Source organism: Arthrobacter sp. LjRoot14 (assembly GCF_964253905.1).
GTDB lineage: Bacteria > Actinomycetota > Actinomycetes > Actinomycetales > Micrococcaceae > Arthrobacter.
The window spans coordinates 3,934,567-4,044,942 of the sequence record NZ_CAXURL020000001.1 but is presented as its reverse complement, the minus strand read 5'-3'; the positions used below and the strand labels follow the sequence as shown (position 1 = coordinate 4,044,942).

The following is a 110,376-nucleotide window of genomic DNA, read 5'->3' as shown; positions in this document are numbered from 1 at the left end:
CTACGCCCACGCCCTGGGCGAAGCGCAGCAGCACCAGGATGATCGGGGCGGTGATGCCGATGCTGCCGTAGCCGGGGAGCACGCCGATCAGTACGGTGGCCACGCCGATGATCATGAGGGTGGCGACCAGGACCTTCTTGCGGCCGATCCGGTCGCCGAGCCGGCCGAAGATGATGCCGCCCACGGGGCGGGAAACGTAGCCCACCGCGTAGGTGGAAAACGCCAGGATGGTGCCGGTGAGGGGATCGGATGACGGGAAGAAGACGATGGGGAATACGACGGCGGCTGCGGCTGAATAGACGGCGAAGTCGTACCACTCGAGTGCGGTGCCGGTAAGGCTTGCGGCAAAGGCCTTGTACAGGCCCTTCGGGTGCATCGGCTTGCCCGGGCGCGGCGCTGCGCCGGAAGCCTGAACTGGGACGTTGGCCATGGTGTTGTCCTCCACGAGATGTTTACGGTGACGCCTGTCACGCTGGCGTTAAATGTATACATTACGCATACTGGATGTACATTGGCGATCGTTTCCGGTTTCCGGTTTGTAAATTTCTCGAGCAGGACACGCAAAGGATGGACAGAACATGACGACTCTGAGCTTCGAACTTCCCGACGGCACCACCCGAAAAGTCGAGGTCAAGCACCTCCTGAACGCCGGCTACGCAGGGCGGGAACAGGAAGAAGTGCAGGCCCACATCGCCGAGCTGGCCGAGCTGGGAGTTCCAGGCCCCGCAACCACACCGGCGCTCTATCCCGTGTCGCCGTACCTGGCCCAGCAGGTTTCCGAAGTCCGCGTGCAGCACGGCCGGACTTCAGGGGAAGCCGAATGGGCGCTGGTGATCACTGAGGACGGCGTACTGCTGACGGTGGCCTGCGACCACACGGACCGCGAGCTTGAGGTCCACGGCGTTGCCTGGAGCAAGAACGCCAGCCCTGACGTCCTGGGACGCAAAGCCTGGCGCTTGGACGACGTGCGGCAGCACCTGGACCAGATCTCGCTCAGGGGCTGGGTGGGCGAGGGCGATACGCCGGACACCCTCATCCAGGACAGCTCGCTGGGCGCGTTGCTGAGCCCCGATTACTGGCTGGACGTCCTCACTGAACGCGGCCTCAATGAGCCCGGCACCGTCCTCATTTCGGGCACGGTGGCCATGACCCACGGGGTGGACCAGTTCGCCCGCAGCTGGAAGGTGGAGATGGCCGATCCGGTGACCGGCGCTTCCGTGGACGCCCAGTATGTGGTGGAACAGATGGCCGAGCCGATCGGCTGATTCGGCTCCCCGGAACCGACAAAAGCGGACGACGGCGGGAGGTCCCGCCGTCGTCCGCGCGGGGAGGGTCAGTGGGTGCCGAACGCGACGTCCACCGAAGACGCGCCTCGCAGCGTCGCGACCTGCTCAGCCTCACCCTGTAGCGACACCCTGTCCCGTTCCGGCAACGAGCCGAACGTCGTGATGGTGAGGGCCAGCTTCCGGCCGCTCTTGCGTGACCGCCATGTGCCGGTGATTTTGCCGTCTGCGAGGACCGTTCCCGGTTGGCCGACCATCCTCCACACTTCCCGGTGGTACTTCCTGTCGACGATCGTTTCGCGGTCGCGCATCTGCGCATAAGGGTCGCCGGGCGGGAGTAGTCGCACTCCCTTCGGTGCCGGTGCGGACCGCAGTGCGTCGAGATCCTCGGTGAGGATCCAGGACGTGCCGCCGTATTCGACCTGGGTCAGCTCGTCCCCGACCAGGTTCCACCAGGAGCCGGCGTCACCGGGATGCATCCCCGCCCACGAGGCGAAGTCGCCGCGCGTCGACGGTCCATAGCAGCGCAGGTAGCGGCGCAGCAGTTCGGCGCGTGCGAGTTCAGGGTCGATGTCCGGGATCGGGTGGCCAAGCCACTCGTCGACCAGGACGAACGGTGCTTTGTTCCCCACGCGCGGCGCGAAGCAGACCACCCGCTGCAACGCGAGGATACGGACGCAGAAATGTACGACACCCTCGCCGAGCGGCTGCCCCGGGGCGTAGGGACCATCTTCCTCCCAGACGTCGCGTTGTCGCTTCGGCAGCCTGCGGGCAATCCGCGTGGCGATCTCCACGCCCAACTCGTTGATGGCGAGCCTGCGCCCGGACAGCACGTCATGGATTTCCGCGCCGGCCAGCCCGACCGTCTCGCGCAGGCCCATGCCAAGTTTGTCCAACGCCGGCTCCACGCCGACAACCAGATGGCGCATCGCCTCCTCGGTCGGCGGTAGGACTCCGGTAGTGAATACCGGCGCGTCCGTGGCGGGGAAGTAGAACGGTGATCCGCGCATGCACCAGGTCTGCAGCAGGCTCTTCTCCTTGGCGACGGCGTCGGCCACCTGTTCCTGCGTCAGGTTGCGCACCCTGGCGTGCAGGGCAAGTAGGGCCGACCCGGGCGGGCTGTTCTGAATCCCGCACTTGCCGGCCGCGTCCAGCAGACCGCCTTCGCCCAACCGTTCGTCGAGATGATGGGCGGCGAGACGGAACGCGATGACGTCGCCCTTCGAAACCCTGTCAGCCACCGGCACGTAGTATCGCCGCCCGCAATGGTCGCGTCAGTCGCCCCCGCCCCCGCCCCCGCCGTCGCCTCCGCCGCCCCCGCCCCCGCCGCTGTCGCCCCCACCGTGGGAGCTGTCGCCGTCGCCGAAGTAGCCGTTGAAGCCTGAGCCGCCTGATCGGGAACCATTGGCCCGGCTGCGTGGCTTCATAACCCCGAACAGCAGCACGCCGGCCGCCCCGGGATCGCCGCCGGCAGCTGCAAAGGCGGCCCGCCGCCTGACTCCCAGGCGCCAGGTGGTGAACAGGAACGCGGCATAAGAGACCGCCAGCCCCGAGAACGTGACCGTCCGCGCCGCTGAAGACTCAAGCCCGAATGCGGCGATCACAATGGCGGCGATGATCAATCCCGCCGGAAAAGCGAGGAGAAGGCGAAGAATCAACCGGCCACGCAGTCTGGCCTTTGACACGGGAAGCAGCGCGCTGCCACGGTTGCTTGTCCGTCTTGTCTTCATGGCAAGCCTTGGCTGGTCCATCGGGCCCTCCGGGATATGGGTCTTGGTGAAACGCCGCGTCCGGCATGTTTCCTGATGCTGTTTGAATCCTACGTCCCGCACGCCCGCGCCTCTGGCCCGAGCCCTCAAGGATGCCATCGACCGGGGCTCACGCCAATGATCGCGGCCCCGGTCCCGCAGCCGCTTTATTGAAACTCCCTCACGGCCTCTGAATACTGGAAGGCAGGTTATTCAGGATCGGGGCGGTGTGGACATGACCAGCGAAGGCAGCGGGGGTGCGTTCAGGCGCCGGGTGGAACGTGCCGCCGAGCTGCGCGCCGTCCGTGCAACCGGAATGTCGGCCCAGGAGGAGGCCGAGCTCGCCGCTGCCGAGGAAAAGGAACGGGAAAAGCGGCGGAAAGTCGATGACGCCAGGAGGGTTGAATACCTGATCCGGGACGCGATGGCCCAGGGGAAGTTCGACAACCTGAAGTACGCCGGCAAACCCATCCCGGGGCTTGGCGAAGGCTACGATCCGGACTGGTGGGTCAAGGGCCTCATCCAGCGCGAGAACATCACCGGCATGGGACCGAAAGCCATTCTCCTGCGGACCGAGGACGCCGGTCTCGACGCCAGGCTCGATGCCCAGTATTCGGAAAAGCAGGTCCGCGACATCCTGCAGGACTTCAATAAGCGCGTAATCGACGCCCGCCGCCAGCTCCAGGGCGGGCCGCCCGTCATCACCAGGACCCGTGACGTTGACGCCGAGGTGGAGCTTTGGCGCGAACGTCGTGCAGCCGTTGCCGCAGCCGCGCCGCCGCCACCGGAGCCTGAGGTGAAGCGCTCGTGGTGGCGGCGGATCTGGAGCGGCGGAACCTGACGTCCAACCGCAAGGGCCGTAACGCGTGAACGTCAGATGGTGCGCGGAGCCCGCTCCAGGCTCTCCGTGAGCTCGGCAGCGGTCTGGCGCACCACATACGCCGGGCGGTCGCGCTCAACGCGCCAGCTTTCGGACAAGGGACCGACGTTGACGGTGTCGAAGCCGAACTCGTCGTAGAACCGGGTCACGAGTTCCGCAGCCTCGGGATAGTCGCTGGCCGTGGCAAGGGCCCGGCGGCCTTCCGTGCCGGCCGGCGTTCCGTCAGTCGTGATTTCCCTGGCCATGATGTGGTTGAACCCCTTGGCCACCTTGGAAGTGGGGAGGTGCTTCTGCAGCAGCCCGGACGTTGTCTCCTGGCCGTTGTCCAGCTCAGGGAAGCGGCCGTCGCGTTCCCAGTAGTAGTTGTTGGTGTCGATCACGATCTTGCCTTCCAGCGGCTGCGCCGGAACGTCCCCGATACTCTTGAGGGGCACGGTCACGACGGCGAAATCGCCTGCCGCGGCCGCCTCCGCCGCTGTTGCCGCTTTAGCCCGCGGTCCCAGCTCCGCCACGAGGTCCGTCAGCGTTTCCGGTCCGCGCGAATTGCTGATGACTACCTCGTAGCCGAGTTCCACGGCCTTGCGGGCGATCTGGCTGCCAATGTGTCCTGCACCGATGATTCCGATTGTTGTCATATCGGGGCCAACACCAACCCGGCAGGGGATATTTCACAGCGTGCAACAAATCGTTATGCCCGGCATCGGTTCGGTGCCAATCGAGTGAACAGCGGTCCAAAAGAACCTGCGAAGCGCCAGAATGAAGGGACCGGATCCTGGCCCAAGGAGGATGGCATGAACCCGCGAACACGATCCCGTCTCCTTTCCCCTGCCGCCTTCCTCATTGCCGCCCTGCTCGCCGGCTGTGCCCAGCCGGCCGGACCGCCGGAAACGCCGGCCGGAACCGCGAGCGACCTGCCCGCCTCGGTGACGGCAACCGCACCGCCGGAATCGACGCAAGTCCCGGGCGAAACGAAGAGCCCGGACGGGTCCGGGACGTCCGCGGCGTGGACCAGCTACACGACGGCCGACGGCCAGCTGATTTTCGACCATCCCGCCTCGTGGAGCGTGAAGGATCCGGCCGGCGAGCTGGCGGAGGGCGGCGGCGCGTACGCCGAAATCACCAACCCCGCCGGGAAACCGTTGGCCACGCTGCGGACCAACATGGCAACGGGGTCCACCTGCACGGACCGGTTCCCCTACTCCGTCCTGGACTCGCAGGCTCTGCCGGCGCTGACGCTGAAGGGGTCCACACCCCGGTTCGTGTATGAGACCCGCGGAACCGCAACGGCACCGGGACCGGCAGATACCCCCGCTGCGGGCTACGGCATCACGTCCGGTCCGCCGGCCTCGGGGGACTCCGCGTGCGCCATCTTCCACTTCTTCACCTGGCCGCCGAACGCCGCCATGTTCGGGGCGTTCTACGACCCGGCGAACAATGAAACGCCGGGGGACCGCTCCCTGCCGTACCTTGAGAAGGCCAAGATTTATACGGAGACCGCGGAGTACCGCGACATCAGGCGGATGATCACTTCGCTGCGGCCTGCGGGCTAGCCGGCCGCCTCCGCTTTCACCGCCAGTCCTCTTCGAAGTCCGGGTGATCGGCGTAGGGCAGCGCCAGGGCCTTCAGCGAACGCGTGGTCCATTCAATGGCCTCGGGAATCCAGCGGGATTCCTCCTCGAACGGGTCGCTGACCATGGTGGCCAGCGCGGTCTGCCGGGCTGACTCAACGATCCGGATAACCTTCTTCTTTGCCTCGCACTCCAGCAAGAGCCGGTGCTCGTACCATTTCGCTGACTCGGACACCGTGCGGTCGCTGAGGATTTTTAGGGCTGCCGCCTCATCTTCCCTGATGCGCTCTGACAGGAATTCGACAATGTCCACAACGGTTCAGCCGCCGGCCGCCCCGTCCGTGAGGTCGGCGCCGGTGACGTCGGCACCTTCGGCCGGGTCCTGGGAATGCACCCGGATGTCCCTCGGATCAGCGTTCTCGTCGCCCTCGGCCGGAGCTTCGCTGTGGACACGCTCCGACGCGCGTGGGTTCTCGCTCATGTCCGCTCCTTTGCTGTGCTTTGTTCCTGATTTCCGGATCCCCGCTACTGATCATCTAGCTCCTGGTGCCATGGGGCTGTCAAGGACCTTTCCGTCCCTGCCCGCGCCGCCGGGGTGGAGGACAATAAGTCCCATCGGAGGACAGCCCAGCGAAGGAGCAGGACAGTGTCAGAGACGAACGGACCACGGCGCGCAGCGCAGCAGATGCAGGAAGCGGCCCGGTACCTTGCCCGTGCCACCAGGAACCTGGACACCCCCTCGGACAGCCACGAAATCCTCCGCAGCCTGACGGAAACCCAGGGCTCCATCGCCCAGGCCATCCGGGAACTGGCTGCTTGGCACCGGGCAGCGGCAGCCGGAACGCACTACTCCCGCCCGCACAATGAAAGTGCCCGCGGCGTGATGACCGCGGTGGCCGAGCTGGACATCGCCGCACAGGAGGCCGACGCCCTCCAGGAGACCCTCAGCCGGGCCCACGGCGGCAGCAGCGTGGTGAACTGGATGGAGACATCGGAACCTGAGGCGCAGGCCCAATGACCGCTGGACGCCGGCAGCCTGTTAAGGCAAGAGGACGACGGCGGGAAGTCCCGCCGTCGTCCCCTGCCTTCCGTTAGTGCCGCTACGCGTGCGCGTAGGTAAGGCAGTCGGCGTTGTCCGCCCCGGGACCCACGCGGACCTCGGGTGCCTTGCACATCAGGTGGTCGTTATGGGCGCATTCCGAGCGCTGGCAGGCTCCGACGTCGGCCAGGACCTTGGGCAGGCCGCCATGGATGCCGGTATCGATGAAAGTGGCGCATGACGCGTGGTCTTCGCTCCCGCCCACCGTGATGGCGGCGGCGTTGCAATGCGAATGGTCGTTGAAGGAACAGTTGGAAACACTGCAGTCGGCGACGTGCGTTGTCATAGGAAGATCCTCCGTGGTTCGGCTGCCCGGGCGGGCGGCTCCCTGCGTCCACGGTAGGCCTGTTCGGTCCGATCAAAAAGACCCAAACGCATGACCTAATTGCGGGGGCTGCGGGCCCTTAGGGCACAACGGCCTATGGTCCGGCAACGCACCGCTCCCTAGAATTGAGGTAGGGCCGACGGCACGACTCCCGGCACGCCCGGGGGGCCTTCCCAAACCGCCGCCGGCCCCTCAACCTGGCTCCGACGAACCACGCCCGGGGAAGGCAGCTACACCAGGCTGTCTTCCTTTTCCTGCGCTGCCGGGGCGGCCGCCGGAGCAGGCGCCTGGTGGTGGAACGGGTTGAAGCGGCTGCGGGACAGTTCACCGAATGCGTAGGCGGTCTCGGCGTGCTCGGACAGATCCACGCCCACGTTTTCCGCTTCCTCGCTGACCCGGAAGCCGAGCGTCTTATGGATGGCGAGGCCGAGTACGGTGGTCACCAGGCCGGAGAGCAGTACGGTGACCAGCACGGCAACCGTCTGGGCCACCAGCTGGTGTAGTCCGCCGCCGTAGAAGAGTCCGCCGCCCTGGCCGTCCACCGGCAGTGCAATGAAGCCAAGTGCCAGGGTTCCGATGAGGCCGCCGCCGAGGTGCACGCCCACTACATCGAGGGAGTCGTCAAGTCCGAACCGGTACTTCAGGTCCACGAAGATGGCGCAGAGGGCGCCTGCCGCAAGGCCCAGGCCGATGGCGGCCACCGGGCTGATGTTGGCGCAGGACGGGGTGATGGCCACCAGGCCGGCCACTACGCCGGAGGCGGCGCCCAGCGAGGTGGGGTGTCCGTGGCGGATCTTTTCGGTGACCAGCCAGCTCAGCATGGCCGCGGCAGGGGTCACCAGCGTGTTGATCCAGATCAGGCCGGCCTGCTCTGCCGTGGTGGCTGCGCCGCCGTTGAAGCCGAACCAGCCGAACCAGAGGATGGCGGCACCGAGCATGATGAAGGGGATGTTGTGAGGGCGGTGGTTGGGGTCCTTGCCGAAGCCCTGGCGCTTGCCAACGATGACGGCCAGGACGAGTGCTGCCACGCCGGAGCTGATTTCAACCACGGTGCCGCCGGCGAAGTCGATGACCTGGCCGAACACGGCGGTGATGGCTCCGTTGGCGCCCAGCAGCCCGCCGCCCCAGACCATGTAGGCCAGCGGGCAGTACACCAGGGTGACCCAGATGGGCACAAAGAGCGCCCAGGAGCTGAACTTGGCACGGTCGGCGATGGCGCCGCTGATGAGGGCGACGGTGACCATGGCGAATGTGCCCGCGTAGGCTGCCTTGATGAGGTCCGGGGAGCCGATGAGGTTGGTGAGCCCGAAGTTGGCGAACGGGTTGCCGAAGATTCCCAGCACGCCTTCCCCGCCGCTCATGGAGTAGCCCCACAGCACCCAGATGACGCCGACGATGCCCGCCGAGATGAAGCTCATCATGATCATGTTGAGCGCCGCCTTGGCCCGGGTCATGCCGCCGTAAAAGAGGCCGAGGCCGGGCGTCATGATCAGCACGAGGGCCGTTGACACCAGCACCCAGACGTTTTCCGCAGTGATTTGCACCTGCGTGTCCCTTCTCATCAAGTCTTCCTTACGGGACCTCGAGTGATTCCGGGCCACGCCCCCGCTCAATGGTTCACGGTCCGTGTTTCCGATAATGGGGCGCTACGTTGCGGGAAAGTTACAGGAACGGAGCCTGCGTGAAGATCACATGACCGCCGTGTTTCGGGAATGTTAACGAAGGCGCCCGGGCGGGGTGGGCGGCGGTTTCTGGCGGGACACGTTTCGGCGAGATGACCGGCTGCTCACCACGGCTGGATTGGCGGTTGAGCACCGCCGGGGCCGGTGATGAGCCGGCGTTAAAGCGAGAACGACGGCGGGACGTCCCGCCGTCGTTCTCTGTTGCGTTACCGGGGTGACCCGGTCGGATCAATCGGCCGGCTAACCGGCCAGGCCGGCCACGCCGAAGATGGCCGCAGCGATCGCGAAGCCCATGACACCGATCAGCGTTTCCATGACGGTCCAGGTCTTCAGGGTGGTCTTGACGTCCATGCCGAAGAAGCGGCCCACCAGCCAGAAGCCGGAGTCATTGACATGCGAGACCACCACGGAACCGGCGGCCACGGCGATGACCAGGGCGGCCACCTGCATGCCGTTCATGCCCGCGAGGGCCACCGCGGGAGCGATCAGCCCGGCGGTGGTGGTCAACGCCACTGTGGCGGAACCCTGCGCGATACGCAGGATGGCCGAGATCAGGAAGCCGGCCAGCAGCAGGGGGATGCCGACGTCGCCGAGGACGCCGGCCAGGGCGGTGCCGATCCCGGAGGTGCGCAGCACGCCGCCGAACATGCCGCCGGCGCCGGTGATCAGGATGACGGAGCAGACCGGGCCGAGGGAGGATTCGAGCAGCTTCTCCAGGGTGGCGCCGCGCGAGCCGCGGAGCCTGCCCAGGACGAACATTGCCACCAGTACCGCGATCAGCAGTGCCACCGGCGTTTCACCGAGGGTGCGCAGGATCTGGTACCAGGCTTCGGTCTTTGCCGAGGCCGGAAGGACGCCGGAGGAAGCAAGGGTGCTGAGGCCGGTGTTGAGGAAGATGAGGACCAGCGGAAGGAGCAGGACGCCCACGACCGTGCGGAAGCGCGGCGGGTTCTCTTCGGCGGCGGTGTCGGCGTGGCCCAGAAGTTCCGGAACGGGGAGGACCAGCTTCTTGCCGGTCCACAGGCCGAACAGGTAGGCGGTGACGTACCAGGTGGGAATGGCGGTGATGAGGCCGGCGATCAGGACCAGCCCGATGTTGGCGTCGAAGAAGGTTGCCGCGGAGACCGGGCCCGGGTGCGGGGGCAGGAAGATGTGCATCACGGAGAAGGCACCTGCAGCCGGCAGGCCGTAGCGCAGCACGCCGCCACCAAGCCGGTGGGCCACCGCGAAGACCACGGGCAGCATGACCACCAGGCCGGCGTCGAAGAAGATGGGGAAGCCGAAGATCAGCGAGGCGAGGCCCAGTGCGAACGGGGCGCGCTTCTCGCCGAAGAGGTTGATGAGGTAGTCAGCCAGCGCCTTGGCACCGCCGCTGGTTTCAACGATGCGGCCGAGCATGGCGCCGAGGCCGACCAGCAGTGCCACAGTGCCCAGGGTGCTGCCGAATCCGTTGACCAGCACCGGCACCACCTTGTCCGCCGGAATGCCGGTGGCGAAGGCGGTGGCCAGGCTGATGAGGATCAGGGCGAGCAGCGCATGCATGCGCAGCTTGATGATGAGGAACAGCAGCACCAAGATGGCGGCGCCGGCAATCAGCAGCAGGGGGCCTGCGCCGAGGGTTTGAGTCCATCCTTCGATGGTCATGGTTCTCCTTTGAAACAGATGTGTTGGGGGAGTGGAGCTTGGGGGAGTGGGAGATCAGGAAGCGCAGGGGGCGTTGCCCGCCGGCAGGTGAAGGGCGGACTTGATGGCCTGGACCAGGTCCTCGGGGGTTCGGGTGATGTCCAGCCGAAGGCTTCCGGCGGCGAGCTCCTCCGGCGTCAGCGGCTCCAGCGTGGCCAGCTGGCTGGGCAGCAGCGTTACCGGCATGAAGTGGCCCTCGCGTCCGCGCATGCGCTCGCCGAGCAGGGCGGGATCACCGTCCAGGTGGATGAAGACCACGGTGCCTTCTGCCTCGGAGAGGAGCTGGCGGTAGCTGTGCTTGAGCGCGGAGCAGGTCAGGACGGTGCTTTTGCCTTCCGCGGCCTGGGCGGTCATCCAATCGCGGATGGACTGCAGCCAGGGCCAGCGGTCCTCATCCTGGAGCGGAGTGCCGGCGTTCATTTTGGCGATGTTGGATTCGGGGTGGAACTGGTCCGCCTCGGCCATGTCCCAGCCGAGGTCCTGGGAAAGGGCCCCGGCGATGGTGGACTTGCCGGCTCCGGCGACACCCATGACTACCAAATGCATGGCAGGAAACTTCATTGTTCTACCTCCGTAGAAGACATCGTTGGCTTCGGAATGAAGCTCAGGCCAGCAAGTGAGGCTGGATAGGAAAATAAGATAGCACCATTCATCGTGATTAGTAGCATCTTTTTGTAACACAGGTCATACCTTTGCCGATTTGTGGCCTAAACTGGAGGCCAGGCGCCACGGCGCAGAGGGAGGCTACAAGAATGTCGATGGCGACAGAGGATCACGCGGGCGCAACCGACGGTGACGCGGCGGTTCCCGCCCTGCACCTGCGGGTACTGGATGCCCTCGGCGAAGCCATCGTTTCGGGCGAGCTGGCCCCGGGCCACCGGCTGACCCTGGACGACCTTCAGCAGCAATACAACATTTCCCGCACCTTGGCCCGGGACACCATGCGCGTCCTGGAGTCGATGAACCTGGTCTACTCCCGCCGGCGCGTGGGCATTGTGGTGCAGGATCCTGAACTCTGGAACGTCTTTGATCCCAAGCTGGTGCGGTGGCGGCTCGCATCCACCCGCCGGGCCGAGCAGTACAGCAGCCTCACGGAACTCCGGATCGCCGTCGAACCCATTGCCGCGGCGGGTGCTGCGCGCCGTGCCGGCGCAGCCGAACGCCGTCAGCTCACGGCGTTGGCTGCAGAACTGCGGCGGCTTGGCGAAGCAGGCGAGCTGGAAGCATTCCTCAAAGCCGACATCGCCTTCCACAGCCTGCTCCTGCACAGCAGCGGGAACGAAATGTTCAAGGCACTGGACGGCATGGTGGCCGAAGTCCTGTCCAGCCGGACCAAACAAGGATTGATGCCCTTCAAGCCGCGTCCTGAGGCGCTGGCGGCACACGAGGCCGTGGCGGCGGCGGTTGCCGGGGGCGATGCCGGCACGGCGGAGGCCGCCATGCACCACATCCTCGATGAGGTCCGCACCGCGATGGGGCTGCCGTAGCGCTGGTGTGACGCCGGCTTAGCGGGAGCGTTCCGGCTCAGCGGGAGGGCGCCGGCGTCGGGTTGCTCATGGACGGCGGTGGCGGCGGGAAGGGATTGGCCGGATACAGCCCGGCCACCTGCATCATGTAGTTGGCCCACTGCGGACCGGCGAGCATGTAGCCGTCCACGGACTTGTAGAAATTGCCGTTGATGGTGACGTTCTGGCCCGCCCGTTGCTGGCCTTCCAGGGTGTCTCCAAAGAAGGACGCCGTGGCCAGGCCCGAGGTGTAGCCCGCCACCCAGGTGGCGCCGTTGTTGTTCGACGTTCCCGTCTTGGCCGCCACCGGCACCTTGCTCTGGACCTTCGGGTTGATGTAGACGCCGGATCCCATCTTCAGCACGTCCTGGAGCACGGCGTTGACGCCGCGGGCCACGTCTGGCTTGACGGCGTTGCGGCACTGGGAGGACTCAGACGGCAGGTGGCGCTGCGCCGTGTCAGTCACATCCGCTATGGCGATGGGCGCGCAGTAACGGCCGTCATTGGCGAACGTGGCAAAGGCGTTGGCCAGATGCAGCGGAGCCACACCGATGGCGCCCAGCAGGTTGCCGAGCTGGTGCATGTTGATCTGGGCGCCGTCCAGCCCGCTGTGGAGGCCCACGGTATCCACCATCTTCTGGATCCCGCAGAAGTCCAGCTGCGAGGCTTCGGCGAAAGTTGCCGTGTTAATGGAGTTGTACAGGCCGTAGTTGACCGGCATGGGCCGGTAGTAGCCGGGGTCGTTGTTCTGGAGATCGTCGGCCGCGCCCTCGGCCCGCTGGGCCGTGTTGTAGGCGCCCAGCACCTTCCCACAGCTGGACCGCCACGGGAAGCCGAGAGGATATGTCCGACGGGACGCATCGATCACCGCGTTCAGGGCTTTGCCCTCGTTCAGCCATTCCGCGAAGGTAAACGGCTTCATGGTGGATCCGGGCTGGAACCCGCCGGCCCCGTTGAGGTCGTTGCCGTTGGCGTCCTTGGAATCGACGTTGAAGTTCAGTTGGGTATCAAATTTCCCTTCTGCCGAAAGGAAGACCGTGTTCTGCGCCATGGCCAGGATCCTGCCGGACCCGGGCTGGATGGTCACCAGGGCGGCGCCCCATTTGTCCGGATTCGCTCCTGCGGTGGCGTCCACCTGGGCCTGGGCGGCGGCCTGCAGCCGGCTGTCCAGCGTGGTGACAATGGTCAGGCCGCCGCGGTACAGCAGCCTCTCGCGGTCGTTGATGTCCGCTCCGTAGGCCGGATTGTTGAGGATCAGGTGGGACACGTAGTCGCAGAAGTACGGTGCGATCACGGCTGCGGCGCAGCCCTGCCGGCCCGGGGTGATCTTCAGCTCCACGCCGGTGGCCGCGGCGGCGTCGTGCTCGGCCTGGGTGATTTTCTTCTGCTCCAGCATGTTGCCCAGGACCTGGTTGCGGCGTTGCAGCGAGTTCTCCGGATGCACGGCGGGGTCGTAAAAGCTGGGGCTGTTCACCAGCCCGGCCAGCAGCGCCGCCTGCGGCAAGGTGAGGTCCTTGGCGGAAGCGCTGAAGAAGTGGCGGGCGGCGGACTCGATTCCGTAGGCGTCCCGGTTGAAGAACACGATGTTCAGGTAGCCTTCGAGGATTTGGTCCTTGGTGTATTTCTTCTCCAGTTCGATGGCGAGCTTCATCTCACGAATCTTGTCGCCAACGCTCTTCTGACCGCTGAGGACGACCTGCTCGCCTTGATCTGCGGAAAGATGCGACTCATTGATGATGTTGGTGACGTACTGCTGGGTCAGCGTGGATGCGCCCTGACGGCCGCCTTGGGTGACGTTGAACGTCAGCGCCCGGAGGATGCCCTGCGGGTCAACGCCGCCATGTTCGTAGAAGCGGCTGTCCTCGATCGCGACGATCGCGTCCTTGATGAACGGCGACATCTGGTCGAGGGTGACCCGCACGCGGTTCTCCGCGTAGAAGGAAGCGATCGGCTGGCCGTCCGCGGTCACCATTTTGGTGGCCTGCGACGGAGGATCGACCGTGAGGTCACCCGGCAGGCTGTTGAAGAACGTGATCGAATTGCTGACCGTCACCCCTGCCGCCGCGACGCTGGGTGCCACCAGGCTGGCGGCCAGGACCCCGCAGACGGCGCTCACGGCAACAAATCCGATCAGCCTTCCCAAGGCTGCGGCCAGACGGGAACCCCATCGCTTCTTCGGTGCCATTTTTCCAGCTATCACGCGTGCCAGTGCTTCAAGGCTACGCCGGGCCGCCGCCCGCCGGACAGAGTCCTACTGCCCTACCGCCGCAAGGGGGCCGCTCAATAGCTGGCCGGGGTTTGGGGCGGCTTAACCACCGGCTCCGGAGGGATGAATTCGGCAGCGAGTGCCTCGGAGCCGCGGGCCAGGATGGCGACGTCGGCGCCCACCAGCACAAAGGAGGCGCCGGCCGCGATGTAGTTGCGGGCGGTGGCGGGGTTGAAGGCGTTCACGCCGGCCGGTTTGCCGGCCGTCTTGGCGGCAGTAATGCAGTGTTCGACGGCGGCGCGCACCTCGGGGTGTTCCTGCTGTCCCAGCAGGCCCATGGAAGCGGCGAGGTCGGAGGGCCCCAGGAAGATGGCGTCCACACCGTCGACCGCCAGGATGTTTTCCACGGCCGCGACGGCGGCTTCGGATTCGATCTGGACGGTGACGCTGACGGTTTCGCTGGCGCGGGCGAGGTAGTCCGGGATACGGTTCCAGCGCGAGGCGCGGGCCAGGGCTGAGCCGACGCCGCGGACGCCGTGCGGCGGGTAGCGGGTGGCGGCCACCGCGGCTTCGGCCTCGGCGGCGGAGTTCACCATGGGGACCAGCAGGTTCTGGACGCCGAGGTCCAGGTACTGCTTGATCAGCACGGTGTCGTTGACCGGCGGCCGGACCATCGCCTGGACGGGGTAGCCGCGGACGGCCTGCAGTTGGGCGAGGACGGATTCGAGCCCGTTGGGGCTGTGCTCGGCGTCGATCAGCAGCCAGTCCAGTCCGGATCCCGCGCAGAGTTCGGCGATCAGGGGGCTGCCGGAGCAGACCCACATGCCCGTCAGCGGACGGCCTGCTTTACCGTTGTGATTGGCCAGGGCGTCGCGGAACGTGGCGTCCGGTTCTACTCGAAGCGGCATGTGACACTCCCCAGGGGTCCGTAGTCGGCGTGGACGGTGTCGCCCTTGTATACCCAGAGCGGGCGGGTGAAGGAGCCGGCCAGGATGATGTCCCCGGCCTTCATGCCGTCACCGTGGGCGGCGATCTTGTTGGCCAGCCAGTGCACCCCGTTGGCGGGGTGATCCAGCACGCCGGCGGCGACGCCCGTTTCTTCAACGGTCTGGTTCTTGTAGAGGATGGCCGAGACCCAGCGGAGGTCCACGGCGTCGGGCTTCACCGGACGGCCGCCCACCACCATGGCGCCCATCGCGGCGTTGTCCGCGATGGTGTCCACGATGGTCCGGCCCTCCATTTCGATCCGGGAGTCCAGGATCTCGAGGGCCGGAACCACGTAGTCGGTGGCGTTCAGGACGTCGAAGATGGTGCAGCCGGGGCCTTTGAGCCCGTCTTTCAGGACGAACGCCAGCTCCACCTCCACCCGCGGATGCGTGTACCGGTCCCACTGCACCGAGCAGCCGGTTTCGAGGACCATGTCATCGAAAATGGCGCCGTAATCCGGTTCGGTGATGCCGGTGGCGGCCTGCATCGCCTTGGAGGTGAGGCCGATCTTGCGGCCCACGAGTTTCCGGCCGGCGTCCTCGTTGCGGTTCCGCCAGAGCTGCTGGACGGCGTAGGAGTCCTCCACCGTCATCTCCGGGTAGCGGGACGTCAGCCGCGGCACCGGCTTCCGGTTCCGGCCGGCTTCCAGCAGCTCGTCCGCGATGGCTTCGATCGTCTTGGCATCCAGCATGGCTACAGCTGCGCTCCAAGCTTGAAGCCGGTCCGGTCACCCTCGGGGGAACCGTCCTTGCGGGTGTAGGAGAAGCCGTCGGCACCCACGGTGACGGCCATTTCACTCTTATCCTGGCGCTGGATGACGGGCTGGGGGTTGCCGTCGAGGTCCAGGACCAGGGAGGCCTCGGTGTACCAGGAGGGGACTACCGGGTTGCCCCACCAGTCGCGGCGCTGGTTGTCGTGGACGTCCCAGGTGATGGTGGGGTTGTCCGGATCGCCGGTGTAGTAGTCCTGGGTGTAGATCTCGATGCGGTGGCCGTCCGGGTCCAGGATGTAGAGGTAGAAGGCGTTGGAGACGCCGTGCCTGCCGGGGCCGCGTTCGATCCGGTCGCTGATGCGCAGGGCGCCCATCTTGTCGCAGATCTGGATGATGTTGTGCTTCTCGTGGGTGGCGAAAGCGACGTGGTGCATGCGCGGGCCGTTGCCGCCGGTCAGCGCGGTGTCGTGGACGGTCTGCTTGCGGTGCATCCACACGGCGTAGGAGACGCCGTCGGAGTCCTGGATGTCCTCGGAGACGCGGAAGCCGAGGTCCTCGAGGTACTTGCGGCCGCGGGGAACGTCCGGGGTGACCTGGTTGAAGTGGTCCAGCCGGACCAGTTCGCCGGCGGAGTAGAGGTCGTAGCGCTGGGTGAGGCGCTCCACGTGCTCCACGTCGTAGAAGAATTCGTACGGGAAGCCCAGCGGGTCCTCCACCCGCACGGAGTCGCCGATGCCCTTGGTGAAGCCTTCCTTGCGGCGCTCCACCCGGCAGCCGAGTTCCTTGTAGTACGCCTCGGCGGCGTCCACCTCGGCGGGGGACTTCACCCGGTAGGCGAACGCTGCGACGGCGGCGATGGGTCCCTTGCGGAGCACCAGGTTGTGGTGGATGAACTCCTCGAGGGATCGCAGGTAGATGTTGTTCTCGTCCTCCTCGGTGACGTGCAGGCCGAGGAGGTCAACGTAGAACTCGCGGGATTTGGCGAGGTCGGTGACGACGATCTCCATGTACGCGCAGCGGACGATGTCAGGGGCGGGAACGGAGGGCTTGGGGATGACGTTGCTCATGGTGTTCTCTCTTCGTTGAAAGGGGACCGGGTGGTCTTGGTGGGCCGGGCCTAGGCGCCGAATTTGGGGGTGTGGACAGTGCCGAGGGTGATGTGTACGGCCTGCTGGTCGGTGTAGAAATCGATGGAGCGGTAGCCGCCCTCGTGGCCCAGGCCGGAGGCCTTGACGCCGCCGAACGGGGTGCGGAGGTCGCGGACGTTGTGGCTGTTCAGCCACACCATGCCGGCCTCGACGTTCTGCGAGAAGTTGTGCGCGCGGGTGAGGTTCTGCGTCCAGATGTAGGCCGCCAGGCCGTACTTGGTGTTGTTCGCCAGGGCGAGGGCTTCGTCGTCGTTCTCGAACGGGGTGATGGCGACGACGGGGCCGAAGATTTCCTCCTGGAAGATCCGTGCGTCCGGGGCGACGTCGGCGAACACGGTGGGTGCGATGTAGTTGCCTTCCGGGAGGCCTTCGGGACGGCCGCCGCCAGCGAGGAGCCGGCCTTCGGACTTGCCGATCTCCACGTAGGAGGCCACCTTGGCGAAGTGCTCCGGGTGGACCAGGGCGCCCACCTGGGTCCTGGGGTCGTGGGGATCGCCCACCACGATGTTCTTGGCGCGGGCGGCGTACTTTTGGCAGAACTCGTCGTAGATGGCCCGTTCAACCAGGATGCGGGAGCCGGCGGTGCAGCGCTCGCCGTTGAGGGAGAAGACGCCGAACAGGGCGGAATCGATCGCGGCGTCGAGGTCGGCGTCGGCGAACACGACGCAGGGGGACTTGCCGCCGAGCTCCATGGAGAGGCCCTTGAGGTTGGCCGCGGCGTTCCGGAAGATGGTCTGGCCGGTGGTGGTCTCGCCGGTGAAGGAAATCAGGGGCACGTCCGGGTGCTTGACCAGGGCGTCGCCGGCTTCTTCGCCGAGGCCGTTGACCAGGTTGAACACACCGTCGGGAAGTCCTGCATCCTTGAAGATCGTGGCCCACAGCGATGCTGACAGCGGAGTGAATTCGGCCGGCTTGAGGACCACGGTGTTGCCGGTGGCCAGTGCCGGGGCGAGCTTCCAGGACTCCAGCATGAACGGGGTGTTCCACGGGGTGATGAGGCCGGCGACGCCGATCGGCTTGCGGTTCACGTAGTTGATCTGCGAGCCCGGGACTTTCATGGCGTCGTCGAACTGGGCAACGATCAGGTCCGCGAAGAAACGGAAATTCTCCGCCGCGCGGAGGGCCTGGCCTTTGGCCTGGGTGATGGGGAGGCCGGTGTCGAAGGTCTCGAGTTCGGCGAGGCGCTCCTCCTGGGCTTCGACGGCGTCCGCGATCTTGTTCAGGATGCGGGCGCGTTCGCGCGGCTTCATCTTCGGCCACGGGCCGTTGACGAAGGCTTCGCGGGCTGCGGCGACGGCCAGGTCAATGTCCTCTTTCTGGCCGGCGGCGGCGGTGGCGTAGTTGGTGTTGGAAACCGGGTCCAGGACGTCGAAGGTCTTACCGCCCACGGAGTCAACGAATTCACCGTTGATGTAGTGCTGGATGTGGGTGGGAAGGTCCTGCGGGACGTAGTGGGTGGTTTCTGCGGCAGTGAACGTCATTGTTTTTCCTTACTGCTTTGCGGTCTGTTGTTCAGTGGAGGTGGCTTGCGCCAGGTAGGCGTCCAGGGTGGCGCTGCGGTGCTGTCGGGCCGCCTTTTCGATGTCGTCGGCCGTGGCGCCGGTTTCAATGAGCCGGAGCAGGGCCTCGTGTTCGTCCACCGAGTCACGGGCGCGGCCCGGGACGAAGCGGAACGTGGAGGACCGCAGCGACGCGAGCCGGTTCCAGCCCCGGTGGACAAGGTCCAGGATGTGCGGGTTGGGGCAGTGCTCGAACAGGACGCTGTGGAAGTCCTGGTTGAGCCGGGTGAAGCGGACGGGGTCGAAGTGCTCCAGGCAATCGCGCATTTCCTCGTTCACTGCCCGGGCCCGGGCCACGTCCGCCGCACCGATGAGCGGAGCCGAGAGAGCCGTGGCGGCACCTTCGACGATACTCAGGGTCTGCATCGTGTAGAGGTACTCCGTGGGGTCGATGCCGGACACGGTGGCGCCGACGTTCCGCTCGAACGTGACCAGCCCTTCGGCCTCGAGGCGGCGGATGGCTTCGCGGACGGGCACCACACTGACGCCCAGGTCCTCGGCGATTTTCGCCAGCACCAGCCGGTAGCCGGGGGAGTAGGTGCCATCCACGATCCGGGCCTTGACGGCGGCGTACGCCTGCTCGGACTTGCTGCCGGCCATCACTGTTTCAGTCATGTGCGGGGCCTTCCCATTCTTCATACCTGGCCCGCCATTCGGAGTTCAACGGGTAGAGGCCGTCCACGCTGTGGCCCTGCTGCACCATCTCGGCAATGAAGGTTTCCTCGCGTTCCTGGGCGATGGAATCGTCCGCGAGCTCCTCGGCCAGTGCCGGCGGTATCACCAGGATGCCGTCCGCGTCCGCCACGATGATGTCCCCGGGCTGCACGGTGGTGCCGCCGCAGGCGATCGTGATGTCGGTGTCCCACGGGATGTGCCGGCGCCCCAGCACGGCCGGGTGCGGGTTGGAATAGTAGGTGGGCATGTCCATGGCGGCCACCGCGGAGAAGTCACGGACACCGCCGTCGGTGATGACGGCGGCGGCGCCGCGGACCTGGGCGCGGAGGGCCAGGATGTCGCCGATCGTGCCGGTGCCCTTTTCGCCGCGGGCTTCCATCACCAGGATTTCGCCCTCGTTGACCGAGTCGATGGCCTTCTTCTGGGCGTTGAAGCCGCCGCCGTGGGTCTTGAAGAGGTCCTCGCGGTTGGGCACGTAGCGCAGGGTCCGGGCCAGGCCCACGATCCGCTTGTCAGGGCGGGTGGAGGTGAGGCCGTCGATGCTGACGTTGTTCAGGCCGCGTTTGCGCAGCTGGGAGGACAGGGTGGCAGTGCAGACGCTTTCCAGCTTGGCCTTCAGTTCCGGCGGGAGGACGGGCCCGACGGCGGCAAGCCCGGCCGCTTCCCGCGAACCGTACGCTTCCTCCCGCTGGAGGTCATCGGTCCTGGGCCGGGCGCCGAAGTCCGCGAACGGCGTCGTGCCTTCCTCCACCCGGGTGGCCAGGCGGCCGGTGGACAGGCCACCGCCGGCGGCGCCCGCCGTCGTACTGGTGCTGACTTCAACCTCGACGACGTCGCCCGGCCTGGCGACGGAGGCGCCGGCCGGCGTGCCGGTCAGGATGATGTCGCCCTCTTCGAGGGTGAGGAGCTGGGACAGATCCGCGATAAGCCGGGCGAACGGGAAGAGGAGGTCCCCGGTGGTGTCGTCCTGGACAAGTTCGCCGTTGTGCCAGGTGCGGATGCGGAGTTCTGCGGGGTTGACGGTGTCCGCTGCGATCAGTCCCGGGCCGACCGGCGTGAAACCGTCCCCGCCCTTGGACCGGAGGTTGGAGCCCTTGTCCGCGTAGCGGAGGTCGTAGACACCGAGGTCGTTGCTGGCCGTGACCCACTCGACGTGGCTCCAGGCGTCCTCGACGCCCACACGGCGGGCCGGCTTGCCGATGATCAGGGCGATCTCGCCTTCGTAGCCGAGGAGTTCACATCCGGCCGGGCGTTCCACCGTTGAAGGGGCTTCCGCCGACCCTGTCGCCAGGGACGAGGACGGCTTCAGGAAGTAGGAGGGCTGCTCCGGAGTGCGGCCGCGCTGGGCTGCCCGGCTGGGGTAGTTGATATGCACCGCGATGACTTTGCGGGCCGCGGCCAGGATGCGGTCGGTGACCTGTTCCAAGAGTTACTCCTCATCGAGTACGAAATCGTATACGATAACTATTACCCAGGGAGCGTGGAACGTCAACCCTTTGTTTTCAGGGAGTTCTCCGGGCTGCTTGTAACGCAGGTCATATCTGCGTACAGTTTTGAAAGAGCACAGATTTCTATTATCGAACACTTAGTTCGGATATCGAATACAGAAGACGGCGATCCGCCGCCCACAATGAAGTGAGGACCCCCGTGCAATTCCACCACCACGGTTACGTATCCGGTGACCCGCGAGTCCGGCCGGCAGCAGGCGTAGGCATCAATCGGCCCACTGAGCTTCCTGATGAGGTGGACGTCCTGATTGTCGGCACAGGCCCCGCCGGCATGCTGGCCGCCGCCCAGCTGTCCCAGTTCCCGGGCATCACCACGCGCATCGTAGAACGCCGCGCCGGCAGGCTGCCCATCGGCCAGGCGGACGGCATCCAGGCGAGGAGCGTCGAGACCTTCCAGGCCTTCGGCTTCGCCGAACGGATCATCGCCGAGGCCTACCGGATCACCGAAATGGCGTTCTGGAAGCCGGACCCGGCCGACCACTCGCGCATCATCCGGGGAGCCCGCGCGGTGGACGACGCGATGGGGATCAGTGAGTTCCCGCACCTCATCGTCAACCAGGCCCGCGTCCTGGACTACTTCGCCGAATTCATGGCGAATTCGCCCACGCGCATGGCCCCGGATTACGGCTTTGAATTCCGGAGCCTGGAAGTCACCGGCGAGGGGGAGTATCCGGTCACCGTGACCCTGCTTCACACTGCAGGTCCCCGGGAAGGCCAGGAAAAGGTTGTCCGGGCCAAATATGTCATCGGCGCAGACGGCGCGCGCAGCAAGGTGCGCGATGCGATCGGCTGCACCCTCGCCGGCGACGCCGCCAACCATGCGTGGGGCGTTATGGACGTCCTCGCCGTGACGGACTTTCCGGACATCCGCACCAAGTGCGCAATCCAGTCCGGATCGGGCGGGAGCATTCTGCACATCCCACGCGAAGGCGGGTACCTGTTCCGCATGTATGTTGACCTCGGCGAGGTGGACCCCAACGACAAAGGTGCCGTGCGCAACACCTCCATCGAGGAGATCATCCGCAAGGCGAACGAGATCCTCCACCCGTACACGCTCGACGTCCGCGACGTGGCCTGGCACAGCGTGTACGAGGTGGGCCACCGGCTCACCGACCGGTTCGACGACGTCCTCCCGGACCAGCGGGGCACCCGGACGCCCCGGGTGTTCATCACCGGCGATGCCTGCCACACGCACAGCGCCAAGGCCGGGCAGGGCATGAACGTTTCCATGCAGGACGGGTTCAACCTGGCGTGGAAGCTCGGCCACGTCCTCGAGGGCCGCAGCCCGGAAAGCCTGTTGACCACCTACTCGGACGAACGGCAGGTCATCGCCAAGAACCTCATCGACTTCGACAAAGAGTGGTCCACGATGATGGCGAAGAAGCCTGAAGAGTTCGAGAGCCCCTCCGAGCTTGAGGACTTCTACGTAAGCACTGCCGAGTTCCCGGCCGGCTTCATGACCCAGTACACCCCGTCGATGCTCACCGGCAGTGCCGAACACCAGGAGCTGGCCGCCGGCTTCCCCGTCGGCAAGCGCTTCAAGTCAGCGCCCGTCGTGCGGGTCTGCGATACCAACCCCATGCAGCTCGGTCACCACGCCACGGCGGACGGACGGTGGCGCATCTATGTCTTCGCCGACGCGGCAGCGCCGGCAACGGGACAGCAGGGTGTCCCCTCAGCGGTGGCCGACTTCGCCGAGTGGATTGCGAAGGCGCCGGACTCGCCGCTGGCCGCCACGCCGTCGGGCGCCGACCTCGACGCATGGTTCGACGTGAAGGTGATCTACCAGCAGCCCCACACGGACGTTGATATCAACGCGGTCCCGGCGGTGTTCAAGCCGCAGGTTGGCCCGTTCCAGCTGACGGACTACGAGAAGGTGTACGCCACCGATCCGAAGGCTGACATCTTCGAGCTGCGCGGCCTGGACCGCGGCGGCGTGATCGTGGTGGTGCGCCCGGACCAGTACGTGGCCAACGTCCTGCCCCTGGCGGCGACGGCGGAACTCGGCGCGTTCTTCGCACCCCTCCTGGCGACCGGACGGGCCGCGGCAGTCTAGCCCCGGACCTCAGGAGACGGACCTCAGCAGGCGACTGCCTGCCCGGTCCGGTATTCGGCGGCGGCATAGACGCCCAGGATGCGCACTTCCGTGGTGAAGAAGTCCAGTTCCTCGAGGGCCAGCCGGAGCGGCAGGTCTTCGGGGTGGCCTTCGACGTCGGCCATGAACATGGTGGCGGCAAACTCGTTGCCCACCATGTAGCTTTCCAGCCGGGTCATGTTCACGCCGTTCGTGGCAAAACCGCCGAGGGCCTTGAAGAGCGCGGAGGGGACGTTGCGGACCCGGAACAGGAAGCTGGTCACGGCCGGGCCCGGCAACGCCTCCCGGGAGGGCAGTTCCTTTTCCGGCGCCAGGACCACGAACCGGGTGGTGTTGGAGGGGTCATCCTCGACGCGCGATGCGAGCACCTCCAGCCCGTAGATCTTGGCCGCGAGCGGGGGAGCGAGGGACAGCTTGGCAGGATCGTTCCATTCGCTCACCTCCCGGGCGGAGCCTGCAGTGTCCCCGGCAATAACAGGCTTCAGGCCGGCGCTCCGGATGAGGCGCCGGCACTGGCCCAGGGCGTGGATGTGGCTGTGGACCTCGGTGGCGCCTTCGATGGTGCTGCCGGGGATGCCGAGCAGGTCGAAATGGATGGGCAGGAAGAACTCGCCCACGATCTGGAGGCGGGACTGGGGGAGCAGGACGTGGATGTCCGCCACCCGGCCCGCTATCGAGTTCTCGATCGGAATCATGGCCAGGTCGGCTTCACCGCCGGATACCAGCTCGAAGGCGTCCTCGAAGCTGGCGCACGGGATGCTTTCCAGCTCCGGGAACATCTGGGCGCACGCAATATTGGAATTAGCGCCGGGTTCACCTTGGTACGCAATTTTCTGGGTCACGAACCGTATGGTTTCACGCCCTGGCGGCTCCCACCCAACTGGATCGCATTTAACGTCGCCATTCGCGCGTTTCACGACATTAACTGCCAGCCAGTTGGGTGGGACGGGAACACTCGTGCCTCCGTCAGAGCGCCAGCCGCATCGACACCTGGTACCGGTCTGAGCGGTACGTCGAGATGGAGTACTCGATGGGCGTGCCCGGGTCCTCCTGGCCGGTGAACGAGCGGCGCCTGAAGAGGAGGACGGGGGCCCCGGGCTCGATGTCCAGCAGGGCCGCGGTGTCCTCCGATGCGGCGGCAGCCTCGACGGTCTGTTCCACATGCTGCACCGGATGTCCGGAGGCAGCGAGGACCCGGTAGAGCGATCCTGTCAGGTCCTCGGAGAGCAGGTCCGGCAGGAGCGGGGGCGGCAGCCAGGATTCGTCCACGCTGACGGGTGCCCCGTTTGCGAGGCGCAGCCTTCGGACCTGATAGGCCGCCTGTCCCGTGGGCAGCCCCAGGTGCTCGGCCGCCGCAGCGGGCGGCTCCGCCGTCGCGGCAGTGATGACCCGGGTGCTGGGTTCGAAGCCGGCAGCCCGCATGTCCTCATTGAAGGAGGCCAGATGGAGGGTGGAACGAACCAGGCCGTGCGAGACGAAGGTCCCCTTGCCCTTGATCCGGACCAGCGCCCCGTCCTGGACGAGGTCCGAGATCGCCCGCCGCACCGTAATACGTGAAACCCCGAACTGTTCCTCCAGCTGGCGTTCCCCCAGCAGCGCGTCCCCCGGCCGAAGCCTGGTGGCCACGAGATCCTGGAGCTGCCTGCGCACCCAGACGTGTTTGAGTTCCCCCGCCGTATCCATAGCTCTATTGTCCGGGCAGGTTGAACAGGTGTCCGCCCGCTTCGACGCGGCCGCCGGAGGCCGGCAGTTCAACGGCATCCGGTTTGCTGTCCAGGACCACCACGGGGCTGCACATGCTGAGGTTTTTCGAGCGGACAAACGTGACGTCGACGCTGATCATGGGGTCTCCGGCCCGGACCTGGTCCCCCTTCTGCGCCAGCACGCTGAAGCCTTCGCCCTTCAGGCCCACCGTATCGATGCCGACGTGGACCAGCACTGCCGGTCCTGACGCGTGCTGGACGATGTAAGCGTGCGGCATGACCTTGATGACCCGGCCGTCCAGGGGCGCGACGGCGGTAAGCACACCGGCGTCGTCGTCCGGGATGACCGCGGCGCCTCCGCCGACGAGCCCCTTGGCGAACACGGGGTCCGGCACTTCGCTCAGCGGGATGAGCCGGCCGGGCAGGGGCGAGGCCACGCTGATGGCCCCGAAAGGCGCCGTCTCCACATCTGCCGTGCCGGCACCTGCGGTGCCCACCTCAGGCGTGTTCACATCAGGTCCTGGATGTCTTCTGCCAGGCTCTCCGCCTCGGGGCCAACTACCACCTGAACCACCGAGCCCGCCATCATAACGCCGTGGGCGCCCGCCGCCTTGAGGGCGGCCTCGTCCACCTTCCCGGCGTCCACCACTTCGGTGCGCAGGCGGGTGATGCACCCTTCGATCTCTTCGACGTTGTCGGCGCCGCCCAGGGCGGCGAGGATGATTTCTGCTTTGGACATGTCCACTCCTGTTGGTTGTTTTCGCGGTGAGTCCGGCCGGTCCTGAAGCTTTTTTCCTGCCTGAGGTTGACAACTAAGCCCGGTGCACTTCACAGTGATGATTGTCACTGGTTATAACCAGTTAGCAAAACTCTACTGAATCCCGCATCCCCGCACAAGCACCCCTTTTTCGAAACGAGGAACCTCATGTCCACGGAAAACCCGTCCGCTTCAGCCGGGGCCGGCCCGCTGGCCGCACCGGCCCCGGGCAAGGCCAAGGGCAGCGGTAAAGCATTGCAGAACATGCAGCGCTTCGGCCGCAGCCTCATGCTCCCCATCGCCGCCCTTCCCGCAGCCGCGCTCCTCCTGCGCCTGGGCCAGGACGACCTGCTGGGCAGGTTCGAATCCCTGACCACCGTTGCGCAGGTGATCGGCGCGGCCGGCGGGGCCCTGTTCGAGAACCTCCCGCTGCTCTTCGCCGTCGGCATTTCCTTTGGCTTCGCCAAGAAGGGCGACGGTTCCACGGCGCTGGCCGCCGTCGTCGGCTTCCTGGTCCTGACCAACGTTTTCAAAGTCATGGCACCCCTGGTGCTGGGCGCCGCCCCGGAGGGCGGCAAGGATCCCGTCATCAACTACGGCGTGCTGGCCGGCATCGTGATAGGCCTGACTACGGCCTGGCTGTGGCAGAAGTTCCACCGGACCACCCTGCCGGACTGGCTCGGGTTCTTCGCCGGCCGGCGCCTGGTGCCCATCCTGACCTTGTTCGCGGCCATCGTGATCGGCGTGGTCATGGCGCTCCTCTACCCCTTCTTCAACACGGGCCTGACCGCCGTGGGCAACGCCGTCGCGGACAACACGGTGGTGGGCAGCGGCGTCTACGGCACACTCAACCGGCTGCTCATCCCGCTGGGCCTGCACCACATCCTGAACTCGATCGTTTGGTTCATCATCGGCGACTACAACGGCGCACACGGCGACCTCAACCGCTTCTTCGCCGGAGACCCCTCCGCCGGTGTGTTCATGACCGGGTTCTTCCCCATCATGATGTTCGCCCTGCCGGCGGCCGCCCTCGCCATCTGGCACGAAGCCAAGCCGTCCCAGAAGAAGATCGTCGGCGGCGTCATGCTCTCCACCGGCCTTACCGCCTTCCTCACCGGCATCACCGAACCGCTGGAATTCTCCTTCATGTTCGTGGCCTGGCCGCTCTACCTCGTCCACGCCGTCCTGACCGGAACCTCCATGATGCTGGTCAACTTCCTGGGCATCCACCACGGGTTCGGGTTCTCCGCCGGGGCCATCGACTACCTGCTCAACTTCGGCATCGCGCAGAATCCGCTCTGGCTGGTTCCCATCGGGCTGGGCTACGCGGCGGTGTACTACGTGGTGTTCCGCTTCGTGATCCGGCGCTGGAACCTGCGCACCATGGGGCGCGAAGACGAAACCGATGAGAACGGTTCGATGGCCAAAGCCGATGCGAGCTGAACCCGGCCTGCCGGGGCTGACTCAACCCGGAACGGGAGACGACGACGGCGGCGTGCTGGGGCTGCGGGGCCGCCTGGTCACCGGCCGCCCCGGGGATGGGGTGATCGACGACGGCACGGTGGTGATCGCCGGGGGACGCATCGTGTGGTGCGGCCCGACGGCGGAGCTGCCCGCCGGCGTCGACGTCGAAACAACACAGGTTCCGCTCATCCTGCCCGGACTCGTGGACGTGCACTGCCACGGCGCAGTGGGGCACACCTTCTCCGCGGATGCGGACGGCGCCCGCCTGGCGGCAGGTTTTCACGCCGGTCAGGGCACGACGTCGGTGCTCGCCTCGCTCGTTTCGGCGCCTTCCGGTGTGCTGCTTGAGGAGATCGCTGTGTTGCGGGAGCTGGTGCAGGACGGCACGCTGGCCGGCCTGCACCTGGAGGGGCCGTTCATCGCCAGGAGCATGTGCGGAGCGCAGGACCCGGCGGCCATCATCGACGGTGACCCGGCGCTCCTGCGGCAGTGGCTCGAGGCGGGGCGGGGAACGGTGCGTTCGCTGACCCTTGCCCCGGAAACGCCGCACTTTGCCGAGCTGGTGGCCCTGTGCCGGGAGTACCAGGTGGTCCCGTCCCTTGGCCACACCGGCGCCACTGCGGCACGGACACGGGACGCCCTCGGGGGAGGGGCGGGTGCCGGTCCCTGGTCCGCCACCCACCTCTTCAACCGGATGCCGGCGCTGGGCCACCGGGCGCCGGGGCCCATTCCGGTCCTGCTGCAGGAAGCCCGGGAGTCACCGGACCGGATGGTCGTGGAGCTAGTAGCCGACGGTGTGCACCTGGACCCGGAGATTGTCCGCATGGTCTTCAATCTGGTGGGACCGGGCTCGATAGCACTGATTACGGATGCCATGGCGGCGGCCGGAATGTCCGATGGCCACTACACGCTGGGCAGCCTGGATGTGCTGGTCCGGGACCGGGTGGCCCGGCTGGTTCCCGCGGCGGATGATGCCCGTCCCGGGGCGATTGCCGGGGCCACCAGCCTGCTTCTGGAAAACGTCCGCCGCTGCGTCGGGTGGGGCGTGCCGCTGGCCGACGCCGTCACCGCGGCCTCGGTCACTCCTGCCCGCCTGATGGGCCTGGACCAGCCGGGCCCCGCGCAGGTCGGATCCATCATCACCGGGTACCGCGCCGACGTGCTGGTGACCACCGAAGAACTCGAACTGCTGCAGGCCTACCGGGCCGGCGCACCGCTAACGGAGGAAAGGAAAACGAGTGCAGATCATTCTGTGTGAGTCCGCGGAACACGTAGGGGGCAGGGCCGCCGACATCATCGACGCTCGGGTCCGGCAGGGCCCGGCCGTCCTGGGGCTGGCGACGGGAGGTTCGCCGAAATCCACGTACCAGGAACTCATCCGGCGGCACCGCGAGGAACAACTGAGCTTCAGCCGGGTCACCGCGTTCACCCTGGACGAATACGCCGGGCTGCCGCCGGAGCACGAACAGAGCTACCACTCCACCATCCGGCGGGAATTCACCGACCATGTGGACCTGCCGCCAGAGCAGCTCATTACCCCGCAGGGGAATGCACCGGACCTTATCGCCGAAGCCGAGCGCTACGACGCCGCCATCTCGGCCGCCGGCGGGGTGGACATCCAGATCCTCGGCATCGGAGCCAACGGCCACATCGGGTTCAACGAGCCCACCTCGGCGCTGGTCTCCCGCACCAGGGTGAAGACGCTGGCCGGTGCCACCCGTGCCGACAACGCCCGGTTCTTCCCGGATGGAGACGTTCCCCGGCTGTGCCTGACCCAGGGGCTGGGGACCATCCGCGAAGCCAGACTGGCGGTGCTGGTGGCCATGGGGGAGAACAAGGCCGGCGCGGTCCAGGCCATGGTGGAAGGGCCGGTCAGCGCACACTGCCCCGCCTCGGTGCTGCAAATGCACCGCCGGGCCGTGGTCATCCTGGACCCGGCGGCCGCGTCCCGGCTGAGCCTGCTGGACTACTACCGCGAGGCCCAGGAGTTCAACGACCAGCTGGGCCAGACGCCCACCAGGCCCTGGCTGCGACAGCCGGCAGTCTAGGAGTTTTTGTCCAGATAGCGGGCGCAAAACGGGGCTGAAGTCCCTCTAAGTGGACAAAAACTCCTTCCTAGCCGTTGATCACCTGCGGAACGCCTAGGGCTTTGAGGCCTTCGACGCCGAATTCCAGGCCGTAGCCGGACTGCTTGGCACCGCCGAAGGGGATGCGGGGGTCCACGGCGCCGTGCTTGTTGATCCAGACGGTGCCGGCCTCAAGCCGGGCAGCCACGTCCCGCGCGGCTGCGGGGTCGGAGGACCAGACCGAGGCGCCCAGCCCGACGTCGAGCGCGTTCGCCATGGTGACCGCCTCATCCACGGTGCCGTAGCGGATGATCGGCAGGGCCGGGCCGAACTGCTCTTCGGCTACCAGCGGGTTGCTGTTGTCGATGTCCGCCACGAGGGTGGCGGGGTAGAAGTGGCCGGCCTGGTCCGTGTCCGGGTTGCCGCCCAGCAGCACGCGGGCCCCGGAGTCGCGGGCGGCGTCGACGAGGCGGGTCACGATGTCGTACTGCTGCCGGTTCTGCAGCGGCCCCAGGACGTTGTTCTCATCCAGGCCGTTGCCCATGGGCATCGCCGCGGCCACCTTGGTGAGCTCCTCGCACACGGCTTCATACAGCGAATCGTGGACGTAGAGGCGCTTGAGGGCCGCGCAGGTCTGGCCGGTGTTGATGAAGGCGCCCCAGAACAGGCCTTCCGCGATGGCCTTGGGATCGGCGTCGGGCAGCACGATCCCGGCGTCGTTCCCGCCGAGCTCAAGGGTGAGGCGCTTCACGGTGTCCGCGGAGGACCTGATGATCGCCTTGCCGGTGGCGGTGGAGCCGGTGAACATGACCTTGCCGATCGCCGGGTGTCCGGCCAGCCGGGCGCCGACGTCGCGGCCGCCGGAAACGACTGTGAGGAGGCCTTCGGGGAGTTCCTCGTTGAGGACCCTGGCCAGCGCCAGGACGGACAGCGGGGTGTATTCGGAGGGCTTGACCACCACGGCGTTGCCCATGCGCAGGGCGGGGGCGATCTGCCAGACGGTGATCATCATGGGCCAGTTCCACGGCCCGATCGCGCCCACGACGCCGATGGGCCGGTAGTGCAGCTCGGCGCGGGTTTCGCCGTCGTCCACCACGGTTTCCGGTTCCAGCGGCGTGCCGGCGGCGACCCGCAGCCACGCGGCGCAGGCGCCCACCTCGAAGCGGGCGTTGGGGCCGTTCAGCGGTTTGCCCTGCTCCCGGGAGAGCAGCCGGGCGAGTTCTTCGGCGGAACGTTCGACGGCGTCGGCTGCCTTCATGAGGGCGGCGCTCCGGGCGTCGTGGCCCAGGGCGGCCCACGCGGGTTGAGCGGCTGCCGCGGCAGCAATGGCCGCCTCGAGGTCCTCAACGGTGTGCACGGGTGCTTCGCCTACGGGTTCCCCCGTGGCGGGGTCCAGGATGGTCCGGGTTTCGCCGGTGTCCGGGGTGATCGAGGCCAGCAGGGCATCGTAGGTTTCCATGGGGTACTCCACTTCGTAGGTCAGAGAACGCGGCCGGAACGGCCCAACAGCGCTGCCTTAAGCGTGCTCCGGGAGGCGCCGCGGGGTCTTGTGTATCCGCGTACGGCACTTGACCGGTGGCGAACAGTACGGGCGGCCCTGAACCACAGGGCTGGCTTCAGGGCTGTGTGCCGGAGCCCGTCCTGAGCAGGAGTACCTCGTGGACTTCCTCGAGGGATGCCGCGATCGCTGAGCGATCGACACCTGCCAGATACTGGAGGACAAGGCCATCGAGGGCAGCAAACAGCGTGCGGGCCACAACCTGAACGTTGTGGGTCACGCCGGAGGCACTCAGCCCCGCGGCCAGGGCCCCGACATAGTTTTCGTAGAGGGCGGTGACCGCTTCCGAAAGCTCGGGGCGCCGCCGCGCCTCCAGGATCATCTCGTACTGAAATACCTGTAGTTCGGGGTCGGCCAGCAGCAGCCCCAGCAACGTCTCCGTGAACGAGTGGCCCAGCGTGGCCGCCTCGCGCAACTTGGACGCGCTGATGGACTGCTCGGTGGCCCAGTCCAGGGCCGCGGCGATGAGCGCGTCCCGGGAACCGAAATGGTGGGCCACCAGCGTGTTGTTGACGCCGGCAGCTTCTGCCACCGACCGGTACGTCAGCCCGCGCAATCCCTTTGCTGCCACCACAGTCACGGCGGCGCGGAGCAAGGCCTCCTTGCCCGTGCCGTATTTTGACGGCGGGGCGGCGGCAGGGGAGGAATTCATAATCCGAGTCTAGCCAGCGACGAAGAGCCGCTAAAACGCTATTGACTTAAACTAAGCAAATGCTTAGATTGATCCCAGGTGGTGATGCGGCTCACTATTTAGGCTTGCTGGAACACCACCCCAACCCAACCCGACCCGCGCCCGGCCGAGCCGCCGGCGCCGTCATTCCCCTTGGAGTCAACATGCCAGAGCCCATTGCTTTCACCACTTCGTCCGCCCTTAATCCAGAGAAGATAGAACCCTTCGAACTCGGGCAGGTTCAGTGGGTGCGCCGCTTCGGGGAGGGAGACCGTCCCTCCCTTGCTTGCGGTTACTGGCATGTAACGCCCGCCGAGGCGCCGGAGCCTTTCGACCTGGTGATGGAGGCGGACGAGACGATCTCGATCGTCGACGGGCACCTGCGCATCGAAGTGGAGGGCGGGGACGCCTACGATCTCACTGCCGGAGGTGCAGCCTCCTTCAACAAGGGTGCGCGTACCCGGTGGGCTGTCCTTGCGCCCACCGTCGAATTCTTTGTGTACTCGTAGGGCGCGCCATGGGAAACGAAGTGTATGACGCAGTGGTGGTCGGCGCAGGCTTTGCCGGTCTGACCGCGGCCCGCGAGCTCAGCAGGCAGGGACTGGCCGTCCATATCGTCGAGGCCAGGGACCGGATAGGCGGCCGGACCTGGCTGGACCACCGCTTGGGCCGGGACCTTGAAATCGGCGGGACCTGGGTGCACTGGACGCAGCCGCACGTCTGGGCCGAACTGACACGCTACGGGCTCGAGACCACGCCAAGTCCCGAACCGGAACGCGCCTTCTGGTGGGCGGACGGGTGCCGTCACGAAGGCAGGCCGGATGAGTTGCTGGGGCTCATCGGCCAGTTAAACGAGGAGTTCGTCCGCGACTCCCGCAAGTATTTTCCGGAGCCCTTCAGGCCCATGGCCCGCGACGATTTCAAGTCGATCGACCACGTGTCAGTCCAAGCGAGGATCCGTGAACAATTCCCCGCAGGCGCGCCGCGGGACATTCTTGAATCCTTCTGGGCCCTCAACTTCAATGGTCCACTGGACAAAGCCGCGTTGACTCAGGCTTTTCGCTGGGTGGCACTAACCAACGGCGACTGGGCGGTGAACTTCGAGGCGTGTGCCACGTACAAGATCGTTGGTGGCACAGCCGCACTGGCAGCTTCGATGCTCGCGGACTCGGGGGCCGGCATCCAATACGGCTTTAAGGTTGAAGCCGTCGCTGAGGACGCGGATGTCGTGGAAATCCGCAGTGCGGACGGTCGGACGGTCCGTGCCCGGACTGCGATTGTCACCGTTCCGCTTCATGCCCTGAATGCAGTTGACTTCGAGCCGCCCCTGCCGGCGGCCAAGGCCGAAGCTGCCAGCCTTGGGCAGGTCTCCAAGGGGGCCAAGGTCTGGTTCCGGCTTCGCGGCGAACATGCACCGTTCGTGGCCCTGGGAGGCGCCGATTGGCCACTGAATTTCTTCCAGGTGGAATACGCGCTCGACGGCGACACGATCGCCGTCGGGTTCGGTCCTGACGCCGCAAAGATCGAGGTGGAGGATCCGGTCGCCGTCCAAGCACAGCTCGCGCGCCTGGTGCCGGGAGCCGAGGTGGTCGCGGTGGCCAGCCACAACTGGGTGGACGATCCGTTGTCCGGTGAAACCTGGCCCATGCACCGCACCGGCTTTCTGTCGACGCACCTACCCGCCATGCAGGCCGCGCACGGCCTGGTTCTCTTTGCTGGTTCCGATATTGCCAACGGCTGGTGCGGATTCATCGACGGCGCCATTGAGAGCGGCATGGGGGCCGCCCTTGACGCAGCGTCCCTGCTGGCAGGCGGGCGGCCCTGAACCACATTGCGCTCACGAACAACAACTGATCGCTGCAAGACAAGCCGGGCCCGGCGGCAAGTGCCATGCTGGATTTCACGGTGCACCTTTGCCCGGGCCCAGGCACCCTTCCCACGCTCTTTCCCCTAAGTTCCCTCCGCAGCACTCATGACCGTTAGGAAGGATCCAATGAGTATTTCGAACCCCGAATCCCGGACCGCAGAACCCGGTTCCCGCCAGGAACACTCCACCGCCCTGCGCGCAGGAAGCATCGGAGTCCTGGGCATCCTGTTCTTTGTCCTTTCCGCACAGGCCCCGCTGACCGGCATCGTGGGCGCAGCGCCGCTCGCGGCCGCGCTCGGCAACGGCGCCGGCGCCCCGGGCGCCTACCTCGTGGTGGGCATCGTCATTGTCATCTTCGCGGTGGGTTTCGTGGCCATGAGCCGGAAGGTGCAGACCAACGGAGCCTTCTACGCCTATGTCACCGCAGCGTTCGGACGCAAGGTCGGTGCCGGCGCTGCGTGGCTTGCCCTGCTGGCCTACAGCACGGTGCAGGCGGCCATGTACGGGCTGTACGGTGCGGCTTTCTCCGGCCTGCTGGCATCCGCCGGCATAACTGTTCCCTGGTGGCTGCTCGCCCTGGTCACCATGGCGGGCGTCCAGGTCCTGGGATCCATGAACATCGAGCTCGGTGCCCGGGTCCTTGCTGTCCTGGTGGGCCTGGAAGTGGCCATCCTCCTGATGTTCGGATTCGCCGTGCTGTTCAAAGGCGGTGGCCCCGAAGGGCTGAACATCGCCGCCTCGTTCGCGCCGGAAGCCATCGCCAGCGGAGCCCCCGGCGTCGCCATCATGTTCGCGGTGGCCTCCATGTTCGGCTTCGAATCCACCGCCATCTACTCCGCCGAGGCCAAAGACCCGCACCGGACCGTTGCCCGGGCCACCTATCTGTCCGTGGGCATCATCGCCGTCTTCTTCTCCTTCATCACCTGGATGCTGGTCAGCTTCTACGGGCCCTCCCACGTAGTGGATGCCGCGGGCGCCGCCCTGGAATCCGGGGACGCCACGTCCTTCGTGATCGGCCCCATCGTCGAAATGTTCGGACCCTGGGCCGGGATCACCGCCGGTGTCCTGCTGGTGACCTCGCTGCTGGCAGGCATTATCGCCTTCCACAACGGCATCAACCGCTACCTCCACTCACTGGCCCTGCGCGGCTCCATGCCCGCAGTGGTTGCCCGGACCAACAGGCATCGTGCCCCTGCCGCCGCGGCCTGGATCCAGACCGTAGTGGCAGCCCTGCTGGTGGCGCCATTCGCCCTGCTGGGGCTGGACCCGGTGCTGACGCTGTTCTCATGGTTCAGCGGCCTCGCCGTCGCGGCACTGCTGGTGCTGTATATGCTGTCCTCCCTCTCCGTTGTTGCCTATTTCCGACGGGAAAAGGTGCCCGGCCAGCAATGGCAGACGTTCATTGCCCCGGTGCTCGCTTCAGCGCTGCTGGCGTGGGTGCTGTACCTGGTGGTCAGCAACTTCACGTCCCTCATCGGTGGCAGTGCCGAAACGGCCGCGGGTCTGCTCGCTGCTGTTCCGGCGCTGTTCCTGGCCGGCGTGCTGGTGGAGATCCGGGTGGAGCGGCAGATCCGGGCCTCAGAGCTTGAGTTCGCCGGGTAGCAATCTGTCTGGGACATCAGAAGAGACGACGGCGGCGCGGGCGGCGGTTTGGCGTCCGCGCCACGCGAGGCAGCCTGCCAGCAGCAGAAGCACCGCCAGGGCCGATGCGGCGCCCGCCGCCGTCGTCGCTGCTTCGGGACCATTGGGCCAGCGTCCCGTGATGCCCAGGAACGCCGGAACCGTGGCCGATAACTGGCTGGTGAGGATCAGCGACCAGCCAATGAGCGGCGCGAGGCGCTTCATGCCCAGCGCAAGCTGCAGGTAGAACAGCAGCCACAGGTAAGTCCAGCAGAGCCAGAGGACGGCCAGCAGCGGATCTTCCCCGGACCAGGCGGCGGCAAGCAGCAGGCCGCACAGGCCCACCATCCCGCAGAACCAGCCAAGGCCCCGGGACCCGAGTCCCAGCAGGAAATCCAGCCCAACGTAGACGTAGGTCAGCCCGAACAGGAACATCCCGGATGCCCCGAGGAGCAAATGCAGGCCGCCGTCGCCGGTAATCCCCAGGTACGTGACGCCGAGGACCACCTGGGTGACGCCGATGACCAGGCTGAACACGGCAGCGTCCCGGCGGGGGAGGAGGTCCAGCGCCGCAAGGCCGTTGAGCAGCAGCGCGGCTCCGGAGAGAAGCAGGCAAATGTGGGCCATCAGAAGTCCCCTGCCGGAGCCGGAACCGATGCTTTAACTTTCGTTTTATGGAAATTAAATGTCACAATACGGAGGTTAGTGGAAGCACGATTGGTCATGCGTGGCCCGCGCAGTCACAATCGGGTAGGTTGAAGTTTCAATAAAGGGGTGGCGGCGCGGCGCCTGCCGCAGACTTTCCGCGCCCGGTTCGACGTAAGGAATCATCATGGATGCACGGCTCGAGGCCATCCGGGACACGGTCCTGGCCAGGAACCCCGGAGAAGCGGAGTTCCACCAGGCGGTGGTCGAGGTGTTCGAAAGCCTGGGCCCCGTCCACGACCGGCACCCCGAATTCCTCGAAGCGGCCATCCTGGAACGGCTCTGCGAACCCGAACGCCAGATCATTTTCCGGGTGCCGTGGACCGATGACCAGGGTCGCGTGCAGATCAACCGCGGCTTCCGGGTGGAGTTCAACTCGGCACTCGGCCCCTACAAGGGCGGCCTGCGTTTCCACCCGTCCGTGTACCTGGGCATCGTGAAGTTCCTCGGCTTCGAGCAGATCTTCAAGAACGCCCTCACCGGCATGCCCATCGGCGGCGGCAAGGGCGGTTCGGACTTCGACCCCCGCGGCCGCAGCGACGCCGAAGTCATGCGGTTCTGCCAGTCGTTCATGACCGAGTTGTACCGCCACATCGGCGAATACACCGACGTGCCTGCCGGCGACATCGGCGTCGGCGGGCGCGAAATCGGCTACCTCTTCGGCCAGTACAAACGCATCACCAACCGCTACGAATCCGGCGTCCTGACCGGCAAGGGCATCTCCTGGGGCGGTTCGCTGGTCCGGCCTGAGGCCACCGGCTTCGGCACCGTGATCTTCACCGAGGAGATGCTGAAGACCCGCGGGACATCCTTCGACGGGCAGCGCGTGGTGGTTTCCGGTTCCGGGAACGTGGCCATCAATGCCGTCGCCAAGGCCCAGGCGCTCGGCGCCACCGTGGTGGCCTGCTCCGACTCTTCCGGCTACGTCGTGGACGAGGCGGGAATCGACGTCGGGCTTCTCCGCCAGGTCAAGGAAACCGAACGCGGGCGCCTCAAGGACTATTCGCTGCGCCGTTCCGGCGTCTCCTACGTGGAAGGCGGTTCGGTGTGGGACGTCGACGCCACGGTGGCGCTGCCGTGTGCCACGCAGAACGAGCTCGACGGCGATGCCGCGGCGAGGCTGGTCCGCAACGGACTGCTGGCCATCGGCGAAGGCGCCAACATGCCCTCCACGCGTGAAGCCATTGCGGTGTTCCAGGAGGCCGGAGTGCTGTTCGGCCCGGGCAAGGCCGCCAATGCGGGAGGCGTGGCGACGTCGGCCCTTGAAATGCAGCAGAACGCGAGCCGCGACTCCTGGTCCTTCGAGCACACGGAGCAGCGGCTCACGGACATCATGGTGGGGATCCACCACCGCTGTGCCTCCACCGCCGACGAATACGGCCAACCCGGCAACTACGTGCTGGGCGCCAACATCGGCGGCTTCGTCAAGGTGGCAGACGCCATGCTCGCGCAGGGCCTGATCTAAGCGCCGCGGCGCCAGTCACTGGGGGATTCGCCGTAGGCATCCCGGAACGTGCGGCTGAAATGCGCCGCGTCCAGGAACCCCCACCGTGCGGCGACTGCGCCCACGGAAGTGCCGTTGAGCAGCGGATCCCTCAGGTCGCGGCGGATGCGTTCCAGGCGCTGGCTCCGGATCCAGCTGGCAACAGTGGCACCCGTCTCGTGGAAGATGTTGTGCAGGTGGCGGGTGGAAATAAAGTGCGCCGTGGCAATGCTGGCCGGCGAAAGCTGCGGATCGGCGAGGTTGGCCTCGATGTATTCGCGTACTGACGTGGCCAGGAGTGCCTGGGGCTTCATGCTGTCCCGGGCCATGTCCAGTTCCGAGTGCAGCATGGTGGATACGAGGTCCAGCGCGTTGGCGGCCAGCCGCGAGCCGCTGGGCCCACTGAGGGCTTCCAGGTTCTCCGCCAGCTGGGCAATAAAGGGACCAACGATGCCGGTCAGCCCGTGCCCGCCAGCCAGCCGCACCGCCGAGAGCTGGCCGACGTAATCCGGAGGCAGGGACAGGGAGTCCTGCGGAAACATGACCACCATGACCCGGGCCTGCTCTTCGAACGCCAGGGTGTACGGGCGGTTAGTGTCGTAAATGGCGAGGTCGCCGGGGCGCAGCACTGCCTCGCGGTTGTCCTGGATGAGCAGCCCGGTGCCCTCCAGCTGGAGGTTGAGCTTGAAATAGCGCTGGCCCGGCTGGGCCACCAGGGCGGGCGTGCGGTGGACGCTGTGGCCCGAGGCGGAGACCTCCACGATGCACAGCCGGTCCAGGACCCTGGAGCGCATCCGGCCGCGGAAAGTGTCCGGATGATCCGTCTCGGCGGCCAGCGGCACAAAGGACTCCGCCACGAGATGCCGCCAGTGGTCGAAGGAGGTGGCCACGCTGGACGTGAGGTCCTGGCCAGCGGGGCGGGCTGTAATTGCAGACATGGATGTTCCTGACGCCGGTTAGCCATCTGAATAGTGGTCCCCAAAGCTGTGTCCTGCGACACATTCATTTCAGGTTAGCGCCGATGGCTGGCGTTGTCATCTTTTTTCGACGAACGTCGAAAAAAGAATTACGGGTGCGTTTGCAGCAACGTCAGGAATGCTTCCAGTTGGTCGTTGAGGCCCGGATCCGCCTGGCCGTCCGGGGCGAGTGCGGCAGCTATCTGCGCGCCCAGCAGCATGTTCAGCAGGTGGCCGGCAACCGCTGAGTCGTCGACGGCGGCAGTCACGTCACCCCGCGTCCTGGCCTCGGCCAGGTGCGCCACAATGGCGGCGTGCCACTGGTCCATGGACTCGCGGTGGATGGCAGCCTTTTCCGGATCGTTAATGGCCTTCTGCCAGAACGGGACCACGATCCGCGCTTCATTGACGCGCTCGGAGTCCAGCGGCAGCACCTCAACGCAAAAAGCCCTGAGCGCCGGAATGCCGGCCTTGCCTGCGGTCACTTCCCGGATGCGTTCATTGGTCCTGTTGAAGACGTGCCCGAAGGCAAATGTCAGCAGCGTGTCCTTGGTGGGGAAGTACGGCTTCAAGGCGCCGTTGGCGAAGCCGGCCTCGAGGGCGATCTCCCGCATCGTGGCACCTTCGATGCCGAGCCGTGCGATGATCCGCCAGGTCGCATCCACCAGTTCCAGGCGCCGTTCATCATGGTCAACAATCTTTGGCACGGTGGTGCTCCCCCGGAAATTTCTTGCGGCTGGCTATTGTGAGCCATCTTACGGACGGTTATTCTCTACAACTATAGAAAATAAAAATTCCGACCCCAACACGGTCCCGGACAAAGGTCGAGCGCATGACACTTGCACCAACTGACACAGTCACCCCGTACCGCCTGGCAGCCGGTGCTGAAATCACCGAAGTCCAGGGCATTCTCCGCGCCGGGGGACTGTTGGACCCGGCGAAGCGGATCGCCTACCTCGGCCTGCTGGACCCCGCCCGGGGCAGCGCCGGGAATTCCGAGGACCGGCGCTTCCGTGTGTTCATCCACGATGTTTCCGGCGGCCGCCCCGTTGACGTAACGGTCTCCGTGACGCGCGGCGAGGTGATTTCCGCCGTCGAACTGGACACCGCCGTCGCCGGCGAACTTCCCGTGCTGGAAGAGGAATTCGAGGTGGTGGAGGAACTCCTGGCCTCCGACGCGCGGTGGCTGAAGGCGCTGGCCGACCGCGGGCTCGACGTCGGCAAGGTCCGCGTTGCCCCGCTGTCCGCCGGTGTCTTCGAGTACCCGGAGGAAAAGGGCCGGCGCATCCTCCGCGGGCTGGCCTTCGTTCAGGACTTTCCCGAGGACAGCGCCTGGGCGCATCCCGTTGACGGCCTGGTGGCCTATGTCGACGTCGTCAGCAAGGAGGTCACGCAGGTCCTGGATACCGGGGTGATCCCCATTCCCGCCGAGCACGGCAACTACACCGACCCAGAGCTCACCGGCCCGCTGCGCACCACCCAGAAGCCGCTGCACATCACCCAGCCCGAGGGGCCCAGCTTCACGGTCACCGGCGGCAACCACGTTGAATGGGAAAAGTGGAGCGTCGACGTCGGCTTCGATGTCCGCGAGGGCGTGGTGCTGCACAACCTTGCCTTCCAGGACGGCGGGCGGAAGCGGCCCATCATCAACCGCGCCTCCATCGCGGAGATGGTGGTCCCCTATGGCGACCCGTCGCCGATCCGGTCCTGGCAGAACTACTTCGACACCGGCGAATACCTGGTGGGCCAGTACGCCAACTCGCTCGAACTGGGCTGCGACTGCCTCGGCGAGATCACCTACCTCAGCCCCGTGATCAGCGACGCCTTCGGCAACCCCCGCGAAATCCGCAACGGCATCTGCATGCACGAGGAGGACTGGGGCATCCTGGCCAAGCACAGCGACCTCTGGACGGGCATCAACTACACCCGCCGCAACCGCCGCCTGGTCATCTCCTTCTTCACCACCATCGGCAACTACGACTACGGCTTCTACTGGTACCTCTACCTCGACGGCACCATCGAATTCGAAGCCAAGGCTACCGGCGTTGTCTTCACCAGCGCCTTCCCGGAGGGCGGCTCGGCCAACATTTCCCAGCTCGCACCCGGGCTCGGCGCGCCGTTCCACCAGCACCTTTTCAGTGCCCGCCTGGACATGGCGATCGACGGCTTCACCAACCGGGTGGAGGAAGAGGACGTGGTCCGGCAGCCCATGGGCGAAGGCAACGAGCGCGGCAACGCGTTCTCCCGGAAGAGGACTGTCCTGGCCCGGGAATCCGACGCCGTCCGGGAAGCCGATGCGCGCAGCGGCCGGACCTGGATCATCTCCAACCCGGAGTCGCGCAACCGGCTGGGCGAACCTGTGGGCTACAAGCTGCATGCCCAGGGCCAGCCCACGCTCCTGGCCGATCCGGATTCCTCCATTGCCCGCCGTGCGGCGTTCGCCACCAAGGACCTGTGGGTCACCCGGTTCGCGGAGGACGAGCGGTACCCTACCGGCGACTTCGTGAACCAGCACTCCGGGGGAGCGGGGCTGCCGGCCTACATCGCGCAGGACCGCGAGATCGACGGCCAGGACATCGTGGTGTGGCACACCTTCGGGCTGACCCACTTCCCTCGGATCGAGGACTGGCCCATCATGCCCGTGGACACTGTGGGTTTCAAGCTGCGGCCTGAGGGATTCTTCGACCGCAGCCCCGTGTTGGACGTGCCGGCCAACCCGAGCACCACGCCCGCCGCCGGCGGACACTGCCACGGCTAGGCAGGCGCCATGACAGCCCTGCGTGGATGGAGCCGTGCCGCCGGCTCCATCCGCCAGCCCCGGCCCGTGCTGCACATGCGCGCCGTCGCCGCGGCCACTGTTGCGTCCTGCCTGGTACACCTGTGGCTCGTTGCGGGAAACCATCACGGGATGTGGCTGAACCTGCTGATGCTGGCCATGGTGGGAGTGTGCCTGCCGTGCGCGGTCCACATCTGGCGCGACGGCAGGCCCGGTTCCCTGCGTCAGGTGATGGCGTGCGCGCTGGCGATGGCCGCACTGCACGCTGTCCTGTTGCTGGGGGCCGTGCCGGCTACCGGGCCGGACGGCCACAGCCACGGGGTTTCCGGGATGACGGCCGCGGAAACCGCGGCTTCCGCGGCCGGAGGCATGATCGGCATCATCGCCATGGAAATCACGACGGCGCTACTCGCCGCGACGCTGGTGGCCAGGCTGCGGCGTACGCCCTGGGTGGTCGGTCCTTAGCGCTCCGCAATGAGCTTGAGGTTTTCCAGCGTCTGCTGCCGGGCGCGTTCCTGAAGGTGCTCGATCATGACATGGTCCACGAACTTGCCGATCGCACTGCCCGGCACGTTGTATTCGATCTCCATCGAGACGAGCGTCCCGGTTCCTGCTGGTTCGTAATCCCAGTTCTGCCAGCCCTTGAGCGGACCGTCGAATTCAATCCGTACGTGTTTCCCGCCGGCGGGCGTCGGCTGGTTCTCCACAACGTGCGTGGTCACCGGAAACGGAACGCCGGCCATCAGGTAACTGTGCTCCACCACGGTGCCGGCCCCGCCGTCGCCCGTTACTTTCTTGGCCTCTCCGAGATTCACCCACCAGGAGGCCCAATGCCGCGGATCCCGGCGGGCCGGACCACCTGTCCGTCAGTGGACTGAGTTGCCCAGTTCGCGCAGCGGGGTCTTGCTGGTCTCGCGGGCCCAGAAGGCGCCGGCGACGGCCAAGAGCGAGGACGCGGCCACGATCCAGGCGGCGGGGCCCCAGTTGGCCTTGTCCGCGCCGACGAGTGCGGTGCCGAGCAGCGGGGTGAAGCCGGCGCACAGGATGCCGACCTGCAGGCCGATGGCCATGCCCGAATAGCGGACTTTCACGTTGAACAGCTCCGAGAACCAGGCGGGGTAGATGGCGTTGGACATGGCGTAGGTTCCGGCCGTGATCAGGGTGCTGGTCAGGAAGATCATGGGCACGTTGCCGGTGGAGATCACGGAGAAGTAGATGAAGATCATGGCGCCTGAACCGAGGACGCCGGTGATGAAGATCGGGCGGCGGCCGTACTTGTCGGAGAGCCAGGCCATCAGCGGCTGGGTTGCGATGGCAATGATGTTGCCGGTGATGCTGACCCAGAGCATGGTGGAGGCCGGGACGCCGACGGACACCGCATAGGCCAGGCCGAAGGACTGCATGAAAGTGTTGGTGACGGTCTCGAAGGACATCAGGGCCACCTGGAAGAACTGGGCCGGGTGGGTCTTGAACATCTTCGCGAAGGGGAGCTTCACCAGTTCGCCGTGATCATGCTTCTCCTCGAACACCTCGGGTTCCTCGAGCGAGCGGCGGACCAGGTATGCGACGATCAGCACGATCAGCGAGAGCCAGAACGGGATGCGCCAGCCCCAGGCGAGGCGGTCGGCTTCACTCATGGCAGCCACGGGCAGGAATGCCAGCGAAGCCAGGACGATGCCGGCGGAGATGCCACTCATCGCAAAGCTGGCGAAGAAGCCGCGGCGGCCTTCCGGGGCTTCCTCGGTGGACAGCGCCGAGGCGCCGGCCGTTTCGGCTCCTGCGGAGAGGCCCTGCATGAGGCGCAGGAGCACCAGCAGGGCAGGGGCCCAGTAGCCGGCGGTGTTGAAGTCGGGCAGCACGCCAATGAGGAACGTGGCCGAACCCATCAGCACCAGCGTCAGCACCAAAGTGTTCTTGCGTCCGATCTTGTCACCCAGGTGGCCGAAGACCACCGCGCCGAAGGGGCGTGCCACGTACGCCACGCCGAAGGTGGCGAAGGAAGCGATCAGGGCAACGGTGGGGTCTCCGGCCGGAAAGAAAATCTTGGAAAAGACCAGCGACGCAGCGGTGGCGTAAATGAAGAAGTCGTAGTACTCAAGGGCACCGCCGAGGAACGCGGCGAGGGCTGCTTTCTTGGCCCGCCTGAGCTGGCGCTGATCGGCTCCGATGCTGGCGCCTGTAGCTGTATTTGTCATGGTGCTTGCCCTTCCGCGCTGAAAGACGGTTGTTGTTTGCTGAAGTTGTGCGCATTTCGAACAGCTGTGCGGTATGCGACTATTGAAAGAGTAGCGCAGAGTGAGGTGCCTCACAACACCCTCGGCTGAGTCTCCCAAGCGAAAGGTGCCACCATGGAAACCCGCACACCGGCCTACCGGCTGTTCCTCATCGGCTCGGAAGCCTCGGCCGCCATGTCGCCAGGGCTCTGGGGCCCGGTCCTGGAACAGCTGGGAAGCAGCTGGACCTACGAGGCATGGGATGTCCCGGCCGGCCAGGACATGTCCGGCGTCCGGGACGCGATGCTGGAGGCCGACGTAGTCGCCGCAAACGTGACAATGCCCCACAAGCAGTGGGCCGCGGGGACAGCTGACACAGTTACCGATCAGGTCCGGATCAGCGGAGCTTCCAACCTGCTGGTCCGGCACGGCCGGAGCCTGAGTGCACACAACACGGACATCACTGCCGTCGCCGAACTGCTGGGCGGACGGCACCAGCGGCACGCCGTGATGCTCGGGGCAGGCGGAGCCGCACGCGCAGCACTGGTCGCCCTGGCGGGACTGGCGCACCGGGTCACCGTGACGGACAAGGACCCGCGTGCCTCCCGCCAGCTGCTGGACCTCGCCACCAGCCTGGGCATGGAGGCCGGTGCGGTGACGTGGGCCGAGGCGCGCGCTCATGCGCCGGACGCCTCGCTGATCGTCAACGCGACGCCCCTCGGCAAGAGCAGTGCCGACGAACCGGCATGGGGGCCCGCGAAGCTCTCACCGGACACTTTTGTTTATGACTTCGTCTATGCCGGCCACACGACGGCCACCATCGCAGCGGCGAGGGCGCAGGGCCTGCCATGCGCCGACGGCTGGGACCACCTGCGGGCGCAGGCAGCGGCCATGATCCCCATCCTCGGACTGAAGCCGGAGGCCGGCGCCCTTCTGGGCCGCACACTCTCCGACATCCGGGCGGGGAACTGACAGCGGGCTGAAACCGGACCAACCCCGCGGATCCGCTGTGCTTTATCCGGATATGATCGGAATAAGCCTGCGGCCAAGCGTCCGCAGAGGCCGACATTGAGCTTCAGGGAGGTTAAACGATTCCATGGCGGAGCAACCCGAATACTTCGTGAAGTCTGTGGAAAAAGCGTTTGACGTGCTGCGCTCCTTCGCCCCGGACGAGCCCCGCCTGACCGTCTCCCAGGTCGCCGCAAAGTCGGATATGACCAGGGCCTCCGCCCGGCGGTTCCTGCTGACGCTCACTGACCTGGGCTACCTTCGTGCCGACGGTCCGTACTTCGAACTGACGCCCCGTTCGCTGGACATCGGACAATCGTTCCTGGCGAACCTGGCGCTGCCGAGAATCGCAGAGCGGCACCTCAAGTCGCTGGCCGCGGAACTCAACGAAACCACCTCCTTGTGCATTCTCGACGGCACCGACGTCGTCTATGTCGCCTGCGTTCCGTCGCCCCGGCTGCTGAGCGTCTCCATCAGCGTGGGCACCCGGTTTCCCGCCTGGGCAACCTCCATGGGCCGCGTCCTGCTGGGTGCATTGTCCGCCGCCGAGCTGAAGTCGTACTTCGAGTCCGTCCAGCTGCAGCGGTTCACCGAACGCTCAATCGGGAGCCTCGACCAGCTCCAGGCCGAGGTGGACCAGGCCCGGACCAAGGGATGGTCCATGGTCTCGCAGGAACTGGAGGAGGGCCTCCGCGGTGTGGCTGTTCCGGTCTGGCGCGGTCACGAGGTGGTCGCCGCGGTCAACGTGTCCCTCCAGACCCACCGGGCACCGGCGGAGGCCATCGAAAAAACGGTGGTTCCGCTGCTGCAGGACGCCGCACGGCAGATCGGCCACGACTACGGCGGGCGGGCCCCCGCACCGCTCACTACTGCAGCCCAGGGATGACATGATCACACGCAAAGACGTCGATGAAGCTGCCGGCAGGATTGCCGGGCTGGTCCGCCGCACCCCGGTGATCGAAGCGGACCGGGAGAGCTTCCCCGGGACTGTCTGGCTCAAGTGCGAGTTCATGCAGCACACCGGTACGTTCAAGGCCCGGGGTGCCTTCAACCGCGTGCTGGCCTGCCGCGAACGGGGCGAGCTCAAAGAGGACATTGGAATCGTCGTCGCCTCCGGCGGGAATGCCGGCCTCGCCAACGCCTACGCGGCAGCGCAGGCAGGTGTTCCTGCAGCCGTCTTCGTTCCCGAGACCGCGCCGGCCATGAAGGTGAAGAAACTTCGGGAATCCGGGGCTTCCGTCGTCCAGCGCGGCGCCGAATACGCCGTCGCCTATGACGCCGCGATCGCGTACGCGGCCGAAACCGGGGCCGTGTACTGCCACGCCTACGACCAGCCCGAGATTGCCGCGGGTGCCGGCACTGTCGGCTCGGAGCTGCTGGAACAGCTGGGCGGCGTGGATACCGTCCTGGTGGCAGTGGGCGGCGGGGGACTGATGGCCGGGGTCGCGGCCGCCGTCGAAGGCTTTGCCAAGGTGGTGGCCGTGGAGCCCGCAACAGCCCCCACACTGCACGCCGCGCTGAAGGCGGGGCAGCCCGTGGATGTGGCCGTCGGCGGGATTGCAGCCGACTCGCTGGGGGCGCGCCGGATCGGACAGATCGGCTTCGACGTCGCGGTACGGACGGGCGTGGTGGGCGTGCTGGTGTCCGACGACGAAATTGTTGCCGCGCGCTCAAGGCTGTGGGCCGACTACCGGATGGTGGTGGAGTATGGCGCGGCGGCCGCCTTTGCCGCCCTGACCTCGGGGGCCTACGTCCCGGCGGAGGGCGAACGCGTAGCCGTGATCCTCTGCGGAGCGAACACGGACCCGTCCACGCTCTGAGCGTCGGCCGGACAGCCCCGGCGGCCTGACCGCCAGTCAGGCCGCGGCATCGGTCAGATCGCCGCGCGGCCGCCTGGCCGGGCCGCGATCCGTTTGGGTTCCTTGCGGTCGCGGCGGGCGTAGATGCGGGACCGCTCGCTGGACAAGGCCAGGATCAGCAGGATGTCCAGGGTGAGGCCGGGCAGGTTGGTCTGCAGCGTGATTCCCGGGCCGCCGTTGACCACGTCAATGACCTGCAGGCCGATCGCGGCGGTGCTCACGGCCATGGTGAGCGTGCGTGCCCAGTTCCGTCCCAGGAAGACGAACCAGGCGAGCAGCAGTTCCGCGAGGGCAAAGAAGACCACCACGGCCACGCCAAGGTAAAGCGCCAGCTGCGCCTGGCCCATGGTCAGGTCCGCCCCGTCGCCGTCGCTGCTGCCGGATTGGAGGAGGGGCTCCAGATGCGCGGTCGGAAACAGCATGATGGACAGGGCCAGTGCTGCCGCGGCTAGTGCACGGCCGGCGACGAGGACCGCCCCGAGGATGGTGGGGCCGGGCCGCCTGTTCCGGCTGTCGCTCGGGAGCCGCGGCACGGCAAGCCCGGGCACCGCCGTTGCGCGCAGGTCAACGACGGGGAGGTCTCCGTCGGTGGCAATCTCATCGCCCCCGCCGTTGCGGCTGTGGTAGCCGGTGGAGAAGTCCCGGATCACCCGGACGGCGGCTGCCGGATCGGCGTCGGAAATGGACGTGACGATATGGTCCCGCTCGTCGTCCGTGTGCTCGTCGATCTTGTGGGTGATCTGGAGGGTGAAGAGCGAGAAGCCGACGCTGCGGTCGTAGGTACCGGCAGCCAGCCAGTCCGCGGCCACGCCGCCGGGGAGCAGCCAGCCGGGCGGGCACCGCCAGAAGCGGACGTGGTGGCGCTTGCCGGGGTTTCCGTCCACCTCCTGCTGGTAGGCGAAGTCCTGTTGCCGGCCGAACAGGAAGAGCGGGCTGACCGGAGCCTCAAGGTAGCTGTGGCGCAGCACGGTGGAGGTGACGATCCGCCAGCTGCTGGCGAGGGTCACGTCATCGGCGATGGTCCAGCCCGCCCGGCGCATCACGTGGTGGAGCTGGGCTTCGGAGCCGAGCAGGGCAACGTTCACCGGATCGCCGAGGAGTCCGTCGCTGGTGCGGGCGCGCCCGATGAAGTAATCGGGCACATAGAGGCGGGTCAGGATCGAGTGGAGCCTGGGCAGCACGAGGTAGGCGAGCATGGCCCAAAAGATGAACATGAACCAGATCTGGCCCCAGCCCCACTGGAAGCTCAGTTCAAGGAGTAGATAGGTCAACCAGACGGCGGCGACACCACCGATGAGGAAGAAGATCCGGTCCCATGCGGTATCGAACGCTGTGCGGGAAACGCCCGCGACAGGCACCTTCACTGCAGGCCTGGTCATGGGCAGAATAATACTGGAGCCGGTGGCTGGTTCCGTGGGCACAGCGGCCCGGACTGAGATGCATGGTGTTTCCCCCCGTGAAGCGTGGCGGTCAGTCCAAAGGAAGGGTGACCGTGATGCAGGTGCCCTTGCCGGGCGCGGTGTCTATGGTCGCGGTGCCGCCGGCTTCATGGACTGCGATGGACATCAGCAGCAGTCCGAATCCCTGCGGCCGGCTGCCGCAGCTTTCATCGCGGTCGAAGCCGGTGCCGTTGTCAGCCACGGTCAGCCGGATGCCGTGGTGCACCGCAGCGAGCCGGACGGTCAGCTGGGTGGCGGCGGCAAATTTGAAGGCGTTACTCAGCGCCTCCTGGGCGGCGTGGTAAAGCAGCCCGGCACTGCCGGCCGGGATCTCAATGCCGTGGTGCGGCGTCTCCCACCGGACGGTGGTTCCCTGCTCCCGGAGCGGGGTGGCGAGCCGGTCGATGCAGCCGGCGAGCCCGAGTGCATGAAAATCCACCGGGGCCTGATCGGTAATGACGCCGTGGATCGCGGCGACTTCATTGACAGCTGGAGCCTTTTCCATGGCCAGTCCTGCTTCCTTGCAGCCTGTGATGCTTTCTTCTCACGGGTGCTGGGTTCCCGCCTGGATGTATGACTCAAGGGTGAACCGGCGGAATCATGAATGACGCGACTTTGACGCAATTTTGGCTCAAGTTCAGTGGGATTCCCGTGGTCATCTCAAGAGGCACACAAGATTTGATAGCCCGGCGATGCCGGATGTCACTCCATGTGTAGGCTCATCACCAGCCCCATAAGTCCAGATAGTGGAAATACCCATCCGTGGGGATTCTGCCGACGAATATGAGGGTGACTGACCGAAAGACTATGGGGGCATAGATGGAAGAACGCGGCATTGCCGTTGTTGTAGAGGATGACGACGACGTCAGGAATTCCCTCAGGGAAGTGCTGCTGCAATCCGGGTTCTCCGTGTACGCGACGTCTTCCGGGCTTGAGGGGGTTGAGGCGGTCCGCCGGTACAACCCTGTGGTGGTCACCATGGACCTGGGGCTTCCGGACTTTGACGGCCTTGAGGCCTCCCGCCGCATCCGCACGTTCAGCGACGCCTACCTGGTCATCGTGACCGGCCGGGTGGATGAAGCCGACGCCATCATGGGTTTCGAAGCAGGGGCGGATGACTTCCTCACCAAGCCGTTCCGACCCCGCGAACTCAGGGCGAGGATCGCCGCGATGCTTCGCCGGCCCAGACAGCACGCCGAAGCGCCGATGGTGGCCGCCGGAGACCTGCGCGGAACCGCTAACGCGCCTGCCGCGTCAACCCGTCCGGCCGGCGTGGTGCCGGCCGAACTGCGGCGGGTAGAGCGTGCAGAGTCCGAGCTGGCCGAGTTCGAGCACAACGGGCTGACGCTGAGCGAGGGGACCAGGACCGCGGAGTTCGAGGGACTGAGGGTTGAGTTGACCCGGACGCAGTTCGACCTCCTCCTTGTCCTCCTGGAGAACGGACGCCTGGTTCAGACGAAGGCCGACCTGGTCCGCCGCCTGAGGAACGAACCGTACGACACCGGTTCGTACGTGAGCACCGCCGAAGAGCGCGCCGTCGAAGTCCACATGGGTAACCTGCGGAAACGGCTAGGGGACGATTCGCGCTCGCCGCGATGGGTTGAGACCGTCAGGGGAATCGGCTACCGGCTCGCGCCGCAGCTCGCTGCCGGCTGACCCGCACCCCCTGGCTAGTCCCGGGCCAGAGTCCCCGGGCCCCCTGGCCCGGGACTCTGGCCGAGGGCCCCGTGGCATGGGATTCTTAAGCTTGGCGGAGGGAAGCACCGTGACTCCCAAGCAACTGGTTCTGGTAGTGGCTGCCACCGTGGGCGTTTTGGCCCTGGTGCTGATCTCGATCGACTGGGCGCCGGCCGCCCTGCAGGATCCCGCCCGGACTTTGGGCGTCCTGAACGCCCAGGGAGTCATCCGCTGGGGTGAAAACCCGGACAGGGCACCCTTCACCGTCTTTGAACTCGCCATGTTCGTCGCCGTAGGACTGGCCTTTGTCCTTGCCGGCGTGACGGCGTGGCAGACCCGGCCCAACCGGAATCCCGGCCTGCTGCTGGTGCTTGCCGGGCTGCTGTGGCTGGCTGCCGGGATTCGGCGGTCCAGTGATCCGGTGCTGTTCACAGCCGGTGTGGCGCTGACGCTCATGTACCAGCCTCCGCTGCTGCAGCTTGCCCTGAGCTTCCCCTCGGGAGTCCTGCGCTCGCGGGCGGAACGGGCGGCTGTCGTTTTCTTCTTCGCTGCCTGGGTGGTCATCGCAGTGGCGAGCTGGGCCTTTTTCGATCCGCGGCTGCACATTGCGGCAGGGGAGTCCACCTCCCGCAACCTGCTTCTGCTGTGGGACAGCCCGGAGCTGACCAGCGTCATCGGGGACGCCGCCCGCATTGTCCAGGTGGGCATCGGCATGGCCATTGTGGCCGTGCTGGTGTCCCGCTGGCGGTCCGGCTCACCTGCGTACCGGGCAGCGTTCCTGCCGTTGTGGCTGGCGGTGATCATCAAGACGGCGTCCACCGTCTGGGTGTCCCTGGCCGTGGTCCAGCTGACCGGCTCGCTTTCCAACGAGGCCCTGCTCTGGCAGTACCCGGCGACCGCGATCGTCCCCCTCGCCGTCCTGCTGGGCCTGTGGCGTTACCGGTTCGCCCGCGGTGCCCTGAGCGAGCTCATGGTGGAGATCGGGATGGCGCCGGTCAGCGACCGGCTCATCCGCGCCCTGCGCAGGTCGGTCCGGGACCCTACCCTCAGCCTGTGGCGGTGGTCGCCCGCGCTGTCCGGCTTCGTGGACGACGACGGCGTGCCCCGAGCGGTGCCGGAGGACGGATCCGGGCGGGCGGCCATGGTGCTGGAGCGTAACGGCACTCCCGTGGGGGCGCTGGTTTTCGATGAGGCGCTCCGGGACCAGCCACAGCTGATGGCCGCCGTGCGGAGCGCCACTTCCCTGGCCCTGGACAACCAGAACATGGAACAGCAGCTGCGGGACCAGCTGATCGAGGTCCGGCGCTCCCGGGAACGGATCGTCACGGCCGGGGACGCCCGGCGTCGTGAGCTCGAGCGGGACCTTCACGACGGCGCCCAGCAGCGCCTCGTTGCGGTGTCCATGGACCTGGCAAGGGCGCGGCGGGCCGCGAGCCCGGCGGAGATGAAGGAGCTGGTGGACCAGGCCAGCGACGAGCTCGCCGTCGCACTGACGGAACTTCGTGAGCTGGCCCGGGGCGTCTACCCGCCGTCGCTGCGGGAGAGGGGGCTGGAAGGTTCCCTGACGGCGCTCGCCGAGCGTTCGGCGCTCCCCATTGAACTGGACGTCGACCTGCCGCAAAGGCCGCCGCCCCAGGTGGAACTCGCGGCGTATTTCATCTGTGCCGAGGCCGTGACCAACGCGGCCAAGCACGCCAGTGCCTCGAACCTGCAGATCGGCGTCACAGGCGCGGACGCCGGACTCAGGCTGCACGTGACGGATAACGGGATCGGCGGGGCAAGCCCCGGTGCCGACGGCGGGCTGCTGGGGCTGGCCGACCGGGCCGCGGCTTTGGGCGGTTCCCTGACGGTCACCAGTCCGGAAGGCGGCGGAACAACCGTGGCGGCCACCCTGCCGTTCGCGGCCGACCCGACGGAGGACTTGCCATGACATTGCGCGTCGCCATCGCGGACGATTCAGCGCTGCTTCGCCGCGGCCTGGCCGCGCTGCTCACCTCCGAAGGGCTGGAGGTGGCCTGCGAGGCTGCGGACGCTACGGAGCTTCTGGGGTGCGTCGCGGCCCTGCAGCCCGACGTTGCCGTGGTGGACATCCGCATGCCGCCCACCTTCACCACCGAAGGTATCCAGGCCGCGACTGCGATCCGGCACGACCATCCCGGAACGGGGGTCCTCCTGCTGTCCCAGTATGTGGAGACCGAAAACGCCATGCAGCTCCTGGGGAACGGAGCGAAGGGCCTGGGCTACCTCCTGAAGGAGCGGGTCTCGGACATCGACGAGTTCATCGACGCGCTGCACCGGGTGGCGGCCGGCGGGACCGCCGTCGATCCAGAACTGGTGGCACGGATGGTGGCCCGGCCGCATAACGGCCATCAGCGGGAGGATGAGCTCAGCAGCAGGGAACGGGACGTCCTGGAGTTGATGGCCCAGGGGCGCACCAACCAGGCGATCGGGAAGACCCTCTTCCTGGGGGAGCGGACGGTGGAGGCGCACATCCGGAGCATCTTCCTGAAGCTTGGTCTGCGGCCGGAACCCGAGGACCACCGCCGGGTCCTCGCCGTGCTCACCTACCTGCGCCAGCACTAGAAAAACCGGCGGCCGCCCCTGTGGGGGCGTCCGCCGGTTTCCGGTCAGAGGGATGCGCTAGTTCAACCTCGTGCTAGTTGGACATGGAGGTGGTGCCGCTGCTCTTCCAGCCCGTGAACGGCGACCAGACCCCGCCGGCCCCCTCCTGGTGGCGGACCTTCTGGTACACCTCCTCATTGCCGATCTCCGTGTTGGTCAGGGTGCGGACGTTGTGGATGGTGACAGTTCCGCTGTAGTAGCCGAGGCTGCGGCTGAAGCTGGAGTTGCCGAGGTGGTCGTCGCCGTTGGGCCAGTCGTCACTTTCCCAGCGCTGCTGCTCGATGTAGACGGAACGGTCGTTGTAGCAGCGCACCTGGATCTGGTAGTCCACCAGCTTGGTGCCCGAGGAGTTGAAGCCGGCAAAGACGGGCTTCAGCGGGGTGACGGTGCAGGCGTAGTTGGTGGTGGCGGCCTGCGCTGGCGCGGCCAGTGCGACGCCGCCCGCAGCAAGTCCCAGCGTCATTGCTGAAACGAGTGCGATCTTGGCGCGGGAGGGACGGGACTTCGTTGTTCCGGCGGTCATGGACATTTGTTTCTGCTCCTGTTGCGGTGATGGTGGTTTCGGCCAGGAATCCTTTCCTGATGCCGTGTTTCCATGGTGCGGCGGGGGTGCTGCCGCTGGCTTCCGTGCTAGCACTGTTTGTCTGGCACTGTTTGTCCGGCGCAGCTTGGATTGTCAGCTTGCTTATTATTTCCGGGGTTCCTAGTGTTAAACCTGTAAGGAATCCGGCAAGAGGAGGACATATGTCAGCGCACAATATTGCAGGCAAGAAGGTTGCGTTCCTGCTGACCGACGGCGTGGAACAGGTGGAGCTCACCAGCCCTTGGAATGCCGTGAAGGAAGCCGGCGGCGAGCCCACGCTGGTGGCGCCCAAGGCCGGAAAGCTGCAGGGTTACGACGGCACCGAAAAAGGCGAGACCTTCGACGTCGACATCACGGTGGCGGAGGCCAATGCCTCGGATTTCCACGCGCTGGTCATCCCCGGCGGAGTAGTCAACGCCGACCACCTTCGCGTGGACAAGGACGCCCAGGCTTTTGCCCGCAGCTTCTTTGAGCAGCACAAGCCCGTGGCCTCCATCTGCCACGGCCCCTGGTTGCTGATCGACGCCGGAGTGGTCCGCGGGCGCAAGCTGACCTCGTACCACACGCTCCAGACCGACCTGAGGAACGCCGGTGCGGACTGGAGCGACGAGGAAGTGGTGGTGGACCAGGGGTTCGTGACCAGCAGGCACCCCGGCGACCTCAAGGCCTTCAATGACAAACTGCTCGAAGAGATCGAAGAAGGCGAGCACGCCGGCCAGACTGCCTGACCGTCGCGCAGCAGCCACGTAAGCACAAAAGAAGAGAGGCCCGACGGCGGCAATTGCCGCCGTCGGGCCTCTCTTCTCTGTTTCACAGAGTCAGTCGCTGGAGCTGGGTTCCGTGGTGAGGCCCCGGTCGTCCGCGGTTTCGCTGTTCTGCTCCTCGGCGGGTCCCGGGGGTCTGGTGCCACCTGATCCGGCCGGACCGCTATCAGCGGGGCCGGAGGCCGCGTGGCGGCCGGAGCTACGGTCCGCCGGCTCCTGCCTCGGTACTGGTTGTGTTCCGTCCTCGACGCCGTCGCTCACGATGTCTTCGGGCTCGTTGTGTTCCGTGCTCATTGACTACTCCTCGTCTTGCGGTGTCGGACTGCACGAGCTTGTAGAAAGTGCACTGACCTTCCCACGCTACAGGCGGGCGGGAGGCGAGTACAGGCGCATCCGCTGCTGCCCTAGGCCATTGAAGCCCATTGCCGCAGTTCACGGGTTTCGCCGTAGGGAACGTCGCGGCTCACGGCCACGGTGTAACGGGAGAAGCCGGTCTGGGTGACCAGTACGCCGTGGCGCCGCTCCTGCATGGCGTGCCGGAGGGCGATGTCCACCGCACTGTTGAGGTCGTTTTCGATCGTTGCGGGGTCGTGGGCAATGATCTCGAGGAGGATGTCGGAGTGGTGCTTGATCATGGGGTGCTCGCTTTCGCGGTGAAGGGGCAGGGGCGTCTGAGGGTGGATTTGGTGAGGGCTGTTCCCTGGACGGAATTGCCGAGGACAAAAGAAGTGCCGGTTGAGGCTGGGGATGATTCGAGGGGGCCCGGCATTCTGTGATGGGGCGGGGGCCGGTGCGATGCTTCCGGCGGAGGGACCGGGAACGTTGTGTCGTTCCTGCGGATCCACCCTTAGTGTGGCGGACCGCCGGGCCGCAAGGCAATCATTTCGGTGGAATTTCTTGTGTGCCCTGCATCACATGCTTGCCGGCAACGCATGCGGCGTTGACCGCCTAGGGTGCCGGGCGTAAGCTGACGCTCACCTTCCGGGGCCCCGCTCGGCGGGGGCCTGGGTCTCCTTCTAGAACGCATGCGGCCGCCGGGTGCCGAGGCTGTTTCCGGCGGCGCTTTATCGGCGGATCGCCTGGAGGCACAATTCAATGTCTGAAATCACCATCAACGGCATCACCATTGATCCGATCAAACAGAACCGAGCCCTGCGTGATGCCGGGCTGGTTGCCGAGGACGCCTCGGAGTCGGATCACATCCTCATCCAGACGGCGGAGCCGCTGACGGCGGAACAGCGAGCGGAACTGGCCGGCATCGACGTCGAGATGCAGGAATACGTCTCGGACAACACCTACCTGGCGGCGTTCCCGCCGGCAGACCTGAACCGCGTGCGCGCCCTGCCGTTCGTGAGCTGGGCGGACGTCTACTCCCGTGTCTTCAAGATCCCGCCGCCCCTGCTGCCGCGCGGTGCGGAAACGGGCAATGTCCGGTCGCTGGCGGACCATGAACCGCATCCGGACCGGCGGCTGGAACGAGTGGACCTGCTCCTGCACGCGGGCATCGAGGCCGGCCCGGAGCTGATCGCCCGGGTGGCCGCGGCCGCCAGGGTGGAGCCCGACGCCGTGGCGGTGACACCGGGCAAGCTGCGCATCACCACGTCGGTCGGCCAGCTCCCGCACCTTGCCGCAATCGATGAGATCCGCGAGATCCATCCGGTGCGCGAGCGCCAGCTTTTCAACAATGTGGCACGCGAGATCCTGAACGCCGACGTGCAGTTCAACGGGACCACGTACCGGGGCGACGGCGAGGTGGTGGCGGTTGCCGATACCGGCTTTGACACCGGAGACGCCGCCAACCCGCACCCGGCATTCACCGGACGGGTCCAGACGCTCTACGCACTGGGCCGCACGGCGCCGGACAAGGCAGACGATCCGCACGGCCACGGTACCCACGTGGCCGGCTCCGTGCTGGGCCGGGGAAACTCGGCCACCATGGGCGGAGCGATTGAGGGCACGGCGCCGGAGGCCCTGCTGATCCTGCAGAGCCTCCTCGACTCCAACGGCGGCCTGGGCGGCATCCCGGTCAACCTCAACGACCTCTTCCAAAAGACGTACGACGACGGCGCACGCGTGCACACGAACTCCTGGGGCGTGCCCGGACTCAACCTTCCGTACGACGCGAGTTCCCGGGAGATCGACGAATTCGTGTGGAACCATCCGGACCAAGTGATCTGCTTTGCGGCCGGGAATGACGGCGTGGACGGCAACAGCGACGGCACGGTGGACTCGAACTCCATCGGTTCCCAGTCCGCTGCGAAGAACTGCGTCACCGTGGGTGCCAGCGAAAGCCTCCGCAAGGAGTTCACGCCGTCCTACGGCACCTACTGGCCCGGGGACTTCCCCGCGAACCCCGTCAAGCGGGACAAACAGGCCAACAACCCGGACGGGATGGTGGCCTTCTCCAGCCGGGGGCCCACCAAGGAGGGCCGTATCAAGCCCGACGTCGTGGCGCCGGGAACAAGCATCCTGTCCACGCTCTCGCGGAACGCCCCGACGGGCAACACCTTCGGCACCTCCACCGACCCGCTGTTCTTCTTCGACTCCGGGACGTCCATGGCAACCCCGCTGGTGGCCGGCTGCGCCGCGGTGCTGCGTGAGACCCTGGTGAAGAACGGCCTCAACGCGCCAAGTGCCGCCCTCATCAAAGCCCTCCTCGTCAACGGCGCCGACGTCCTGCCGGGACAGTACAACCCCAGCGAGGCCGGGGAATCTCCGAACGGGAACTCCGGGTGGGGCCGGGTCAACCTGGCCCGGTCCGTAGTCTTGCCCGGGCAGCCGGGCAACGCGGGCCTGGGCGAAGGCGGCCCGCTGGAGCAGGGGGAAGAGGACTCCTTCACCATCGACATCCCCGAGGAAATCCCCAAGGCGGCCGCGAAAGGGAGGCGGAACCGGGGTCCGGTCGCGGAACCGGCGCTGACCGCAGCCGGGGTGACCCTGAAGATCACCCTCGTGTGGTCCGATCCGCCCGGCCCGCAGCTGCAGAACGACCTCGACCTCATTGTGCTGGCAGCCGACGGCAGCGAGCGCCACGGAAACTCAGGAACGACTGCCGGCTTCGACCGCCGCAACAACGTGGAACAGGTGCTCTGGACGGGCATGCCGCCGGGGCAGGCCAGGATCGTGATCAGGGCTTTCCGGATCACGCAGTTCCCCCAGCCCTACGCCTACGTGTGGCGGCTGTCCTAGCGTGCCGGAGCTCCACGTCCCGGACTTCCACCTCCAGGAGCAGCTCCCCGGACAAATGACGATGGCGCACGCCGCACAGCTTCCCGTGGAAGAGGTCCTGGACCAGTTGGGATCCGGCAGCGGGGGGCTGGCCAGCGTGGAAGCTGCCAAGCGGCTGGCCGATGTTGGCCCCAATGCGGTCCGGACGCATCAAGCCAGCGGATGGTCCGTGTTGGGCCGGCAACTGGGCAGCCCCATCCTGATCCTTCTGGCCATCACCGCGGGGCTGTCGCTCTTCCTGGGGGACGCCACGAACTCCATCGTGATCGGCGTGATCCTGCTGGTCAGCGTCGGTCTGGGCTTCACCAACGAGTTCCGGGCCGAACGCGCCGCCGAGGCGCTGCACTCACGCGTCACCCACCTGGCGGCGGTCCTCCGCGACGGCACCCTGGACGAAGTCGGCGTCACCGCCCTGGTGCCCGGCGACGTCGTGCATCTGGCCATCGGTGCGATCGTCCCCGCCGACATCAGGCTGCTGACGGCGAAGGACCTGCTCTGCGACGAAAGCATCCTGACCGGCGAGTCCCTGCCGGTCAGCAAAGACCCCGCGCCGGTCACCGGTGCCGTAGCGCTGGCGGACCTGACGTCCTGCCTGTTCATGGGGACGGTGGTCCAATCGGGGAGCTGCACCGGGGCGGTGGTGGCCACGGGCGGGCGGGCAGAATTCGGCCGGATCGCCCTGGGGCTTGGTGAGCGGCAGCCGCAGACCGAGTTCCAGCTCGGCCTGAAGCGCTTCTCCTACCTGCTGCTGCAGGTGGCCATAGTCCTTACCTCGCTGATCTTCATCGCCAACCTCCTGTTACAGCGGCCCGTCATTGAATCCCTGCTGTTCTCGCTGGCCATCGCCGTCGGAATCACCCCGCAGCTGTTGCCGGCCGTTGTGAGCACCAGCCTGGCCACGGGCACACGTCAGCTGGCCAAACGCAAGGTGCTGGTCAAGCGGCTGGTGTGCATTGAGGACCTCGGGGACATGGACGTGCTGGTCACGGACAAGACCGGCACCCTTACCGAAGGCAGGATCAGCTTCACCGCTGCCTTGCCCGCCGGAGAGGGAGTGTCGCCGGGTGCCCTCTTGACGCTGGGACTTCTCGCCACGGAAGCGGAGTACTCGGAAGCGAAGGTCTCCACAGTCGGGCTGAACCCGCTGGACACGGCGCTCTGGGCCTCCGCTGACGCGGCCGGGTTCCTGCCGGACCGCTACGAACGGCTCGACGTCATTGATTTCGACCACCTTCGGCGCCGGACCAGCGTGCTGGTTAGTGAGGACGGCGGACCGGCGCGGCTGGTCACCAAGGGCTCGCCGGAAGATGTCCTGGCGCTCTGCGTGGACACCCCGTCAGGCGTGCAGGCGATGCTGGACGAACAGTTCAACGCGGGATCCCGCGTGGTGGCCGTTGCAAGCCGGGCCGCCGGAGGAATGACGGCGATTGAACCCTCCGACGAGAAGGACCTGGTCCTGGAGGGGCTGCTGGTCTTCCTGGACCGGCCCAAAGCCAATGCGAGGGCGTCACTGGACCAGCTCGAAATGCTCGGCATCACGGTCAAGATCGCCACCGGGGACAACGCCAAGGTTGCCGAGAAGGTCTGTGACGAGCTCGGGGTGCTCTCCGGCGGCACGCTCACCGGCGCCGAGGTGGAAGCTCTCTCTGACGCCGAACTGGCCGCGGCGGCCCGCGAGGCGAGCATTTTCGCCCGTGTCTCGCCGGAGCAGAAGGCCCGGATCATCCGCCTGCTGCGCCAGAGCGGGGGGTCCGTCGGGTTCATGGGCGACGGCGTCAATGACGCGCTGGCCTTGCACGCGGCGGACATCGGCATCTCCGTGGACAGCGCCACCGATGTGGCAAAGGATGCCGCCGACGTTGTCCTGCTGGATAAGGACCTCGGCGTGCTGGCGGAGGGGGTGATGGAAGGGCGGAGGATCTTCGCCAACACCATCAAGTACGTGCTGATGGGAACCTCCAGCAACTTCGGCAACATGTTCAGTGCCGCCACGGCCTCCGTCGTCCTGAGCTTCCTGCCGATGCTGCCCGGGCAGATCCTGCTGAACAACCTGCTCTACGACACCGGCCAGCTGGCCATCCCGGGCGACCGCGTGGACAAGGAACAGCTGCTGGCCCCGTCGCACTGGAACATCGGCTTCATCCGGCGTTTTATGTTCCTCTTCGGACCCATCAGCTCCCTGTTCGACTTTGCCACCTTCGCCCTGATGCTGTTCGCGTTCAACGCGGTGCCCGGCGAATTCCGGGCCGGCTGGTTCATCGAATCGATCGCCACGCAAACATTGATCATTTTTGCCATCCGCACCCGGCGGGTTCCGTTCCTGCGGAGCCGGCCTTCGGCCGGCCTGCTGGGCGCATCCCTGGGCGTGGTGGCGCTGGGCATCTTCCTCCCGCTGTCTCCGCTGGCCGGTGTTTTGGGGTTCGACCCGCTGCCCACGCCTTTCTTCCTGGCGCTGCTGGGAATGACGGTGGTGTATCTGGTTATGGTCGAATTCGCCAAGAGATGGTTCTTTGCCCGCACAGCCCAACAGCCTCCGGTCCGGCCGGCCGTCATTCCGCGCCGGCGGCCCACGCACCACATCTCCCGCCGCGCGGCCCGCTTCAGCACCCCGGTGGCCCGCCCCCTGCGCGGACAGCTGGTCCGCGGCGGGCGGAAGAGGAAGGCCAGGACCACCCATCGCCGCTGACCGGGCAACGGGGCGGGGGAAGGGCGGCGCGCCCCGGCGGGCGCTGGCTGGTCTTCCGCCACCTGACAGAGGCGGATAATCTGGGAAATGCCAGGATGCTGCCAGAACAGCACCCCAGTTCCTGGCCAAGAGAGGCACGAAATGACCGAGAAGCTGCATCTCACCCCGGAAGACGAGTTCCCGGAAGATCTCTCAGAGGTCGAGGACACGGAACTCCAGGTCCTCGACAGCCAGATCCAGCGCCAGCTGGATTACGAATACGTGGCCGAAGGCGAACCGAATCCGGAGACCGAATTCAGGCACTACGACCTCGATGAGGAATTCACCGAACGGGACAAACGGGACTAACTGTCCACCGGTACTTCCAGCACGTTCGATTCGTCAATCCATCGGCTCTGCGTTCCCAGCTGGGCGCTGAGCCCCTGCATCCGCGTTGCGATGTGGCGTGAGCTTTTTCCGGCCAGCCGCACCTGGAACCCGGCGATGACCGTTGGATGGAGCTGCAGCCGGGAAGGCACACCCCCGGCGGTGTCCAGGCAGAAGATGAACGACTGGTCGTTGCGCTCCCCGGGGTCCACGGCATAGTCGTCAATGAAATCACCGGCGCTGTAGATCAGGGGCCTGCCCCGGTAAAGCTCGACGCCGCGGAAGATATGCGCCGAATGGCCGAACACGACGTCGGCCCCGGCATCCACCAGCGCCCGTGCCAGGTCCCGGTGGGCGGACGGCACCTCGGCTCCCCAGTTGCCGCCCCAGTGTGCCGACACCACCAGCAGATCGGCCCGGGCCTTGGTGCGGCGGACCAGCGCCAGCAGGTCATGGACCCTTCCGTCGTCGTGCTGCCGCGCGTCCACCGGCACGTAGTAGACCCCGGGCCGGTGCGGCCCCGCCTCCCAGTCCGGCTCGTTGTCCGTGAAGGCAATGAGCCCGACGGCGGCCGGACCCGCCCGCCTGATCGCCGGCCTTCGCGCGGTCTCCAGGTCCGGCCCCGCGCCGGCGTGCAGGATTCCGCTGCGGTCCAGTGCGGGCAGCGTCTCCCGGAAGGCGTCCGCGCCGTAGTCGAGCACATGGTTGTTGGCGAGCGAGACGGCGTCGATGCCCGCCGCGGTCAGGACGGCCGTGTTGCGGGCGTCCGAGCGGAAATGGAACACTTTCCCCGGTTGCGGCGTCCCGCCGTCGGCCAGGACGCATTCGAGGTTGGCGAACCGGATGTCCGCCTGTGCCAGGACGGGGAGCGTATCGCCCCAGGGGAAGGCCGGCGGGACGGTCCTGAGCTGCCGGTTCACCAGGCGGCCCAGCATCACGTCACCCAGGAATATCAGGCGCAAGGTCCGCCTACTTCTTCGCCGGGTGCTCTGCGGGGCCGGCCACGGCATGCCGGGATCCTGCTTTGAGGGCGGTCCTGATGCTGACCTTCGAGGTGTAGGAGATGGACCCGTATTGGAAGAGCCGCACGGCCATCCGGAGCATCAGAGCAGCCCCGAGGTAGAGGATGGCGATCACGACGGCCGCTTCCACGATGCTCAAAGAGCCGAAGGCGTTCCGCAGCAGCGCGGTAACCGGGGCGGAGAACGGGAAGTAGGTGAAGACCTGAACGATCGGGGAGTGCGGCTCGGAGACCACCAGGCTGACGGAATAGAAGGGAATAAAGATCAGGGCGATCATCACGCCCATGAAATTTCCGGCTTCCTTGGCCGTGGGCATCACGGCGCCGATGGCCACCAGCGTGGTGGTGAACAAGGCGAAGCCGCCCACGAGAATGAGCAGGCCGACGGTCATGCGCAGGGGGTCGAAGACGAGCTGCGACGCGTCGAATTCCGGGATGCTCATGGCGTCCCGATAGAAAAGGGCGCCGAACAGGATGGGGGAGGTGAAGACTGCCACCTGCACCAGGCCCACCATGAACAGGGCCAGCACTTTTCCGGTGATGAGGGTGGTGGGCTTCAGCGTCGTCAGGATCATTTCGGTGACCCTGTTCTCCTTCTCCTCCAGGGTGGAGTTCAGCATCTGGCCGGCGAGGAGCACCACCAGTCCGTAGAAAACCACCAGGAATGCCATCGGCGGGATGACGGAGTTCAGGCCCCCGGACACCTCGGACCCCTGGTAGGTGACGGTGTCCACCTGCGCCGATCCTGATGCGAGGCTGGACAGCTGGGGCGAGCCGATTTTGACGGCCACAGCGCGGGCCAGCATGGCCTGGGCGACGGCGGCGTATTTGCCGTTCTCGAACAGTCCCCGGTCCGCGCCGTACGCCTTCACCGCAGTGGTCTCTGGGTGGGCGGAGAACTCGAAGTAGGCATCGACGGCGCCGGACTGCACGTCCCGTATCCCGGCGTCGGACGAGGCTGCGGGAACGGCACCGAACGCGGCCGCGTCAGCGGGCGTGATGAGGCCGGAGGCGTCCAGGTAGGAGATGCTGAACTGGGCGTTCTTCTGGGCCTCGGCTGCGGTGCTGGTACTGGTGTTGCTGAGGAAGATCATCCCGAACACCACCGCCATAATGACGGGCACGGACAGGGTGCCGATCCAGAAGCGCACCTTGGTGACGGTGCGCACGAATTCGAAGCTGATGACCGTTCCAAGGTTGTGCTGCGCCATGGCTACGCACCCCGTACTGCCGGCGCACGGCCGGTAACGGACGACGGCGGCCGGGTGGGGTCCCCGTAGACACGGATGAAGATGTCCTCCATCGAGATTTTGGTGGTGGTGAAACTGCGGATCACCAGGCCGGCGTCCATGAGTTCCCGCAGGATGGCCGCTTCATCGCTGTCGTCGCTGATGGAGAGCTCCGCATAGTTGGTCTCTTCCAGCGTCACCTCGTAATGGGGGGACGGAGGAATGGGCCCGGCGTGCCGGATGCGGACGATCCGGCCGCCGTATTTGTTCTGGACCTCATCGATGGTGCCGTAGGCCTCCGACGTGCCGTCTTTCAGGAGGATGATGCGGTCGCAAAGCCGCTCCACCTCCTCCATCTGGTGGGTCACCATGACCACGGTGGCGCCGTCGTTCTTCTGCTCCCCGATGATGTCCATCAGCAGCCGGCGGTTCACGGGGTCGAAGCCCTTGGTGGGCTCATCGAGGATGAGGAGCTCCGGACGGTTCATGATGGTGACGCCGAGCTGGACTTTCTGCTGCTCGCCGCTGGAGAGCTTGTCCACCTGGGTGGCGGCCTTGCCGGCCAGGTCCACCCGGTCCAGGTAGGCCAGGGACCACTGCCGCGCCGCATGCCGGTCCATTCCCTTGAGCCGGCCGAAGTAGGTCATGACGTCCATGACCTTTTCCTTCTTGTAGAGCCCTCTTTCCTCCGGAAGATAGCCCAGCCTGCTGCCGTGCTCGGGTTTGAAGGGCCGCCCTTTGATGTGGAGGACCCCGGCCGTGGGTTCGTAGAGGCCCAGGAGGGCGCGGATGGTGGTGGTCTTGCCCGAGCCGTTGCTGCCCAGGAACCCGAACGTCTCTCCGGCCCGGACATCGAAGGACAGGTCGCGGATCACGGTGGTGTCCGCGAAGTCCATCCGGAAACCGCTGATGTGCACCACTGGCTCGTCCATGGCTGTCGCCGCCTGTACCGATCATTGCCCGCCGTTGTCGGTTCCCCCCGCGGCAGGCTGCCATGTGACCAGACTGGCCGCGGCCGCCTTCAAATGGAAGGGGCGAAGGTCCCGGCAGGCCTGGCCGGGACACGAAAAAGCCGGGACGCGGAAGTCTCCGCATCCCGGCCGTCAGGTAACGACTACTTGTCGTTGATGGTGTCCTTGACGTCCTCGGCGGCGTGCTTCGCGTCGGCCGTGCCCTGATCAATCTTGCCCTCGGTCTCGAGCTTGCTGTTGTTGGTCAGCTTGCCCAGTGCTTCCTTGGCCTCGCCGATTGCTTTCTCGGCAGCGTTCTTGATCTTGTCGCCCAAACCCATGTTTGTTTCCTCAATCAGTTGATCAGTCGCAGGCGGGCGGATGCCTACCGTTGCCCCTCCACCCTAGGTGCAAGCGGCCCGCAACCGTGCCATGCGGAGTTTTGCGTCCACGGCGCCGCGGCCGGCGCGCCATCAGACGTTGAGGCGGCGGCGTATCCGGAACACGAGCTCGACGGCGGCGCATCCGCCAAGCGCCGCCAGCAGGGCGGCGTTGCGGAGCTCGTCCGGCGGCCACGAGATGCCGAAGAAGTCTGCGATGACGGGGACGGTGAGCAGCGCGAGGAGGCCGGCATACATTGAGGCGACGATGAGGAGACGCCAGCGGTTCAGCGGCCGGGAGAGCACCACGAGAACCCAGAGTGCCACGAGGGCGAGCACCATGACCGACCCGGTCCGCACGGAATCCTCCCCGTACACGCCTGCGATCGCGGCGTAGGTATTCAGTGCAAGGACTGCGGCGGTGATGATGAGGCCGGCAGGCACGGCAAAGGTCAGGGAGCGTTTGAGGAAGCCGGGCCTGTACAGCCTGGTATTGGGCATGAGGGCCAGGAAGAAGGCGGGAATGCCGATGGTGAGCCCGTCGGTGGCGGAGAGCTGTCGCGGCAGGAACGGAAAGCCCCACAGCAAACCGCCGAAGACCACCGAAAGGACAATGGCATACGATGTCTTGGCCAGGAACAGCATGGAGACGCGCTCGATGTTGGCGATCACCCGCCGTCCCTCAGCCACGACGCCGGGAAGCCTGTCGAATCGGCCGTCCAACAGGACCAGCCGGGAGACGGCCTTGGTGGCCGCGGCGGCAGTGCCCATGGCAATCCCGATGTCCGCCTCCTTCAGCGCCAGGGCGTCATTGACGCCGTCGCCGGTCATGGCCACTACGTGGCCCCGGCTGCGCAGTGCAGCGACCATGGCCTTCTTTTGCGCGGGGGTGACCCGGCCGAAGACCTTGTGGTCCTGCAGGACGTCCGCCATGAGTTCGGGATCTTCCGGCAGCTCGCGGGCATCGTAGCCGTCAGTGGAGTCCAGGCCCACGTCGCGGGCGACTGCCGCCACGGTCCGCGGATCGTCACCGGAGATAATGCGGAGGTCCACGCCCTGTTTCCGGAAGTAGGCGAGGGTCGTGGCGGCGTCGGGCCGTATCTTTTCGCGGAATGTCAGTAACGCGGCGGGCACCAGCACGGACGGCAGGGCTGCCTCCTCCGCTTCCCGGGCCGCCATCGGCTGCCCGGCATGGGCCAGAACCAGGGTCCGGAGGCCGGATGATGCCAGCCCGGCCGCGGAGGACAGGGCCTGGATGTGTCCCGGAGTGGTGGACCCGAGGACGAGTTCCGGGGCGCCCAGCACCCAGGCGCCGGGCGCGGACCCCTCGGTGAAGCTGACCGCGCTCCATTTCCGGGACGACGCGAAGGGGACGGAGGATACCGGCCGGGGGACGCCGTCGTCCTTGTAGACGGCGGCGAGGCAGCGGGCGGTGGCGTTTGCATCGGGGTCGGCCCCGAACCAGCCCAGCGCCTCCTTCCACCCTGGCACCGGTGCGGCGCCGGCGTCGTGCTTGCCGTCAAAAACGATTCGTCCTTCAGTGAGGGTGCCGGTCTTGTCCAGGCAAAGCATGTCCACCCGTGCCAGCCCTTCCACGGCAGCCAGTTCCTGGATGAGGACCTTGTCGCGCGCGAGCCGCAGCCCGCCCAGGGCGAAAGCGACGCTGGCCATGAGCACCAGGCCCAGCGGAACCATGGCGATGACACTGGCCACGGCGCCGACCGCGGCGGTCTTCCAGGCGCCCGTGGCCAGCGCCTGGCTCCAGCCTCCCTGAGCGTGCATCTCCCCGTTGACCACGACGGCCATGACCGGGAGGAGGCCCCACGTGATCCAGCGCAGGACCCGGTTGAGGCCGGTGCGGATTTCCGAGTTGACCAGGGAAAAACGCTTCGCCGCCGTCGTGAGCTTGCCGGCGAAGGAGTCGTCCCCCACGCGGACAACCTGTGCCCGGCCCTGGCCGCCCACAACACTGGACCCGGCCAGCACCTCGGACCCCGCTTCTTTATCCACGGGGTTGGATTCGCCGGTGAGGAGTGATTCGTCGATTTCCAGCCCGTTGGCGTCGAACACGGTGGCGTCCGCGGGCACCTGGTCTCCGGCGAAGAGCAGGATGACGTCGTCAAGGACCACCTCGGCTGTCGGAATGTCCTGGATGGCGCCGTCCCGCAGGACCCGTGCGTGCGGGGAGTTCAGCACCGCAAGCCGGTCCAGCGACTTCTTGGCCCGGTACTCCTGGACCACCCCGATGACGGCGTTTCCGACGGCGGCGAAGCCGAAGAGGGCGTCCTGCCACTGTCCCAAGGCCAGGAGCAGCACGAAGCTGCCGGCCACAATGGCATTGAACAGCGTCAGGACGTTCGCACGGAAGATGTCCCACAGGCTGCGGCTTGATGTGTTGGAGACCAGGTTGGTCAGGCCTCCGCGGACACGTTCGGAGACGTCCGCACTGGACAGGCCGTTCCCCCGCCACCTGTCTTTGCCAAACCGGTGGGTGCGTTGCCCCGTCACCATGTGTGTTGCTCCCTTAGGCATGCCCCGCTCGTAGTCCTTAGTGTGGCACGTCGGCCGGGCTTGTGACCCGCCCTGGCGCGGTGACGATTGTGGCCCGTGAATGCGCGGGAACGGTAGCATCGTGACCATGCCCGGAGTTCTTGACATTGCAGGCCCCATCCTGGAAGTGCTGACCTGGATTTGCCTGCCTGCCGGCCTGATTCTTCTGGTGGTCGTGGAGACGATCAGGCGGTTCGAGGATCAGTGGACCCAGTCGGAGGGCGTGGTCTACTCCGACGAGAGCGGCGTGGGGTTTCGCTGGTACGACCACCACCACGAGGTTCACAACGCGCCCATGTCCCCGTATGACATCCGGCATATGGCCCCGGGGGACGCCGTCACCATCCACTACGCGGTGAAGACGCCCACCCGCTGGCGGACCAGTGCCCCGGAGGTTCGCGGCGAGACGGCCGGAATCCTCGGCTGGATCCTGAGCGGCATCGGCGCGGCGGCCATGGTTGCCGGGTTCCTGCTGCCGATGTTCTGAGCCGTTACAGGGCGGCCCTGACGGACGGCCAGGTTTTCAGGATCTCCAGCACGCCCGGATCGCGCTCAGCCAGGATGGCCTCCGTGTAGGACTCCTCCAGCAGGTCATCCAGTGAGACCCTGGTTCCTGTCGCGGCGCTTAGGACGGCAGCCTCCACCATCGCCAGGCTCATGATGTTCCGGTGAACCTGCCCCATGGGGGTGCTGCCGGTGCGGAGTGCTGCCACGAAGTCCCGCAAAGAACCGGCGATCTCCTGGCCGGGGTCGGTGACTGGCGCCGATCCGGCCGGTTCGGCCGATTCCACGGTGGGTTCGTTGTCGCCGTCCCACAGTACGGTGCCATGTTCGCCGCTGATCCGCCACGAAGCGTTCCAGGACGTCTCCTGCCCGGGGCTGCACCAGCTGCCGGTGAAGACGAAGCGTTCCCCGCCGGACATTTCGAAGATGGCGCTGGCCCCGGCATCGCCGCGGTACCAGCTCCAGGACGGGTTGTACTCCTCGCAGAAGACGGACACCGGATCGGCGTCGAGCAGGAAACGGGCCATGTCGAACTGGTGGATGGCCATGTCCAGCAGCAGCGGGTGGTCCATGGCGTCACGGAAACCGCCGAAGTGCGGGGCCTTGAAGAACTCGGCCGACACGATCCCGACGCTTCCCAGCGATGACGCTAGCCGCTTCGCCTCGAAAAGCTGCCGGTTGTAGCGCCGCGACTGGCTGACCATAAACAGCTGGCCGGACAGTTCGGCAGCCGCGGCGAGGGACAGGCCCTGTGACACGGTGGACGCAACCGGCTTCTCGCCCAGGACCGGCAGCCCGGCGGCCAGCGCCTCGGCGGTGACCGGGTGGTGCGCGGCCGGAACTGTCACGTTGATGACGGCCCGGGCGCCGACGTCGGCCGCCAGTGCTGCAGTGCGGGTACCGACCGGAAGGTCCGGGCGCCCGAGGTCGGCGGCTGCCGCACGGGCGGCATCAAGGTCAAGGTCCACGATGCCGGCCAGCTCCACCTGGGGCGACTGTTCGACCGTGTTCAGCCAGGCGCGGCCCATGCCGCCGGCACCGACGACGACGACGCGCAGCGGAGAGCCGTCGTCGGGAATAGTGGCGAAGTTGGTGTTCACGCGTTGGCCCCCTGGTAGCTCTTGCCGTTGAAGAAGTCGTTCGTTTCGTAGCGCAGCAGTTCGGGGTAGGCGCGCCCGGGTCGGTCGGTGACGGCCCACTCGACGGCATTGGCGATGACGCGCCGGACGTCCTTGTGGTGGTAGACGGGGTAGTCCTGGTCGCCGGGGCTGAAGAAGAAGATCTTGCCGTGGCCGCGTCGGAAGGTGCAGCCGGAACGGAACACTTCGCCGCCGCTGAATGAGCTGATGAAGACGAGTTCCTCAGGGGTGGGGATGTCGAAGAACTCGCCGTACATTTCCTGCTGGTCGATCACGATGGGATGCGGTACGCCCTTGGCAATCGGGTGGGTGGGGTCCAAGGTCCAGACGAGTTCGCGATCCTGTTCGGAACGCCAGCGCAGTGTGCAGGAGGTGCCCATGAGCTTGGTGAAGATCTTGGACCAGTGGCCGGAGTGCAGCACGATCAGGCCCATGCCGGAAAGGACATGGCGGTGCACGCGCTCCACGATCTCGTCTTCCACGTCGCCGTGGGACATGTGCCCCCACCAGGTCAGGACGTCGGTATTGGCCAGGACCTCCTCGGTAAGGCCGTGCTCAGGTTCGTCGAGAGTGGCGGTCCGGACACTGACCTTGGCGCCGAGGTTTTCCTCGATTCCTGCCTTGACGGCGCCGTGCATGCCATCGGGATAGAGCCGGGCCACGAGTTCGTCCCGCTTCTCGTGGCGGTTCTCGCTCCAGACGGTGACGCGGACGGGCTTGTTGGTTTCAGTCATGGTTCTTTCCTTTGGGGTGCTAAGTCTTTTGGTGTTTGGGGGCGGTCTACTTGACCGCGCCGCCGGTGGTGCCAGCGGCGATGTATTTCTGGGCCGCCACCAGCAGGACGATGGCCGGGATGGAGGCCAGTACCGCCGTCGCCATGACCGAACTCCAGTCGTTCACGTAGGCGCCGATGTACTGGAAGATGCCCAGCGTCACCGGGCGCACGGCTTCGGTAGTGGTCAGGGTCAGGGCGAACAGGAAGTCGCTCCAGGCGAACAGGAAGGTGAACAGGCCGGCAGTGATGAGCGAGTTCCGGCTCAGCGGCAGCACGATGGACCAGAACGCGCGGAGGTGACCGGCGCCGTCCACCCTGGCCGCCTCGATCACCGAGGCCGGCATGCCGTTCATGAAGGCCCGGATGATCAGGATTGCGAACGGGATGCCGTGCGCCGAGTCCGCCAGGATCAGGCCCGGGATGGAGTTGAGCAGGCCGAGGTCGTTGTAGGCGGTGTACAGGGCGTTGGCCACCACGATTCCCGGGATCATCTGGCTGATGAGGATGGCGAACAGCACGATGCCGGCGCCGCGGACCTTGAAGTAGGCCAGCGCGTAGGCTGCCGGAGCAGCAATGGCCAGGCTCAGCGCCACGCTGCCGAGCGAAATGACCAGGCTGGTGCCCAGGTTGCCGCCCTGTTCGCTGATGGCGGTGGCGTAGCCGGTGAAATCCGGTTTCAGCGGCAGCCAGGATGTTTCCAGCGTGGTGCCGTTGGGCTGCAGCGAGGCGTTGACCATCCAGTAGACCGGGAACAGCATGACGGCCAGGAAAAAAATGGCCAGCGCTGTGGATCCCCAGTTCTTGCGATCCGGGGCGGGCCCGGAACCGTGGCCAGCACCCTTGCGGCCGGCGGCGCGGTGACCGCCGGTGCGGGAGGTGATTGTCGTCGTCGTCATGGTTTCCTCACTCATCAACGGCTCGCCGGCTGGCGCGGAGGTACAGAACCGCGAACACCAGCGAAATGATCACCAGGATGTTGCCCAGCGCGGCGCCCTCGCCGAACTTGAACTCCTGGAAGGAGAGCGCGTAGGACTGCGTCGCGATCGTCTGTGTCGAGTTGGCGGGGCCGCCGTTGGTCAGGCCCAGGATGATGTCCAGGACCTTGAGCGTGTACACGACGCCGAGCACCAGGACCACACTCACCACCGGCCGGAGCATGGGCCACGTGATGTGCCGGAATGCCTTCCACCCCGTGGCGCCGTCCAGGGAGCCTGCCTCATACAGTTCGTCGGGAATTTCCTGCAGTCCGCCATAGAGGATAGTCAGGTTGAACGGGATGCCGATCCAGATGTTCACGCCGACGACGGCGATCAGCGCCAGCGACGTGCTGGTCAGCCATGGAACGCCGGTGTCGATGATGCCCAGGTCGCCCAGGAACCGGTTCAGCGCACCGCTGTCCTTGTCCAGGATCCAGCGCCACACGGCGCTGGAGACAATCAGCGGAAGCAGCCAGGGGAGCAGGAGCAGGCTCCGGAGGATCCCGTTGAGCGGGAACTTCCGCTGAAAGAAGATGGCAAGCGCCAGCCCGATCACGAACTGGCCGAGGATTGACCCCACCGTGAACAGCGCGGTGTTGAGCAGGGAAGTGGAGAACAGCGACGACGACAGGACCGTCGCGTAGTTGGCCAGGCCCACCCACGGGGCTTCGCCGGTGAAGAACGTGGCGGTTGTGTAGTCCTGGAAGCTCATGACGACGTTCTTGACCACGGGGTAGCCGAAGAACAGTGCCATGTAGACGACGGCGGGTACCAGGAACAGCCACTGGAAGAGGCGCTCCCGCCGCCGGCGGCTGCCCCGCCGCGGCGCCGGAACAGTGTCCCCCGTTCCGGTGCCGCCGGCATGGCTGCGGGTCTTGCCGGCCGCCTTGCCGTTGGGTGGCGTCGCCTGCGATACATCAGTTGTCAGTGACATGGCCGATGCCTACTGTCCCTGCGCTTGCTTCAAGGCTTCAGACGGGGACGCCTTTCCGGTAAGCGCGGTCTGGATGGCGGTGTAGATCTTGGTGGCCTGTGCGGGCCATCCCTCGCCCAGCTGTCCGGTGCGGGCTCGGGCCGTCTTCACGAGTTCGGTGAAGGTGGCGAGTTTGGGGTTTTCCTCGGCGAACTTGGCAGCCAGCGTCGTCTTGGACGGGATGGTGTTGCGGACCTTGGCCATGGCCAGCTGGTTATCGTCGCTGTTGAGGCAGGCGACCACCTCTGCGGCCTTGGCCTGGCGAGCCTTGTTCCCGGTCTGCGGAACGGTCCAGACTTCTCCTCCCAACGGGGCAACAACGGTCTGGCCGGCTTCCCGGACCGGGATCTTCACCACGCCGTACTGCAGCGAGGCCTGCTTGTCGAGGGAAGGGATCTGCCATGGGCCGTTGACCATCATGGCGGCCTTGCCGGCCAGGAACTGGTCCTTGACGTCGGCCTGCGTCCAGTTCAGGGCGGAGGAGGACACCGAACCGTTCTTTACCAGGTCGGTCCAGAGCTGCAGGGCCTGTGCCGTTTCCGCGGTGTCGATGTTCTTTTCGTTGCCGCCGTTGGACCACATGACAGGCAGGAACTGCCAGGTGCCTTCATAGGTGGGGTTGGCATTGAACGCCAGTCCGTACTGGTCCCCGGACGTCAGCTTCGAGGCGGCCGCTTCAAGCTCGTCCCAGGTGGACGGCGGGGTCACGCCGGCCTTCGCCAGGATGTCCTTGTTGTAGAAGAGGGCGATCGTGTTGACGGTGGGAGCCAGCCCGTAGACCTTGTCCTTGTAGGTGCCCGCGCTGAGGACGCCGGGGGCGAAGTCGGCAGTGCTGATGTTGAAGTCGGCGAGGGGAGCCAGGGCGCCCGTGGCCGCAATCTGCTGCAGGTCCGGGTTGTCCAGCATCAGCACGTCCGGCAGGGTCTTGGATGACGACTGCTGCAGGACCTTGGAGATCAGGGATTTACCGGGGACGGTCTCCCGCTTGATGGTGACGCCCGCCTTGGTGCCGCAGGCGTTGAGGGCGTCGCCGATGAACGTCTTGTCCGGTTCGTTGTTGTAGTAGTCCATGACCGAGATCTCCGAGACGGACTCGGTGGAGGACGCGGAGGTGGTGCCGCAGCCGGAGAGCAGGACCGGCAGCCCGATAAGGGCGGTGACGGCAACGGCGAGAGGACGGCTCTTGCTGAATGCTGACTTCATTGTCTGTTCCTTCATATTGTGGGAAGAATCGGTAATCGATGCGTATCGACAATCGACAAATAAAAAGAGCGGGTAGGGCAGGGGGGACTAGGCGCCGCGGGGTGGACGGAGCGTGCTGGAACGGAGCGTGATGACCGTAGGGACCAACTCCAGGGATTCGTGTGGTCCCTGGGAGTCGGCTTCAAGAAGCTGGCAGATAATCTTCACGGCCCGGCGGGAAACCTCGGCCGGGCGCAAATCGATGGTGGAGAGCGGAATGGGCTGGAGTTCCGCAAGCGTGGGTGATGCGCTGCCGATCACGGAGACATCCACGCCGGGAGTCAATCCGCGCGAGGCAAGGGTCCGGCGGAGGATGTCCTGTACGGTGCCGTCCGGGGCGATAAATGCCGGCACGCCCGTAGTCCGGGCCAGGGCGCGGTCCACGGAAGCTGAAATGGTGTCCCGGTCCGCGCCGCCGGGCAGGTGTTGCACGGTGACGCCGAGGGTCCGTGCCGCGCTGTCCGTGCCACGCATGAACCGCTCCACGTAGTTCACGTGCCGGTCCACCACTTCGGGCTGCCAGTCGATGACGGAGATGACGGAATGTCCCGCTGCTGCGAGGTCCCGGACGCATTGTTCACCGGCCATTTCGAAGTCCGCATCGATGCAGACCAGTCCGGAGGGGTCCCGGGGGATGCCGATGAGCACCACCGGGACGTTCAGCGCCCGGGCCACGGGAAGGCGCTCATCCTCGCCCTCAACCTGCATCAGGATGAGGCCGTCGCAGATCTGTTGCCCGACGACGCGGCGGAGTCCGGAAGCGCCCTCATCTTCCGTGACCAGCAGGATGTCGTGGTCGAATTGCCGGGCGGTGCTGGCGATGACGGAGACGAACTCCATGATCGAAGCCATGTGCAGTTCGGGAATGAAGGGGATGACCAGTCCGATGACCCGGGTTTTGCGGCTCGCCAGCGCCCGCGCCCCGGCGTTGGGCTGATAAGTCAGCTGCTCGATTGCCGCCTCAACCTTTTTGCGGGTCTTTTCGGAAATGGGCCGCTTGCCGCTCAGGACGTAGGAGACGGTGCTCTGGGCGACACCGGCTGCTTCCGCGACGTCTTTGCTGGTTGGCACGCTTCTCCACCTCCTATGAGCCCTGGCTTTTCTGCTGTCGCGGCCCCGCAGGTCCGCAGTCGATACGCATCGTCGATGCGTATCGAGAAAAGTATGGCACGCATCACATTCGCATTGCAACGTTTATTTTGGCGCAGCGCCGGGCGGCGGCGGACGGGTCCCGTTATAGCTCGAAGTGTGTCCTCGTCGGGCCCTGGCCCAGGGAATCGACAATGGCCGTTGCCACGCCGTGCAGTTTGACGTTCCGTGCACTCGAGGCCGCCTTCAGGAGCGCAAAGGCTTCCTCCTGGCTGCACCGGTTCTGGGCCATGATGATCCCGATGGCGACGTCGATCGCGGTGCGGGACTCCAGCGTTGCCTTGAGGTTCGCCGCCGTCTCGCTGAAGTGGGCGAAGCGCACGGCCAGCCGGAGGGCCATGGACGTCTGGCTGACAAAATCCTCGGCGAGCTCCAGGACCTTGCCCTCGAACCGGCCGGGGCGGTGGGAGTAGAGGTTCAGTGCAGCGCGGGTGTCGCCCTCAAGCTGGAAGGGTATGGCGAGGATGGACCGGACTCCGTACCCCAGGACCGTGGCGGAGTACGTCGGCCAGCGTTCGTGGGTTTCAAGGTCCTTGATGTGCACTGTCACCTGGTCGCGGGAGGCGGTCATGCACGGGCCGTCGCCAAAGGCGTACTGGATTTCGTCCATCGCCTGTGCTTCCGGGCTGCTGCTGGCCACGGTGGCCGCTTTCCGGTGCCGGAGCAGCGTGATGCCGCACAGGACGGCGTCCCCCGGTTCGGAGAGGCTGCGCGCGGAGACGCGTGCGAGTTCGTGGAGGAATTGCTCGACATCCGAGCTGTTCAACACCATTTCGTTCAGGTGCTGGCTGATGGACGTTGCGGTGTTTGCGGTCGACTCGCTGGCCACGATGTTCTTGCTGCCGTTTCGTTCAGGTCAAAACGAACCGGCAACGCGGCCGCCCACCCTGTCGATCGCAACGCGGGTAGCAGGCAGAGAAGCCGGATCGTAGAACTATCCAACGGCTCTCTGCTAAACCGTACCGGGAAATTATATACATCAGTTGCCGGTCTCCGGACTCGTGTGACAAGGCCCACCGGCCGTCCGGTCCGCCGCGAAGGAGGCCTCCGACGCCCGTCTCCGATGCCCGTCGAATCCGGGCCGAAAGTCCCTCGCAACGGGCCGCTGCCTGCCGGATAGTTGGAGAAAAGCGGCCGCAGTCCGTCCCTCCACGCCGGGCTTCCCACCGCCGGCCCACCGGATCCGAATGGCGGCCTTGAGCCACGAGGCGAACGGCTGGCCATGAGCATTTTCGAGGACAGGGTTGAAGCGGGACGGCGGCTGGGGCAGCGGCTCGAATACCTGCGCGGTCAGAACATCGTGGTCCTGGGGCTGCCCCGGGGCGGCGTTCCGGTGGCGTTCGAGGTGGCAACCGCACTGGACGCACCCCTGGACGTGATCGTGGTGCGGAAGCTTGGCGTTCCGTTCCAGCCCGAGCTGGCCATGGGAGCCATAGGCGAGGGCGGTGCCCGGGTGCTTGACCAGCACATCATTTCCCGCGTTGGCGTGACGCAGGCCGAGCTTGACGCCGTTGAAGACCGGGAGCGCGCCCTGCTCGAGTCGCGGGTGGCCCGGTTCAGGAAAGGCCGGACCCGTGAGGATCTGAAGGGACGCACCGCGGTGATCGTCGACGACGGCATCGCCACCGGGTCCACAGCCCGCGTTGCGTGCCACATCGCCCGGCAGCTGGGCGCCGCCAGGGTGATCCTGGCGGTTCCGGTGGCGCCGGCGGACACGCTTGCGGACCTCACGGAACCGGATGAGGTGGTCTGCCTGGCAACGCCGCGCCAGTTCACCGCCGTCGGGTACCACTACCGTGACTTCTCGCCGACCGACGACGCCGAAGTGGTGCTGCTGCTCGACGCGGCAGCCAAGCGGCTGCACCGCGCCCAGGCCGTAGCCAACGGGACTGCCGTCGATGAAGACGTCCAGATCGATGCGGGAACGGTGCGGCTCCAGGGGCACCTCTACCTGCCGGTGGAGGGCGCCGCCGTCGTGGTGTTCGCCCACGGCAGCGGCAGCAGCCGGCACAGTCCCCGCAACCGTTTTGTGGCGGCGTTCCTCCAGCGGGCAGGGCTGGGAACCTTGCTGCTGGACCTGCTCACCCCGGCCGAGGAACTCAACCGGGCCAATGTTTTCGACATCGGACTGCTTGCCGGCCGGCTGGCGGGGGCAACGGAATGGCTCGCCGGGCGGCCGGACACAGCGGGGAGCCGCGTGGGGTACTTCGGCGCGAGCACGGGGGCCGGGGCCGCTTTGTGGGCGGCGGCGGAGCCCGGCGTCCGCGTTGGTGCGGTGGTGTCGCGGGGCGGCCGTCCGGATCTCGCCGGTGAGAGGCTCTCAGCCGTCCGTGCCCCCACGCTCCTGATAGTGGGCGGGGCGGACCGGGAGGTCCTGGAGCTTAACCGCTGGGCCCAGGCACTGCTGCGCTGTCCCAGCCAACTGTCCGTGGTTCCGGGGGCCACGCATCTTTTCGAGGAGCCCGGCACGTTGTCGGAAGCTGCGGCGCTGGCCAGGGACTGGTTCCTCCGCTACCTTCAGCCAGACGCGGAGGGGCCCGGGGACTGATCCGGCCGATTGTCCCGCAGTATCTCCTCATACAATGCAACGTGATCGGCCACCATCCGGCCCACGCTGAAGCGCAGCTCGGCAGCCCGGCGGCAGGCAGCCCGGTCCAGGCCGGGGGCCAGGGACAGGGCTTCGGCGAGGTCGTCGATGCCGGTCCGGAGGTAACCGGTGACGCCGTCGTCCACTATTTCAGGGGCCGCCCCGGAACCGGTGCCCACCACGGGGGTGCCCGTTGCCAGCGCTTCGATCATCACCAGGCCGAACGGTTCGGGCCACTGGATCGGGTTGAGGAACGCGGCTGCACCGCCCATGAGCTGATATTTTTCCGCGACATTGAGTTCTCCGAGGAACTCCGCCTCCGGCCCAAGGAGCGGGGCAATCCGGCTGTCGAAATATTCCTGTTCCTCCCGGCCCTGGATACGGGCGGACAGCAGAAGCCTGAACCCGGCCTGCCGCGCGATGAGGATGGCCTCCCGCGGCCCTTTGTCCGGGCTCATCCGCCCGAGGAAGGCCGCGTATCCGCCGGCGCCGTCTCCCACCGGCACGGCGTCAACGTCGATGCCGTGGTGGATCACCCGGGCGATCCGCACGCCGGCGGCATCCGCTGCCTGCCGATGCGAAATGGCCACCATGGCGACATCCGGACCCATCAGCCGGTAGAGGTCGCCGAGGCGCGAGCTGAACGGCCCGTGGTTGGTGGTGACGACGGGCAGCGAGGCCGGGCGATAGCGGAAGAAGGGTCCGGCAACGGTGTGGTCGTGGACGAGGTCCACGTCCTTCAAAGCGGCGTAGGCCCGGGCCACATGGTAGAGCTCGGCTCCAGCGGACCAGGTGGCCGCGGAACCGAAGCTGGGTTCCGGCATGTCCGGAACCAGGGGAACCGGGCAGGTGCTTCCTGCCGGGGCGGCCAGCAGCACGTCATGACCGGCGGCAACGAGTCCGCGGGCCAGCCCGTCGACCACCACTTCGGTGCCGCCATAACGGGGCGGGGGGACCTGCAGCCAAGGGGGAGCGATCAGTCCGATACGCACGTTGGATCAACTCCTCGCACACGGGGACGCCGCGGTATGCCGCTCGATTAGGTTCCCAGCCGTGCGGACGGATGCCCAGTGCCTTTAGTCCCGTTAGGCTGTCTATTGAGCCCCTGTGTCGGCCTTGGTACTGTGTTGGTATCAGTCTGGGGTTGATGCAATAGAACTCGGTGAAGCAGTCCGCCGTGTGTGTCTCGCTGCTGTGGGGAGTCGCATGAGCCCGGACCTTCCGGTAGTCAGAACGTATCGGTCAAACAAATCTTCCTATGGCCGCCTGAATGGCGGCGCACCTTCCGCCGTGCCTGCCGTCGAATTAGCCGACGGCCTCTTCCGGGGTCGTTGCCTTCGGGGACGCCATGTGGCGTGAACCCATCCGCCGGCGCACTGAGGACCTGCTGCGCGACTTCGTGGCCCGGGCAGATGAATTGGTGCGCGCCCAGGACCAGATGCAGGGCCTGCTGGGCGCCGTGGTTTCGCTCACCGAGGACCTCAGCCTCGAAGCCGTCCTGGACCGTGTGGTGCAGTCGGCCTGCGAGCTGGTGGGAGCGCGCTACGGCGCGCTTGGCGTGGTCGATGCCGACCATGAGCTGGGGCACTTCATCACCGTGGGCATCGACGACGACGGCGTCCGCCTGATCGGCGACCTCCCCACGGGACGCGGGGTGCTGGGGCATTTGATCCGCCAGCCCGAGGCACTGAGGCTGGACGATCTGGGTGCGCACGAAATGGCCAGCGGCTTCCCGCCGAACCATCCCGACATGAAGACATTCCTGGGGGTGCCGGTCAGGGTCCGCGGTTCTGTCTTCGGAAACCTCTACCTGACCGAAAAGCTCGACGGCGGCCCCTTCACCGCAGAGGACCAGGAACTCGCTTCCGCGTTGGCGGCGGCTGCCGGCGTGGCCATCGAGAACGCCCGCCTGTACGAGGACACCCGACGCCGGCAGCGTTGGCTGGAAGCGGGGCTGGAGGTCAGTGACCAGCTGAGTTCGGCGATGTTCCCGGGCGAAACCGACAACCTGGACCTCGTGGCCGAGCGGGCCCTGACCGTCTCGGATTCAATCCTCGCCGTGATTGCCTACCCGGATGCCGATGGCACGCAGCGGTGCCGGACCATGGTGGGCGTCCAGTCCCTTCCTGCCGGCCAGGAGCTGCCGGCTTCCGAGGTCATCGCCGACGTCCTGGAAACCGGGACTTCCGCCCTCGTCAGGAACGCGAATGAGGTCTTCGGACCGGGAACGGACGAGAAACTTGGCCCTTTGCTGGTGGCTGCCCTGGGACGCAAGAGCAGCGAACGCGGCCTGCTGATCCTGGCACGTCCCGCAGGAGGCCCGTTGTACCTCCAGTCCGACCTGCAGTCCTGCGCCGTTTTCGGCTCCCGGGTGGGCCTGGCACTCGGGCTGGCCCGGGCACGGCGGCGGCGGGAAGAGCAGCTCCTGTCCACGGACCGCGACAGGATCGCGCGGGACCTGCACGATCTGGTGATCCAGCGGCTCTTCGGTGCGGGGCTGAGCATGCAGAGCCTGCGTCGTTACATCCCGGACCCCGTGGCCCAGGAACGGATCTCTGCCGTAACAGCCGAATTGGACGGCACCATCCATGAGCTCAGGGACACCATCTACTCGATGCGGACCGGCCACGGCCAGAAGGAGCCGCTCACCGGCCTCATCATGCGGACCATTCACGAAGGGATCCGGAACTCCGATTTTTCCCCAAAGGTCCAGCTGACGGGACCGGTGGACGAAGCGGTGCCCGACGCCGTCGTCGAGCAGTTGCTGCCGGTGCTGTCCGAGGGACTGAGTAACGCAGTCCGGCATTCCGGGGCGGACGAAATCGAGATTTCGCTGACCGCCCGCCCCGACTCCGTGGAACTCCGGATTGCGGACAACGGCTGCGGGTTTGAAAACCCCGGACGCGTCAGCGGCATCGCCAACATGAAGCACCGGGCCGTGGCACTGGGCGGCGAATGCTCCATCACGAGCAGTCCCGGGCACGGCACCCTACTAACGTGGACCGCCCCGTCGAACTGACCCGGGTTGCATCGCTGACCCCTAGCCGCGCAGTAACCCCTAGCCGCGCAGTTCAAAGCCCAGTTTGGCCAGGATGCCGGCCACCTGGATCTTCACGGCTGTCCGCGCGAAGCGCGTCTCCTCGCTGATCTGGCTGTTGGTCAGACCCTCGCCCATGAGGGCCAGGACCCTCAGTTCCTGTGCGCTGAGGCCGCTGTGCCTGCGGCCCACCTGCGCTTTGTACAGGCCCTCCATGACCTTGCGTTCGGTGCCGGGCTCCAGCAAGGACTCGCCGGTGGCCACCCTGCGGATTCCCTCCAGGAGCGCGGTCCCGGGTAACTGCCGGAGCACGTAGCCAGCCGCCCCTGCCAGCACAGCGCTGCTGAGGGCGTGGTCGTCGTCGTAACTGCTCAGGAGCAGGCACCGGACGCCGGGATTGTCCGCGAGAATTTCCCGGCACACTTCGATGCCTGTGCCATCCGGCAGGTGGGCTCCGATCACCACGAGGTCGGGATGCAGTTCCGGGATCCGGCGGCTTGCCTCGGAAGCCGATCCGCTCTCGCCAACCACCTTGAAGTGTGCCTCCTCCAGCAGTTCGCGGAGTCCGGTCCGGACCAAGGCATGGCTGTCCAGGATGTATACGTGCGTTCCCCCAACAACGGTGTTGTCGATTGCTGGGTCAGTGGCCACCGTGAGCATCACCCAGTCCCGGCTTCAGCTGATCCGTCACGGCTCGGCCCGTGTGCCGTGTGCCGCCTCGGCGGCTGTGGAATGCGTAGTACAGCAGGCACAGGCCGGCTATCAGCGGCACCACGGCGGTGAGGTACTCCATGGTGCGGAAATTCACGGCCGACTGGATGGCGAAGGACAACCCCAGGACGGCCAGCACAGCCGCCGGGATTAGCGGCCACTTCATCCTTTCCGGGGTGAGGGTCAGTGCGGCAAAGGTCGCGGCGAACCCCAAGAACAGCACTGCGGCCACCGGTGTGCCGTCCAGCGCCGGCGGCAAGGCCACCACCAGGGCAAGGGTGAGCAGGACGCCGCAGGGAATCAGCGCCCACCAGTTGGCCCGTTCCCGGAGGTACACGGCAGCGAAGCCGGCGGAGATGAAGAGGAAGAACAGCGAACCTGGACCGTCGCCCGCTGCACCGGGCCACAGCTGAGTTGTGGTGACCACCGCGGCAAGCCCCAGGAGGACAAAGCCCGGGATGGCTGCCCACCAGTTGGCGCGGCTCCTGGAAAACACGGCGAGGAAGGCTGCGCCGGCGGCGCCAAAGATGAAGGGCCACACCAGCACTGCGGTGTCGAGGACGCGCAGGGTGTCCAACAACAACAGGATGCCGGCCAGCAGGAGGACCACGCCTGCGATGATGCTCGCCGTTGTTGCTTTCATGACGATGCTCCCGGGACTTGGCGCGCGGTGCGTGCCGCGCTGATTCATTCAGGTTATGGCGTGGATGCGGACCGTGATCAGGGCACAAAGTCACTGAACGCCCAAGGGCCTGCCACGGGGATGCCCGGCTTCACCCGGACTTGGGACGAGGTTCCGGTTCCGCCACCTTCGAGTCCTGGCCCACCACGAGGACCGGGCAGTGTGCGTGCGCGGCGCAGGCTCCGCTGACGGATCCCATGACCTGGGTGAGGAACCCGCCTTCCCCCCGTCGGCCCACCACCAGCAGCTGCGCATCGCGGCTTTCATCGATCAGGGTCTTTGCCGGCGGACCGAATTTCACGGTGCGGGACAGCCGCGCCGGAGGCGCGGCCCCGAAGGCCCTCTCAACCGCCTGGTCCACCAGGCGCTTGGCTGTCTCTTCGAGTTCCTCCATGCTGGGGACCCGCCCGGCAGGCATGTGCGAAGCGAGGTAAAAATCAGAAGTGCCCAGGCAGGTGATGATCTCCAGCGGGGCGTTGAGGCTTCCGGCCATTCGTCCGGCGAGCTGCAAGGCAGCTGTGGAGAATTCGGAGCCGTCCACACCCACCACAATGCGTTCTTCAGTGTTCATGGGTTCCAGCGTGCGCCGCCCGGGACCCCCTTGCCTAGGGTCCAAAGTCACCGGGCTTCCTCCATGACTTTCGGCTCTATTGACTTAACCGTCCGAGGGACGATCCTTAATATCAATCCGGTTCGGAGGTCAATGATGCCGCTTTCTGAACATGAAAAGGACATCCTCAGGCAGATGGAGCAGTCGCTTCACGAGGACGATCCGCAATTCGCCGCGCGCATGGAGGGCCAGTCCTGGTCACTGATGCGACGAATGGTTCTTGGTGCCCTGTGCGTGGTCTGCGGATTCCTTGCGGTGATCGCCGGCGCCGCCTTGCAGATTGTCTACCTGGGCGTCGTCGGGTTCGCCGCGATGGTGGCCGGCGGCTATTACGCGTCCCTGGGCATCAGCCCGAGCAGGCTTCCCTTCGGCCGGCCGAGCCTTGGTTTGCCGGGCCAGTCGCAGCACATTTGACAGCCACCCCGGCCGCCTTCACCATCATCACCAACGCCCTCCCGCTGCTGCTCCGCCTCGGCTGAAGGCCGCCGGCAGGCAGGGGCGATCCTTCCTAGGACTCAGAGGGCCATGCTGAAGGGCTGCATCCGTACCGCTGCGCCTCTAGGGTGGAATGACGACGGCGGCGGCGCACGGTCGCGGATGACCGCCGGCCGCCAACTACCCAGAGGAGTTCCTGATGAGAGTTGCTGTAACCGGAGGAAGCGGAAAACTGGGCAGGAGCGTGGTCCGCAGGCTGACCGAGGACGGCCACGACGTTCTCAACCTGGACCGCACCGGCACCCGGGGCCGCGGCTTCACCGAGGTTGACCTGCGCAATTACGGGCAGGTCCTGGACGTCATCCTCGGCCTCGATGACCGCCACGAGGGCTTCGACGCGATCGTGCACCTGGGGGCCATTCCGGCTCCGGGCCACGCGCCGGACGCGGCCACGTTCGAGAACAACATGCTCGCCACCTACAACGTCTTCCAGGCCGCACGCCGGGCCGGCATCAAGAAGGTGGTGTACGCCTCCAGCGAGACGGTGCTGGGACTGCCGTTCGACGTCGATCCTCCGTATATCCCGGTAGATGAGGAATACCCGGCCAGGCCCGAAAGCACCTACTCGCTGGTCAAGCACCTGGAGGAGCAGATGGCCATCCAGCTGACCCGCTGGGACCCGGAACTGAGCATCACCGGCCTGCGGTTCTCCAACGTGATGGACCCCGAGGACTACGAGGCGTTTCCCTCCTTCGACTCCGACGCCACGCTGCGGAAGTGGAACCTCTGGGGGTACATCGATGGCCGTGACGGCGCGCAGGCCGTGGCCCGCGCGCTGGAAAACGGCAAGCCCGGATTCGAAGCGTTCATCATCGCCAACGAAGACACTGTCATGAGCCGATCCAGCGCCAGCCTCGCAGCGGAAGTCTTTCCGGGCGTCAAGGTGGTCAAGGAGCTCGGCGAACACGAAACCATGCTTTCCATCGACAAAGCCAAGCGCCTCCTGGGGTTCGCTCCGGAGCACACGTGGCGGACGTACCACTCGAACCGCACCACGCCCACCGAGGATTGAGGAGAACCATGCAATACCGCACACTAGGCAACAGCGGCGCCGTCGTTTCCAATTACGCGCTGGGCACTATGACCTTTGGCGCCGAAGCCACCGAGGAAACGTCCTTCGCCATACTTGACGATTACTTCGCGGCGGGCGGCAATTTCATTGATACCGCCGACGTCTACAGCCAGGGTGTCTCTGAGCAGATCATCGGCCGCTGGCTGGCCGCCCGTCCCGATGTCAGGGACCGCGCCGTACTGGCCACCAAGGGACGCTTCCCCATGGGTCAGGCCCCGAACGACCTCGGAACCTCCCGCCGCCACCTCACCCGGGCGCTCGATGACTCGCTGCGCCGCCTCGGCGTCGAACAGATCGACCTGTACCAGATGCACGCGTGGGACCCCATCACGCCCCTGGAGGAGACGCTCCGCTTCCTGCATGACTCCGTCAGCAGCGGCAAGATCGCCTACTACGGGTTTTCCAACTTCCTGGGCTGGCAGCTGACCAAGGCGGTGCACCTGGCCAAAGCCCATGGCTGGAGTGCCCCCGTGACACTGCAGCCGCAATACAGCCTGCTGGTCCGGGAGATTGAATCAGAGATTGTTCCGGCCTCACTGGATGCGGGCATCGGGCTGCTGCCGTGGTCGCCCCTGGGCGGAGGATGGCTCTCCGGCAAGTACAAGCGCGATGAGGCACCGGCCGGCGCCACGCGGCTGGGCGAGAACCCCAAGCGCGGCATGGAAGCCTGGCAGGCCCGCAACGACGATCCCCGCACGTGGGAGGTCATTGGAACCGTCGAAAAGATCGCGGCGGACCATGGCGTGAGTGCATCCCAGGTGGCACTGGCCTGGCTGGCCGACCGGCCGGCGGTGACGTCCGTGATCCTCGGCGCCCGCACCACGGAGCAGCTGGCGGACAACCTCGCCGCTGCGGACCTGGAGCTGACGGAGGAGGAAACCCGGCGGCTGACCGAGGCCAGCCAGCCACGGGTGGGCGTGTACCCGTACGGTCCCATGGCCCAGGAGCAGCGCAACCGCAAGATTGAGGGCGGCCGCTAGGCGGGGCACAAGCAACTGACATGGAAGGGAGGCCGACGGCGGCAGGTGGCTGCCGCCGTCGGCCTCCCTTCCATATCACCGGGCGGCGGCCGACGCCAAAGTCTGAGCGATTCCTCAGCTGACCGGTAAAACCTCGTAGCCGTCGGTCTTGGACACCAACTGTCGGCCGTGGTTGCCGTCGAAGCGCAGCCACATCACGGAGGAATCCTGGGTGGCGTCTTCCACCTCCCCGGTGCGGACTATCCGGCCATCGAGCCGCAACTCAACCCGGCTGCCAATCAGCTGCTGCCAGTTGCCGGTTGTTTCAGGTACGGCGGAGGTCATCCCGGGTCCAATCTGTGATCGCTAACAATTATGGAATGCTATCCGCGCGGCAACTGTGAAGCAAATCACACTCCTTGGCTGTCGTTTGTACCCGGGCCAGCCTCCGCCGGTGCCGGACGTGATTCCGTCCGGCGCCGGCGGAACGGCGGGACTCAGGCCCGTGCCCTGAGTCCCGGGATGCCGTCCTGGATCTCGAAGGATGCCTTGGTGGAAACAGGCGCACCCGGGGCGGTCACATAGTCCAGCACCCGGAAGTCCGCCTGCAGCGATTCCTTCGTGATGCGGGTGTTCACGTAGCCGCGGTTGTCGTTGTAGAACTTCAGGTGCGGGTTCCAGGCCATCACCGGGTCCGTCGTGGACCCGGACCCGTTGCCGGTTGACGTGACGGAAGTGCAGACCAGCTCGGAGCCCACCACAGGCGACGCCGGATCCTTGTAGTCAACCTTGATGTCGTTGGCCCAGTTCCGGTGGACGTCGCCAGTGAGTACGACGGCGTTGCGCACCTTCGCGTCAGTCCAGCCCCGGGTGATACGGCGGCGGGAGGCGGCGTAGCCGTCCCAGCCGTCCATGGACACGTCGTCGATTTCCGGCGCCTTGTTCCGGTCCCGCTCGGCGAAGAAGACCTGCTGGCCCAGGATGTCCCAGCGCTGGGTGGAGTTTTTGAAGCCGTCCAGCAGCCATTGCTCCTGGTCGGCGCCTGTGATGGTGCGGTCCGCCGCCAGCCGTTCCTGCACGTTCTTCTTCCAGCCGTCGCCGGCCAGCTGGTCGTCGCGGTATTGGCGTGTATCCATCATGTGGAAGTTGGCCAGCTGGCCCCACTGCACTGTCCGGTAGATTTTCATGTCGGCACCGGCCGGGACCGAGGACGCGCGCAAGGGCATGTTCTCGTAATAGGCCTTGAAGGCGGCGGTGCGGCGCTGGCGGAAGTGCTCCGGGGTGTCATTGAGCTGTGCCGGATCTGAATTTTCCGGGATCTCATCCGCCCAGTTGTTATCCACCTCGTGGTCATCCCAGATCACAAGCCAAGGAGCAACGGCGTGCGCGGCCTGAAGGTCCGGATCAGACTTGTACTGTGCGTGTCGCTGCCGGTAGTTCTCCAGGCTGACCGTCTCAGGGCCGGCGTGGTCGCGCGGGTTGCCGCCGCCAATCACGTAGGACTCCTTGCGGTACTCGTACACGTAGTCGCCGAGGTGCAGCACGAGGTCAGGGTGGTCCTCCGCCAGCCGCCGGTACCCCGTGAAATAGCCGTGCTCGTACTGGGCGCAACTGGCGAAGGACATTGCCAGGGCCGCCGGTGTCTCGTGCGGGGCGGGACTGGTGAGGGTCCGTCCCACCGGGCTGATGTGCTGGCCGCTGCGGAAACGGTAGAAGTACTCCCGGCCAGGCTTCAAACCGCGCAGTTCAACGTGGACTGAATGCGCGTTGTCGATCAGGGCATGCTCGACGCCCCGTGCCACGATACGCTTCATGCCTGCATCCTCGGCCACCTCCCAGGCGACCGGGACACTGCGAGACGGCATGCCTCCCAGGCCGTCTTCGGCGAGGGGGTCCAGCGCGAGGCGGGTCCAGAGGACGAAGCCGTCCGGCCAGGGCTCGCCCGAGGCGATGCCAAGAGTGAACGGGTCGGTACGGAGGCCGGCACCCGTAACTGTTGATGTGGCGGCAACCGCTGTGCCCGGAACGGCAACGACAAGCCCGGCGCCGAGGCCGGCGGTGAGAAGGGATCTGCGGGAAATGTTATCCATGGCTTGAAACTATTCAAGCCATTTGGACGCGGGCTGTCTCCAGCGTGAATGCACGATTAACCCTCCGGGTCAGACCTCGACGAGGAACTGCGTGTGGGCGTACCGGACGCCGTTAATCTGGAGCTCCAGGGCGTGGCTTCCCGGGTGGTGCACCCGGTTGGTCATCTGCCGGAAGGCATGGCGCTTGGACACCGTCCGGGTTTCGCCGGGATTCAGGGTCAGGGCCGCCAGTTTGAAGACCTTCTCCGATTGCGAGCCGTTTGCCTTCATATAGTGCACGATGTAATCCACGGCGAGCCTGGCCGGATCGGCACCCGTGTTGGAGATCTCGAATTCGAAAGCGAGATCCGCCGGCAGGGCCACGGTATGCCGGTCCAGCCTCGGCGGGGTTACGGAGAGGGACGCGGGAGCGAACCCCTGCAGGGCCAGTGCGCCCGGGTGGGCCTTCTTGACGAGGGTGCGGAGTCCATGCCGGACCACCCACGGTGTATTGGCGTCCGGCGCGGCAGTCCAGGCGGCAGCCGCGGTCAGCACCGCCTCGGGAGAATGGCGTGCCAGGTCATTGAGGTGGTTGGCCACTGACCGCCGGACGTACTCGTGCGGGTCCCGGTACAGGGCGTCCAGGATGGGAATCGTGGCCTCTGACCGCTGGACCAGGCCGGGAATCCGGACCGCCCACGGGAGATACGGGCGGGTACCTTCGCTGGCGAGGCGGCGTACATGCTGGTCAGGGTGGGCGGTCCAGGTCAGGACGACGGCCAGCGCGCGGTCCAGGTCGGCGGCCAGCAGCCGCCGGATGGCGAATTCCCCGGTCAGCCGCGGAGTCAGTTCGGCCAGGAGACGGAGGCAGTCCTCAAAATCCGCGGACCGGGTCGAATTCAGGGCCAGCGTTACTGCTGTTTCCGTGACCGGCCAGAGCGTCCAGCCGGTAAAACCGGCGTCCAGGAGCGCGCTTCGGAAGACGCGCGCCGCCGTCGAGTAGTCACCCGGGCCACCGGCAGTGGCAAAGTCGGCGAGCAGGCCCCGGCTCACATGGTCGGTCCGTTCGCGCAGGCTCAGGTTCCGCAGCGAAGCGCCGGTACTCGAGGTGTTGGACCAGGAAACGCCGGGAGCGGCATCCGCGAGGACGCGGACCAGCCGGCCGACAGCAGCCTGGTCAATCAGTTCGTTCATGGCACCCATGCAGTCAGGCTACCGTCTGCAGCCGGGCTGCGGTTGCGAGCCAAATCCGCGGAATCGGGATAATCTCAGCGGACACAAATTTTCAAGACTGCATAGGCGGAAGCGGGACATGGCTGAAGATCGATCACGGAAATCGCCCCACTGGTGGCGGGTCTTCCACGACAAATTCGTGGTCGAAGAGCGGTACATGAGTGCAGCCTCCCGAAAGAACCTTTACCGGATCGCCGTGATCCTGATGATTGCTGGCGCGGTGCTTTTCTCGCTCGCACTGACCGGGGTGCTGGGAAAAGACGGCCTTACCTTCATGGACGAGCCAGTCAGGGCGTGGCTTGTCACCCAGCGGTCGGAACCGCTCACCGCCGCCATGATCTTCCTTGCGATCGTATTCGGACCCGTGGCGTTGCCGATCATCGTCCTGGTGGTCACCGTGGCCTGGGGCCTCGCCGCCAAGCACGCCTGGCGGCCCCTGCTGCTGGCCGGGGCCATGCTCACCGGAGTCGCGCTTGCCCAGATCATCGGTCGGTCTGTCGGACGGCAGCGGCCGCCGCTTGACCTCATGCTGTTCGGCCCGGACGTCACGTTCTCCTTCCCCTCCGGGCACGTGCTCGGTGCTTGCGACTTCCTGCTGGTCACCACGTTCCTGATCTTCTCGCGACGCCAAAGCACGTGGCCGGCGGTGGCCGCTTTCGCCCTGGCCGTCGTCGGTATCTTCCTCGCATCCATTAGCCGGCTCTACCTGGGCTATCACTGGGTCAGCGACGCACTGGCCTCCCTGTTCATCTCCTTCGTGGTCCTGGGTGCCGTCATCGCCCTGGACACGTGGCGAACGGCGCGCATCCCTGGGGAACAGATCACCGGTGAATTGTCCAAGGCCGATACGGTGGAAAGCTAGGAGCAAGTGGCCGACGTCGACGACGTCCGCCGCCTCTGCCTGACGTTGCCGGGCGTTACGGAGCGGCCCAGCTGGAGGAGGCCTACCTGATTGCGGGCGGCCGGGCCTGAATGCCCGATCAGCTCCGCGAATCACCTCTGCAGGTGTCACCCCCGCGGGCGTGAGCGGGCCTTCTTTAGCTCGATCCTGAGCTTCGCATTGGCCGCCTCGAGTTCCAGCACCTTCGCCACTCCTGCCAGGTTGAGCCCCTCGTCCAGCAGTTCACCGATGCGTTTCAGCACGGCGAGGTCCGCATCACTGTACTGCCGCGTCCCACCGGACGTGCGGTCCGGAGTGAGCAGGCCCTTCCGTTCGTAGAGCCTGATGTTCTGCTGGCCCGTTCCCACCAGGTGGGCCACTACGGAGATCGCGTAGAGGCCTGTCTCCGCATTGCGCTCGGCCATGATCCTCCCCGAAAAATTCGTGCAAATTGGTCTTGCAACAGTCTCCCACCGGTGCTATAAAAAATCTATACCCGCCACCATAGATATCTGGGGCGGGCGGCCCAAGAGAATGCAACAACCACATGCTGAAGGAGTGGGAAATGATGTTGATGCGTACGGACCCGTTCCGTGAACTGGACAGGCTTACCCAGCAGGTGTTTGGAACCGCGGCCCGGCCTGCGGCCATGCCGATGGATGCCTGGCAGGAGGACGGGGAGTTCGTAGTCGCGTTCGATCTGCCGGGAGTCGACATCGACTCTGTGGACCTCAATATTGAGCGGAACGTGCTGACTGTGCGGGCTGAACGGCGCGATCAAACTCAGCCCAACGTGGAACTGGTCGTTTCGGAGCGCCCCCGCGGCGTCTTCAGCCGGCAGTTGATCCTTGGCGAGACCCTGGACACGGACAACGTCAAGGCGAGCTACGACGCCGGTGTGTTGACTCTCCGTATCCCGGTTGCCGAACAGGCAAAGCCGCGCAAGATCGAAATCGAAACCAAGCACGACAAGATGCACGAGATCAGCACCTAGTCCCCAGCGGAACGAGCGGGGCGGCAGCCGGCCGGTGCCGGCGGCCGTCCCGCAACGCAGCGGACAGTATGGCACCGCCATGACCAACCAGTTACCGGACTACTACGAGGTACTCAACGTGGCCAGGACGGCCACAAGGCAGGAGATTTCGCGTGCCTACCGGGCGCTGATGCGCCTCCACCATCCAGACCTCGAGGGCAGGTCCGCCGCCGCCGCCGGCCCGGATAGCGACGGCCCGGACAGCGCCAGCCTCGACAACAACGGGCTGCTGGGCATCATGGAAGCCTTTTCGGTGCTCAGCGATCCCACAACGCGTGCTGACTACGACCGTGCACTGTCCGTCTCCCGCCCCGCCGGCGGAGGACCCCGTGAGGTGCCGGTCCGCCGGACATGCAATCCGCAGCCCCCGCTGCTGCGGGTCACACCAGTGCTTTGGGAGCGCGGCCCTTGGCCGGGCACCGGATAAGTAGAGAAGGAGCAATCCATGAGCGCCTGGCGCCGTTATGATTCCCATCTGATTCCGGCGTTCCATGAACGCTTTGAGCAAAGGTGGGGCGTGGGCACGGCCCCGTTCCTGGACCCGGAAGCCCATGAGGAGCCGCTACCGCGGGCCCAGTGGATCCATCCGGAGACGGGTGCGGCACTTGCCGTGGTCCCCATCTGGACACCGGATGACAGCCAGCACCGGTCCTTTGGGGTCTTCTATCTCCCGCCCGGCGGCGATATCTGGATGCTGCGCCCTGGCTTCACGGGCTACCTTGAACCCGCGGCGGATGAGACGGAACACCTGATCACGCTCCGCAACGACGCCTTCAAGAAAGCCCTGGCGCATGCCAAGGAATTCCTCTTCGGCTCCGACGCCACGGTGCACTAAAATCAGTCCACCACCCGAAACTACATAAGGGATCAAGCAGATGAAGCACTCCGCCAAAGACCTGGCTGCCAGGATCCCGCCGTCCTTCACCATGGGCGTGGCCACAGCCGCCTTCCAGATTGAGGGCGCCCTGGACGAGGACGGCCGCGGGCCCTCCGGGTGGGACGTGTTTGCGCGGAAGCCCGGCGCCATAGTGGACGACCACAGCCCCGTCACAGCCTGCGACCACTACCACCGCATGCCTGAAGACGTTGCGCTGATGAAGGAACTGGGAGTGGATTCCTACCGGTTCTCGCTGTCCTGGTCCCGCATCCAGCCCGGCGGCAGCGGGCCGGTCAATCCGAAGGGCATCGACTTCTACGACCGGCTGCTGGACCAGCTGCTGGCCAGCGGCATCTCGCCGATGGTGACGCTCTACCACTGGGACACACCGCTTCCGCTCGACGAGGCCGGCGGCTGGTTGAACCGGGACACGGCGTACCGCCTCGGCGAGTTTGCCTCCATTGCGGCAGCGGCCTTTGGCGACCGCGTGGCCCGCTGGGTCACCGTTAATGAGCCTGCCACCGTGACCACCAACGGCTACGCACTGGGACTCCACGCGCCGGGCGAATCGCAGTTGCTGAAAGCGCTCCCCACCGTGCACCACCAGCTTCTCGGCCACGGCCTGGCCATGCAGGCATTGCGCGCAGCCAAGGTCCCCGGAGAAATAGGCATCACCAATGTCTACTCGCCCATGGTTCCGGCCTCGAACAACCCGCTGGACAAACTGAGCACCGCGCTAATGGACGTTTTCCAGAACAGGCTCTTCGCGGATCCGGTGCTCCTCGGAAAGTACCCGGACGTCATCCGGGCCGCCACGTTCTTCAGCTCGTTCAGCCCCTCCGACGAGGACATGGACCTGATCTCAAAGCCGTTGGACTTCTACGGGCTCAACTACTACATGCCCACGCGGGTCGCGGCCGGTCCGGGCGACGGCGCCGTTCCCCCGGGGATGGCCGAGGCCATGGGCGATGACCTCAGCGGAAGCGCTCCCGGCGCACCCTTCCACATCACTGAATTTCCAAACGCCGAGACCACGGCGTACGGCTGGCCGATCAGGCCCGACTACATGCCCGTGGCCCTCGCCGAGATGGCGGAACGCTACCCGGAGCTGCCCCCTGTGTTCATCACCGAAGGCGGAGCAAGCTTTGAGGATGTGGTGGTCCGGGACAAGGCCGGGGACAGGATCATCATTCCGGACGAGCGCCGCCTGCGCTATCTTGCCGAGCACATCTCCAGCGCGGTGGAGGCCACCAGCCCGGGGGGACCCGCGGAATCCATCGACCTGCGCGGCTACTACGTATGGTCCCTGCTCGACAACTTCGAGTGGTCCGCGGGCTATAAGCAGCCCTTCGGACTCCTGCATGTTGACTTCGAGTCGATGGCCAGAACGCCCAAGGCGTCATACTACTGGCTGCAGGAACTGCAGGATGCCCGCAAGGAAGCCGCAGCCAAGGCGGTTGGCGAGAGTGCTGCCGGTGAACCGGAGCCCGTAGCCTGACACGTCGGAGGTGGCCGGCCGGTATGCCCACCGGCCGGCAGGAGTCCTGGCAGGAGTCCTTGAATCAGACGATCTTGAGGTCGGCGAGGCCCTTGGTGATGCCCGCGCCGTCGGGGGAGTAGATCCACGGGACGGTGGAGCCGGTGTGGTCGCCGTTCTCCGAGTGGCCGCCAGCCAGCACTGATTCGCCCACCGAGAGCTGGCGGATGGCGATGGCGGCCACGCGGTCGCCGTGGTCCCGGGCGAACCTCGAATAGATCTGTTCGTCGTGCTGGCCGTTGTCGCCGATCAGCAGCCACCGCATGTCGGGGAATTCCTTGGCAAGCCGGTCCAGGTTCCCGTTCTTGTGCTCCTGGCCGCTCCGGAACCAGCGGTCCTGGGTCAGCCCCCAGTCCGTCAGGAGGAGGGGACCGGCCGGGTACATGTTGCGGGTCAGGAACCGTGCCAGTGTAGGTGCGGCATTCCACGGTCCGGTGGACAGGTAGATCACCGGAGCATCGGGGTGCTCCACCACCAGCCGGTCCATGAGGACCGGCATGCCGGGCGTGGCCATCCGGGCCCGCTCACTCAGCACGAAGGTGTTCCACAGGGCCAGGAACGGCCGGGGCAGCGCCGTGACCATCACGGTGTCGTCGATGTCGGACACGATGCCGAACTTCGTGTCGGGGCCGATCACAATGATGTTGGCCTGGACAGCCTCGGTTCCTTCGGCCCGGAGCGTGGCGGTGTGCCAGCCGGGAGAGAGGGCGACGTCCACCACGGTGTCCACGAGGCCGCCGCGGTCCGCCTTGACGCGGGTGGTCACCCCCTCGATTTCGATGTCCACCTCGGTGAACTGCAGGGGCACGCTGGTGAACGCCCGCCAGCCGCGGATGTTCTGGTTGCCGTTCTTCGCGGCGTGCTCGGCGCGGCTGCCCGGCTTCGGTTTGGTGGTCAGAACCACCCGGCCAAGGACCCGCACCCACGATGTGGAGCCGTACCCCTGGTAAGCGACTGTCTGCGGAATGAAATTCCAGCGCCGGGCCAGCTTGATGCGGGCGCTATTGACCGTGTCCGAGACCTTGTGAGCCGCCCGAAAGGCATGATTTCCGGACACCGATGATTCCTGCGACGCCAATTCCATGCCTCCACTCTGCCACAACGGCGCCCGCCGCCAACCGTACGGTGCCACTAAGGCGCCGCACCGTAACAAGGGAGTCAGCCGTCCCCCAGCAGCCACCGCAGGGTGTCGGCGTTCCGCACGGCGTTGCCGCCGCCGTCGTTATTGAAATAGACGAACACGTCCTTGCCCTGGCCCTGCCACTCCCGGATGCGGTCGGCCCACCATCGAAGGTCCTCGTCGGAATACGATCCCCCGTAGAGATAGTCATGGTCCGGCCCGTGCAGCCGGACGTACACGAACGGCGCCGTGGCCCGCAGGATGCAGGGCAGGTTGGCCCCGCTCATGATGCAATAGGCGGCCTCGTGGCGTTCCAGCAGGGCATACACCTCGGGATGGTCCCAGCTGGGGTGGCGGAATTCCACCGCCACCCGCACCCACCACGGCAGGGCCGCGAGGAAGTAGTCGAGCCGGGCGTCGTCGCGGGCGAACCCCGGCGGGAGCTGGACCAGCAGGACCGCCCGCTTGTCACCGAGCTCATGCCAGCACCTGATGATCCGTTCCACCCAGACCTCGGGCGCGTAGAGCTTCTTCGCGTGGGTCAGTCCGCGCGGTGCCTTGACGGACATCATGAAGCCTTCGGGAAGGCGCCGGCGCCAGCTGGCGAAGGATGCTTCCCGCGGCCAGCGGTAGAAACTCGCATTCAGCTCCACCGTGCCGAAACGGGCCGCATAGTGGGCCAGCCGGTCGCGCGCCGGAAGTCCCGGCGGGTAGAGCACGTTCTCCCAGTGGTCATAGCTCCAGCCGGACGTTCCGATGTGGATCCCCATGGCGTCTTTCGAGGTCAGCCGGCCGCCGGGCTCAAACTTCGCCGGCCCAATCCTGCGCATGCGGCGCAAAGGCGTCTTCCCATCGCCGGCTCTCGCCCTCCGGCAGTGGCCCGCGTCCGACGGCGGCCGCCGCTGCGTCCAGGTTGCGCACTTTGGACGTCCCAACGATCGCCGTGCTCACCCCCGGGCTGAAGGCCGAGAACCGCAGCGCAGTGCCCTGCCAGTCGTCGCTTTCCGGCTCAACGTCCATCAGGCGAAGCCGTTCCCAGTAGGTTTCGCCGTACACACCCACAGGGCGTTCGTCGTGGCGCCAGGGTGCGTTGGCCAGTGGCCGCTTGGCCACCACGCCCAGTCCCTGCCGCGCTGCCGCGGGCAGGACATCAGTCCGGGAGCGCTGGTCCGCGAGGTTCACCGAGGACTGCAAGGCGCCGAAGGTGCCGGCGTTTCCGGACCACGCAAGGGCGTCGTTCTCCCCGCTGTAGCCCGGAACCCGGACTTTTCCGGCGTCCACGCACTTCAGCAGCGCCTCCGCCGCCTCGCCCCGCTGAAGGACAGTCAGCGGGCAGGAATGCAGGAAGACGACGTCGATCACGTCGGTTCCCAGCTTCCGCAGGGCCTCATCCACGCCGCCGGTAACCGCGGCAGCGCTCCAGTCCTCCGCGCCGTCGACGTCGTATCCCACCTTCGTGGACAACACCACGGCGTCGCGCCGGCCGGGCAGCCACGAGCCGATCCGCTCTTCGGAGAGCCCGTAGCCGCGCGCTGTGTCGATGAAGGTGATGCCCAAATCCACGGCTCGGTCGAGGAGGCCGTGCGCTTCCCGCTCATTGACGTCGTCATAGCCAATATGGCCGGCGCCGAATCCGAGGGCGGACACGGTCAGGGAAGAGTTTCCGAAGTTCCGTTGCAGCATGCCTTGGATAGTAGTCGGCCGGGAGCGGTTGTGGCACTGTAAGGTCCATGGCACACATCGAGGACTACGCGGTAGTGGGGGACCTTCACACGGCGGCCCTCATCAGCACTGAAGGCTCCATCGACTGGCTCTGCCTGCCGCGGTTTGACTCGCCGGCCTGCTTCAACGCGCTGCTGGACACCCCGAAAGCCGGGCGGTGGCTGTTGGCGCCTGCGGGGGCCGGGGACTGCACCCGGCGCCATTACCGCAAGGGAACGCTGGTTCTTGAAACCGAATGGGAAACCCCGAGCGGCAAGGTGAAGGTCATCGACTTCATGCCGCCGCGGGACGGTGTGGCGGACGTTGTGCGGATAGTTGTGGGTGTTCACGGGTCCGTCCGTATGCGCGGCGAACTGGCCCTCCGGTTCGACTACGGGCATATCGTGCCGTGGGTCCGGCATGATGAGCACGGCATCCACGCCATCGCCGGGCCGGATGCGGCCTATTTGGTGACAAACGCCCCGCTGCGCGGCGAACGCATGAAGACAGTCAGCGACTTTACCGTCCACGCGGGCGAGAGGGTCCCGTTCGTGCTGACCTGGACCCCCAGCCACCTGAACCGACCCCGGGCCATCGACCCTGAGGCGTACCTGGAGTCAACGGAGTCGTTCTGGCGGGAATGGTCCGCCAGATGCAAGATCACCGGCCCGTACCGGGAAGCCATCCAACGCTCGCTGATCACGCTCAAAGCGCTGACGTACGCTCCGACCGGCGGCATCGTGGCGGCCGTCACCACGTCCCTTCCGGAACAGCTGGGCGGACCGCGCAACTGGGATTACCGGTACTGCTGGCTCCGGGACGCCACGCTGACGCTGCAGGCGCTGCTCGCCGCCGGCTACACGGAAGAAGCCGCCTCCTGGCGGGACTGGCTGCTGCGGGCGGTGGCCGGGGACCCCGCCGACCTGCAGATCATGTACGGCATCCACGGCGAGCGGCGGCTGCCGGAGATGGAACTGCCCTGGCTGGCGGGATACGAAAAATCGACCCCCGTTCGGATCGGAAACGGCGCCGCGGGTCAGCTCCAGCTGGACGTGTGGGGCGAGGTGCTGGATTGCCTGGCCCTGACCCGGCACTCCCTGCTGAAGCACACCGACGAAGCCTGGGACGTCCAGGTCGCACTGATGGAACACCTCGAGGGTGCCTGGCGCCGGCCGGACAACGGCCTATGGGAGATGCGCGGGCCGCAGCGCCACTTCACCCACTCAAAGGTGATGGCCTGGGTCGCGGCAGACCGCATGGTCAAGGGCGTGCGGGACTTCGGCCTGGTGGGACCCGCTGACCGCTGGGAGGCCCTGCGCGACACCATCCACGCCGACGTCATGGCGAACGGCTTCGACGCTAAGCGCAACACCTTTGTCCAGTCCTACGGCAGGCCCGAGCTGGACGCGAGCCTGCTGCTCATACCCCGCGTCGGTTTCCTGCCGCCCGATGACCCCAGGGTGGTGGGCACCATTGACGCCGTGCAACGGGAACTCACCCGCGACGGCTTCGTGCTCCGGTACCGCCCTGAGGACTCCGACGACGGGCTGCCCGGTGACGAAGGCGTCTTCCTGGCCTGCTCATTCTGGCTGGTGGAAGCACTCATCGGCGTGGGCAGGCGCCGCGAAGCCAGGGAACTGTTCGAAAGGCTCCTGGCACTGCGCAACGACGTGGGCCTCCTCAGTGAGGAATGGGGCGTGGAAGCGGGGCGCCAGCTGGGGAACACACCGCAGGCGTTCAGCCACTTCGCCCTGGTCATGAGTGCCATGGAGCTGCACGAGGACAGTGTCCAGCGCAGCGACACCCCCGTGCACGGGCACTAACGGTCACATTTGGTTCAGCTGGGGACTGCGGTCCGCTGCGTGGTTCCATGGTCAGGGAAACCTATTGGAACAGGCACGAAGGAGTGTGGACCGGTGAAATTTGCGCGTCTTGGAGATGCCGGCAGGGAGCAGCCGGCCGTTCAACCCGCCGGGCCCGAGTCCAACGGGACGTGGTATTCACTCGCCGGCATCACCGCCGACATTAACGGAGCATTCCTTGAAGCCGGTGGCGTTGCCCGGGTCCGCGATGCGCTCGCGGCCGGGACCCTGGCCGAGATCCCCGATGCCGGCAGCCTTCGCCTCGGAGCCCCGCTGGCCCGCCCCGGCGCCGTCGTGGGGATCGGACTGAACTACGCCGGGCATGCTGCCGAGTCCGGTGCCGCGGTGCCGGAGGTCCCGGTGGTGTTCCTGAAGCCAAGCAACACTGTGGCAGGGCCGTTCGACGACGCCCCCATCCCGCCGCTGTCCGGCAAGTACGACTGGGAAGTCGAGCTGGCCGTGGTGATCGGACAGCGCGCCTCCTACCTGAAATCAGTGGACCAGGCGGCGGGCTGCGTCGCCGGCTACGTGCTGGCCAACGACCTGTCGGAACGGGACTACCAGCTGCCCGGTGCGGCGGGGCAGTGGGTCAAGGGAAAGTCCCTTCCCGCGTCAACACCCCTTGGCCCGTGGTTCGTCCCGGCCGCAGACCTGGACCCCTCGGCCCTGCGGCTGCGGACCTGGGTGAACGGCGAGCTGCGCCAGGACTCGTCCACGGCGGACCTCATCTTTGACGTCCCGGCCGTGGTGCACCATCTCAGCCAGTTCATGGTGCTGGAACCCGGCGATGTGATCCTGACGGGCACCCCGGAGGGGGTGGCTCTTTCGGGGCGTTTCCCCTACCTTCAGGACGGCGACGTCCTGGAGCTGGAGGTCGAGGGACTGGGCCGCCAGCGCCAGGTTCTTCGCCGGGCTACGGCGCCTTAAAGCGCAACGTGCTTTCGGTGGTCAGCGCCTGACAACTCCCTGGGACTTCCGAATCCGACACAGGTAAGTATACTTACTAATACCTCAGGTTGGGGTAAAAACGGAGGAGTTGAAATGGCTGGACATTTCGAGCTGGTTGATGCCCCGGACGGCGGCTACCGCCTCAAGCTCATCGACGGAAGCGGAAACCTGATGGCCATCTCGGTGACATTTCCTACCAAGCGCGCCGCTGCGGCGGGTGTGGCCAAGGCCCGGGAGATCGCCGGCACCGGGTTGATCCGGGACCTGAGCGTCAGCCAGGACTCGGAGCCGCTGAAGCAGCCGCCCGTGCGGCAGCATGTGAAGGCACCCAAGAACATCGGCGTTCTGGGTTCCGGAAGGCCCACCGGAGCCACGGGCGTCAAGCGCGCCCGGACGCACTACTGATTTCACGGCTGACGATGTCGCCTAAAGGGCCCGGCGGGCGAAGGCGCGGCGTACTCTTTGATGTCGACGGGACCTTGGTGGATTCCTGCTACCTGCACACCCTCGCGTGGTGGCAGGCATTCCGGGAGTCGGGGCTGGATGTGCCGATGGCATCCATCCACCGCTCCGTGGGCATGGGCGGGCGGGAGTTGCTGGACAGGCTCTTGCCGGCAGGCCGGGACAAATCCCTTGACGCCTCCATCATGTCTTCCCACGGGGCCGTGTTCGCCACGTTCTGGCCCTCGCTCCGTCCGCTCGACGGTGCCCGCGACCTTCTGGCCCAGTGCCACGAAAGCGGCTTCGCCGTCGCGCTTGCCTCCTCTGCCCGGCAACGGGACCTTGACGTACTTCGTGCGACGTTGCGGGCCGACGCCTTTATCGATGCGGCCACGAGTGCCAACGATGCCAAGGAGGGCAAACCCGCTCCGGACATCCTGGAAGCGGCCCTCGCCGCCGTGGGACTGCAGGCGGCGGACGTTGTGTACGTGGGCGACGCCGTCTGGGATGTTTACGCCGCCGGGAAGCTGGGAATTCCAACCATCGGACTCACGTGCGGCGGCACCTCCGCCGCTGAACTGCTGGAGGCCGGCGCGGTGGAAATCTATGAAAATCCGAGGGAGCTCCTGGCGAACCTGCGTGACAGTGCAATTGGCAGGCTCGCCGGGAGCTCCGAGTGACCGGGGATCCTAAACGTCCGCGATGGCGCCCTTGTTCCACGACACAGCGACGCTGACGGAGCCGTCGTCGTCCCGCTCGACTTCGGTGATGACATCGGTGGGGCCCGCGCCCATTTCCATCAGTTTGGCCCGGTATGACGTGATCAGTTCTTCGAGGCTGGACTCGGTCCACTCGCCGGGACGCATCCGCGTTGAAATCTCTACCGGCTCTGGCTGATACAGAGTCATGTCGTTGCCTTTCCTCGATGCTCGGATTCCTCAACGCTATGATCCGCAGCCTCGGTTAGCAAGGGATTTACTCAGGGTGCTTAGTTTTTCCGAGGAAAAATAGTAAGCTTGCTGATCTTCAAGCACTTTGCTGACAGAAAGGCGCACCATGAAGGCACTTACTTGGCAAGGCAAACGCTCCGTCAGCGTGGAGAGCGTTCCTGATCCCACCATCCAGGAGCCCACGGACGCGATCATCCGCGTCACCTCCACCGCAATCTGCGGATCGGACCTGCACCTCTACGAGGTCCTTGGCCCCTACATGCACAAGGGCGACGTCATAGGGCACGAACCGATGGGCATTGTGGAGGAAGTCGGAAGTTCAGTCACCAACCTCTCCAAAGGGGACCGCGTGGTCATCCCTTTCAACATCTCCTGCGGCAAGTGCTTTATGTGTTCCCGCGGACTGCAGTCCCAGTGTGAAACCACGCAGGTGAAGAGCCACGGCTCAGGCGCCGCCCTTTTTGGCTATTCAGAGCTGTATGGCGCCGTTCCCGGCGGACAGGCCGAATACCTGAGGGTTCCGCATGCGGACTATGGGCCGGTCAAAGTGGGAACGGAGCTGCCGGACGAACGCTACTTGTTCCTCTCCGACATCCTGCCCACCGCCTGGCAGGCAGTGAAATACGCAGATACCGGGGAGGGCGGCACCCTGGCGGTGTTTGGCCTGGGGCCGGTGGGCCAGTTCGCAAGCCGCATCGGAAAACACCTCGGCCTCCGTGTGATCGGAGTCGATCCCGTACCCGAGCGGCGGGCGATGGCCGACCGGCATGGCATCGAAACCATGGACTATGCCAAGGGCATTGCCGACGAACTCCGTGAGGCGACCAAGGGGCGGGGGCCCGATTCGGTCATTGACGCTGTCGGCATGGAGGCGCATGGTTCCCCGGTCGCAGCCTTTGCCCACCAGGCGCTGGGACTCCTGCCGGACAAGTTGGCGCAAAAGGCCATGGAAACCGCCGGTGTGGACCGCCTTGCAGCTCTGCATGCGTCCCTGGATGCCGTGCGCCGCGGAGGCACGGTTTCCCTCAGCGGCGTCTATGGCGGGCAGGCAAGCCCGATGCCGCTCCTGTCGATGTTCGACAAGCAGATCCAGCTGCGGATGGGCCAGTGCAACGTCCGGAACTGGACCGATGAACTCCTGCCACTGGTCGAAGATGACGCTGATCCCCTGGGCGTCATGGACCTGGTGACGCACCGGGTGGGACTGGACGAAGCCCCGGCGATGTACGAGAAATTCCAGAAGAAAGAGGATGGCTGCATCAAGGTGGTGCTGCAGCCCTAGCCGCCTGCCCGGAGGCGGGAAAATTTCTTCCAGGCCTTCCGGAACGAGGCTTCGGCCTTCGCGGCCAGGGCCTCCTCTTTTGCATGGAGGCGGCCGTACGTGAAGCTGCTTGCGGCGCCGGGGCGCCCGTCCCCGGTGCCCGCATCGTTCCGGTGGGCCCGGCTGCCCAGGTCGGCCAGGAGGGTCCTCGCGACAACGCTGTCCTGGTGGAGGCCGAGGATCTGCTGAAGTTCATGGGCCCGCTTGGCTGTTTTGGCTGCCTTCTTTCCCGCCACCGGACTGGCTGCTTCGGCGGCGTACCGGAGGCGCTTGGCCGCCTTGCGGACCTCATGCAGGCCGGCATCGCGGGTCGGCCCGTCGTGGGCGGGGCTGCCCATGACGTCCGGCAGTTCGTGCACCCTGCACCGCACTCTCTCGGCGTCCTTGGCGATGAGCTTCAGCATGGCCTTGTGCGGTTTGCGGCCGGCTTTGTCTGTCAGGGGTGCAAGCGTCACAAGTTCCTGGAGGCTCGCGATCAGCCGGGCATAGCGGTCCCCGTTGAGGGCCTCAAGTGCAGCTGCGCGGCCAGCTGCTGAGGCGGACTCCAGTTCCTCGTCGATCTGCCGGGCTACGGGCCCGAAGACCAATGCATCCGGTTCCAGGGCCAGGAGGTCCCTCAGCCGCTGGTGGATCACCTCGGGGTCCCGGGCCGCGCCCAGTACTCCGGAGAGCCATTTCAACTCTTCCCGGACTTCCGGGACCGCAGCGCCGTCGTCGAAGAACTTCTTCCCCGTGGCCAGCAACGACCGCAGGCGGCGGGCGGACATCCGCATCTGATGAACGGAGTCGGGCAGGTTCTGCCGCACCAAGGGTTCCTGCTCCCTCAGCCCGGCAAGTTGCTGTGCCAGATAGTGTGTCAGGACCTCGCCGGCTGTGGTTGGCATGCTTCACTCTACGTCGCCCGGGGTGCCGCCAGAAGGGCCGCACGACCTGCCATTCCGCGGATGGGCGGCGCACCTAACAGCTTGCGTTGAGGGCTTCCTCGACGACGTCGGTGAGGTCGTCCACGATGCCGTTGCCGGTGGAGCTGAAGGGCTGTGGCGGAGAGGCCAGGGCGAATGATGCCTGCCGGGTTCCGTCAGCGCTGGACATTGAAATGGCGCCGTACCCGGCGACCTGGCCGGCATGGCCGTAGTAGAAGTTGTTTGTACAGGTATCGTTCCAGCGCTGGATGCCCAGGCCGTACAGCGCGTAGGGCGGGTCCTGCATTTCCCTGACCAGAGTGCGGGGGATCAGCCGGCCCTGGAGGAGTGCCGCGAAGAAAACGTTGAGATCGCCGACGGTGGACACCAGGCCGCCGGCAGGGTCACCCGCATGCAGTGCGGCGTAACCGACGTCCAGGCGCTCGCCGAGGCTGGTGACGTAGCCATGGACCAGCGAGGGCGGGGCCGGGCCGGAGCCTGTCATCGAGGTGGATCGCAGGCCCAGCGGCTCAATGATGTCAGACCGCAGCACCTGGCCGATCGGACGTCCGCGCAGCCGTTCCACGATCATGCCAAGCACGATGTAGTTCGAATCGGAGTCCTCAAAACCTTGTGCCAGCCTGGGCTTCCACGGCTGGGTCGCTGCCAGGGCAAGGAGTTCGCGGTGGCTCCGCGGGGTGGCCAGTACGTCGCGGAAGCTGCCCTGCTGAAGGAGCGGGGTGATGTAGTCCGGCATCCCTGATCGGTGCTGCAGCAGCTGCCGGACAGTGACCGGCCCTGGCGGGTGCATGATGCCCTCGAAATCCGGCAGATGCTTGCCAACCTCGTCCCCAAGGCCCAGCCTGGCTTCGTCGACCAGCTTGAGCACAGATACTGCCACGAAGGATTCGGTCACGCTGGCGATGTGCACCTGATCGGCGGTTTCCACCGCTTCCCGGTTTTCCAGGCTCCTGACACCGGAGGCGCGCGCCCATTCTTCACCGCGCACTTTGGCCTGCATCAGGACGGCGGGGGCGCCGTCGTCGAGCATTGCGTTGCCGAACTCCTCCAGCGCTTTCGCCAGCCGTGCGATCGACGAAGGCTGCTCCGGCGGCTCCGGGGCCGCAGTGCAGCCGCCCAGTGCGGCGGCCAAAACGGCAGCGGTTGCCGCGGCCACGGCCCGGAACTCCAGGGTGCGAATCCAAGCCACGGAACTCATGTTCCTCAGCGGGTTCGGAGGCGTCAAGGGCTGGCGGATCCGCCGTCGTAGGATCCCGGTCAAAGTCCCGTTAACCCCCAACTGACTCGCAGTTAACGTTGGGAAACCGCGTTTTGGCGACGTTAACTGCGAGTCAGTTGGGGTGGGGACTAGCTGAGCCTAGGTCAGGCGGATCTGGCGGTTCATGTCCTTGTACAGCAAGTAACGGAACTGGCCCGGGCCGCCGGCGTAGCAGGCCTGCGGGCAGAAGGCGCGCAGCCACATGAAGTCGCCGGCCTCCACCTCAACCCAGTCGTTGTTGAGCAGGTACATGGCCTTGCCCTCGAGGACGTACAGGCCGTGCTCCATGACGTGGGTCTCCGGGAACGGGATGACCCCGCCCGGCTGGAACGTCACAATGTTCACCTGCATGTCGTGGGCCAGGTCGCTGGAATCCGTGAAGCGGGTGGTCTTCCAGGCGCCGTCGGTATCCGGCATGGCTGTGGGTTCCACCTCGGCATCACTGGTGACGAAGGACTTTGCCTCGTAACCCTCAAGCCGCTCGTAGGCCTTGCGGATCCATTGGAAGGAGACAATGTCATCCGAGACGTTCTCCAGTCCCCAGGCGGCACCGGCGGCCAGGTAGGCATAGCCGCCCTCCTCAAGCTGGTGCAGTTCGCCGTCGAGGGTCAGGTTGACCTTGCCCTTGGTGACGAAGACAACGCCTTCGACGCCGGGCTCAAACTCGGCCCTGGGAGCGCCGCCACCCGGGCCGATCTCCACGATCAGCTGCGAAAACGTGGTGGCAAACCCGGAGATCGGGCGGGCCAGGATCCAGGAGCGGGTGTTGGAGAAACCCGGCAGGGTGCTGGTCACGATGTCGGTCATGACGCCCTTGGGGATGACCGTGTAGGCCTCCGTGACGATGGCCCGTTCCGTGGTGAGGTGGGTCTGCGGCGGCAGGCCGCCCTGGGGGTAGTAATACTTTCCCATCATTGGATCCTTACTTCGAAGTGGAGTGGGCCAGCCGGGGGTGGGCCAGGCCGGTCAACTGGGGGATTCCGACGCCGGCAAGCGCCTGGACGTCTTCGGCGCCGACGGCTCCGCACTGGACGCCGCGCAGCACGAACGCAGCCAGGGCGCGGGCGGTGGCGGGTTCGTCCATGACCCCGCCTTCGGTGTGTTCCACGTAGTTGCGCAGCCGGGCCGCCGCAGCGGGCAGCCCCTGGCGGTAGAACGCGTAGGTTGCCGCGAACCGGCTGGGCAGCTGGGCCGGGTGCAGGTCCCAGCCCTGGTAGTAGCCGCGCTCCAGCGAACGCCTCACCAGCCTGCCGTGCAGCCGCCACGCGTTTTCCACGTTGTCGCCCACGGGGATGATGTTGGTGGAGCCGTCCGAGAGGCGGATGCCGGTTCCGGCCACTGCCAGCTGCATGACTTCCTTGGCGAAGTCCGCCACCGGGTGCTCCATGGACTGGTATTCCGCCGAAATCTGCAGTGAGGCGGAGTAGTCGTAGGTGCCGTAGTGCAGGCCGCTGATCCGGCCAGGAACCGCGTGCGGCAGCTGCGCCACCGGTGACGTTCCTTCCGGGCCGAGGATGAGCTGCGGCGTTTCCACCTGCACCTCGAACCGCAGCCGGCCGGCGGGCAGCGAGTGCGCTTCCTCCAGCCGGGACACGGCAAAGTCCATGGCCTGCACCTGCGCCACGGTGGTGACTTTGGGCAGGGTGAGGATCAGGCCCTGCGGCAGCTCGCCCGCTGCGGCGAGTCCGGAGACGAACAGGTCCAGGGTACGCAGGCCGCGCGCCCGGGTTGCCGCCTCGAAGCACTTGAATCGGATGCCGATGAACGGGGGCGCTGTGCCGGCCGCAACTGCGGCGGCCACGGCGGACGCCGCGGCAACAGCGGCGGCGTCCTCGGCGTCGTCGCCCCTGTCCCCGAACCCGTCCTCGAAGTCCAGCCGCAGGTCCTCGATCGGTTCGCTTTCCAGCTTCGCCTGGACCCGGGAGGCCACGGCTTCGGCGAGTTCGGCGTCCTGGCCCAGCAGGTGGCCCAGGCGCGACAGGCCGCCGTGCGCGTCAGCGGCGGCCAGCGCCTGGGCGCCCCACTCGGCGGAGAACGACGGCGAGAAACGGTCCGCCGGTACATACACGGTATGCACGGGCTGGCGGGAGCCGTCGTCTCCCGGGTAGTTGCGCTCCAGCAGCTGGTCGGTGGCGGCCAGTTGTTCGTCGATCTGTGCCAGATCGGCAGCGCTGAGCGATCCGGAGGGTACCGCCATGCCTCAGCCCACCAGTTCGTAGGCCGGCGTGGTGAGGAAGTCGGTGTAGTCCTCGGAAAGGCAGATATCAGCGATCAGTTCGCTGGCCGGCTGGTAGTACTTTGCGAAGGTTTCCTCGCCCACTTCACCGCGGAGCTTGTCGGTTTCCTCCGCCAGGATGGTGCTGACCAGTTCCCGGGTGACAGTGTTGCCGCTATCGGCCAGGACCACCTTGTTGCGGATCTGCTGCCAGACCTGCGAACGGGAGATTTCGGCCGTGGCGGCATCCTCCATCAGGTTGTGGATGGCCACCGCGCCGTTGCCCGAGATCCACACCGCCGTGTACGCCACCGCGACATAGAGGTTCAGGCGCAGCCCGGCCTCCGTCACCGTGCCGTCGGCCGAAGCGATGTCCAGCAGCTGGTCCGCCGTGACATGGACCTCCGGGCGCTGCTTGTCCAGCTGGTTGGGGTGCTCGCCCAGGACGGAATCGAACACTTCCCGGCATACCGGCACCAGGTCCGGATGGGCCACCCATGAGCCGTCAAAGCCGTCGTTGGCCTCGCGCGTCTTGTCGGCGCGGACCTTCTCGAACGCCTGGGCGGTGACCTCGGGTTCGCGGCGGTTGGGGATGACCGCGGCCATGCCGCCCATGGCAAACGCGCCGCGGTGGTGGCAGGTCTTGACCAGCAGCTCGGTGTAGGCGCGCATGAACGGTGCCGTCATGGCCACGGTGGCGCGGTCCGGCAGCACAAAGTCCGCTCCGGCGTCGCGGAAGTACTTGATGATGCTGAACAGGTAGTCCCAGCGCCCGGCGTTCAGCCCGGCGGCGTGGTCGCGGAGCTCGTACAGGATCTCGTCCATCTCGAACGCCGCGGGGATGGTCTCGATGAGAACGGTGGCCTTGATGGTGCCTTGCGGAATGCCCAGGAAATCCTGCGCGAAGACGAACACGTCGTTCCAGAGGCGCGCCTCGAGGTGGCTCTCCATCTTGGGCAGGTAGTAGTACGGGCCCTGGCCGTTGAGCACGAGCTGCTTGGCGGTGTGGAAGAAGTGCAGGCCGAAGTCCACCAGCGCGCCGACGGTGTGTTCGCCGTCGAGGAGCAGGTGGCGTTCGTCCATGTGCCAGCCGCGGGGCCGGGCCACCACGACGGCGAGCGGGGCGTCGTTGCGGAGCCGGTATTCCTTGCCCTCCGGGGAGGTGTAGCTCAGGGTTCCCGTGGCCGCGTCGCGGAGGTTCAGGATGGCGTCAATGACGTTGGCCCAGGTGGGTGTGCTGGCGTCCTCGAGGTCGGCCAGCCACACCTTGGCACCGGAGTTGAGGGCATTGATGGCCATCTTGGCCGGCGAGGCGGGGCCGGTCATTTCCACGCGGCGGTCCTGCAGCGCGGCGGGCGCCGGCGCAACCTTCCAGTCGCCCTCGCGGACATCCTTGGTTTCGGGCAGGAAATCAAGCTTTCCGGTCCGGGCTACCTGCTCGCGCTTGGCCACGCGGGCTTTGAGGAGTTCGGCGCGGGTGCCCGCAAACCGCTTGTGGAGCTCCTCCACGAAGGCCAGTGCCTTCGGAGTGAGGATTTCCTCTGCTCGTGCAATCGGCTGCGGGTCTGTGACTGAGAGAGCCATTGTCCGGGTCCTTTCTAGGCTGCGAATCAGGCGTTGGCGGGTTCTAGGTTTGCGTGCGCTGCGGTTGCTGCCTTGGCTGCGGTTGCTGCGTTCGCTGCATTTGCGACGGCGGTGGCCACATCGGCTGCAACATGCGGGTCGAAGACGCTGGGAATGATGTAGCTGGCATTGAGTTCGTCGTCAGCCACGCGGTTGGCAATGGCTTCGGCGGCAGCCACCAGCATGTCAGGCGTGATGTCCGAAGCGCCGGCGTCGAGCAGCCCGCGGAAGAACCCCGGGAATGCCAGGACGTTGTTGATCTGGTTGGGGAAATCGCTGCGCCCCGTAGCCACCACTGCCGCATGCTTTGACGCTACCACCGGGTCGATTTCCGGAGTGGGGTTGGCCATGGCGAATACGATCGCACCCTTGGCCATGGCGGCGACCTGCTCCTCGCCGATCACATGCGGGGCGCTGACGCCGATGAAGACGTCCGCGCCGACGAGGGCTTCATGCAGCGTGCCGGAGAAGCCTTCTTCGTTGGTGTTGGCGGCGATCCAGCTGCGGTGTTCGTCGCTGTATTCCTCGCCGGAGTGGATGGCGCCGGAGCGGCCGGCAGCGATGATGTGCTGCGCGCCCTGGGCCTTGAGGAGCTGGATGATCGCCGAGCCTGCGGCACCGACGCCGGAGACCACGATTTTGACCTCGGAGAGCTTCTTGTCCACCACGCGCAGGGCGTTGACCAGGGCGGCCAGGGTAACGATTGCCGTGCCGTGCTGGTCGTCGTGGAAGACCGGAATGTCCAGTTCCTCGCGGAGCCGGTTTTCAATCTCGAAGCAGCGCGGGGCGGCGATGTCCTCGAGGTTGATGCCGCCGTACACAGGAGCCATGGCCTTGGCGATCATGATGATTTCCTCGGTGTCCTGGGTGTCCAGGCAGACCGGCCAGGCGTCCACGTTGGCGAACTGCTTGAACAGGGCGGCCTTGCCTTCCATGACCGGCAGGGCCGCGGCCGGGCCGATGTTGCCCAGGCCGAGGACGGCGGAGCCGTCGGTGAGGACGGCGATGGTGTTTCGCTTGACCGTCAGGTTGCGGGCCGCTGACGGGTCCTCCGCGATGGCCATGCAGACGCGGGCGACGCCGGGCGTGTACGCGCGGGAGAGGTCGTCGCGGTTGCGCAGGGCCACCTTCGGGACCACCTCGAGCTTGCCGCCGAGGTGCATCAGGAACGTGCGGTCGGAGACGTGCTGGACCGTGACGCCGTCGAGTGCGTTCAAGGCATCCTTGACGCGGGCGGCGTGTTCGTCGTCGGTGGTGTTGCAGGTGACGTCAACAACCAGCGTTTCGTGGTGCGATTCGGTGACGTCCAGGGCTGTGATGGCTGCTCCGGCGGCTCCGACGGCGGCGGCCAGCTCGCTCGTCGCGGTAAAGCTGGACGGCGCTTCCACGCGCAGGGTGATCGAATTTCCGGGGCTCGGGTTCGCCATTGAATGTTCCTCCTGGTCGGGTCCGGACGCGGAGCGCACCCGGACGTACTGCTCAATCAAATGTTTTCGTATTATGGATATTATTATCTACTTTGTGGAAACACAAGCCCCGCCCGTGCATCGACGGAGGGCGATGCGTGCTGTATCTTGGGACTTCTAAGCAATTTTTTTCACGATGTGGATAAGAGTTGTCGGAATCGATACCGCAGGAGACCACGGTTATGGCTGAAAAAGCCCCGGGAGGCGTGCAGTCCGTTGAGCGCGTCTTCGAACTTTTGGAACTGATCACTGACGCCGGCGGAGACGTCACGCTCAGCGAGCTGTCTTCCTCCACCGACCTGCCTCTTCCCACGATCCACCGCCTGCTGCGCACCCTGGTCACGCTGGGCTACATCCGCCAGCTGCCGAATCGGCGGTACGCACTCGGTCCCCGGCTCATCCGGCTCGGCGAAGGTGCCAACAAGCAGCTCGGTGCACTCGCGCGTCCGCAGCTCAAGTCCCTCGTGGACCGGCTGGGGGAGACGTCCAACATGGCTGTCCTGGACTCGGACATGGTCATCTACGTGGCCCAGGTGCCGTCCCTGCACTCCATGCGCATGTTCACCGAGGTGGGCCGCCGCGCGCACACCCACGCCACCGGCGTCGGCAAGGCGATCCTGGCCCAGCTGGATGACGAGACGGTCCGCGGAATCGTCCAGCGCAGCGGCATGCCCACGCCCACCCCCAAGAGCATCGGTGACATCGACTCCCTGCTCCTTGACCTCAAGCTGATCCGTGAACGCGGCTATTCCATCGACGAGGAGGAGCAGGAGATCGGCGTCCGCTGCTTTGCGATGGCAGTCCCCAACGCGCCGACGCCCACGGCCATCTCGGTGTCCGGGCCGGTGTCGCGCGTGGACCAGTCCTTCGCCGAACGCGCCGTGCCGCTCCTGCGCGAAGCAGCCCAGACGATCTCCGACGAGCTCAACCAGAACTGACCTCCCGCCGTCGTAAGTGCTGCCAGTTCGGCATCACACCGTCAGGTTCGACGGCGGTCTGTCCTAAACCAGCGTGCCGTCGCTGACGGTGCCGCTTTCCCCGCCGGCCGCTTCGAGCGAGATCATCGGGGACCTGCGCTCCAGCGCCCGGAAGACAACGTAGCCGAGGGCGCATCCGAGGAACCAGCTGTAGTTGCCGATCCATGTGGCGTTCACCGCGGTGGCGCCGGTGTCGAGCAGGATCTTGGGGATCAGCACGGAGGCAATGGAGATTGCGCCGCTGATGGCCACCGCCTTGACGGCGTTCGGGTTGTAGCCGTTCCGGAACCAGTACCGGCCGGTGGTCTTCAGCGTGTACATGTCGTCCACCCAGACCTTCTGGCGGCTCACCACGTAGTACCCGGCGATCAGGATGCCGAACAGCGGGCCTATCAACGCGCCCAGGACGCCCAGTGTGTAGTGGATGGCGTCGTTGTTGGAGTACCAGTTCCACGGGGTCAGGATGACGGAGCCGACGGCGGCAATCATGCCGCCTGCCCGCCAGCTGATTTTCTGCGGGCTGACATTGGAGAAGTCGAACGCGGGCGAGATGAAGTTGGCCACGATGTTGATGCCCACGGTGGCGATGACGAAGGTGAGCCCGCCCAGCAGCACGGCGAACACGGTATCGATTTCCTGGACGGTCTTGACCGGGTCCGTGATGAGGCGGCCGAACACCGGAATGGTGGCCGAGGCGGTGATGACGGTCAGGAGCGAGAAGAACAGGAAGTTCACCGGCAGGCCCAGGAAGTTGCCCTTCTTGACCGCCTTGTAGCTCTTGCCGTACCGGGCGAAGTCGCCGAAGTTGAGCATCGGGCCGGAGAAGTAGGACACCACCAGGGCGATGGCGGAAAACATGACGGGGATGGAGGCGGCGAAGTCCAGGGGCGGCCCGCTGGACAGGTTCAGGCTGATGTTGCCGATGCCCGCTTTGGAGACGAGGTAGATCGCGAGGATCAGCATGACCACGTAAACGGCGGGGCCGGCGAAGTCGATGAACTTGCGGATGCTTTCCATGCCGTTCCAGAAGAGTGCGGCCTGCGCCACCCAGAGGATGCCGTAGCAGATCCAGCCCAGGGTGGAGAGGCCCAGGAAGCCGTTCTGTTCGACGTCGTACAGCGGCGCCATGCCGGGGAAGAACTTGAGGAAGACAATGACCAGCGCTTCCGAGGCGAGGAAGGTCTGGACGCCGTACCAGGCCACTGCGATCAAGCCGCGGATGATGGCCGGGATGTTGGCGCCCTTGACGCCGAAGACGGCCCGGTTGATGACCGGGTACGGGACGCCGGTCAGCTGGCTGGGCTTTGCCACGAGGTTGCAGAAGATGTTGACGATCACGATGCCGGCCAACAGGGCTACGAGCACCTGCCAGCTGGCCAGCCCCAGGGCGAAGAGGCTTCCCGCCGTGACGTAGCCGCCGATGCTGTGGACGTCCGACATCCAGAAGGCGAACAGGTTGTAGCTGGTCCAGCGCTGGTTCTTCAGGGGGACAAGATCTTCATTACTGAGCTGCGGATCGTAGTCGGGGAGCTGGCCGGTGCGGGCGGGCGTTTCTAGCCGGGGTGCGGCCATCGCGGAGTCTGTCATGGTTTCCTCTAAGAGATTGGGACAGCCGCCGATCCGGCCGTTTCACGCTTTCAATTAGATGGAACCAATGTTTCAGAGCTGTTTCTGGCGCAACAATTCCTGTTTACTTCGCTTCGATCTCGCCGAGGGTGTCGAACATTCCCGTCACTGCGCGGACCCGCTCACGGCCGGTCCGTCCCGAGGCTATGAGCACTCCGTTGGCCAGGACACTCACCAGGCTCATGGCGGCGGCGTAGCTGTCGAAGGCGTGGGTGCCGTCCACCGGGCACTCGAGCCACAGGGTGGCGTCGGCGGCAAGGCGGCGTGCGCTCGGGTCTGCGATCAGGATGGTTACAGCCCCGGTGGCCGAGGCGGCCTGGAGGATCTTGCGGAACCCGGCGGGCCGCCGTCGGAAGCCGAACAGGACCACCGCGTCGCCTGCGCCCAGTCCGGCGAGCTCCTCGCCCAGGCTCTGTCCGGGCTGCGGCGCCACAGACACCGCGGGGCGGCACTGGAGCAACTGCTGCCGGAAGTGCAGCGCCACGGGAAAGCTGTTGCGGAAGCCGAGCAGCAGCACGGTCCGGGCGCCGGCGAGCTTGCCGCTGGCCGCCGACAGTTTGTCCTCGTCGAGCGATTCAGCCAGGCGTCGCAGGTTTTCCTGCTCCTGCGCCCAATGGGCGGCCAGGCCGCCGTCGGACGATTGCGGACCCAGCGGCATGCCGCTGGAACGGATGGACCGGGTATGTTCCTTGACCTCGTTGAAATCCTCGAAGCCGAGGCGGCGGAACAGCCGGCTCATGGTGGCTTTGGAAACACCGCTAAGCCTGGCAAGTTCGGCGGCGTTGTAGACGGCGAGGTCGCCGAGGCGGTCCAGGAGCGTGTCTGCCGCCTTTTGTTCCTGCGGGCTCAGCTCCGCGTAGTGCCGTTCGATCCGTTCATCGATCCTCATGAAACAACCGTCTCACAGCAGAAAGCGCGAACGGACACTTGCGGCCCTTCGGAAAGGGGCCGTAACTGTCCGTTCGCGCTTGTTGTGCCGGTGTGCGGGCTAGTGGTCAGATTTCGACGCCGACTCGACCGGCACTTCCTTGCCGTCGCAGTCGATCAGCTTGCCGTCTTCGAAGCGGTCGCCGTGGGCCAGGCACTTGAGATCCTCTTCGCGGACCACGCGTCCCGTTCCGGCCACGAACACCGACTGGTTCTCGGAATTGCCGGCCTTGAGGTGGTTGAAAAGCAGGTTCAGCAGGATGGCCATGACCGCGGCCGAGCTGATGCCCGAGTGGAAGATCGTGCCGAACCAGGACGGGAACTTGTCATAGAACGCCGGCGCAGCGATCGGGATCATGCCGAATCCGATGGACGCCGCCACGATGATCAGGTTCATGTTGTTCTTGTACTCCACCTTGGCGAGTGTCCGGATGCCGCTTGCGGCAACGGTTCCAAAGAGTACGACGCCGGCACCGCCCAGGACGGGGGTCGGTACCGCTGCGACTACCCGGCCAAGTACCGGCAGCAGGCCGAGGATCACCAGGATGAGGCCGCCGGCGCTCACCACGAAGCGGCTCTTGACGCCGGTGATGGCCACGAGGCCAACGTTCTGGGCGAAGGCGCTCTGGGTAAAGGAGTTGAACAGCGGGGAAATGGCGCTGGAGAGCATATCGGCCCGCAGGCCGTCGCCGATGCGCTTGGAGTCCACCTTGGTGCCGACGATCTCGCCGACTGCGATGATGTCCGCGGAGGTCTCGGTAAGCGTGACCAGGATGACGATCAGCATGGAAATGATCGCCGCGAGCTCGAAGGTGGGCGGACCGAATGCGAACGGGGTGGGGAAGGCGACGATCTCGCCCTGGCCCACCTTGGAGAAATCAGCCATGCCGAAGGCGAACGCAATCACAGTGCCCAGCACCATCGCCAGCAGGATGGAAAGCCTCGAGATAGCCGCGTTGCCCACCTTGCTCAGGAGCAGCACGATCGCCATGGTGGCCGCGGCCAGGCCGATGTTGGCCATGCTGCCGTAGTTCGGGGCCTTGTTGTTGCCGCCCATGGCCCAGTTGGCCGCTACCGGCATGAGGGTCAGGCCAATGGTGGTGATCACCGTGCCCGTCACCACCGGCGGGAAGAATCGGATGATCTTGGAAAACAGGGGAGTGATGAGCAGGCCGATCAGTGAGGCTGCAATCACCGAGCCAAACACCGCCTGGATGCCGCCGCCGCCGTGGACGATCGCCACCATGGTGGAAACACCGGCGAAGGAGACGCCCTGGACCAGCGGGAGCTTCGACCCGAAGAACGGAATACCGATGGTCTGCAGGATCGTGGCAAGGCCGCCGACGAAAAGGCAGGCGGCGATCAGCAGGCCGATGTCCTGTGACGACATGCCGGCGGCTGCGCCGATGATCAGAGGCGGGGCGATGATGCCGCCGTACATGGTGAGGACGTGCTGGAAACCGTAGGCGAACGTGCTTCCGAGGGGCAGCCGCTGGTCTTCGGGGCGATCAGACTTTGTGCGGCCGGCGGCGGCTGCAGCGGCCGATTTCTTCTTGGTGTTCATGGCAGACTTTCTTGGTGTTCATGGCAGACGTCTTTGTCTGGCTAACGGTG

Annotated in this window: 107 protein-coding genes and 1 pseudogene (1 of these 108 only partly in view); 42 read left to right on the top strand and 66 right to left on the bottom strand. The window is 66.2% G+C overall.

All coding sequences use genetic code 11. The annotated features are described in order from the left end of the window. On the bottom strand, positions 1-430 hold the start of the coding sequence (locus ACSQ12_RS18350; protein WP_436066377.1) for an MFS transporter. 962 nt of this gene lie to the left of the window's left edge; only the first 430 of its 1,392 coding nucleotides appear in the window; its start codon is at positions 428-430; the stop codon falls past the left edge of the window. A gap of 148 nt (positions 431-578) precedes the next feature. On the opposite strand from ACSQ12_RS18350, the gene ACSQ12_RS18345 reads away from it, so the two are divergent. Continuing rightward, positions 579-1,265 carry a DUF2848 domain-containing protein gene (locus ACSQ12_RS18345; RefSeq protein WP_436066376.1) on the top strand — a complete coding sequence of 229 codons (687 nt, stop codon included), beginning with the start codon at positions 579-581 and terminating at the stop codon, positions 1,263-1,265. 68 nt (positions 1,266-1,333) lie between these two features. Here ACSQ12_RS18345 and ACSQ12_RS18340 read toward each other — a convergent pair whose 3' ends face one another. After that, entirely contained in the window at positions 1,334-2,530 is a 1,197-nt protein-coding gene (locus ACSQ12_RS18340; RefSeq protein WP_436066375.1) for a winged helix DNA-binding domain-containing protein, read from the bottom strand. A 27-nt stretch (positions 2,531-2,557) separates the two neighbouring features. Then, positions 2,558-3,013, bottom strand: coding sequence for a hypothetical protein (locus ACSQ12_RS18335; protein ID WP_436066374.1), 456 nt, complete (start codon positions 3,011-3,013; stop codon positions 2,558-2,560). 253 nt (positions 3,014-3,266) lie between these two features. Between ACSQ12_RS18335 and ACSQ12_RS18330 the strand changes: the two genes are divergently transcribed. Continuing rightward, the gene (locus ACSQ12_RS18330; RefSeq protein ID WP_436067027.1) at positions 3,267-3,872 is read left to right on the top strand and encodes a DUF1992 domain-containing protein; all 606 of its coding nucleotides are present in this window, start codon (positions 3,267-3,269) and stop codon (positions 3,870-3,872) included. 32 nt (positions 3,873-3,904) lie between these two features. Here ACSQ12_RS18330 and ACSQ12_RS18325 read toward each other — a convergent pair whose 3' ends face one another. Next, complete coding sequence (locus ACSQ12_RS18325; protein WP_436066373.1) at positions 3,905-4,546, bottom strand: NADPH-dependent F420 reductase; 642 nt, start codon at positions 4,544-4,546, stop codon at positions 3,905-3,907. Positions 4,547-4,702: 156 nt separating this feature from the next. Here ACSQ12_RS18325 and ACSQ12_RS18320 point away from each other — a divergent pair, with 156 nt between their 5' ends. After that, complete coding sequence (locus ACSQ12_RS18320) at positions 4,703-5,461, top strand: hypothetical protein (protein WP_436066372.1); 759 nt, start codon at positions 4,703-4,705, stop codon at positions 5,459-5,461. A gap of 16 nt (positions 5,462-5,477) precedes the next feature. Here the strand turns inward: ACSQ12_RS18320 and ACSQ12_RS18315 are convergent, their stop codons facing one another. Further along, a complete protein-coding gene (locus ACSQ12_RS18315) occupies positions 5,478-5,792 on the bottom strand; it encodes a DUF6221 family protein (protein ID WP_209742396.1) in 315 nt (104 codons plus the stop codon). 6 nt (positions 5,793-5,798) lie between these two features. Further along, on the bottom strand, positions 5,799-5,960 hold the full coding sequence (locus ACSQ12_RS18310; protein WP_436066371.1) for a hypothetical protein: 162 nt from the start codon (positions 5,958-5,960) through the stop codon (positions 5,799-5,801). Positions 5,961-6,125: 165 nt separating this feature from the next. Here ACSQ12_RS18310 and ACSQ12_RS18305 point away from each other — a divergent pair, with 165 nt between their 5' ends. After that, positions 6,126-6,497 carry a hypothetical protein gene (locus tag ACSQ12_RS18305; protein WP_436066370.1) on the top strand — a complete coding sequence of 124 codons (372 nt, stop codon included), beginning with the start codon at positions 6,126-6,128 and terminating at the stop codon, positions 6,495-6,497. An 82-nt stretch (positions 6,498-6,579) separates the two neighbouring features. Here ACSQ12_RS18305 and ACSQ12_RS18300 read toward each other — a convergent pair whose 3' ends face one another. The 4 genes from ACSQ12_RS18300 to ACSQ12_RS18285 all read right to left on the bottom strand — a co-directional run bounded on the left by ACSQ12_RS18300 (position 6,580) and on the right by ACSQ12_RS18285 (position 10,829). Beyond that, a complete protein-coding gene (locus tag ACSQ12_RS18300) occupies positions 6,580-6,864 on the bottom strand; it encodes a DUF1540 domain-containing protein (RefSeq protein ID WP_011693356.1) in 285 nt (94 codons plus the stop codon). 269 nt (positions 6,865-7,133) lie between these two features. Next, the gene (locus ACSQ12_RS18295; protein ID WP_436066369.1) at positions 7,134-8,465 is read right to left on the bottom strand and encodes an ammonium transporter; all 1,332 of its coding nucleotides are present in this window, start codon (positions 8,463-8,465) and stop codon (positions 7,134-7,136) included. A gap of 360 nt (positions 8,466-8,825) precedes the next feature. Continuing rightward, on the bottom strand, positions 8,826-10,229 hold the full coding sequence (locus ACSQ12_RS18290; RefSeq protein ID WP_209742400.1) for a GntP family permease: 1,404 nt from the start codon (positions 10,227-10,229) through the stop codon (positions 8,826-8,828). A 54-nt stretch (positions 10,230-10,283) separates the two neighbouring features. Then, positions 10,284-10,829, bottom strand: a complete 546-nt coding sequence (locus ACSQ12_RS18285) for a gluconokinase (protein WP_436066368.1) — start codon at positions 10,827-10,829, stop codon at positions 10,284-10,286. 191 nt (positions 10,830-11,020) lie between these two features. Here ACSQ12_RS18285 and ACSQ12_RS18280 point away from each other — a divergent pair, with 191 nt between their 5' ends. Then, entirely contained in the window at positions 11,021-11,755 is a 735-nt protein-coding gene (locus ACSQ12_RS18280; protein WP_436066367.1) for a FadR/GntR family transcriptional regulator, read from the top strand. A 37-nt stretch (positions 11,756-11,792) separates the two neighbouring features. On the opposite strand, the gene ACSQ12_RS18275 is transcribed toward ACSQ12_RS18280, so the two are convergent. The 7 genes from ACSQ12_RS18275 to ACSQ12_RS18245 all read right to left on the bottom strand — a co-directional run bounded on the left by ACSQ12_RS18275 (position 11,793) and on the right by ACSQ12_RS18245 (position 20,486). Beyond that, a complete protein-coding gene (locus ACSQ12_RS18275) occupies positions 11,793-13,958 on the bottom strand; it encodes a transglycosylase domain-containing protein (RefSeq protein WP_436066366.1) in 2,166 nt (721 codons plus the stop codon). Positions 13,959-14,053: 95 nt separating this feature from the next. Beyond that, positions 14,054-14,887: an HpcH/HpaI aldolase family protein gene (locus tag ACSQ12_RS18270; RefSeq protein ID WP_436066365.1), complete on the bottom strand. Its 834-nt coding sequence runs from the start codon at positions 14,885-14,887 to the stop codon at positions 14,054-14,056. Continuing rightward, positions 14,872-15,657: a 2-oxo-hept-4-ene-1,7-dioate hydratase gene (hpaH, locus tag ACSQ12_RS18265; RefSeq protein WP_436066364.1), complete on the bottom strand. Its 786-nt coding sequence runs from the start codon at positions 15,655-15,657 to the stop codon at positions 14,872-14,874. The genes ACSQ12_RS18270 and hpaH overlap by 16 nt, the downstream gene beginning before the upstream one ends. A 2-nt stretch (positions 15,658-15,659) precedes the next feature. Next, complete coding sequence (hpaD, locus tag ACSQ12_RS18260; protein ID WP_436066363.1) at positions 15,660-16,745, bottom strand: 3,4-dihydroxyphenylacetate 2,3-dioxygenase; 1,086 nt, start codon at positions 16,743-16,745, stop codon at positions 15,660-15,662. A 50-nt stretch (positions 16,746-16,795) separates the two neighbouring features. Then, entirely contained in the window at positions 16,796-18,307 is a 1,512-nt protein-coding gene (hpaE, locus tag ACSQ12_RS18255; protein ID WP_436066362.1) for a 5-carboxymethyl-2-hydroxymuconate semialdehyde dehydrogenase, read from the bottom strand. 9 nt (positions 18,308-18,316) lie between these two features. Beyond that, the gene (locus ACSQ12_RS18250) at positions 18,317-19,000 is read right to left on the bottom strand and encodes a GntR family transcriptional regulator (RefSeq protein WP_436066361.1); all 684 of its coding nucleotides are present in this window, start codon (positions 18,998-19,000) and stop codon (positions 18,317-18,319) included. Then, entirely contained in the window at positions 18,993-20,486 is a 1,494-nt protein-coding gene (locus ACSQ12_RS18245) for a fumarylacetoacetate hydrolase family protein (RefSeq protein WP_436066360.1), read from the bottom strand. The genes ACSQ12_RS18250 and ACSQ12_RS18245 overlap by 8 nt, the downstream gene beginning before the upstream one ends. Before the next feature lie 221 nt (positions 20,487-20,707). Here ACSQ12_RS18245 and ACSQ12_RS18240 point away from each other — a divergent pair, with 221 nt between their 5' ends. After that, a complete protein-coding gene (locus tag ACSQ12_RS18240; protein WP_436066359.1) occupies positions 20,708-22,624 on the top strand; it encodes an FAD-binding monooxygenase in 1,917 nt (638 codons plus the stop codon). A gap of 23 nt (positions 22,625-22,647) precedes the next feature. Here the strand turns inward: ACSQ12_RS18240 and ACSQ12_RS18235 are convergent, their stop codons facing one another. The 4 genes from ACSQ12_RS18235 to ACSQ12_RS18220 form a co-directional block, all read right to left on the bottom strand. Then, positions 22,648-23,505, bottom strand: coding sequence for a prephenate dehydratase (locus ACSQ12_RS18235; protein ID WP_436066358.1), 858 nt, complete (start codon positions 23,503-23,505; stop codon positions 22,648-22,650). 124 nt (positions 23,506-23,629) lie between these two features. Then, positions 23,630-24,346 carry a GntR family transcriptional regulator gene (locus ACSQ12_RS18230; RefSeq protein WP_209742412.1) on the bottom strand — a complete coding sequence of 239 codons (717 nt, stop codon included), beginning with the start codon at positions 24,344-24,346 and terminating at the stop codon, positions 23,630-23,632. Positions 24,347-24,350: 4 nt separating this feature from the next. Further along, positions 24,351-24,878: a PTS sugar transporter subunit IIA gene (locus ACSQ12_RS18225; protein ID WP_436066357.1), complete on the bottom strand. Its 528-nt coding sequence runs from the start codon at positions 24,876-24,878 to the stop codon at positions 24,351-24,353. Continuing rightward, complete coding sequence (locus tag ACSQ12_RS18220) at positions 24,875-25,105, bottom strand: glucose PTS transporter subunit EIIB (protein WP_011693340.1); 231 nt, start codon at positions 25,103-25,105, stop codon at positions 24,875-24,877. The genes ACSQ12_RS18225 and ACSQ12_RS18220 overlap by 4 nt, the downstream gene beginning before the upstream one ends. 186 nt (positions 25,106-25,291) lie before the next feature. On the opposite strand from ACSQ12_RS18220, the gene ACSQ12_RS18215 reads away from it, so the two are divergent. The 3 genes from ACSQ12_RS18215 to nagB are packed head-to-tail and all read left to right on the top strand — an operon-like array spanning position 25,292 to position 28,635. After that, positions 25,292-26,566 carry a PTS transporter subunit EIIC gene (locus ACSQ12_RS18215; protein ID WP_436066356.1) on the top strand — a complete coding sequence of 425 codons (1,275 nt, stop codon included), beginning with the start codon at positions 25,292-25,294 and terminating at the stop codon, positions 26,564-26,566. After that, entirely contained in the window at positions 26,556-27,845 is a 1,290-nt protein-coding gene (locus ACSQ12_RS18210) for an N-acetylglucosamine-6-phosphate deacetylase (RefSeq protein WP_436066355.1), read from the top strand. Before ACSQ12_RS18215 ends, ACSQ12_RS18210 begins: the two co-directional genes overlap by 11 nt. Then, entirely contained in the window at positions 27,826-28,635 is an 810-nt protein-coding gene (gene nagB, locus ACSQ12_RS18205) for a glucosamine-6-phosphate deaminase (protein ID WP_436066354.1), read from the top strand. The genes ACSQ12_RS18210 and nagB overlap by 20 nt, the downstream gene beginning before the upstream one ends. 67 nt (positions 28,636-28,702) lie before the next feature. On the opposite strand, the gene ACSQ12_RS18200 is transcribed toward nagB, so the two are convergent. Next, entirely contained in the window at positions 28,703-30,112 is a 1,410-nt protein-coding gene (locus tag ACSQ12_RS18200; protein WP_436066353.1) for an aldehyde dehydrogenase family protein, read from the bottom strand. 157 nt (positions 30,113-30,269) lie between these two features. After that, positions 30,270-30,863 (bottom strand): TetR/AcrR family transcriptional regulator, encoded by a 594-nt coding sequence (locus ACSQ12_RS18195; protein WP_011693335.1) that lies wholly within the window; start codon positions 30,861-30,863, stop codon positions 30,270-30,272. A gap of 182 nt (positions 30,864-31,045) precedes the next feature. Between ACSQ12_RS18195 and ACSQ12_RS18190 the strand changes: the two genes are divergently transcribed. From ACSQ12_RS18190 to ACSQ12_RS18180, 3 genes are all read left to right on the top strand, one after another. Beyond that, the gene (locus ACSQ12_RS18190; RefSeq protein ID WP_011693334.1) at positions 31,046-31,390 is read left to right on the top strand and encodes a cupin domain-containing protein; all 345 of its coding nucleotides are present in this window, start codon (positions 31,046-31,048) and stop codon (positions 31,388-31,390) included. 8 nt (positions 31,391-31,398) lie between these two features. Continuing rightward, positions 31,399-32,706 (top strand): flavin monoamine oxidase family protein, encoded by a 1,308-nt coding sequence (locus ACSQ12_RS18185; RefSeq protein WP_436066352.1) that lies wholly within the window; start codon positions 31,399-31,401, stop codon positions 32,704-32,706. 168 nt (positions 32,707-32,874) lie between these two features. After that, positions 32,875-34,350 carry an APC family permease gene (locus tag ACSQ12_RS18180; RefSeq protein ID WP_209742418.1) on the top strand — a complete coding sequence of 492 codons (1,476 nt, stop codon included), beginning with the start codon at positions 32,875-32,877 and terminating at the stop codon, positions 34,348-34,350. On the opposite strand, the gene ACSQ12_RS18175 is transcribed toward ACSQ12_RS18180, so the two are convergent. Further along, complete coding sequence (locus ACSQ12_RS18175) at positions 34,327-34,995, bottom strand: AmiS/UreI family transporter (protein ID WP_436066351.1); 669 nt, start codon at positions 34,993-34,995, stop codon at positions 34,327-34,329. The two genes, ACSQ12_RS18180 and ACSQ12_RS18175, sit on opposite strands and share 24 nt — an antisense overlap. A gap of 205 nt (positions 34,996-35,200) precedes the next feature. Here ACSQ12_RS18175 and gdhA point away from each other — a divergent pair, with 205 nt between their 5' ends. Continuing rightward, positions 35,201-36,538, top strand: coding sequence for an NADP-specific glutamate dehydrogenase (gdhA, locus tag ACSQ12_RS18170; RefSeq protein ID WP_436066350.1), 1,338 nt, complete (start codon positions 35,201-35,203; stop codon positions 36,536-36,538). On the opposite strand, the gene ACSQ12_RS18165 is transcribed toward gdhA, so the two are convergent. Beyond that, positions 36,535-37,494: a helix-turn-helix domain-containing protein gene (locus ACSQ12_RS18165; protein ID WP_209742421.1), complete on the bottom strand. Its 960-nt coding sequence runs from the start codon at positions 37,492-37,494 to the stop codon at positions 36,535-36,537. The genes gdhA and ACSQ12_RS18165 overlap by 4 nt on opposite strands. A 128-nt stretch (positions 37,495-37,622) precedes the next feature. Next, positions 37,623-38,219, bottom strand: coding sequence for a TetR/AcrR family transcriptional regulator (locus tag ACSQ12_RS18160; RefSeq protein WP_436066349.1), 597 nt, complete (start codon positions 38,217-38,219; stop codon positions 37,623-37,625). A gap of 125 nt (positions 38,220-38,344) precedes the next feature. Here ACSQ12_RS18160 and ACSQ12_RS18155 point away from each other — a divergent pair, with 125 nt between their 5' ends. Then, positions 38,345-40,270, top strand: a complete 1,926-nt coding sequence (locus ACSQ12_RS18155; protein ID WP_436066348.1) for a primary-amine oxidase — start codon at positions 38,345-38,347, stop codon at positions 40,268-40,270. A gap of 9 nt (positions 40,271-40,279) precedes the next feature. Further along, positions 40,280-40,753 (top strand): hypothetical protein, encoded by a 474-nt coding sequence (locus tag ACSQ12_RS18150; protein ID WP_436066347.1) that lies wholly within the window; start codon positions 40,280-40,282, stop codon positions 40,751-40,753. Here ACSQ12_RS18150 and ACSQ12_RS18145 read toward each other — a convergent pair. After that, positions 40,750-41,121 (bottom strand): annotated as a pseudogene (locus tag ACSQ12_RS18145) (SRPBCC family protein); the annotation flags it as partial. The gene ACSQ12_RS18150 and the pseudogene ACSQ12_RS18145 overlap by 4 nt on opposite strands. A 33-nt stretch (positions 41,122-41,154) precedes the next feature. Next, a complete protein-coding gene (locus tag ACSQ12_RS18140; RefSeq protein WP_209742426.1) occupies positions 41,155-42,483 on the bottom strand; it encodes an MFS transporter in 1,329 nt (442 codons plus the stop codon). Between the two features lie 153 nt (positions 42,484-42,636). Here ACSQ12_RS18140 and ACSQ12_RS18135 point away from each other — a divergent pair, with 153 nt between their 5' ends. The 3 genes from ACSQ12_RS18135 to ACSQ12_RS18125 all read left to right on the top strand — a co-directional run bounded on the left by ACSQ12_RS18135 (position 42,637) and on the right by ACSQ12_RS18125 (position 45,329). Then, positions 42,637-43,473, top strand: coding sequence for a shikimate dehydrogenase family protein (locus ACSQ12_RS18135; protein ID WP_436066346.1), 837 nt, complete (start codon positions 42,637-42,639; stop codon positions 43,471-43,473). Positions 43,474-43,597: 124 nt separating this feature from the next. Further along, positions 43,598-44,395, top strand: coding sequence for an IclR family transcriptional regulator domain-containing protein (locus tag ACSQ12_RS18130; protein WP_436066345.1), 798 nt, complete (start codon positions 43,598-43,600; stop codon positions 44,393-44,395). Between the two features lies 1 nt (position 44,396). Beyond that, on the top strand, positions 44,397-45,329 hold the full coding sequence (locus ACSQ12_RS18125; RefSeq protein WP_436066344.1) for a threonine/serine dehydratase: 933 nt from the start codon (positions 44,397-44,399) through the stop codon (positions 45,327-45,329). 53 nt (positions 45,330-45,382) lie between these two features. Here ACSQ12_RS18125 and ACSQ12_RS18120 read toward each other — a convergent pair whose 3' ends face one another. Next, positions 45,383-46,747, bottom strand: a complete 1,365-nt coding sequence (locus tag ACSQ12_RS18120; protein ID WP_436066343.1) for an LssY C-terminal domain-containing protein — start codon at positions 46,745-46,747, stop codon at positions 45,383-45,385. Between the two features lie 91 nt (positions 46,748-46,838). Next, on the bottom strand, positions 46,839-47,312 hold the full coding sequence (locus tag ACSQ12_RS18115) for a sensor histidine kinase (protein WP_436066342.1): 474 nt from the start codon (positions 47,310-47,312) through the stop codon (positions 46,839-46,841). 314 nt (positions 47,313-47,626) lie between these two features. On the opposite strand from ACSQ12_RS18115, the gene ACSQ12_RS18110 reads away from it, so the two are divergent. The 3 genes from ACSQ12_RS18110 (at position 47,627) to ACSQ12_RS18100 (ending at position 51,067) form a co-directional block, all read left to right on the top strand. After that, complete coding sequence (locus tag ACSQ12_RS18110; protein WP_436066341.1) at positions 47,627-48,463, top strand: response regulator transcription factor; 837 nt, start codon at positions 47,627-47,629, stop codon at positions 48,461-48,463. 109 nt (positions 48,464-48,572) lie between these two features. Further along, positions 48,573-50,414 carry a sensor histidine kinase gene (locus ACSQ12_RS18105; RefSeq protein WP_436066340.1) on the top strand — a complete coding sequence of 614 codons (1,842 nt, stop codon included), beginning with the start codon at positions 48,573-48,575 and terminating at the stop codon, positions 50,412-50,414. Beyond that, the gene (locus ACSQ12_RS18100) at positions 50,411-51,067 is read left to right on the top strand and encodes a response regulator transcription factor (RefSeq protein ID WP_245198980.1); all 657 of its coding nucleotides are present in this window, start codon (positions 50,411-50,413) and stop codon (positions 51,065-51,067) included. The genes ACSQ12_RS18105 and ACSQ12_RS18100 overlap by 4 nt, the downstream gene beginning before the upstream one ends. A gap of 73 nt (positions 51,068-51,140) precedes the next feature. On the opposite strand, the gene ACSQ12_RS18095 is transcribed toward ACSQ12_RS18100, so the two are convergent. Then, on the bottom strand, positions 51,141-51,635 hold the full coding sequence (locus tag ACSQ12_RS18095; protein ID WP_209742434.1) for a hypothetical protein: 495 nt from the start codon (positions 51,633-51,635) through the stop codon (positions 51,141-51,143). A 215-nt stretch (positions 51,636-51,850) separates the two neighbouring features. Here ACSQ12_RS18095 and ACSQ12_RS18090 point away from each other — a divergent pair, with 215 nt between their 5' ends. Continuing rightward, positions 51,851-52,417 carry a type 1 glutamine amidotransferase domain-containing protein gene (locus ACSQ12_RS18090; RefSeq protein WP_436066339.1) on the top strand — a complete coding sequence of 189 codons (567 nt, stop codon included), beginning with the start codon at positions 51,851-51,853 and terminating at the stop codon, positions 52,415-52,417. Between the two features lie 90 nt (positions 52,418-52,507). On the opposite strand, the gene ACSQ12_RS18085 is transcribed toward ACSQ12_RS18090, so the two are convergent. Together ACSQ12_RS18085 and ACSQ12_RS18080 are read right to left on the bottom strand one after the other, a co-directional pair. After that, complete coding sequence (locus ACSQ12_RS18085; protein ID WP_209742436.1) at positions 52,508-52,747, bottom strand: hypothetical protein; 240 nt, start codon at positions 52,745-52,747, stop codon at positions 52,508-52,510. Between the two features lie 110 nt (positions 52,748-52,857). Continuing rightward, positions 52,858-53,088, bottom strand: coding sequence for a hypothetical protein (locus ACSQ12_RS18080; RefSeq protein WP_209742437.1), 231 nt, complete (start codon positions 53,086-53,088; stop codon positions 52,858-52,860). A gap of 460 nt (positions 53,089-53,548) precedes the next feature. On the opposite strand from ACSQ12_RS18080, the gene ACSQ12_RS18075 reads away from it, so the two are divergent. The 3 genes from ACSQ12_RS18075 (at position 53,549) to ACSQ12_RS18065 (ending at position 58,715) form a co-directional block, all read left to right on the top strand. Further along, positions 53,549-55,642, top strand: a complete 2,094-nt coding sequence (locus tag ACSQ12_RS18075; protein WP_436066338.1) for a S8 family serine peptidase — start codon at positions 53,549-53,551, stop codon at positions 55,640-55,642. A 1-nt stretch (position 55,643) separates the two neighbouring features. Further along, positions 55,644-58,367, top strand: a complete 2,724-nt coding sequence (mgtA, locus tag ACSQ12_RS18070) for a magnesium-translocating P-type ATPase (protein ID WP_436066337.1) — start codon at positions 55,644-55,646, stop codon at positions 58,365-58,367. 141 nt (positions 58,368-58,508) lie between these two features. Further along, a complete protein-coding gene (locus ACSQ12_RS18065) occupies positions 58,509-58,715 on the top strand; it encodes a hypothetical protein (RefSeq protein WP_209742440.1) in 207 nt (68 codons plus the stop codon). On the opposite strand, the gene ACSQ12_RS18060 is transcribed toward ACSQ12_RS18065, so the two are convergent. The 5 genes from ACSQ12_RS18060 to ACSQ12_RS18040 form a co-directional block, all read right to left on the bottom strand. Further along, complete coding sequence (locus ACSQ12_RS18060) at positions 58,712-59,695, bottom strand: CapA family protein (protein WP_436066336.1); 984 nt, start codon at positions 59,693-59,695, stop codon at positions 58,712-58,714. The two genes, ACSQ12_RS18065 and ACSQ12_RS18060, sit on opposite strands and share 4 nt — an antisense overlap. Before the next feature lie 7 nt (positions 59,696-59,702). Further along, on the bottom strand, positions 59,703-60,965 hold the full coding sequence (locus ACSQ12_RS18055) for an ABC transporter permease (protein ID WP_436066335.1): 1,263 nt from the start codon (positions 60,963-60,965) through the stop codon (positions 59,703-59,705). A 2-nt stretch (positions 60,966-60,967) separates the two neighbouring features. Then, the gene (locus tag ACSQ12_RS18050; protein ID WP_436066334.1) at positions 60,968-61,915 is read right to left on the bottom strand and encodes an ABC transporter ATP-binding protein; all 948 of its coding nucleotides are present in this window, start codon (positions 61,913-61,915) and stop codon (positions 60,968-60,970) included. A 182-nt stretch (positions 61,916-62,097) separates the two neighbouring features. Further along, on the bottom strand, positions 62,098-62,274 hold the full coding sequence (locus ACSQ12_RS18045; RefSeq protein WP_011693297.1) for a CsbD family protein: 177 nt from the start codon (positions 62,272-62,274) through the stop codon (positions 62,098-62,100). A gap of 132 nt (positions 62,275-62,406) precedes the next feature. Further along, positions 62,407-64,845, bottom strand: a complete 2,439-nt coding sequence (locus ACSQ12_RS18040; protein WP_436066333.1) for an HAD-IC family P-type ATPase — start codon at positions 64,843-64,845, stop codon at positions 62,407-62,409. A gap of 106 nt (positions 64,846-64,951) precedes the next feature. Here ACSQ12_RS18040 and ACSQ12_RS18035 point away from each other — a divergent pair, with 106 nt between their 5' ends. Continuing rightward, positions 64,952-65,350 carry a hypothetical protein gene (locus ACSQ12_RS18035; protein ID WP_245198984.1) on the top strand — a complete coding sequence of 133 codons (399 nt, stop codon included), beginning with the start codon at positions 64,952-64,954 and terminating at the stop codon, positions 65,348-65,350. Positions 65,351-65,354: 4 nt separating this feature from the next. Here the strand turns inward: ACSQ12_RS18035 and ACSQ12_RS18030 are convergent, their stop codons facing one another. The 7 genes from ACSQ12_RS18030 to ACSQ12_RS18000 form a co-directional block, all read right to left on the bottom strand. Next, positions 65,355-66,467, bottom strand: coding sequence for a Gfo/Idh/MocA family protein (locus ACSQ12_RS18030; RefSeq protein ID WP_436066332.1), 1,113 nt, complete (start codon positions 66,465-66,467; stop codon positions 65,355-65,357). After that, positions 66,464-67,240, bottom strand: coding sequence for a ThuA domain-containing protein (locus tag ACSQ12_RS18025; protein ID WP_436066331.1), 777 nt, complete (start codon positions 67,238-67,240; stop codon positions 66,464-66,466). The genes ACSQ12_RS18030 and ACSQ12_RS18025 overlap by 4 nt, the downstream gene beginning before the upstream one ends. A 46-nt stretch (positions 67,241-67,286) precedes the next feature. Next, positions 67,287-68,177, bottom strand: a complete 891-nt coding sequence (locus ACSQ12_RS18020; protein WP_436066330.1) for a carbohydrate ABC transporter permease — start codon at positions 68,175-68,177, stop codon at positions 67,287-67,289. Positions 68,178-68,184: 7 nt separating this feature from the next. Further along, on the bottom strand, positions 68,185-69,192 hold the full coding sequence (locus ACSQ12_RS18015) for a carbohydrate ABC transporter permease (protein WP_436066329.1): 1,008 nt from the start codon (positions 69,190-69,192) through the stop codon (positions 68,185-68,187). 9 nt (positions 69,193-69,201) lie between these two features. Beyond that, the gene (locus ACSQ12_RS18010; RefSeq protein ID WP_436066328.1) at positions 69,202-70,434 is read right to left on the bottom strand and encodes a sugar ABC transporter substrate-binding protein; all 1,233 of its coding nucleotides are present in this window, start codon (positions 70,432-70,434) and stop codon (positions 69,202-69,204) included. Between the two features lie 87 nt (positions 70,435-70,521). Continuing rightward, the gene (locus ACSQ12_RS18005; RefSeq protein ID WP_436066327.1) at positions 70,522-71,544 is read right to left on the bottom strand and encodes a LacI family DNA-binding transcriptional regulator; all 1,023 of its coding nucleotides are present in this window, start codon (positions 71,542-71,544) and stop codon (positions 70,522-70,524) included. 163 nt (positions 71,545-71,707) lie between these two features. Continuing rightward, the gene (locus tag ACSQ12_RS18000) at positions 71,708-72,451 is read right to left on the bottom strand and encodes a GAF and ANTAR domain-containing protein (protein WP_436066326.1); all 744 of its coding nucleotides are present in this window, start codon (positions 72,449-72,451) and stop codon (positions 71,708-71,710) included. A gap of 393 nt (positions 72,452-72,844) precedes the next feature. Between ACSQ12_RS18000 and ACSQ12_RS17995 the strand changes: the two genes are divergently transcribed. Beyond that, positions 72,845-74,170 carry a phosphoribosyltransferase family protein gene (locus ACSQ12_RS17995; protein ID WP_436066325.1) on the top strand — a complete coding sequence of 442 codons (1,326 nt, stop codon included), beginning with the start codon at positions 72,845-72,847 and terminating at the stop codon, positions 74,168-74,170. On the opposite strand, the gene ACSQ12_RS17990 is transcribed toward ACSQ12_RS17995, so the two are convergent. Beyond that, a complete protein-coding gene (locus tag ACSQ12_RS17990) occupies positions 74,140-75,201 on the bottom strand; it encodes a glycosyltransferase family 4 protein (protein ID WP_436066324.1) in 1,062 nt (353 codons plus the stop codon). The genes ACSQ12_RS17995 and ACSQ12_RS17990 overlap by 31 nt on opposite strands. 356 nt (positions 75,202-75,557) lie before the next feature. Here ACSQ12_RS17990 and ACSQ12_RS17985 point away from each other — a divergent pair, with 356 nt between their 5' ends. Beyond that, positions 75,558-77,228, top strand: coding sequence for a GAF domain-containing sensor histidine kinase (locus ACSQ12_RS17985; RefSeq protein ID WP_436066323.1), 1,671 nt, complete (start codon positions 75,558-75,560; stop codon positions 77,226-77,228). Between the two features lie 39 nt (positions 77,229-77,267). Here ACSQ12_RS17985 and ACSQ12_RS17980 read toward each other — a convergent pair whose 3' ends face one another. The 3 genes from ACSQ12_RS17980 to ACSQ12_RS17970 form a co-directional block, all read right to left on the bottom strand. Beyond that, the gene (locus ACSQ12_RS17980; RefSeq protein WP_436067026.1) at positions 77,268-77,906 is read right to left on the bottom strand and encodes a response regulator; all 639 of its coding nucleotides are present in this window, start codon (positions 77,904-77,906) and stop codon (positions 77,268-77,270) included. Beyond that, the gene (locus ACSQ12_RS17975; protein WP_436066322.1) at positions 77,887-78,600 is read right to left on the bottom strand and encodes a hypothetical protein; all 714 of its coding nucleotides are present in this window, start codon (positions 78,598-78,600) and stop codon (positions 77,887-77,889) included. Before ACSQ12_RS17975 ends, ACSQ12_RS17980 begins: the two co-directional genes overlap by 20 nt. A gap of 130 nt (positions 78,601-78,730) precedes the next feature. Continuing rightward, complete coding sequence (locus ACSQ12_RS17970) at positions 78,731-79,210, bottom strand: universal stress protein (RefSeq protein WP_436066321.1); 480 nt, start codon at positions 79,208-79,210, stop codon at positions 78,731-78,733. A 132-nt stretch (positions 79,211-79,342) separates the two neighbouring features. On the opposite strand from ACSQ12_RS17970, the gene ACSQ12_RS17965 reads away from it, so the two are divergent. The 3 genes from ACSQ12_RS17965 to ACSQ12_RS17955 all read left to right on the top strand — a co-directional run bounded on the left by ACSQ12_RS17965 (position 79,343) and on the right by ACSQ12_RS17955 (position 81,796). Beyond that, positions 79,343-79,663, top strand: a complete 321-nt coding sequence (locus ACSQ12_RS17965) for a DUF3040 domain-containing protein (protein WP_209742451.1) — start codon at positions 79,343-79,345, stop codon at positions 79,661-79,663. Between the two features lie 220 nt (positions 79,664-79,883). After that, positions 79,884-80,756: an NAD-dependent epimerase/dehydratase family protein gene (locus tag ACSQ12_RS17960; protein ID WP_436066320.1), complete on the top strand. Its 873-nt coding sequence runs from the start codon at positions 79,884-79,886 to the stop codon at positions 80,754-80,756. Between the two features lie 8 nt (positions 80,757-80,764). Next, positions 80,765-81,796, top strand: coding sequence for an aldo/keto reductase (locus ACSQ12_RS17955; protein ID WP_209742453.1), 1,032 nt, complete (start codon positions 80,765-80,767; stop codon positions 81,794-81,796). 114 nt (positions 81,797-81,910) lie between these two features. Here ACSQ12_RS17955 and ACSQ12_RS17950 read toward each other — a convergent pair whose 3' ends face one another. The 3 genes from ACSQ12_RS17950 to ACSQ12_RS17940 all read right to left on the bottom strand — a co-directional run bounded on the left by ACSQ12_RS17950 (position 81,911) and on the right by ACSQ12_RS17940 (position 85,038). Next, on the bottom strand, positions 81,911-82,120 hold the full coding sequence (locus ACSQ12_RS17950) for a hypothetical protein (RefSeq protein WP_436066319.1): 210 nt from the start codon (positions 82,118-82,120) through the stop codon (positions 81,911-81,913). Positions 82,121-82,272: 152 nt separating this feature from the next. Continuing rightward, positions 82,273-83,865, bottom strand: a complete 1,593-nt coding sequence (locus tag ACSQ12_RS17945; protein ID WP_436066318.1) for an alkaline phosphatase D family protein — start codon at positions 83,863-83,865, stop codon at positions 82,273-82,275. Between the two features lie 69 nt (positions 83,866-83,934). After that, complete coding sequence (locus tag ACSQ12_RS17940) at positions 83,935-85,038, bottom strand: DNA alkylation repair protein (RefSeq protein WP_436066317.1); 1,104 nt, start codon at positions 85,036-85,038, stop codon at positions 83,935-83,937. Positions 85,039-85,156: 118 nt separating this feature from the next. Here ACSQ12_RS17940 and ACSQ12_RS17935 point away from each other — a divergent pair, with 118 nt between their 5' ends. Then, the gene (locus ACSQ12_RS17935) at positions 85,157-85,939 is read left to right on the top strand and encodes a phosphatase PAP2 family protein (RefSeq protein WP_209742457.1); all 783 of its coding nucleotides are present in this window, start codon (positions 85,157-85,159) and stop codon (positions 85,937-85,939) included. A gap of 146 nt (positions 85,940-86,085) precedes the next feature. Here the strand turns inward: ACSQ12_RS17935 and ACSQ12_RS17930 are convergent, their stop codons facing one another. Then, on the bottom strand, positions 86,086-86,382 hold the full coding sequence (locus ACSQ12_RS17930) for a MerR family transcriptional regulator (protein WP_011693274.1): 297 nt from the start codon (positions 86,380-86,382) through the stop codon (positions 86,086-86,088). Positions 86,383-86,525: 143 nt separating this feature from the next. Between ACSQ12_RS17930 and ACSQ12_RS17925 the strand changes: the two genes are divergently transcribed. The 4 genes from ACSQ12_RS17925 (at position 86,526) to ACSQ12_RS17910 (ending at position 89,365) form a co-directional block, all read left to right on the top strand. Further along, on the top strand, positions 86,526-86,951 hold the full coding sequence (locus ACSQ12_RS17925) for an Hsp20/alpha crystallin family protein (RefSeq protein ID WP_209748153.1): 426 nt from the start codon (positions 86,526-86,528) through the stop codon (positions 86,949-86,951). A 79-nt stretch (positions 86,952-87,030) separates the two neighbouring features. Continuing rightward, on the top strand, positions 87,031-87,417 hold the full coding sequence (locus ACSQ12_RS17920; RefSeq protein WP_436066316.1) for a J domain-containing protein: 387 nt from the start codon (positions 87,031-87,033) through the stop codon (positions 87,415-87,417). Between the two features lie 18 nt (positions 87,418-87,435). Next, positions 87,436-87,825 carry a hypothetical protein gene (locus tag ACSQ12_RS17915; RefSeq protein WP_436066315.1) on the top strand — a complete coding sequence of 130 codons (390 nt, stop codon included), beginning with the start codon at positions 87,436-87,438 and terminating at the stop codon, positions 87,823-87,825. Positions 87,826-87,865: 40 nt separating this feature from the next. After that, entirely contained in the window at positions 87,866-89,365 is a 1,500-nt protein-coding gene (locus tag ACSQ12_RS17910) for a GH1 family beta-glucosidase (RefSeq protein ID WP_436066314.1), read from the top strand. A gap of 64 nt (positions 89,366-89,429) precedes the next feature. Here the strand turns inward: ACSQ12_RS17910 and ACSQ12_RS17905 are convergent, their stop codons facing one another. From ACSQ12_RS17905 to ACSQ12_RS17895, 3 genes are all read right to left on the bottom strand, one after another. Further along, positions 89,430-90,488: an App1 family protein gene (locus ACSQ12_RS17905; RefSeq protein WP_209742461.1), complete on the bottom strand. Its 1,059-nt coding sequence runs from the start codon at positions 90,486-90,488 to the stop codon at positions 89,430-89,432. Between the two features lie 74 nt (positions 90,489-90,562). Further along, on the bottom strand, positions 90,563-91,294 hold the full coding sequence (locus ACSQ12_RS17900) for a DUF72 domain-containing protein (protein ID WP_209742462.1): 732 nt from the start codon (positions 91,292-91,294) through the stop codon (positions 90,563-90,565). A gap of 31 nt (positions 91,295-91,325) precedes the next feature. Continuing rightward, positions 91,326-92,207 carry an aldo/keto reductase gene (locus tag ACSQ12_RS17895; RefSeq protein WP_436066313.1) on the bottom strand — a complete coding sequence of 294 codons (882 nt, stop codon included), beginning with the start codon at positions 92,205-92,207 and terminating at the stop codon, positions 91,326-91,328. Between the two features lie 47 nt (positions 92,208-92,254). On the opposite strand from ACSQ12_RS17895, the gene ACSQ12_RS17890 reads away from it, so the two are divergent. The 4 genes from ACSQ12_RS17890 (at position 92,255) to ACSQ12_RS17875 (ending at position 96,156) form a co-directional block, all read left to right on the top strand. Continuing rightward, on the top strand, positions 92,255-94,048 hold the full coding sequence (locus ACSQ12_RS17890) for a glycoside hydrolase family 15 protein (RefSeq protein ID WP_436066312.1): 1,794 nt from the start codon (positions 92,255-92,257) through the stop codon (positions 94,046-94,048). 93 nt (positions 94,049-94,141) lie between these two features. Next, a complete protein-coding gene (locus ACSQ12_RS17885) occupies positions 94,142-95,014 on the top strand; it encodes a fumarylacetoacetate hydrolase family protein (protein WP_436066311.1) in 873 nt (290 codons plus the stop codon). A 114-nt stretch (positions 95,015-95,128) separates the two neighbouring features. Then, complete coding sequence (locus ACSQ12_RS17880) at positions 95,129-95,440, top strand: hypothetical protein (protein WP_209742466.1); 312 nt, start codon at positions 95,129-95,131, stop codon at positions 95,438-95,440. 14 nt (positions 95,441-95,454) lie between these two features. Continuing rightward, positions 95,455-96,156, top strand: a complete 702-nt coding sequence (locus tag ACSQ12_RS17875; RefSeq protein WP_436066310.1) for an HAD family hydrolase — start codon at positions 95,455-95,457, stop codon at positions 96,154-96,156. Between the two features lie 9 nt (positions 96,157-96,165). On the opposite strand, the gene ACSQ12_RS17870 is transcribed toward ACSQ12_RS17875, so the two are convergent. Continuing rightward, positions 96,166-96,384, bottom strand: a complete 219-nt coding sequence (locus ACSQ12_RS17870) for a hypothetical protein (protein WP_436066309.1) — start codon at positions 96,382-96,384, stop codon at positions 96,166-96,168. A gap of 148 nt (positions 96,385-96,532) precedes the next feature. On the opposite strand from ACSQ12_RS17870, the gene ACSQ12_RS17865 reads away from it, so the two are divergent. Continuing rightward, positions 96,533-97,708, top strand: a complete 1,176-nt coding sequence (locus ACSQ12_RS17865) for a zinc-dependent alcohol dehydrogenase (RefSeq protein WP_436066308.1) — start codon at positions 96,533-96,535, stop codon at positions 97,706-97,708. Here ACSQ12_RS17865 and ACSQ12_RS17860 read toward each other — a convergent pair. From ACSQ12_RS17860 to ACSQ12_RS17835, 6 genes are all read right to left on the bottom strand, one after another. Beyond that, positions 97,705-98,631: a CHAD domain-containing protein gene (locus ACSQ12_RS17860; RefSeq protein WP_436066307.1), complete on the bottom strand. Its 927-nt coding sequence runs from the start codon at positions 98,629-98,631 to the stop codon at positions 97,705-97,707. The genes ACSQ12_RS17865 and ACSQ12_RS17860 overlap by 4 nt on opposite strands. 73 nt (positions 98,632-98,704) lie before the next feature. Then, positions 98,705-99,868, bottom strand: coding sequence for a serine hydrolase domain-containing protein (locus ACSQ12_RS17855; RefSeq protein WP_436066306.1), 1,164 nt, complete (start codon positions 99,866-99,868; stop codon positions 98,705-98,707). 159 nt (positions 99,869-100,027) lie between these two features. Continuing rightward, positions 100,028-100,840, bottom strand: coding sequence for a bifunctional allantoicase/(S)-ureidoglycine aminohydrolase (locus tag ACSQ12_RS17850; protein WP_209748155.1), 813 nt, complete (start codon positions 100,838-100,840; stop codon positions 100,028-100,030). A 10-nt stretch (positions 100,841-100,850) separates the two neighbouring features. Then, the gene (locus ACSQ12_RS17845) at positions 100,851-102,125 is read right to left on the bottom strand and encodes a DUF6986 family protein (RefSeq protein WP_436066305.1); all 1,275 of its coding nucleotides are present in this window, start codon (positions 102,123-102,125) and stop codon (positions 100,851-100,853) included. A 3-nt stretch (positions 102,126-102,128) separates the two neighbouring features. Further along, positions 102,129-103,727, bottom strand: a complete 1,599-nt coding sequence (gene aceB, locus ACSQ12_RS17840; RefSeq protein ID WP_209742473.1) for a malate synthase A — start codon at positions 103,725-103,727, stop codon at positions 102,129-102,131. A 26-nt stretch (positions 103,728-103,753) separates the two neighbouring features. Further along, a complete protein-coding gene (locus ACSQ12_RS17835; RefSeq protein WP_436066304.1) occupies positions 103,754-105,193 on the bottom strand; it encodes an NAD-dependent malic enzyme in 1,440 nt (479 codons plus the stop codon). A 221-nt stretch (positions 105,194-105,414) separates the two neighbouring features. Here ACSQ12_RS17835 and ACSQ12_RS17830 point away from each other — a divergent pair, with 221 nt between their 5' ends. Continuing rightward, the gene (locus ACSQ12_RS17830; protein WP_209742475.1) at positions 105,415-106,170 is read left to right on the top strand and encodes an IclR family transcriptional regulator; all 756 of its coding nucleotides are present in this window, start codon (positions 105,415-105,417) and stop codon (positions 106,168-106,170) included. A gap of 63 nt (positions 106,171-106,233) precedes the next feature. On the opposite strand, the gene ACSQ12_RS17825 is transcribed toward ACSQ12_RS17830, so the two are convergent. From ACSQ12_RS17825 to ACSQ12_RS17815, 3 genes are all read right to left on the bottom strand, one after another. Beyond that, entirely contained in the window at positions 106,234-107,796 is a 1,563-nt protein-coding gene (locus ACSQ12_RS17825) for an NCS1 family nucleobase:cation symporter-1 (RefSeq protein ID WP_436066303.1), read from the bottom strand. A 103-nt stretch (positions 107,797-107,899) separates the two neighbouring features. After that, a complete protein-coding gene (locus ACSQ12_RS17820; protein ID WP_436066302.1) occupies positions 107,900-108,724 on the bottom strand; it encodes a MurR/RpiR family transcriptional regulator in 825 nt (274 codons plus the stop codon). A gap of 99 nt (positions 108,725-108,823) precedes the next feature. After that, a complete protein-coding gene (locus tag ACSQ12_RS17815; RefSeq protein WP_209742478.1) occupies positions 108,824-110,326 on the bottom strand; it encodes a nucleobase:cation symporter-2 family protein in 1,503 nt (500 codons plus the stop codon). Positions 110,327-110,376: the final 50 nt, after the last annotated feature.

Coding starts and splice junctions, on each gene's coding strand:
- ACSQ12_RS18345 (WP_436066376.1), top strand. CDS start 579: ATGACGACTCTGAGCTTCGAACTTCCCGACGGCACCACCCGAAAAGTC.
- ACSQ12_RS18335 (WP_436066374.1), bottom strand. CDS start 3,013: ATGAAGACAAGACGGACAAGCAACCGTGGCAGCGCGCTGCTTCCCGTG.
- ACSQ12_RS18330 (WP_436067027.1), top strand. CDS start 3,267: ATGACCAGCGAAGGCAGCGGGGGTGCGTTCAGGCGCCGGGTGGAACGT.
- ACSQ12_RS18325 (WP_436066373.1), bottom strand. CDS start 4,546: ATGACAACAATCGGAATCATCGGTGCAGGACACATTGGCAGCCAGATC.
- ACSQ12_RS18320 (WP_436066372.1), top strand. CDS start 4,703: ATGAACCCGCGAACACGATCCCGTCTCCTTTCCCCTGCCGCCTTCCTC.
- ACSQ12_RS18310 (WP_436066371.1), bottom strand. CDS start 5,960: ATGAGCGAGAACCCACGCGCGTCGGAGCGTGTCCACAGCGAAGCTCCG.
- ACSQ12_RS18300 (WP_011693356.1), bottom strand. CDS start 6,864: ATGACAACGCACGTCGCCGACTGCAGTGTTTCCAACTGTTCCTTCAAC.
- ACSQ12_RS18295 (WP_436066369.1), bottom strand. CDS start 8,465: ATGAGAAGGGACACGCAGGTGCAAATCACTGCGGAAAACGTCTGGGTG.
- ACSQ12_RS18290 (WP_209742400.1), bottom strand. CDS start 10,229: ATGACCATCGAAGGATGGACTCAAACCCTCGGCGCAGGCCCCCTGCTG.
- ACSQ12_RS18285 (WP_436066368.1), bottom strand. CDS start 10,829: ATGAAGTTTCCTGCCATGCATTTGGTAGTCATGGGTGTCGCCGGAGCC.
- ACSQ12_RS18280 (WP_436066367.1), top strand. CDS start 11,021: ATGTCGATGGCGACAGAGGATCACGCGGGCGCAACCGACGGTGACGCG.
- ACSQ12_RS18275 (WP_436066366.1), bottom strand. CDS start 13,958: ATGGCACCGAAGAAGCGATGGGGTTCCCGTCTGGCCGCAGCCTTGGGA.
- ACSQ12_RS18270 (WP_436066365.1), bottom strand. CDS start 14,887: ATGCCGCTTCGAGTAGAACCGGACGCCACGTTCCGCGACGCCCTGGCC.
- hpaH (WP_436066364.1), bottom strand. CDS start 15,657: ATGCTGGATGCCAAGACGATCGAAGCCATCGCGGACGAGCTGCTGGAA.
- hpaD (WP_436066363.1), bottom strand. CDS start 16,745: ATGAGCAACGTCATCCCCAAGCCCTCCGTTCCCGCCCCTGACATCGTC.
- hpaE (WP_436066362.1), bottom strand. CDS start 18,307: ATGACGTTCACTGCCGCAGAAACCACCCACTACGTCCCGCAGGACCTT.
- ACSQ12_RS18250 (WP_436066361.1), bottom strand. CDS start 19,000: ATGACTGAAACAGTGATGGCCGGCAGCAAGTCCGAGCAGGCGTACGCC.
- ACSQ12_RS18230 (WP_209742412.1), bottom strand. CDS start 24,346: ATGGATACGGCGGGGGAACTCAAACACGTCTGGGTGCGCAGGCAGCTC.
- ACSQ12_RS18220 (WP_011693340.1), bottom strand. CDS start 25,105: ATGTCCAAAGCAGAAATCATCCTCGCCGCCCTGGGCGGCGCCGACAAC.
- ACSQ12_RS18215 (WP_436066356.1), top strand. CDS start 25,292: ATGTCCACGGAAAACCCGTCCGCTTCAGCCGGGGCCGGCCCGCTGGCC.
- ACSQ12_RS18210 (WP_436066355.1), top strand. CDS start 26,556: ATGCGAGCTGAACCCGGCCTGCCGGGGCTGACTCAACCCGGAACGGGA.
- ACSQ12_RS18200 (WP_436066353.1), bottom strand. CDS start 30,112: ATGGAAACCTACGATGCCCTGCTGGCCTCGATCACCCCGGACACCGGC.
- ACSQ12_RS18195 (WP_011693335.1), bottom strand. CDS start 30,863: ATGAATTCCTCCCCTGCCGCCGCCCCGCCGTCAAAATACGGCACGGGC.
- ACSQ12_RS18190 (WP_011693334.1), top strand. CDS start 31,046: ATGCCAGAGCCCATTGCTTTCACCACTTCGTCCGCCCTTAATCCAGAG.
- ACSQ12_RS18185 (WP_436066352.1), top strand. CDS start 31,399: ATGGGAAACGAAGTGTATGACGCAGTGGTGGTCGGCGCAGGCTTTGCC.
- ACSQ12_RS18180 (WP_209742418.1), top strand. CDS start 32,875: ATGAGTATTTCGAACCCCGAATCCCGGACCGCAGAACCCGGTTCCCGC.
- ACSQ12_RS18175 (WP_436066351.1), bottom strand. CDS start 34,995: ATGGCCCACATTTGCCTGCTTCTCTCCGGAGCCGCGCTGCTGCTCAAC.
- gdhA (WP_436066350.1), top strand. CDS start 35,201: ATGGATGCACGGCTCGAGGCCATCCGGGACACGGTCCTGGCCAGGAAC.
- ACSQ12_RS18165 (WP_209742421.1), bottom strand. CDS start 37,494: ATGTCTGCAATTACAGCCCGCCCCGCTGGCCAGGACCTCACGTCCAGC.
- ACSQ12_RS18155 (WP_436066348.1), top strand. CDS start 38,345: ATGACACTTGCACCAACTGACACAGTCACCCCGTACCGCCTGGCAGCC.
- ACSQ12_RS18150 (WP_436066347.1), top strand. CDS start 40,280: ATGACAGCCCTGCGTGGATGGAGCCGTGCCGCCGGCTCCATCCGCCAG.
- ACSQ12_RS18140 (WP_209742426.1), bottom strand. CDS start 42,483: ATGACAAATACAGCTACAGGCGCCAGCATCGGAGCCGATCAGCGCCAG.
- ACSQ12_RS18135 (WP_436066346.1), top strand. CDS start 42,637: ATGGAAACCCGCACACCGGCCTACCGGCTGTTCCTCATCGGCTCGGAA.
- ACSQ12_RS18130 (WP_436066345.1), top strand. CDS start 43,598: ATGGCGGAGCAACCCGAATACTTCGTGAAGTCTGTGGAAAAAGCGTTT.
- ACSQ12_RS18125 (WP_436066344.1), top strand. CDS start 44,397: ATGATCACACGCAAAGACGTCGATGAAGCTGCCGGCAGGATTGCCGGG.
- ACSQ12_RS18120 (WP_436066343.1), bottom strand. CDS start 46,747: ATGACCAGGCCTGCAGTGAAGGTGCCTGTCGCGGGCGTTTCCCGCACA.
- ACSQ12_RS18115 (WP_436066342.1), bottom strand. CDS start 47,312: ATGGAAAAGGCTCCAGCTGTCAATGAAGTCGCCGCGATCCACGGCGTC.
- ACSQ12_RS18110 (WP_436066341.1), top strand. CDS start 47,627: ATGGAAGAACGCGGCATTGCCGTTGTTGTAGAGGATGACGACGACGTC.
- ACSQ12_RS18100 (WP_245198980.1), top strand. CDS start 50,411: ATGACATTGCGCGTCGCCATCGCGGACGATTCAGCGCTGCTTCGCCGC.
- ACSQ12_RS18095 (WP_209742434.1), bottom strand. CDS start 51,635: ATGTCCATGACCGCCGGAACAACGAAGTCCCGTCCCTCCCGCGCCAAG.
- ACSQ12_RS18090 (WP_436066339.1), top strand. CDS start 51,851: ATGTCAGCGCACAATATTGCAGGCAAGAAGGTTGCGTTCCTGCTGACC.
- ACSQ12_RS18085 (WP_209742436.1), bottom strand. CDS start 52,747: ATGAGCACGGAACACAACGAGCCCGAAGACATCGTGAGCGACGGCGTC.
- ACSQ12_RS18080 (WP_209742437.1), bottom strand. CDS start 53,088: ATGATCAAGCACCACTCCGACATCCTCCTCGAGATCATTGCCCACGAC.
- ACSQ12_RS18075 (WP_436066338.1), top strand. CDS start 53,549: ATGTCTGAAATCACCATCAACGGCATCACCATTGATCCGATCAAACAG.
- ACSQ12_RS18065 (WP_209742440.1), top strand. CDS start 58,509: ATGACCGAGAAGCTGCATCTCACCCCGGAAGACGAGTTCCCGGAAGAT.
- ACSQ12_RS18055 (WP_436066335.1), bottom strand. CDS start 60,965: ATGGCGCAGCACAACCTTGGAACGGTCATCAGCTTCGAATTCGTGCGC.
- ACSQ12_RS18050 (WP_436066334.1), bottom strand. CDS start 61,915: ATGGACGAGCCAGTGGTGCACATCAGCGGTTTCCGGATGGACTTCGCG.
- ACSQ12_RS18045 (WP_011693297.1), bottom strand. CDS start 62,274: ATGGGTTTGGGCGACAAGATCAAGAACGCTGCCGAGAAAGCAATCGGC.
- ACSQ12_RS18040 (WP_436066333.1), bottom strand. CDS start 64,845: ATGCCTAAGGGAGCAACACACATGGTGACGGGGCAACGCACCCACCGG.
- ACSQ12_RS18035 (WP_245198984.1), top strand. CDS start 64,952: ATGCCCGGAGTTCTTGACATTGCAGGCCCCATCCTGGAAGTGCTGACC.
- ACSQ12_RS18025 (WP_436066331.1), bottom strand. CDS start 67,240: ATGACTGAAACCAACAAGCCCGTCCGCGTCACCGTCTGGAGCGAGAAC.
- ACSQ12_RS18020 (WP_436066330.1), bottom strand. CDS start 68,177: ATGACGACGACGACAATCACCTCCCGCACCGGCGGTCACCGCGCCGCC.
- ACSQ12_RS18015 (WP_436066329.1), bottom strand. CDS start 69,192: ATGTCACTGACAACTGATGTATCGCAGGCGACGCCACCCAACGGCAAG.
- ACSQ12_RS18010 (WP_436066328.1), bottom strand. CDS start 70,434: ATGAAGTCAGCATTCAGCAAGAGCCGTCCTCTCGCCGTTGCCGTCACC.
- ACSQ12_RS17995 (WP_436066325.1), top strand. CDS start 72,845: ATGAGCATTTTCGAGGACAGGGTTGAAGCGGGACGGCGGCTGGGGCAG.
- ACSQ12_RS17985 (WP_436066323.1), top strand. CDS start 75,558: ATGTGGCGTGAACCCATCCGCCGGCGCACTGAGGACCTGCTGCGCGAC.
- ACSQ12_RS17980 (WP_436067026.1), bottom strand. CDS start 77,906: ATGCTCACGGTGGCCACTGACCCAGCAATCGACAACACCGTTGTTGGG.
- ACSQ12_RS17975 (WP_436066322.1), bottom strand. CDS start 78,600: ATGAAAGCAACAACGGCGAGCATCATCGCAGGCGTGGTCCTCCTGCTG.
- ACSQ12_RS17970 (WP_436066321.1), bottom strand. CDS start 79,210: ATGAACACTGAAGAACGCATTGTGGTGGGTGTGGACGGCTCCGAATTC.
- ACSQ12_RS17965 (WP_209742451.1), top strand. CDS start 79,343: ATGATGCCGCTTTCTGAACATGAAAAGGACATCCTCAGGCAGATGGAG.
- ACSQ12_RS17960 (WP_436066320.1), top strand. CDS start 79,884: ATGAGAGTTGCTGTAACCGGAGGAAGCGGAAAACTGGGCAGGAGCGTG.
- ACSQ12_RS17955 (WP_209742453.1), top strand. CDS start 80,765: ATGCAATACCGCACACTAGGCAACAGCGGCGCCGTCGTTTCCAATTAC.
- ACSQ12_RS17950 (WP_436066319.1), bottom strand. CDS start 82,120: ATGACCTCCGCCGTACCTGAAACAACCGGCAACTGGCAGCAGCTGATT.
- ACSQ12_RS17945 (WP_436066318.1), bottom strand. CDS start 83,865: ATGGATAACATTTCCCGCAGATCCCTTCTCACCGCCGGCCTCGGCGCC.
- ACSQ12_RS17940 (WP_436066317.1), bottom strand. CDS start 85,038: ATGAACGAACTGATTGACCAGGCTGCTGTCGGCCGGCTGGTCCGCGTC.
- ACSQ12_RS17935 (WP_209742457.1), top strand. CDS start 85,157: ATGGCTGAAGATCGATCACGGAAATCGCCCCACTGGTGGCGGGTCTTC.
- ACSQ12_RS17930 (WP_011693274.1), bottom strand. CDS start 86,382: ATGGCCGAGCGCAATGCGGAGACAGGCCTCTACGCGATCTCCGTAGTG.
- ACSQ12_RS17925 (WP_209748153.1), top strand. CDS start 86,526: ATGTTGATGCGTACGGACCCGTTCCGTGAACTGGACAGGCTTACCCAG.
- ACSQ12_RS17920 (WP_436066316.1), top strand. CDS start 87,031: ATGACCAACCAGTTACCGGACTACTACGAGGTACTCAACGTGGCCAGG.
- ACSQ12_RS17915 (WP_436066315.1), top strand. CDS start 87,436: ATGAGCGCCTGGCGCCGTTATGATTCCCATCTGATTCCGGCGTTCCAT.
- ACSQ12_RS17910 (WP_436066314.1), top strand. CDS start 87,866: ATGAAGCACTCCGCCAAAGACCTGGCTGCCAGGATCCCGCCGTCCTTC.
- ACSQ12_RS17905 (WP_209742461.1), bottom strand. CDS start 90,488: ATGGAATTGGCGTCGCAGGAATCATCGGTGTCCGGAAATCATGCCTTT.
- ACSQ12_RS17900 (WP_209742462.1), bottom strand. CDS start 91,294: ATGGGGATCCACATCGGAACGTCCGGCTGGAGCTATGACCACTGGGAG.
- ACSQ12_RS17895 (WP_436066313.1), bottom strand. CDS start 92,207: ATGCTGCAACGGAACTTCGGAAACTCTTCCCTGACCGTGTCCGCCCTC.
- ACSQ12_RS17890 (WP_436066312.1), top strand. CDS start 92,255: ATGGCACACATCGAGGACTACGCGGTAGTGGGGGACCTTCACACGGCG.
- ACSQ12_RS17880 (WP_209742466.1), top strand. CDS start 95,129: ATGGCTGGACATTTCGAGCTGGTTGATGCCCCGGACGGCGGCTACCGC.
- ACSQ12_RS17875 (WP_436066310.1), top strand. CDS start 95,455: ATGTCGCCTAAAGGGCCCGGCGGGCGAAGGCGCGGCGTACTCTTTGAT.
- ACSQ12_RS17870 (WP_436066309.1), bottom strand. CDS start 96,384: ATGACTCTGTATCAGCCAGAGCCGGTAGAGATTTCAACGCGGATGCGT.
- ACSQ12_RS17865 (WP_436066308.1), top strand. CDS start 96,533: ATGAAGGCACTTACTTGGCAAGGCAAACGCTCCGTCAGCGTGGAGAGC.
- ACSQ12_RS17860 (WP_436066307.1), bottom strand. CDS start 98,631: ATGCCAACCACAGCCGGCGAGGTCCTGACACACTATCTGGCACAGCAA.
- ACSQ12_RS17855 (WP_436066306.1), bottom strand. CDS start 99,868: ATGAGTTCCGTGGCTTGGATTCGCACCCTGGAGTTCCGGGCCGTGGCC.
- ACSQ12_RS17850 (WP_209748155.1), bottom strand. CDS start 100,840: ATGGGAAAGTATTACTACCCCCAGGGCGGCCTGCCGCCGCAGACCCAC.
- ACSQ12_RS17845 (WP_436066305.1), bottom strand. CDS start 102,125: ATGGCGGTACCCTCCGGATCGCTCAGCGCTGCCGATCTGGCACAGATC.
- aceB (WP_209742473.1), bottom strand. CDS start 103,727: ATGGCTCTCTCAGTCACAGACCCGCAGCCGATTGCACGAGCAGAGGAA.
- ACSQ12_RS17835 (WP_436066304.1), bottom strand. CDS start 105,193: ATGGCGAACCCGAGCCCCGGAAATTCGATCACCCTGCGCGTGGAAGCG.
- ACSQ12_RS17830 (WP_209742475.1), top strand. CDS start 105,415: ATGGCTGAAAAAGCCCCGGGAGGCGTGCAGTCCGTTGAGCGCGTCTTC.
- ACSQ12_RS17825 (WP_436066303.1), bottom strand. CDS start 107,796: ATGACAGACTCCGCGATGGCCGCACCCCGGCTAGAAACGCCCGCCCGC.
- ACSQ12_RS17820 (WP_436066302.1), bottom strand. CDS start 108,724: ATGAGGATCGATGAACGGATCGAACGGCACTACGCGGAGCTGAGCCCG.
- ACSQ12_RS17815 (WP_209742478.1), bottom strand. CDS start 110,326: ATGAACACCAAGAAGAAATCGGCCGCTGCAGCCGCCGCCGGCCGCACA.